Source organism: gamma proteobacterium SS-5, from assembly GCA_009497875.2.
GTDB classification, from domain to species: domain Bacteria; phylum Pseudomonadota; class Gammaproteobacteria; order Chromatiales; family Chromatiaceae; genus Magnetovirga; species Magnetovirga frankeli.
In genome coordinates, this window is sequence record CP032508.2 from 288,358 (window position 1) to 403,700 (window position 115,343).

At 63.5% G+C, this 115,343-nt stretch carries 99 protein-coding genes, 1 tRNA gene and 1 pseudogene (2 of these 101 only partly in view); 37 read left to right on the forward strand and 64 right to left on the reverse strand.

Features of this window, described 5'->3' with window-relative positions; translation table 11 throughout:
* Together D5125_06595 and D5125_06600 are read right to left on the reverse strand one after the other, a co-directional pair.
* Positions 1-475, reverse strand: the 5' portion of a protein-coding gene (locus D5125_06595; GenBank protein ID QFY89176.1) for an ATP-binding cassette domain-containing protein. The gene continues 617 nt to the left of window position 1, outside the view; 475 of the gene's 1,092 nt are visible here — the first part of the coding sequence; it begins with the start codon at positions 473-475; its stop codon lies beyond the left edge, outside the window.
* Between the two features lie 263 nt (positions 476-738).
* Positions 739-2,250, reverse strand: a complete 1,512-nt coding sequence (locus D5125_06600; GenBank protein ID QFY89177.1) for a hypothetical protein — start codon at positions 2,248-2,250, stop codon at positions 739-741.
* 280 nt (positions 2,251-2,530) lie between these two features.
* Here D5125_06600 and aroB point away from each other — a divergent pair, with 280 nt between their 5' ends.
* The 5 genes from aroB to D5125_06625 all read left to right on the forward strand — a co-directional run bounded on the left by aroB (position 2,531) and on the right by D5125_06625 (position 11,475).
* Positions 2,531-3,628: a 3-dehydroquinate synthase gene (gene aroB, locus D5125_06605; GenBank protein ID QFY89178.1), complete on the forward strand. Its 1,098-nt coding sequence runs from the start codon at positions 2,531-2,533 to the stop codon at positions 3,626-3,628.
* A gap of 79 nt (positions 3,629-3,707) precedes the next feature.
* Positions 3,708-5,075, forward strand: coding sequence for an SPOR domain-containing protein (locus tag D5125_06610; protein QFY89179.1), 1,368 nt, complete (start codon positions 3,708-3,710; stop codon positions 5,073-5,075).
* A 218-nt stretch (positions 5,076-5,293) separates the two neighbouring features.
* Entirely contained in the window at positions 5,294-9,931 is a 4,638-nt protein-coding gene (gene gltB, locus D5125_06615; GenBank protein QFY89180.1) for a glutamate synthase large subunit, read from the forward strand.
* A 2-nt stretch (positions 9,932-9,933) separates the two neighbouring features.
* Positions 9,934-11,388 carry a glutamate synthase subunit beta gene (locus D5125_06620; protein ID QFY89181.1) on the forward strand — a complete coding sequence of 485 codons (1,455 nt, stop codon included), beginning with the start codon at positions 9,934-9,936 and terminating at the stop codon, positions 11,386-11,388.
* Positions 11,389-11,400: 12 nt separating this feature from the next.
* Positions 11,401-11,475, forward strand: a tRNA-Val gene (locus tag D5125_06625).
* A 112-nt stretch (positions 11,476-11,587) separates the two neighbouring features.
* Here D5125_06625 and D5125_06630 read toward each other — a convergent pair.
* From D5125_06630 to D5125_06660, 7 genes and pseudogenes are all read right to left on the reverse strand, one after another.
* Positions 11,588-15,290: pseudogene (locus D5125_06630) on the reverse strand (DEAD/DEAH box helicase family protein).
* Positions 15,291-15,366: 76 nt separating this feature from the next.
* Positions 15,367-15,657, reverse strand: a complete 291-nt coding sequence (locus D5125_06635; GenBank protein QFY89182.1) for a nucleotidyltransferase domain-containing protein — start codon at positions 15,655-15,657, stop codon at positions 15,367-15,369.
* 105 nt (positions 15,658-15,762) lie between these two features.
* Positions 15,763-16,770, reverse strand: a complete 1,008-nt coding sequence (locus D5125_06640) for a Fic family protein (protein QFY91076.1) — start codon at positions 16,768-16,770, stop codon at positions 15,763-15,765.
* Positions 16,771-16,809: 39 nt separating this feature from the next.
* Positions 16,810-17,952, reverse strand: coding sequence for a restriction endonuclease subunit S (locus tag D5125_06645; GenBank protein ID QFY89183.1), 1,143 nt, complete (start codon positions 17,950-17,952; stop codon positions 16,810-16,812).
* A complete protein-coding gene (locus D5125_06650) occupies positions 17,949-19,487 on the reverse strand; it encodes an SAM-dependent DNA methyltransferase (protein ID QFY89184.1) in 1,539 nt (512 codons plus the stop codon). The genes D5125_06645 and D5125_06650 overlap by 4 nt, the downstream gene beginning before the upstream one ends.
* Positions 19,488-19,943: 456 nt before the next feature.
* Positions 19,944-20,252, reverse strand: coding sequence for a type II toxin-antitoxin system RelE/ParE family toxin (locus D5125_06655; GenBank protein ID QFY89185.1), 309 nt, complete (start codon positions 20,250-20,252; stop codon positions 19,944-19,946).
* Positions 20,249-20,524 carry a prevent-host-death protein gene (locus tag D5125_06660; GenBank protein ID QFY89186.1) on the reverse strand — a complete coding sequence of 92 codons (276 nt, stop codon included), beginning with the start codon at positions 20,522-20,524 and terminating at the stop codon, positions 20,249-20,251. Before D5125_06660 ends, D5125_06655 begins: the two co-directional genes overlap by 4 nt.
* Before the next feature lie 114 nt (positions 20,525-20,638).
* On the opposite strand from D5125_06660, the gene D5125_06665 reads away from it, so the two are divergent.
* Complete coding sequence (locus tag D5125_06665; GenBank protein QPB72220.1) at positions 20,639-21,076, forward strand: transposase; 438 nt, start codon at positions 20,639-20,641, stop codon at positions 21,074-21,076.
* 377 nt (positions 21,077-21,453) lie between these two features.
* Here the strand turns inward: D5125_06665 and D5125_06670 are convergent, their stop codons facing one another.
* Positions 21,454-21,804, reverse strand: a complete 351-nt coding sequence (locus D5125_06670; protein ID QFY89187.1) for a DUF4124 domain-containing protein — start codon at positions 21,802-21,804, stop codon at positions 21,454-21,456.
* Positions 21,805-22,709: 905 nt separating this feature from the next.
* Between D5125_06670 and D5125_06675 the strand changes: the two genes are divergently transcribed.
* The 4 genes from D5125_06675 (at position 22,710) to D5125_06690 (ending at position 29,496) form a co-directional block, all read left to right on the forward strand.
* Positions 22,710-27,179: an EAL domain-containing protein gene (locus D5125_06675; protein ID QFY89188.2), complete on the forward strand. Its 4,470-nt coding sequence runs from the start codon at positions 22,710-22,712 to the stop codon at positions 27,177-27,179.
* Positions 27,176-28,630, forward strand: a complete 1,455-nt coding sequence (locus D5125_06680; protein QFY89189.2) for a GAF domain-containing protein — start codon at positions 27,176-27,178, stop codon at positions 28,628-28,630. The genes D5125_06675 and D5125_06680 overlap by 4 nt, the downstream gene beginning before the upstream one ends.
* The gene (locus D5125_06685; GenBank protein QFY89190.1) at positions 28,627-29,181 is read left to right on the forward strand and encodes a biliverdin-producing heme oxygenase; all 555 of its coding nucleotides are present in this window, start codon (positions 28,627-28,629) and stop codon (positions 29,179-29,181) included. The genes D5125_06680 and D5125_06685 overlap by 4 nt, the downstream gene beginning before the upstream one ends.
* A gap of 78 nt (positions 29,182-29,259) precedes the next feature.
* Positions 29,260-29,496 carry a DUF2835 domain-containing protein gene (locus D5125_06690; protein QFY89191.1) on the forward strand — a complete coding sequence of 79 codons (237 nt, stop codon included), beginning with the start codon at positions 29,260-29,262 and terminating at the stop codon, positions 29,494-29,496.
* 261 nt (positions 29,497-29,757) lie between these two features.
* On the opposite strand, the gene D5125_06695 is transcribed toward D5125_06690, so the two are convergent.
* Positions 29,758-30,363, reverse strand: a complete 606-nt coding sequence (locus D5125_06695; protein QFY89192.1) for a hypothetical protein — start codon at positions 30,361-30,363, stop codon at positions 29,758-29,760.
* Between the two features lie 229 nt (positions 30,364-30,592).
* Here D5125_06695 and D5125_06700 point away from each other — a divergent pair, with 229 nt between their 5' ends.
* The 3 genes from D5125_06700 to D5125_06710 all read left to right on the forward strand — a co-directional run bounded on the left by D5125_06700 (position 30,593) and on the right by D5125_06710 (position 33,216).
* Positions 30,593-31,423, forward strand: a complete 831-nt coding sequence (locus D5125_06700) for a metallophosphoesterase (protein QFY89193.1) — start codon at positions 30,593-30,595, stop codon at positions 31,421-31,423.
* Between the two features lie 153 nt (positions 31,424-31,576).
* Positions 31,577-31,867, forward strand: coding sequence for a TusE/DsrC/DsvC family sulfur relay protein (locus D5125_06705; protein ID QFY89194.1), 291 nt, complete (start codon positions 31,577-31,579; stop codon positions 31,865-31,867).
* A 143-nt stretch (positions 31,868-32,010) separates the two neighbouring features.
* Positions 32,011-33,216: an SUMF1/EgtB/PvdO family nonheme iron enzyme gene (locus tag D5125_06710; GenBank protein QFY89195.1), complete on the forward strand. Its 1,206-nt coding sequence runs from the start codon at positions 32,011-32,013 to the stop codon at positions 33,214-33,216.
* Positions 33,217-33,311: 95 nt separating this feature from the next.
* Here D5125_06710 and D5125_06715 read toward each other — a convergent pair whose 3' ends face one another.
* From D5125_06715 to ispG, 3 genes are all read right to left on the reverse strand, one after another.
* Entirely contained in the window at positions 33,312-33,539 is a 228-nt protein-coding gene (locus tag D5125_06715; protein ID QFY89196.1) for a hypothetical protein, read from the reverse strand.
* A gap of 266 nt (positions 33,540-33,805) precedes the next feature.
* On the reverse strand, positions 33,806-34,903 hold the full coding sequence (locus D5125_06720) for an AFG1 family ATPase (protein ID QFY89197.1): 1,098 nt from the start codon (positions 34,901-34,903) through the stop codon (positions 33,806-33,808).
* Between the two features lie 118 nt (positions 34,904-35,021).
* On the reverse strand, positions 35,022-36,257 hold the full coding sequence (gene ispG, locus D5125_06725) for a flavodoxin-dependent (E)-4-hydroxy-3-methylbut-2-enyl-diphosphate synthase (GenBank protein QFY89198.1): 1,236 nt from the start codon (positions 36,255-36,257) through the stop codon (positions 35,022-35,024).
* Between the two features lie 365 nt (positions 36,258-36,622).
* On the opposite strand from ispG, the gene D5125_06730 reads away from it, so the two are divergent.
* The 9 genes from D5125_06730 (at position 36,623) to hemE (ending at position 47,618) form a co-directional block, all read left to right on the forward strand.
* On the forward strand, positions 36,623-37,192 hold the full coding sequence (locus D5125_06730) for a TRAP transporter small permease subunit (protein QFY89199.1): 570 nt from the start codon (positions 36,623-36,625) through the stop codon (positions 37,190-37,192).
* A gap of 2 nt (positions 37,193-37,194) precedes the next feature.
* The gene (locus D5125_06735; protein ID QFY89200.1) at positions 37,195-38,484 is read left to right on the forward strand and encodes a TRAP transporter large permease subunit; all 1,290 of its coding nucleotides are present in this window, start codon (positions 37,195-37,197) and stop codon (positions 38,482-38,484) included.
* Between the two features lie 192 nt (positions 38,485-38,676).
* Positions 38,677-40,539: an NAD(P)H-dependent oxidoreductase subunit E gene (locus D5125_06740; GenBank protein ID QFY89201.1), complete on the forward strand. Its 1,863-nt coding sequence runs from the start codon at positions 38,677-38,679 to the stop codon at positions 40,537-40,539.
* Positions 40,540-40,694: 155 nt separating this feature from the next.
* Positions 40,695-41,417, forward strand: a complete 723-nt coding sequence (locus tag D5125_06745; protein QFY89202.1) for a (2Fe-2S)-binding protein — start codon at positions 40,695-40,697, stop codon at positions 41,415-41,417.
* Positions 41,414-41,974 carry an NADP oxidoreductase gene (locus tag D5125_06750; GenBank protein ID QFY89203.1) on the forward strand — a complete coding sequence of 187 codons (561 nt, stop codon included), beginning with the start codon at positions 41,414-41,416 and terminating at the stop codon, positions 41,972-41,974. Before D5125_06745 ends, D5125_06750 begins: the two co-directional genes overlap by 4 nt.
* Before the next feature lie 119 nt (positions 41,975-42,093).
* Complete coding sequence (locus D5125_06755; GenBank protein ID QFY89204.1) at positions 42,094-43,530, forward strand: Ni/Fe hydrogenase subunit alpha; 1,437 nt, start codon at positions 42,094-42,096, stop codon at positions 43,528-43,530.
* A gap of 178 nt (positions 43,531-43,708) precedes the next feature.
* Positions 43,709-44,164, forward strand: a complete 456-nt coding sequence (locus tag D5125_06760; protein ID QFY89205.1) for a hydrogenase maturation protease — start codon at positions 43,709-43,711, stop codon at positions 44,162-44,164.
* A 161-nt stretch (positions 44,165-44,325) separates the two neighbouring features.
* Positions 44,326-46,188 carry a diguanylate cyclase gene (locus D5125_06765; protein ID QFY89206.1) on the forward strand — a complete coding sequence of 621 codons (1,863 nt, stop codon included), beginning with the start codon at positions 44,326-44,328 and terminating at the stop codon, positions 46,186-46,188.
* 362 nt (positions 46,189-46,550) lie between these two features.
* Positions 46,551-47,618 (forward strand): uroporphyrinogen decarboxylase, encoded by a 1,068-nt coding sequence (gene hemE, locus D5125_06770; GenBank protein QFY89207.1) that lies wholly within the window; start codon positions 46,551-46,553, stop codon positions 47,616-47,618.
* A gap of 162 nt (positions 47,619-47,780) precedes the next feature.
* On the opposite strand, the gene D5125_06775 is transcribed toward hemE, so the two are convergent.
* The 8 genes from D5125_06775 to D5125_06810 form a co-directional block, all read right to left on the reverse strand.
* Entirely contained in the window at positions 47,781-48,647 is an 867-nt protein-coding gene (locus tag D5125_06775; protein ID QFY89208.1) for a fructosamine kinase family protein, read from the reverse strand.
* 40 nt (positions 48,648-48,687) lie between these two features.
* On the reverse strand, positions 48,688-49,131 hold the full coding sequence (locus tag D5125_06780) for a VOC family protein (GenBank protein ID QFY89209.1): 444 nt from the start codon (positions 49,129-49,131) through the stop codon (positions 48,688-48,690).
* Positions 49,132-49,250: 119 nt separating this feature from the next.
* Positions 49,251-50,129, reverse strand: a complete 879-nt coding sequence (locus tag D5125_06785) for a hypothetical protein (GenBank protein ID QFY89210.1) — start codon at positions 50,127-50,129, stop codon at positions 49,251-49,253.
* The gene (locus tag D5125_06790; GenBank protein QFY89211.1) at positions 50,129-50,311 is read right to left on the reverse strand and encodes a transposase domain-containing protein; all 183 of its coding nucleotides are present in this window, start codon (positions 50,309-50,311) and stop codon (positions 50,129-50,131) included. The genes D5125_06785 and D5125_06790 overlap by 1 nt, the downstream gene beginning before the upstream one ends.
* Complete coding sequence (locus D5125_06795) at positions 50,308-50,604, reverse strand: hypothetical protein (protein ID QFY89212.1); 297 nt, start codon at positions 50,602-50,604, stop codon at positions 50,308-50,310. The genes D5125_06790 and D5125_06795 overlap by 4 nt, the downstream gene beginning before the upstream one ends.
* A gap of 28 nt (positions 50,605-50,632) precedes the next feature.
* A complete protein-coding gene (locus D5125_06800; protein ID QFY89213.1) occupies positions 50,633-51,187 on the reverse strand; it encodes a glutathione peroxidase in 555 nt (184 codons plus the stop codon).
* A 55-nt stretch (positions 51,188-51,242) separates the two neighbouring features.
* Positions 51,243-52,469, reverse strand: a complete 1,227-nt coding sequence (locus tag D5125_06805; GenBank protein ID QFY89214.1) for a methyltransferase domain-containing protein — start codon at positions 52,467-52,469, stop codon at positions 51,243-51,245.
* Positions 52,470-52,487: 18 nt separating this feature from the next.
* Positions 52,488-53,438, reverse strand: a complete 951-nt coding sequence (locus D5125_06810) for a DUF523 and DUF1722 domain-containing protein (GenBank protein ID QFY89215.1) — start codon at positions 53,436-53,438, stop codon at positions 52,488-52,490.
* 93 nt (positions 53,439-53,531) lie between these two features.
* Between D5125_06810 and D5125_06815 the strand changes: the two genes are divergently transcribed.
* From D5125_06815 to D5125_06825, 3 genes are all read left to right on the forward strand, one after another.
* Complete coding sequence (locus D5125_06815; protein QFY89216.1) at positions 53,532-54,410, forward strand: MerR family transcriptional regulator; 879 nt, start codon at positions 53,532-53,534, stop codon at positions 54,408-54,410.
* Complete coding sequence (locus D5125_06820) at positions 54,403-55,830, forward strand: deoxyribodipyrimidine photo-lyase (GenBank protein QFY89217.1); 1,428 nt, start codon at positions 54,403-54,405, stop codon at positions 55,828-55,830. The genes D5125_06815 and D5125_06820 overlap by 8 nt, the downstream gene beginning before the upstream one ends.
* Positions 55,831-56,495: 665 nt before the next feature.
* The gene (locus D5125_06825; protein ID QFY89218.1) at positions 56,496-57,482 is read left to right on the forward strand and encodes a TAXI family TRAP transporter solute-binding subunit; all 987 of its coding nucleotides are present in this window, start codon (positions 56,496-56,498) and stop codon (positions 57,480-57,482) included.
* A gap of 16 nt (positions 57,483-57,498) precedes the next feature.
* Here D5125_06825 and hypF read toward each other — a convergent pair whose 3' ends face one another.
* The 6 genes from hypF to recG all read right to left on the reverse strand — a co-directional run bounded on the left by hypF (position 57,499) and on the right by recG (position 64,725).
* Positions 57,499-59,874 carry a carbamoyltransferase HypF gene (gene hypF, locus D5125_06830; GenBank protein ID QFY91077.1) on the reverse strand — a complete coding sequence of 792 codons (2,376 nt, stop codon included), beginning with the start codon at positions 59,872-59,874 and terminating at the stop codon, positions 57,499-57,501.
* Between the two features lie 59 nt (positions 59,875-59,933).
* Positions 59,934-60,131, reverse strand: coding sequence for an SAP domain-containing protein (locus D5125_06835; GenBank protein QFY91078.1), 198 nt, complete (start codon positions 60,129-60,131; stop codon positions 59,934-59,936).
* A gap of 86 nt (positions 60,132-60,217) precedes the next feature.
* Positions 60,218-60,778, reverse strand: coding sequence for a DUF3299 domain-containing protein (locus tag D5125_06840; protein ID QFY89219.1), 561 nt, complete (start codon positions 60,776-60,778; stop codon positions 60,218-60,220).
* Positions 60,778-61,665, reverse strand: a complete 888-nt coding sequence (gene ubiA, locus D5125_06845; GenBank protein ID QFY89220.1) for a 4-hydroxybenzoate octaprenyltransferase — start codon at positions 61,663-61,665, stop codon at positions 60,778-60,780. The genes D5125_06840 and ubiA overlap by 1 nt, the downstream gene beginning before the upstream one ends.
* 96 nt (positions 61,666-61,761) lie before the next feature.
* Positions 61,762-62,280, reverse strand: coding sequence for a chorismate lyase (locus D5125_06850; protein QFY89221.1), 519 nt, complete (start codon positions 62,278-62,280; stop codon positions 61,762-61,764).
* A gap of 354 nt (positions 62,281-62,634) precedes the next feature.
* Complete coding sequence (recG, locus tag D5125_06855; protein ID QFY89222.1) at positions 62,635-64,725, reverse strand: ATP-dependent DNA helicase RecG; 2,091 nt, start codon at positions 64,723-64,725, stop codon at positions 62,635-62,637.
* A gap of 52 nt (positions 64,726-64,777) precedes the next feature.
* Between recG and D5125_06860 the strand changes: the two genes are divergently transcribed.
* The gene (locus D5125_06860; GenBank protein ID QFY89223.1) at positions 64,778-65,194 is read left to right on the forward strand and encodes a YjbQ family protein; all 417 of its coding nucleotides are present in this window, start codon (positions 64,778-64,780) and stop codon (positions 65,192-65,194) included.
* Positions 65,195-65,204: 10 nt separating this feature from the next.
* Here D5125_06860 and D5125_06865 read toward each other — a convergent pair whose 3' ends face one another.
* The 4 genes from D5125_06865 to D5125_06880 form a co-directional block, all read right to left on the reverse strand.
* Positions 65,205-65,588, reverse strand: a complete 384-nt coding sequence (locus D5125_06865; protein ID QFY89224.1) for a RidA family protein — start codon at positions 65,586-65,588, stop codon at positions 65,205-65,207.
* A gap of 133 nt (positions 65,589-65,721) precedes the next feature.
* Complete coding sequence (locus D5125_06870; protein QFY91079.1) at positions 65,722-67,800, reverse strand: RelA/SpoT family protein; 2,079 nt, start codon at positions 67,798-67,800, stop codon at positions 65,722-65,724.
* 131 nt (positions 67,801-67,931) lie between these two features.
* Positions 67,932-68,234 carry a DNA-directed RNA polymerase subunit omega gene (rpoZ, locus tag D5125_06875; protein QFY89225.1) on the reverse strand — a complete coding sequence of 101 codons (303 nt, stop codon included), beginning with the start codon at positions 68,232-68,234 and terminating at the stop codon, positions 67,932-67,934.
* A 101-nt stretch (positions 68,235-68,335) separates the two neighbouring features.
* On the reverse strand, positions 68,336-69,274 hold the full coding sequence (locus tag D5125_06880; GenBank protein QFY89226.1) for a lipid A biosynthesis lauroyl acyltransferase: 939 nt from the start codon (positions 69,272-69,274) through the stop codon (positions 68,336-68,338).
* A 261-nt stretch (positions 69,275-69,535) separates the two neighbouring features.
* On the opposite strand from D5125_06880, the gene glnE reads away from it, so the two are divergent.
* From glnE to D5125_06905, 5 genes are all read left to right on the forward strand, one after another.
* Positions 69,536-72,415, forward strand: coding sequence for a bifunctional [glutamate--ammonia ligase]-adenylyl-L-tyrosine phosphorylase/[glutamate--ammonia-ligase] adenylyltransferase (glnE, locus tag D5125_06885; GenBank protein ID QFY89227.1), 2,880 nt, complete (start codon positions 69,536-69,538; stop codon positions 72,413-72,415).
* Positions 72,416-72,962: 547 nt separating this feature from the next.
* Positions 72,963-73,883 (forward strand): branched-chain amino acid transaminase, encoded by a 921-nt coding sequence (locus D5125_06890; GenBank protein ID QFY89228.1) that lies wholly within the window; start codon positions 72,963-72,965, stop codon positions 73,881-73,883.
* A 13-nt stretch (positions 73,884-73,896) separates the two neighbouring features.
* Positions 73,897-74,094 (forward strand): zinc-finger domain-containing protein, encoded by a 198-nt coding sequence (locus D5125_06895; GenBank protein ID QFY89229.1) that lies wholly within the window; start codon positions 73,897-73,899, stop codon positions 74,092-74,094.
* Entirely contained in the window at positions 74,091-75,017 is a 927-nt protein-coding gene (locus D5125_06900; protein ID QFY89230.1) for a mitochondrial fission ELM1 family protein, read from the forward strand. Before D5125_06895 ends, D5125_06900 begins: the two co-directional genes overlap by 4 nt.
* Positions 75,018-75,720: 703 nt before the next feature.
* A complete protein-coding gene (locus D5125_06905; protein ID QFY89231.1) occupies positions 75,721-76,824 on the forward strand; it encodes a glycosyltransferase family 4 protein in 1,104 nt (367 codons plus the stop codon).
* 123 nt (positions 76,825-76,947) lie between these two features.
* Here D5125_06905 and D5125_06910 read toward each other — a convergent pair whose 3' ends face one another.
* The 4 genes from D5125_06910 to sucC form a co-directional block, all read right to left on the reverse strand.
* A complete protein-coding gene (locus D5125_06910; protein ID QFY89232.1) occupies positions 76,948-78,561 on the reverse strand; it encodes an NAD+ synthase in 1,614 nt (537 codons plus the stop codon).
* 13 nt (positions 78,562-78,574) lie between these two features.
* The gene (locus D5125_06915; protein ID QFY89233.1) at positions 78,575-78,790 is read right to left on the reverse strand and encodes a hypothetical protein; all 216 of its coding nucleotides are present in this window, start codon (positions 78,788-78,790) and stop codon (positions 78,575-78,577) included.
* A gap of 67 nt (positions 78,791-78,857) precedes the next feature.
* Entirely contained in the window at positions 78,858-79,733 is an 876-nt protein-coding gene (gene sucD, locus D5125_06920) for a succinate--CoA ligase subunit alpha (GenBank protein QFY89234.1), read from the reverse strand.
* Positions 79,730-80,899 (reverse strand): ADP-forming succinate--CoA ligase subunit beta, encoded by a 1,170-nt coding sequence (sucC, locus tag D5125_06925; protein QFY89235.1) that lies wholly within the window; start codon positions 80,897-80,899, stop codon positions 79,730-79,732. The genes sucD and sucC overlap by 4 nt, the downstream gene beginning before the upstream one ends.
* A gap of 208 nt (positions 80,900-81,107) precedes the next feature.
* Here sucC and D5125_06930 point away from each other — a divergent pair, with 208 nt between their 5' ends.
* The 3 genes from D5125_06930 to D5125_06940 all read left to right on the forward strand — a co-directional run bounded on the left by D5125_06930 (position 81,108) and on the right by D5125_06940 (position 84,372).
* Positions 81,108-81,341: a hypothetical protein gene (locus tag D5125_06930; protein ID QFY89236.1), complete on the forward strand. Its 234-nt coding sequence runs from the start codon at positions 81,108-81,110 to the stop codon at positions 81,339-81,341.
* Positions 81,319-82,914 (forward strand): hypothetical protein, encoded by a 1,596-nt coding sequence (locus D5125_06935; protein ID QFY89237.1) that lies wholly within the window; start codon positions 81,319-81,321, stop codon positions 82,912-82,914. Before D5125_06930 ends, D5125_06935 begins: the two co-directional genes overlap by 23 nt.
* A gap of 96 nt (positions 82,915-83,010) precedes the next feature.
* A complete protein-coding gene (locus D5125_06940; GenBank protein ID QFY89238.1) occupies positions 83,011-84,372 on the forward strand; it encodes a sigma-54-dependent Fis family transcriptional regulator in 1,362 nt (453 codons plus the stop codon).
* 252 nt (positions 84,373-84,624) lie between these two features.
* Here D5125_06940 and D5125_06945 read toward each other — a convergent pair whose 3' ends face one another.
* The 18 genes from D5125_06945 to D5125_07030 form a co-directional block, all read right to left on the reverse strand.
* Positions 84,625-84,855: a ferrous iron transport protein A gene (locus D5125_06945; GenBank protein QFY89239.1), complete on the reverse strand. Its 231-nt coding sequence runs from the start codon at positions 84,853-84,855 to the stop codon at positions 84,625-84,627.
* 244 nt (positions 84,856-85,099) lie between these two features.
* The gene (locus tag D5125_06950; protein ID QFY89240.1) at positions 85,100-85,480 is read right to left on the reverse strand and encodes a clan AA aspartic protease; all 381 of its coding nucleotides are present in this window, start codon (positions 85,478-85,480) and stop codon (positions 85,100-85,102) included.
* 90 nt (positions 85,481-85,570) lie between these two features.
* Complete coding sequence (locus tag D5125_06955) at positions 85,571-86,464, reverse strand: IS630 family transposase (protein QFY89241.1); 894 nt, start codon at positions 86,462-86,464, stop codon at positions 85,571-85,573.
* A gap of 331 nt (positions 86,465-86,795) precedes the next feature.
* On the reverse strand, positions 86,796-87,845 hold the full coding sequence (hypE, locus tag D5125_06960) for a hydrogenase expression/formation protein HypE (protein QFY89242.1): 1,050 nt from the start codon (positions 87,843-87,845) through the stop codon (positions 86,796-86,798).
* The gene (hypD, locus tag D5125_06965) at positions 87,842-88,960 is read right to left on the reverse strand and encodes a hydrogenase formation protein HypD (protein QFY89243.1); all 1,119 of its coding nucleotides are present in this window, start codon (positions 88,958-88,960) and stop codon (positions 87,842-87,844) included. Before hypD ends, hypE begins: the two co-directional genes overlap by 4 nt.
* Positions 88,957-89,196 carry a HypC/HybG/HupF family hydrogenase formation chaperone gene (locus D5125_06970; GenBank protein QFY89244.1) on the reverse strand — a complete coding sequence of 80 codons (240 nt, stop codon included), beginning with the start codon at positions 89,194-89,196 and terminating at the stop codon, positions 88,957-88,959. The genes hypD and D5125_06970 overlap by 4 nt, the downstream gene beginning before the upstream one ends.
* A gap of 210 nt (positions 89,197-89,406) precedes the next feature.
* Positions 89,407-89,697, reverse strand: a complete 291-nt coding sequence (locus D5125_06975; GenBank protein ID QFY91080.1) for a putative addiction module antidote protein — start codon at positions 89,695-89,697, stop codon at positions 89,407-89,409.
* 327 nt (positions 89,698-90,024) lie between these two features.
* A complete protein-coding gene (gene hypB, locus D5125_06980; GenBank protein QFY91081.1) occupies positions 90,025-90,840 on the reverse strand; it encodes a hydrogenase nickel incorporation protein HypB in 816 nt (271 codons plus the stop codon).
* 84 nt (positions 90,841-90,924) lie between these two features.
* A complete protein-coding gene (gene hybE / locus D5125_06985; protein ID QFY89245.1) occupies positions 90,925-91,509 on the reverse strand; it encodes a [NiFe]-hydrogenase assembly chaperone HybE in 585 nt (194 codons plus the stop codon).
* Positions 91,506-91,799: a HypC/HybG/HupF family hydrogenase formation chaperone gene (gene hypC, locus D5125_06990; GenBank protein ID QFY89246.1), complete on the reverse strand. Its 294-nt coding sequence runs from the start codon at positions 91,797-91,799 to the stop codon at positions 91,506-91,508. Before hypC ends, hybE begins: the two co-directional genes overlap by 4 nt.
* Positions 91,790-92,305, reverse strand: coding sequence for a HyaD/HybD family hydrogenase maturation endopeptidase (locus D5125_06995; GenBank protein ID QFY89247.1), 516 nt, complete (start codon positions 92,303-92,305; stop codon positions 91,790-91,792). The genes hypC and D5125_06995 overlap by 10 nt, the downstream gene beginning before the upstream one ends.
* Positions 92,306-92,349: 44 nt before the next feature.
* On the reverse strand, positions 92,350-94,050 hold the full coding sequence (locus tag D5125_07000; protein ID QFY89248.1) for a nickel-dependent hydrogenase large subunit: 1,701 nt from the start codon (positions 94,048-94,050) through the stop codon (positions 92,350-92,352).
* 121 nt (positions 94,051-94,171) lie between these two features.
* The gene (gene hybB, locus D5125_07005) at positions 94,172-95,326 is read right to left on the reverse strand and encodes a Ni/Fe-hydrogenase cytochrome b subunit (protein ID QFY89249.1); all 1,155 of its coding nucleotides are present in this window, start codon (positions 95,324-95,326) and stop codon (positions 94,172-94,174) included.
* Complete coding sequence (hybA, locus tag D5125_07010; protein QFY89250.1) at positions 95,323-96,297, reverse strand: hydrogenase 2 operon protein HybA; 975 nt, start codon at positions 96,295-96,297, stop codon at positions 95,323-95,325. The genes hybB and hybA overlap by 4 nt, the downstream gene beginning before the upstream one ends.
* Before the next feature lie 9 nt (positions 96,298-96,306).
* The gene (locus D5125_07015) at positions 96,307-97,425 is read right to left on the reverse strand and encodes a hydrogenase small subunit (protein ID QFY89251.1); all 1,119 of its coding nucleotides are present in this window, start codon (positions 97,423-97,425) and stop codon (positions 96,307-96,309) included.
* A 543-nt stretch (positions 97,426-97,968) separates the two neighbouring features.
* Positions 97,969-99,411 carry a sigma-54-dependent Fis family transcriptional regulator gene (locus D5125_07020; protein QFY91082.1) on the reverse strand — a complete coding sequence of 481 codons (1,443 nt, stop codon included), beginning with the start codon at positions 99,409-99,411 and terminating at the stop codon, positions 97,969-97,971.
* Between the two features lie 26 nt (positions 99,412-99,437).
* Positions 99,438-99,779, reverse strand: coding sequence for a hydrogenase maturation nickel metallochaperone HypA (hypA, locus tag D5125_07025; GenBank protein ID QFY89252.1), 342 nt, complete (start codon positions 99,777-99,779; stop codon positions 99,438-99,440).
* 261 nt (positions 99,780-100,040) lie between these two features.
* A complete protein-coding gene (locus tag D5125_07030; protein QFY89253.1) occupies positions 100,041-100,343 on the reverse strand; it encodes a hypothetical protein in 303 nt (100 codons plus the stop codon).
* Between the two features lie 331 nt (positions 100,344-100,674).
* Between D5125_07030 and D5125_07035 the strand changes: the two genes are divergently transcribed.
* Entirely contained in the window at positions 100,675-100,911 is a 237-nt protein-coding gene (locus tag D5125_07035) for a hypothetical protein (GenBank protein ID QFY89254.1), read from the forward strand.
* 11 nt (positions 100,912-100,922) lie between these two features.
* Positions 100,923-102,839, forward strand: coding sequence for a universal stress protein (locus D5125_07040; GenBank protein QFY89255.1), 1,917 nt, complete (start codon positions 100,923-100,925; stop codon positions 102,837-102,839).
* Here D5125_07040 and D5125_07045 read toward each other — a convergent pair.
* From D5125_07045 to secA, 4 genes are all read right to left on the reverse strand, one after another.
* The gene (locus tag D5125_07045) at positions 102,836-103,318 is read right to left on the reverse strand and encodes a hypothetical protein (protein QFY89256.1); all 483 of its coding nucleotides are present in this window, start codon (positions 103,316-103,318) and stop codon (positions 102,836-102,838) included. The genes D5125_07040 and D5125_07045 overlap by 4 nt on opposite strands.
* Positions 103,315-104,265 carry a Nudix family hydrolase gene (locus D5125_07050; GenBank protein ID QFY89257.1) on the reverse strand — a complete coding sequence of 317 codons (951 nt, stop codon included), beginning with the start codon at positions 104,263-104,265 and terminating at the stop codon, positions 103,315-103,317. Before D5125_07050 ends, D5125_07045 begins: the two co-directional genes overlap by 4 nt.
* Before the next feature lie 190 nt (positions 104,266-104,455).
* On the reverse strand, positions 104,456-105,661 hold the full coding sequence (argJ, locus tag D5125_07055) for a bifunctional glutamate N-acetyltransferase/amino-acid acetyltransferase ArgJ (protein ID QFY89258.1): 1,206 nt from the start codon (positions 105,659-105,661) through the stop codon (positions 104,456-104,458).
* Positions 105,662-106,076: 415 nt separating this feature from the next.
* On the reverse strand, positions 106,077-108,881 hold the full coding sequence (gene secA / locus D5125_07065) for a preprotein translocase subunit SecA (protein QFY89260.1): 2,805 nt from the start codon (positions 108,879-108,881) through the stop codon (positions 106,077-106,079).
* Between the two features lie 189 nt (positions 108,882-109,070).
* Here secA and D5125_07070 point away from each other — a divergent pair, with 189 nt between their 5' ends.
* Positions 109,071-109,508, forward strand: a complete 438-nt coding sequence (locus D5125_07070; protein ID QFY89261.1) for a DUF721 domain-containing protein — start codon at positions 109,071-109,073, stop codon at positions 109,506-109,508.
* A gap of 143 nt (positions 109,509-109,651) precedes the next feature.
* Here the strand turns inward: D5125_07070 and D5125_07075 are convergent, their stop codons facing one another.
* The 6 genes from D5125_07075 to murB all read right to left on the reverse strand — a co-directional run.
* Positions 109,652-110,566 carry a UDP-3-O-acyl-N-acetylglucosamine deacetylase gene (locus D5125_07075; protein QFY89262.1) on the reverse strand — a complete coding sequence of 305 codons (915 nt, stop codon included), beginning with the start codon at positions 110,564-110,566 and terminating at the stop codon, positions 109,652-109,654.
* Between the two features lie 80 nt (positions 110,567-110,646).
* A complete protein-coding gene (gene ftsZ, locus D5125_07080) occupies positions 110,647-111,846 on the reverse strand; it encodes a cell division protein FtsZ (GenBank protein ID QFY89263.1) in 1,200 nt (399 codons plus the stop codon).
* An 86-nt stretch (positions 111,847-111,932) separates the two neighbouring features.
* Entirely contained in the window at positions 111,933-113,168 is a 1,236-nt protein-coding gene (gene ftsA / locus D5125_07085) for a cell division protein FtsA (GenBank protein ID QFY89264.1), read from the reverse strand.
* Positions 113,169-113,242: 74 nt separating this feature from the next.
* A complete protein-coding gene (locus D5125_07090) occupies positions 113,243-114,166 on the reverse strand; it encodes a cell division protein FtsQ/DivIB (GenBank protein ID QFY89265.2) in 924 nt (307 codons plus the stop codon).
* Positions 114,159-115,115: a D-alanine--D-alanine ligase gene (locus D5125_07095; GenBank protein ID QFY89266.1), complete on the reverse strand. Its 957-nt coding sequence runs from the start codon at positions 115,113-115,115 to the stop codon at positions 114,159-114,161. Before D5125_07095 ends, D5125_07090 begins: the two co-directional genes overlap by 8 nt.
* Positions 115,112-115,343: the end of a UDP-N-acetylmuramate dehydrogenase gene (gene murB, locus D5125_07100; GenBank protein QFY89267.1), read on the reverse strand. It continues 650 nt past the right edge of the window; only the last 232 of its 882 coding nucleotides appear in the window; its start codon lies off the right edge, out of view; the stop codon is at positions 115,112-115,114. The genes D5125_07095 and murB overlap by 4 nt, the downstream gene beginning before the upstream one ends.

Below are 115,343 nucleotides of genomic sequence, written 5' to 3' on the forward strand. Positions count from 1 at the left end.
GCAGCAGTTGCGGCTGGGCCACCAGGGCCCGCGCCAGCGCGGTGCGTTGCCGCTCCTCGGCAGGCAGGTGGTCAGCCAGCAGATCGGCGGCATGGAGCAGGTCCACCTCGTCCAGCAGTTGATCCAGCTGTTCCTGGCGCTGGCGCTTGTTCAGCCCACGCATGACCAGCTGGATGTTCTGCGCCACGCTCAAATGGGGCACCAGGGCCCCATCGGCCGGCACCAGGCGACAATTACGCCCCACGCTGGAGATACCCGTCCCGCCACCGGCAATCGGATCCCCGGCGAGCACTATCCTGCCCGCATCCAGGCCGACCTGGCCCTGGATGGCGCGCAACAGGGTGTCGGCAATGGGCCGCCCCAGGGCCAGGATGACCCCGATCTCGCCCTCCTTCAGGCGCAGGGAAAGGGGTTTGCGGATGGGCCATTCGGCATCCGAGCAGCGGATATTTTCGACTTTGAGCAGATCGGCCATGTTACAGACTCACTTTAATTATCCTGACCCGGCGAAGCCGGAACTCGACAGGACGCAGAGGACGCAAAGAAGCGCGGAGGGCGCAGAGTGGTAAAGGTATTCCTGATTGCCCCTGTATCTCGGCCTTATCTCGGCTTGGCTGGCCGTGCACATCCTGGGCTGGGAGGCCGACTTTGTCGTGCGGCATAGGGCGGGCCGCGCCCGCCGCCAAGCCACAGCCATGATGCCTGCCCCTAGTGGTTGCTCGGCGGCCACGGGCCGCCCTATTCCATTGGCTGAGATTTGTGGGTAATCAGGTCTCTGTATGCCTGGCTCTGTCTCCCTGCCTCGCCCGCTGCCCGTCCAAGGGCATGGGGATGGCGGTAGAACTGGCGCTGGTGCAGCACCACCAGGGGTAGGCCGAGCAGCCCCGGCAGCAGCAACAGCAGGGCCGGCAGGGCCACCTGGGCAGGCTGCTGCAATGCCGCCGGGTAAAAACTCAGGGCCAGGGTCTGCCAGTCCTCGGGCAGCAGCAGATAGCTCAGCTGTAGCTCGCGCAGGCCAAGCAAAAAGACCAACAGCAGCCCCGGCAGCCAGCGGCGCAATAGATAGGGGCGAAACGGCAACAGGCCGCGCCACAGGGGCAGGGCGCAGGCCCGGCTCAGGGCATAGGCCTGGCTGCGGATGTACCACAGGGCCGGTTGCTGGGTCATCGCCAGGGTCAGGCCCGGCCCCAGGCCGATCAGCCAGGCGGCCAACGCCAGCGCCCCCAACCCCATGCCGGGCAGGGCGGGCAGCGCTTGTAGCAGGGCGGCCAGCAGCAGGCCGGGCACCAGCACGGGTCCGTGGCGCAGCAGTTCGGCCAGCACCCCGCCTGATGCTGCCCCAGGGCGCAGGCCAAGCAGCCGACCGAGCAGGCCGAAACCCAGCGCCAGGCCCGCCAGGATCAGGCTGTGCGACAAGCTGGCCGGGTCGAGCCGGGCCGCCCCCAGATGATCCAGATGGCTGAGGGCGGTCCACAGGGGGAGCATGATGGCGATGGCGACAGGGAAGAGTCCCAACCCCCAGAGCGCCAGCAATGCCCCGCTGCGGGAAGGCAAGCCGCCGCGCAGGGGATGCAGCCGCTGCGGCGGCGGGGCCGGGCCGCGCAGATGCCGCAGCAGCCAGGTCAGGGCCAGGCCCAGCAGCAGCAACAGGCCCAGATGGGGCAGGATCGGCCCCAGGCGGCCATGCCGCACCCAAAGCTGTACCGCCTGGGCGCTGAGGCTGTCCAGCCGCAGCAGGCGCTGGCTGGGGTAGTCGCTGAGCACCAGCAGCAGCACCAACAGCAGACCGGCAAACAGGGGATAGCGGGCCAGGGGCAGGCTGATGCGGCGCAGGTAGTCGGTCAGACTCAGATCGGTCATGCCCAGCACCTCGGTCATGGCCGGGCCCTGCTGGCGGGCTGCCAGCAGCAGGGGCAGATAGATCAGCGGGTAGAGGGTCAGGGCATAGACCAGAATGGCCTTGATCAGGGCCATGCCAGCGCCGCCGGGCAGGACATCGAGCAGGGGCTCGGCCGGGGCCAGGGGTGCCAGCTGCAACTCCAGCGCCCAGGCCAGCACCACCGGCGGCATCGCCAGCGGCAGCAAGGGCAGATGCTGCAACCAGCCCTTGCCGGCAAGACCCTGCATCAGCGCCAGCCAGGCCAGCGCGGCACCCAGCACTAAGGCACCCAGCCCGGCTCCCAACAGCAGCAACAGGCTGTTGATCAAGGCGGTGAACAGGTCACTGTGACTGGACAGGGTAGAAAACATAGATCAGCAGGGTGATGAAACGCCCAGGCATCTTAGCATCTAACGGACATGGAGCGGACGGCACCAACCCGGCACATGAAACAAGGCTTGGCCGCTTCGGGACTCGGGAGTTACTACGGCTGTTTCACAGTAAAGCACAGCAGTTAGCGCAATGGCTGGTGTCAATCCCGGATTCCGCTGCGCTGCATCCGGGCTACATCTCCCTCTGCCTTCTATCCTCCGTCCTCTGTCCTCTGTCTTCTGCAATGCTAAACTCTGCCTTTTCCTAGCGGATATCGCCATGGCCAGTCTCCAACACACCCTCAAGCTCGATCTTGCCGAACGCAGCTACCCCATCTACATCGGCAGGGGTCTGCTGGATGCCGATCTGTTGCGGCCGCACATCCCCGGCCAGCAGGTGCTGCTGGTGAGCAATGAAACCGTCGCCCCGCTCTATCTGCAGCGCCTGCAGGCCGGGCTTGAGGGGCTGCAGCTGGCCTGCTGCATCCTGCCCGATGGCGAGCAGTATAAGACCCTGGATAGCCTAAATCGGATCTTCGACAGCCTGCTGCAACAGCGCTTTGACCGGGGCTGCACCCTGATTGCCCTGGGCGGCGGCGTGGTCGGCGATATTACCGGCTTTGCCGCCGCCAGCTATCAGCGCGGGGTGCATTTCATCCAGGTTCCCACCACCCTGCTGGCCCAGGTGGATTCCTCGGTGGGCGGCAAGACCGGGGTCAACCACCCGCTGGGCAAGAACATGATCGGCGCCTTTTACCAGCCACGCTGCGTACTCATCGACACCGACAGCCTGAACACCCTGGATGACCGTCAGCTGCGCGCCGGTATCGCCGAGGTGATCAAGTACGGCCTGATCAACGACGCCGAGTTCTTCGCCTGGCTGGAGGCCCATTACGCCAAACTCCTTGCCCGTGAGCCGGAGGCCCTGGCCTTTGCCATCGAGCGCTCCTGCGCCGACAAGGCCGACGTGGTGGCGGCGGACGAGCGCGAATCCGGCCAGCGCGCCCTGCTCAACCTAGGCCACAGCTTCGGCCACGCCATTGAGACCGGCATGGGCTATGGCGAATGGCTGCACGGCGAGGCGGTGGCGGCGGGTATGTGCCTGGCGGCGCGGATGTCCGCCCGCATGGGCTGGCTGGACCGGTCCAGCCTGGCGCGGATCCTGGATTTGATCGAGCGCTGCGGCCTGCCCAGCCGGGCACCGCAACAGCTGGCCCCGGCGCGCATGACCGAGCTCATGGCGGTGGACAAAAAGGTACTCGCGGGCAAGCTGCGGCTGGTGCTGCTCAAGGGCATTGGTCAGGCGCTGGTAACCGGTGAGTTTGACACAGAGGCGCTCAGGGAAACCCTGGAACGTGGCGCGGACCGCTCCAATTAGGCCGCAGGCCGCCGGGTCCGCCGCAACCCGTACCCCGGCCGGGAAGGGGGGTGGCTCTCCTGCCAGGGGGCAGGCCCCGGTGGACTTCAACACCACCCACAAACTCAAGCAACTGCTGCTGTTGTTGCAACAGCACCCCGCCAACAGCCAGCGCATACCCCTGGTGCTGGGGCCGACTGCCTCGGGCAAGAGCGCCCTGATGCGCCAGCTCTGTCGCAAGACCCCCTCCCAGTGGCGGCTCAGCCAGGTACAGGGCTCGCCGGACATCAACGGCCTGGGGCTGATCCGGCAGCTGGCCCTGGACTGGATGCCGGAGCGCAGCGTGGGCAAGAAATCCGAGCTGATGCAGGGCCTGATCGAACTCAAGCAGCGCGGCCTGCTGCCGGTGGTGGCGGTGGACGATGCCGACCGCCTGCCCCAGGAGGCCCTGCGCCTGCTGCTGCAACTGCGCCGTGAGGCCGGTGCGGCGGGCTTTCACCCCATCCTGTTCGCCGCCAGCGACCAACTTACCGAGTTGCAGCGCATGGCCGCTGGCGACCCCTTGCAGCTACTCTATCTATCCCCCTGGACGGCGGAGGAGGTGGCCGCCCTGTACAAGCAGGAAAGGGGCAAGAACCCCAGCCTGGGCCAGCTCAATCGCCTGCTGGAGCGCAGCGCCGGTTGGCCGGGCCGGTTGCTGGAACTGCTCGATGACCCCTCGGCGCTGCACCCCTCCTGGTTCAACCTGAGCCTGGGGCTGATCCTCGGCCTGCTGGTCATTGTCGGCCTGTTCTTCGCCCGGCTGCCCGAGACCCAAGACCTGCTCGGTCGCCTGAACCTCACCTCAGACAGCACCCCCAGCCCCCTGGGTGAAGGCCTGACCCCAGGCCTGCCCGAGGGCCCAGGCCTGCCGGTGACCGACAATCCCGCCGAGCGCGCCGCCGCGTCAGGGCATAAGCCCCTGTCCGAACGCCAGGGGGCCGGACAACAGCCGGCCCCTGTTTTGCCGCCCCGACCCCGGCCCCAGCCAACACCCGAGCCCGAACCAGCGCCCGAATTAAGGCCCAGACCGCCATTGCCGCAAGGGTCGCCCAGGCCCGAGCGGGGTCCGCCAGAACAGCCCCAGCCACCGGTCAGGCCAGCGGCCCGCGCCCCCCAGGCACAGGCCCCCAACAAGGGCCTGCTGCAAGACAACGCCTGGCTGAAACGGCAACCGGCAGGGCTCTACAGCCTGCAACTGGGCCACTTCACCCGCCTGGCCGATCTGCGTGCCTTTGCCGCCCGCCACCAACTGGACAAAGACCAGCCCCTGGCCGTCATCAAGCAGGGCCAGGGCTATCTGCTCATCTACGGTCTCTACCCCGACCAACGCGCGGCAGCCCGCGCCCGCCTGCTGGTGCCCGAGGGCCTGCAACCGGAACGCATCACCGTCTGGCCGGTGCAACGCTTGCAGGAAGAGGCGAAGTAATACAGAGGACGGAGGACGGAAGACAGAGTGCTGAGGCGCTTTGCGCCAGATTTATTGACCTGTCGCGTAGCGACGCAAAATTCTGTCCTCTGTCCACCAAAAAACTGGCCAGGGGGTGTGATTTTCAGTATTATGCTCGCCCTTTTTCGACCGGGGACTGGGTCCAGGCCTTGTTCCTCTGGCGCGCTACCTACGGCACTGCTAAACGAGGCCTCCGCATGAGTCATGGCTTACCCCCCGCCCAAGGGCTGTACGATCCCGTCAACGAGCACGACGCCTGTGGCGTGGGTTTTGTCGCCCACATCAAGGGCCAGAAGAGCCATCAGATCGTCCGTCAGGGCCTGACCATACTGGAGCGCCTGGCCCATCGCGGCGCCGTGGGGGCCGACCCCAAGGCCGGTGATGGTGCCGGCATCCTGCTGCAACTGCCCGATGCCTTCCTGCGCGCGGTGGCCGATTGCCGACTGCCGGCGGAGGGCGAATACGCCGTCGGCATGCTGTTTCTGCCGCAGGATGCCGATGACCGCGCCCAGTGCGAATCCATCGTCGCCCAGATCAGCGCTGCCGAGGGCCAGTTCCTGCTCGGCTGGCGCGATGTGCCGGTGGATAACAGGGGCCTGGGCGAGAGCGTGCTGCCGACCGAGCCTGTGGTCCGCCAGGTCTTCATCGGTCGCGGCGATAACTGCAATGATCAGCAGGCGTTCGAGCGCAAGCTGTTTGTCATCCGCAAGCGCATCGAAAACCGCATTCGCCATTCCCAGATAGCGCAGAAGGGCTATTTCTACATCCCGTCCTTCTCCTCCCGCTTGCTGGTGTACAAGGGCATGTTGCTCGCCGACCAGGTGGGCAGCTATTACCAGGACCTGACCGATGAGCGCATGGTCTCGGCCCTGGCGCTGGTGCACCAGCGCTTCTCCACCAACACCTTCCCCACCTGGGACCTGGCCCATCCGTTCCGCATGATCGCCCACAACGGTGAGATCAACACCCTGCGCGGCAACCTCAACTGGATGGCGGCGCGGCGGCATTTCATGGCCTCCGAGGTGCTGCGCGAGGACCTGGCCAAGGTCTGGCCGCTGATCCCCGAGGGTCAGTCCGACTCCGCCAGCCTGGACAACGCCCTGGAGCTGCTGCTGGCCGGCGGCTACGAGCTGGCCCACGCAATGATGATGCTGATCCCCGAGGCCTGGTCCGGCAACAGCCTGATGGACGAGAAGCGCCGCGCCTTCTACGAATACCACGCGGCCCTGATGGAGCCCTGGGACGGCCCGGCGGCGGTGGCCTTTACCGATGGCCTCCAGATCGGCGCCACCCTGGATCGCAACGGCTTGCGCCCGGCGCGCTACCTGATCACCCAGGATGACCTGGTGGTCATGGCCTCGGAGATGGGCGTGCTGGACATCCCTGAGGAGCAGATCGTCAAGAAATGGCGCCTGCAGCCGGGCAAGATGCTGCTCATCGACATGCAGCAGGGTCGCATCATCGACGATGCCGAGATCAAGAACCGGCTGGCCAGCGACAAGCCCTATCGCGACTGGCTGGACCAGACCCAGGTCCATCTCGACTCCCTGCCCTCGGACGTGGCACCCATGATGCCCGATCCGGCCACCCTGCTGGATCGCCAGCAGGCCTTCGGCTACAGCCAGGAGGACGTCAAGTTCCTGCTCAGCCCCATGGTGGAGACCGGTCAGGAGGCGATTGGCTCCATGGGCGCGGACAACCCGGTGGCGGTGCTGTCCAACCGCCCGCGGCATCTGTCCAATTACTTCAAGCAGAACTTTGCCCAGGTCACCAACCCGCCCATTGACCCCATCCGCGAGGAGCTGGTCATGTCCCTGGTGTCCCTCATCGGCCCGCGGCCCAACCTGCTCGGCCTGGGTACGGGTGCCGAGCACATGCGCCTGGAGATCAGCCAGCCGGTGCTGACCAACGAGGACCTGGAGCGGGTGCGCAACGTCGAGGCCAGCACCCACGGTGCCTTCCGTACCAAGACCCTGGACATCACCTACGCCGCCGACAAGGGCGCGGAGGGTATGGCCACGGCCCTGGACGAGCTCTGCCACCAGGCCGAGCAGCGGGTGCTGGAGGGCTACAACATCCTCATCCTGTCCGACCGCAGTTGCAACCTTGGCCGGGTGCCCATCCCGGCCCTGCTGGCCACCTCGGCGGTGCATCATCACCTCATCCGTCAGGGGCTGCGCACCGCCTCCGGGCTGGTGGTGGAGACGGGTGCCGCGCTGGCGGTGCACCACTTCGCTACCCTGGCCGGTTACGGCGCGGAGGCGATCAACCCCTATCTGGCGTTCGACACCATCCAGGCCCTGCTGCCGGAGCTGGGCCAGCCGCTGGCCTTCAAGGAGGCGCAGAAGCGTTACATCAAAGCGGTGGGCAAGGGCCTGCTCAAGGTGATGTCGAAGATGGGCATCTCCACCTATCAATCCTACTGCGGCGCGCAGATCTTCGATGCCGTCGGCCTGTCCAGCGGCTTCGTCAAGGAATATTTCACCGGCACCGCCACCACCATAGAGGGGGTTGGCCTGGCCGAGGTGGCGGCCGAGGCCATGCGCTGGCATCAGGATGCCTTCGGCGACAAGGCCATCTACCGCGAGCACCTGGACGTGGGCGGCGATTACGCCTTCCGCCTGCGCGGCGAGGAACACGTCTGGACCCCGGACAGCATCGCCAAGCTGCAACATGCGGTGCGCGGCAATTCGGCGCAGACCTACGCCGAGTTCGCCCACCAGATCAACGACCAGAACAAGCGCCTGCTCAATCTGCGCGGGCTGATGGAATTCCAGTTTGCCGCCGAGCCTCTCCCCTTGGACGAGGTGGAGCCGGCCAGTGAGATCGTCAAACGTTTCGCCACGGGTGCCATGTCTTTCGGCTCCATCAGCCATGAGGCCCACTCCACCCTGGCCAAAGCGATGAACGCCATCGGCGGCAAGTCCAACACCGGCGAGGGTGGTGAGGAGCCGGAGCGCTTCAACCCCCTGGCGGATGGCTCGCGCAACCCCGAGCGTTCGGCGATCAAACAGGTCGCCTCCGGCCGCTTTGGCGTCACCGTGGAATACCTGGTCAACGCCGACGATATCCAGATCAAGATGGCCCAGGGCGCCAAGCCCGGCGAGGGCGGTCAGCTGCCCGGCCACAAGGTCAACGCCCAGATCGCACGGGTGCGTCACTCCACCCCCGGCGTGGGCCTGATCTCGCCGCCGCCGCACCACGATATCTACTCCATCGAGGACCTGGCGCAGCTGATCCACGACCTGAAAAACGTCAATCCCAAGGCGCGCATCTCGGTCAAGCTGGTGTCCGAGGTGGGCGTGGGCACGGTCGCCGCTGGCGTATCCAAGGCCCATGCGGATCATGTCACCATCTCCGGCTTCGATGGCGGCACCGGTGCCTCGCCGCTGACCTCGATCAAGCACGCCGGCTCCCCCTGGGAGATCGGCCTGGCCGAAACCCATCAGACCCTGGTGCTGAACCGGCTGCGCACGCGCATCGCCGTGCAGGCCGATGGCGGCATGCGCACCGGCCGCGATGTGGTCATCGCCGCCCTGCTCGGTGCCGATGAGATCGGCTTTGCCACCGCGCCGCTGATCGCCGAGGGCTGCATCATGATGCGCAAGTGCCACATGAACACCTGCCCGGTGGGCGTGGCCACCCAGGACCCGGAGCTGCGCAAGCGCTTCACCGGCAAGCCTGAGCATGTGATCAACTACTTCTTCTTCGTCGCCGAGGAGGTGCGCCAGCTCATGGCTCAGCTGGGGTTCAGACGCTTCAGCGAGATGGTTGGCCAGAGCGACCGTCTGGACATGCGCCAGGCCATAGACCACTGGAAGGCGCACGGGCTGGACTACAGCCGCATCCTCGCCAAACCGGCCAGCGCCGAGGCTGAGCCGGTGTATAACTGCCAGACCCAGGACCACGGCCTGGACCAGGCCGCCGACAATGAGCTGATCCGTCAGGCCGCCCCGGCCCTGGATCGGGCCGAACCGGTACGTATTGAAATGGCAGTGCACAACTACAACCGTACCTTCGGCACCATGCTTTCCGGTCGCGTAGCGGAAAAATACGGCCTGGCCGGTCTGGCCGATGACAGTATTCATATCAAGGCCCAGGGTACCGCCGGCCAATCCCTGGGTGCCTGGCTTGCCCAGGGGGTGAGCATTGAACTGGCCGGCGAAGGCAACGACTACGTCGGCAAGGGCCTGTCCGGTGGACGCATCGTCATCTACCCACCGGCCAACAGCGCCATCGGCCAGGCCGAGGACAACATCATCGTCGGCAATACCGTGCTCTACGGCGCAATCAAGGGCGAGTGCTTCTTCCGTGGCGTTGCCGGCGAGCGCTTCGCCGTGCGCAACTCCGGTGCCACGGCGGTGGTCGAGGGCGTGGGTGACCACGGCTGCGAGTACATGACCGGCGGCGTCGTCCTGGTGCTGGGGCCGACCGGGCGCAACTTCGCTGCCGGCATGTCCGGCGGCATCGCCTATGTGCTGGATGAGACGGGCGATTTCGAGCAGCGCTGCAACCTGGCCATGGTCGAGCTGGAGCCCATCAGCAGCGAGGATCAGGCCCTGGAATCCAACACCCACTCCGGCGGCGATCTGGAAAGCCACGGCAAGGTCGATCTGCTCCACGACATGACCCGCCACGATGCCCAGCGCCTGCGCCAACTGGTGGAAAAACACCTTCACTACACCAACTCTGCCGTTGCCCGCCGGGTGCTCGACAACTGGGCGCTGGTGCTGCCCAAATTCGTCAAGGTGATGCCGGTGGACTACCGCCGCGCCCTGCAGGAGATGCAGCAGACACAACAACAGGCCACAGCGGCATCTCAGGGGGGACACTGATCATGGGTAAGCCAACCGGTTTCATGGAATATCCACGGCTGGAGCGCAGCTACGCCCCGGTCGCCGACCGCCTCAGCCACTACGAGGAATTCGTCATCCCCCTGTCCGATGAGCAGATGCAATTGCAGGGCGCACGCTGCATGGACTGCGGCATCCCCTTCTGCCATCAGGGCTGTCCGGTGAACAACATCATTCCCGACTGGAATGACCTGGTCTATCGCGGCCGCTGGCAAGAGGCCAGCAAGGTGTTGCATTCCACCAATAACTTCCCCGAGTTCACCGGTCGTATCTGCCCGGCCCCCTGTCAGGAGTCCTGCACCCTGAACCTGGTGGACCAGCCGGTGACCATCAAAAGCATCGAATGCGCCATCGTTGACAAGGCCTGGGAGCAGGGCTGGATTCAACCGCAGATTGCCCAGCAACACAGCGGCCAGAGCGTCGCCGTGGTCGGCTCCGGCCCGGCCGGCCTGGCCTGCGCCCAACAACTGGCCCGCGCCGGTCATCAGGTCACCGTATTCGAGCGCCAGGAGCGTATCGGCGGCCTGCTGCGCTTCGGTATTCCCGACTTCAAGCTGAACAAAAAGCTCATCGACCGGCGCGTGGCGCAGATGCGCGCCGAGGGGGTCAGCTTCCGCACCAACGTCAAGGTCGGCAAAGACGTTGCGGTGGAGCAGCTGCGCCAGCAATTCGACGCCCTAGTGCTGGCTGGCGGCTCCGAGCAGCCGCGCGACCTGCCGGTGCCCGGCCGCGAACTGGCCGGGGTACACTTCGCCATGGACTTCCTGCGCGCCAATTCGCGCCTGGCGCAGGGCGTACCTGGTGCCGAGGCGGGCCTGATCTCGGCCAAAGACAAAGACGTACTGGTCATCGGCGGCGGCGACACCGGCTCCGACTGCATCGGCACCTCCAACCGCCAGGGGGCCAAGTCCGTCACCCAGATCGAGATCCTGCCGCGCCCGCCAGAGAAGGAAGACAAGGCCCTCACCTGGCCCGACTGGCCGAACAAAATGCGCACCTCCAGCTCCCAGGAAGAGGGCTGCGAGCGCCTCTGGCAGATCCTCACCAAGGAATTCATCGACGACGGCCAAGGCCAGGTCAAGGCCGCCCGCTGCGTCAAGGTGGAATGGAACAAGGACGATCAGGGCCAATGGCAGATGAGCGAGATAGCCGGCTCCGAGTTCGACATCCCCTGCCAACTGGTGACCCTGGCCATGGGCTTCGTCCACCCGGTACACGAGGGCATGCTGAAAAACCTGGGGGTGGAACTGGACCCCAGAGGCAACGTAAAAGGTGACACCGAAGGCGCAAAGGCCTACCATACGTCGCTTGCTGGCGTCTTCGCTGCCGGCGACATGCGCAGAGGCCAATCCCTGGTCGTCTGGGCCATCCGCGAAGGTCGCCAATGCGCCCAAGCGGTGGACATCTACCTCAGCGGGTCCAGCGACCTGCCCCGATAAACCCGGTCAACCGGGCGGTTAGCTCAGCGGGAGAGCACTGCCTTCACACGGCAGGGGTCACTGGTTCAATCCCAGTACCGCCCACCAATTAAATCAGACGCTTAGAATCAATCTGCCGCCAGAACCAACACCCTTCCAGGTAGAAGTTACGGAAAGTGTGCCCGTTTGAACCCAGCTCCTGGTTCTGAGGTAGCTGAAGCTAAGCGGCGACTGCTCTACTTTTTATCTCTTCCAACACACTCACAATCTGCTGCACCTGATTCGGCGGGAACACGCCCATCGGCCCCTGTGCATTGATGTCGGTAAACGGCGACTCGAATAAGCGACTGGGTTCCATCACGCCGGTCTGGGTCAGTTCCTGCACGATGAGGTCGATGAATTCGATCTGGCTGGCGGTAGCGGTGGTGCCTTTGACAAACTCGCTGAACAGGTCGGCGGCTGCTTCGCGGTCCAGTCCTACCAGTGAGCGGATGAACAGGCCCAGCCCGTGGCTGGTCTCTTTGGCCTTGCTGATGAGTTCGGTGGTGCCACCGGCCTGTTGCAGCATCTTTTCCAGTTCGTCGAGGTCGGTTGCCGTCAGGGGTTGGTTGCGGCGCAGGCGCTGCAGGGCCAGATGGGTTTCGTGTGCCTTGAGGAACTGGCGGGCCTTGTCCTTGAACTTGGCCATGTTGAGGCCGGCGGTCACCTGGGGCAGTTCGATGGTGCCGATCTCGCCCAGTTCGTCCTTGAAGTCGGTATAGACCACCTTTTTCTGACCCTTGGGGATCAGCTTGATGAGACTGCGCAGGCGGCGGCGGACAATTTCCAGCATGGGCAGGGTGACATCCTCCCACCATTCCTCAGTGATGACCGCTTGGATCAGGACCATCTCCGCCTTCACTGCGGGGATGCTGTCGAGTTCTTCCAGACTGCCGGCGATGGTTTGAATCTTGGCTTTCAGGCTGCTGAAATCAGTCCCCGCCAGGAGTACCGCCAACTGGGTGCGGAGCAGGAGCAAGTCGAAGCGTTTGGCCTCTTCATCATCGTCGCTGAGTTGGGAGGGCAGCGGTGCCACCTTGTTGGCCAGTGCGTCATGGGCCTCGGGGTCCAGCTTATGCCAGGTCTCGGGCTTGGCGTAGCGGTCCACGTAGAGGCGCTGGGGGCGAACGACGAAGTTATCCGGATTCATTGCCGCTACCCGTTGTTGCAGCAGACTGGCAGTGTCTTGGCGCAGTTGGGCCTCGGTGAGTTGATCACCGTAGGGGTTGGATATTGGCTCATTCACCCCTGTGCCCTTGGCCAGCTTTTGATCCAGCTCTGCGATGATCTCCAGCCGTGCCTTGAACAGCCGGGTGCTGAGGGGTTCGCTGGCCGAGCCGTCGCTGGCGTTGGGGTTCTGGCTAAAGAATTCGAGGTTTTGGCAGAAGTCGAAGATGTAGAAGTTCTGCTTGTCCTCGCCGGGGCCGAACAGGTCTTTGCACAGGCGGGTGCCGCGCCCGACCATCTGCCAGAACTTGGTCTTGGAGCGGACGATCTTGAAGAACACCAGATTGACCACCTCGGGCATGTCGATGCCGGTATCCAGCATATCCACGGAGATGGCGATGTGGGGCATCTTGTCCTTGGCGGAGAAATCGTCGATCAGGCTCTGGGCGTACTCGGTCTTGTAGGTCACCACCCGGGCGAAGTGGCCCTTGTAGTGGGGATAGTTGACGTTGAAACGCTCGGCGATGAAATCGGCGTGGTCGTTGTTCTTGGCAAAAATGATTGTTTTGCCCAGCCGGTCACCGCCCGCTACGGTCTGGCCCTTGGTCATCAGGGTGTGGAGCACCTTATCGACGGTATCCTCATTGAACAGCCATTTGTTCAGGGCGGCGGCATCCACCTCGGTGGGGGTGGTGCCGTCCTCGGTCCACTCCAGCGCGTCCCACTGCTCCTTCTCCTCGTCGGAGAGATCGTCATACTTGATACCTTCGCGCTGGAACTTGAGGGGCACGGAGATCGCCACCGGCGGCACCAGATGGCCGTCGGCCACGGCCTCATCCAAGCCATAGGCGTCGGTGGGCACGCCGGTCTCCAGATCAAACAGGCCGTAGGTGTTGTGGTCAATCTCGTCCTTGGGGGTGGCGGTCAGGCCCACCAGCAGGGAGTCGAAGTAGTCGAAGATGGCGCGGTATTTCTGGTAGACGGAGCGGTGGGCCTCGTCGATGACGATGAGATCAAAGTGGCCGACGCCAAATTTGCGCTGCCCTTCGACTCCGCTCAGGGCACGCCCTCTTTCGACTCCGCTCAGGCCGCGCCGCGACGTTGGCTGAGCGGAGCCGAAGCCCGGTGGCTGAGCGAAGTCGAAGCCGTCGATCAACCCCATCATGGTCGGGTAGGTAGAGACATAGACCCGCCCCTCGGTGGCCTTGTCGGTGACCAGATTGACCGGCGCGGCGTCGGGCAGATGGGTCTTGAAGGCGTTGACCGCCTGATTGACCAGGGCGATACGGTCGGCCAGAAACAGGATGCGCTTGGCCCAGTTGCAGCGCATGAGCACGTCGGCCAGGGCGATGACGGTGCGGGTCTTGCCTGCGCCGGTGGCCATCACCAGCAGGGACTTACGCTGGTTGTCCTGCTCAAAGGTCTCGCTGACCCGGCGCACGGCGCGGGTCTGGTAGTAGCGCTCAATGATCTTGTCGTTGATGACGGTGCCGGCCAGCGGCTTGCGGCTTGCGGCTGCTGCGGCGTTGGATCAGCAGCTCCAGTTCCGCCTGCTTGTAGAAGCCCTGCACCTCGCGGGGTGGGTAGCTGGCATCGTCCCATAACCAGTGCTCGTAGCCGTTGGAATAGAAGATGATGGGGCGCTGGCCGTACTGTTTCTCAAGACAGTCGGCATAGAGCTTGGCCTGTTGCTGGCCAATGTTGGGGTCTTTGGTGGTGCGCTTGGCTTCGATCAATGCCAGGGGTTTGCTGTCATCGCCCCAGAGCACATAGTCCACATAGCCCTTCCCTTCGGCTCCGCTCAGGGCAAGCCCTTGTTCGGCTCCGCTCAGGGCAAGCCCTGGTTCGGTTCCGCTCCCTTCGGCTCCGCTCAGGGAGCGGTGGCTGAGCGGAGTCGAAGCCCGGTGGCTGAGCGAAGCCGAAGCCCGGTGGCTGAGCGAAGCCGAAGCCCGGTGGCTGAGCGAAGCCGAAGCCCGGTGGCTGAGCGAAGTCGAAGTCGGCATGCCGGTGACTTCCACCTCGAAGTTCCTGGCCGGGTCCAGCGCCCAGCCGGCCTCTTTCAGCAGTAGGTCGATGAACGCCTTGCGGGTCTCGGCCTCGGAGTAGTCGTGGGTATCGGGCAGGGCAGCGTTGGCCTGTTTGGCAGCGGCCACTTCCTCGCGCAGGTTCTTCAGCTCCTCGCTCAGGGCGGTCTTGTCGGCCAGCAGTGCGGAGAGCCTTTCGTCCTTTGCCTGTAGGTCCTTTTCCAGTTGCTGCAACTGCGCCAGGGTTTGGGAGGGAATGGGCAGACCCTTGGGGATCAAGGCTGCGCTGAAGCTCAGGTTCGGTGCCGGTGGGACGGACTGGGTATAGGTGCGGGCGAGCCAGAAGCAGAAGTGAAACAGCTCGCGGCTGGCGCTGAGGGAATCGGTGAAGGCGATGGACTTGTTGCTGTGCACCGCCAGATTGCCCAGCTCCTTGATCAGCTTGGCCTTGGTGAACAGGGCATTGCCGACGCTGTGCTTGAAGCTCGGCTCGTGGATCAGGGCGCTGAGGTTGTCCTGATAGGGCAGATGCAGGCCCTTGTCGTGCTTGTAAAGCCAATGCACTGCTTGCTCCAGCGCATAGCGGGCATAGAAGCAGGAAGCACGGGGGTCGCTGTGTACCAGCCCCTCGGCCTTGTGGGCCGCGATGAACAGCGACGGCCACTCTTTCTGCAGGAACTGGAAGTTGCTCATGGCGGGCTTAGCGAATCAAGCAAGCGCTGAACATCCTCATGCAACCTGGGCAGATTGCGCAATACATTGCCTTTACTCACAGTGGCACCGCCTCCTTGATGATCTGGTAACGAAAACTTTCCGGTAAGGCACGAGGGGTCAAGACATCAACTTCAAGCCCCAATAACTCCTCCAGTTCAAAGCGTATGGCGCCTATATCCATCAGCGTGGTTTCCTGGGTCGGCCCCACCAAAATGTCCAGGTCGCTGTCCTCAGTATCTTCGCCACGCAGCACGGAGCCGAACACGCGCGGGTTGGTGATGCGGTGGCTGAGGGCGATCTCGCGGATGCGGTCGCGGTGGCGTTTCAGGGCTTCAGATGGGCGCATGATCGTTTCCTCGGTCAGGGTTCAGCGGCAACTTTCAAGCTGAAGCGCCATAGTCCAATGTCATAGCTTGTCATAGCCCCATGTCACAGCTTGTCATAGCTTGGGTCATGGTGCCGCATAGCCCCGGTTCGGATCGGTGGTGGTACCACCCACCTCCCGAATCAGCCCCTTTTCCAGCAAAATGTGCAGGTCACGCTGCAACGAACGCCGGCTTACCGTCGCAAACAGCGGTTCCAGTTTCGCCAAAGTCACATGGCCTGCCGCCAGCACTTCGGCCAACACCGCCGCCTGCCGCTGTGACAGTTTGGCCTCACGCCCCAGCAGATCAGCGCGAATCACCGCCGCCCCGCGCAGCTTCACCTCCTCCAGTTGCGCCGCCAGGCCGGTTACAAAATAGTCCAGCCAGCCGGTTAAATCCATGTCCTGCTCGCGTACCGCCTGCAAGGCCGCATAAAAACGGCTGCGATCACGGTCGTAATACTCGCTCAGGGTGAATAGCCGCTTGAAGTCATACCCGGCACGGTAAAGGCATAGCGTGGAAAGCAGGCGGGAGGTGCGCCCGTTGCCGTCCACAAAGGGGTGGATGTGTACCAACTGAAATTGCGCAATGCCCGCCACCAACACCGGATGTACCGGCGTATCCAGTCGCAGCCACTCCACCAGTTCCCACATCAGCATGGGCACCTGCTCCGGCGGTGGCGGGGTATAGATGACCTCCCGCGTCAGGCTGTTGGCCACATAATTTTGAATCACCCGATACGCACCGGGCTGCGCATCGCCGCCGCGCACGCCTTGCACCAGGCATTTGTGAATTTCCCGAATCAGGCCCTCGGTAATCGGGTCGCCGCTGTCCAGATAATCCGCCACCAGATGAAAGGCATCGCGGTAGTTCAACAGCTCGCGGGTGTCGTCGGCGCGCGCCTCGGCCACCACCTCGCCAGACCAGAGCCGCTCGGCCTGCGCCAGCGTCAACTGCGTGCCTTCAATGTGCGTGCTGTGGTGCGCCTCCCGCAGCAAGGCCTGCTGACTCATACGCAGCAGCCAGGCCTCGGAAAGCGTCGCCGCCTCCAGAAAGCCCCGCGCCCGCTCGATGGCCGCCAGCGCGGCGGTCATTGAGTGGGTGATGGTGAAGCGGGGGGCGAAGGGGTTCACTTATAGCTCGCCTCGGAAGGCGCGGTGTTGGAGGGAGGCGAAAAAAGTACCTAGTTCATCTAACTGGGTGCTGAGTTTTACTTTTTGCTTCTCAACAGATTCGATGATAGCGGTAAAGCTTTTTTGGAGGTCAATTGGTGGAATAGGAATGCTCAATTGTCCGACTACTTTATGGTTTACTTGAGGCATAGAGGTAGTTGCTGACCCTGATCTTAAGAGATCATTTACCTTAGGCAATCCAAGGAGAGTGAAAAGAAAGGTATTGTCGAGATTGTTTCCTGATGGACTGATCTTGAAAAGATTGTTTGCAATGTAACCATCAAAACCACGAACCACTCTACCGGCCTCACCATACCTGATCATGATGACGTCGTCGGACGTGGCATAATACTTAGTATGCGGTGTTGGTACAAAACGTGGTTCAGAATCGGCTTTGGTATAATCTGAAATCCTTAGGAATCTACTAAAACCATCTGCCGGGTATTCTTTGTGGTATTCGAGGCCAATTTGGACGCCTTGAGAAAAATTAGTCACCTCACCAAGGGTCTTGACTTCCCACCGCTTCGGATTCGTCACCGGGTCCCCAAACATCTCAATAAATATCGACTGCGTGAGGCTGTCGAGTTGGGCCAGAGCTTCCCGGCGCTTGGCACGGAGGGCATCGGCTTGGTCGAGGATGGCGGCGATGCGGCGTTGTTCGGGGAGGGGTGGGAGGGGAACGTCAAGGTCCAGAAATTTATCGCGTGGAATTTTCCCACGTCGTTCAGCAGTTTGTCGGTAATTTGCTATGAAGTAACTTATTGCCTTTGGTGATCTTATGTATCTATGTAGGTAATCCGGGTGCAGTGAATTAGTATCTAACAAATCCCAGAGAGTATAGGCGGGACTCACCACTCCAGCTTGGTCGTCACCGGAGACTCCAAGTGCACCTTCATCGATGTGGATTCCAACAACCAACTGATTGGGGCGGACAACCCTGTATTTGCTCAAATCACGGCTGGCTATTTGTTTCTTGAAAACACTGTCCTGTGGAACAAGCCCGCCGGACCGTGTCATGGATAATATCGGCAAGTCTAGATTCCCAGCTCGTTCCACCCTCGCTGCACTTACAAGATCGCCGAGCTTCACTTGCTTGGTAGTCACTTCAGCAACCCCTCCAACTCCTTCATTCCCGCCTGTATCTCCTCCTCCAGTGCCGCCAGCTTGGCCAGTATCTCCTTGGGTGGCGGGTACTCCACGGCTTCATGCACCACTTCCTTGTAGCGGTTGATGGATAGGTCGTAGCCCTGGGCGGCGATCTCGGCCTTGGGCACGCAGAAGCTCTGCTCGGTGCGTTCGCGCTGGCGTTCGTTGCTGTCGCGCTCGGGCCAGCGGGCGAGCAGGTCGGGCAGGTTGTTCTTGGCGTGGTCGGCGTCGGTCAGGGCCTGCTGGGGGTTGGCGCCCAGCTTTTCGGGCGGCAGCAGGGGTTGGCGTTTGTCATCCAGGCTCCAGCCATCGGCCTGCATGTCGTAGAACCAGACGTGATCGGTACCGCCCGAGTTGGTTTTGGTGAACAGTAGTATCGCGGTGGAGACTCCGGCATAGGGCTTGAAGCAGCCGGACGGCAGGGAGATGACGGCATCCAGCTTCTGCTCTTCCACCAGCATCTGGCGCAGGGCCTTGTGGGCGTTGGATGAGCCGAACAACACGCCGTCGGGGACGATGACCGCCGCCCGTCCACCGGGTTTGAGCAGGCGCAGGAAGAGGGCGAGGAACAGCAGCTCGGTCTTCTTGGTCTTGACGATGGCGAGCAGGTCCTTGGCGGTGTTCTCGTAGTCCAGCGAGCCGGCGAAGGGGGGATTGGCGAGGATGATGGAGTAGGCTTCGGCATCGCTGGCGTGGTTCTGGGCCAGGGAGTCCTTGTAGCGGATGTCGGGGTTGTCAACGCCGTGCAGGGCCATGTTCATGCTGCCGATGCGCAGCATGGTGTTGTCGAAGTCGTAGCCGTTGAACAGGCCGCTGTGGAAGTGCTCGCGCAGCTGGGGGTCGTTGAACAGGTCGGGATGGTGCTGGCGCAGGTACTCACCGGCGGCGACGAGAAAGCCGGCGGTGCCGCAGGCGGGGTCGCAGATGCTGTCCTTGGGTGTGGGGGCGACGAGTTCCACCATGAGCTGGATCATGTGGCGCGGGGTGCGGAACTGGCCGTTCTGGCCGGCGCTGGCGATCTTGCCGAGCATGTATTCGTAGAGGTCGCCCTTGGTGTCGCGGTCGTCCATCGGCACCTGGTCGAGCATGTCCACCACCTTGGCCAGCAGCGCCGGGTTGGGGATGGTGAAGCGGGCATCCTTCATGTGGTGGCTGTAGGTGGTGCCATCGCCACCCCGGGTGCGCAGGAAGGGGAAGACGTGCTCGCCGACCACGTTGTACATCTCAGCGGGGGCGAAGTGCTTGAAGCGCGACCAGCGCAGGTCATCAAAGGGGCGGCCCTTGTCGTCTCTGGCTTCGGGGAAGACGCGGTTGGCCAGGGGTTGCTTCAGCAGCAGGGCCTTGCTCTCTGCCAGGGTGTGGGCATCGTCAAGGCGGCGAATGAAGAGCAGGTAGGTGATCTGCTCAATGACTTCCAGCGGGTTGGAGATGCCACCGGACCAGAAGGCGTTCCAGATGGCGTCGATTTGGTTGCGCAGTTCTCCGGTGAGCATGGGGCGGTCCTTGTTCTGATTGCCTTGTTCTGATTGATTACCGGCGCGGCCGGGTTGGGTGATTCTAGCCGAATGGGGTGGGATTGGAAGATGTGTCCATCACCTTCACCTGGCAGAATATAGGGCAGCACATAGGGCGGCCCGTGGCCGCCGTGCCCGCGCAAGGGGCAACCCCATTCCAAGCAGCTTGGCGGCGGGCGCGGCCCGCCCTATGCCGCACGGCAAGCCAGTCGGTGCCGTGAGTTTCACAGTAATCTGAGGTCCACTTTAGCTATTGCGCAGTATGAGCCGACTGAATTGATCGGCGAAGTCATGCAGCAGGCGTTGCAGCAGGGCCTTTTGTTGGTCTTGGGGGTCGGCTAGGGGCGGGCTGAGTTGCTGCAGGGCCCGGCGCACTGGGTGTCGCCTAATGTCCCAGCTACCGGCCCGCTCAGGTGGAGCGGGTGAGCAGAACGATCAGTGGTAGTCGCTCTCGCGTTGATGGCGCACCGCCAGCACTGTCACCGTCTCGGCATCGTCAATTTCAAAAAGCGCGACATAGCCTGCCGCGCCAAACGGGATGATCAGCTCACGCAGAAACGGCGAATCGGTCGGGGCCTTGCGGCACGTAAAAGGAATCTGCTCCAAAGTGGCCATACCCGCGTGAATTGCCTCCAGCGCCCGTTCGGCCAGAGCCCAATCCGTAGCATCCCGCTCAAGAATGAACTCATACAGCCTGACCAGGTCTGCCTCGGCTTCATGAGTAAAACGAACCCGATACGTCATGCCGGGGATTTGCTCGACCTAGCCTTATCAAGCATCCCTTGGAGCCGATTTACCACGGCAGAAGCCTCGACATAGCGCTCGGTTTGCCTGGCCTGATTGCGAGCCATCAGCCCGCGTGCGATGAATTCCTGCTCGGCCTGACGATGGGCAACGGTCTGACGAATCGCCTGTTCGACAAAGCCCGACAGGCTTTCCCCTTCATGCAAGACACTTTCTGCGGAACGACGCAGGTCCGGATCAACCCGCAAAGAAGGAATTGTGGCAGTTTTCATCTAGGTGCTCCGCGCGTTGCAATTGCGATGCAGTATGCAGATATTTTGCCTGTTGCGAAAGAAAAATAATGCTGAGGTCCACTTTAGGTCGGGTTAGCGCAGCATAACCCGACGTTGGCCTATATCAATGCACGACTACGGGTGACCGGCCATCTGTTTCAGGGACGGTTTGGATCTGTTGCCATGGATGAATCGCACCTGATGGCGGCGTTTCGCTATGTCGCCATGAATCCGGTGAAGGCAGAGCTTGTGGCCAGCGCGGTGGAATGGTTATGGTCCAGTACACCAGCCCATTTCAAGGGCGAGGATGACGGCCTAGTCGTTGTGAAGCCGTTTCTCGATCGCGTCGAACACCTGGGTGATTTTCTGGATATGACGCCGAATGCGGAACGCGAAGCGGCTTTGACGAAGGGGCAGCGTATTGGCCGTCCGCTGATGGAGGATCAAGCGTTAGAGGAACTTGAAAAGAAGCTGGGGCACCCGTTGCGACCGGGCCAGCGCGGTCGTCCTCCGTCTCCAAGGAAGGAGCATCAGCAGCTTGAACTAGTGTAACTGGTAAGGTGTCACTGTAATTCCAAAAAGGGGTATAAATCACCTGCGGGAGGCAGGGGTCGAAGGTTCGAATCCTTTCACTCCGACCAATTAAATCAATTACCTAGGCCATTTTCGGCAAGCCCGATTTTTGGCCAAATCTGCTGGGGTTCCTAACTAGCGGACATGGAGCGGACAGCACCACACAGGAACATGAAACATTATCTTGGCGGCTGCGGGACTCGAGCAACGCCTGCTGGGCTCATACCTTCAACCTTCTAACTTTTCAAGCACCCTGGCCAGGTCCGATGTTCTTGGCCAGGCCCACGGCGGCCATGGGCCGCCCTATCAACGCGGCCTGCTAATGCATCACATAGGGCGGGTCGCTCCCGCCGCCATCACCAGCGAGGAATGGCCCTTAACGCCCTGGCCTGCTCCCGTTGGGCCTCGGCAATCTCCTTCTGCGCCTTGATGTTATCCTGATGTCGGCGCTCCTCCAAGGCCGCCCTCGCCCGTGCCGCCCGTGCCTGCTCTGCCGCTTCAACCCGCTCCTGCGCACGCTGATTTATGGCCTGAACATCCAGGTCTGACTTAATGGCGGAGACTTCACGCACCTCTATCTTCTCAGCATCAACAGCGCATGGCACCTGACTAAAGGTCACCCGACCGTATTTATCCTCGCATTTATACACAGCTGCGCTCACATTGGCGCTGACGCATAGGGCTAAAGCAATCATTAACCTCTTCATTGTAACTCTCCAGTTAACATCAATATTGGCCTCATTCCCACGCGCCGCGTGGGAATGCCAAAACTCCGTGCTGCGGACAAAGAACGACAAACCCGATTACCCACAAACCTCAGCCCATCGGAGAGATTGACCTTTACCTGCGCCTGACAGCACATAGGGCGGCCCGTGGCCGCCGCGCCCTCGCAAGGTGCAGCCCCATTGCAAGCGGCTTGGCGGCGGGCGCGGCCCGCCCTATGCCTCGCGGCAAGCCAACGCCAGACAAGGACTGAGATACAGGCCGGATTCAAGCCGCAAGCGCACCACGCAGGGCGTCGGCGAAGCTCCGTAGGTCGGGTTAGCGCAGCGTAACCCGACGTTGGCCTCAGCGTGGCAACAGGCGTCAGCCAGTGTTCCTTGAAGAGGGTGACTACGCCCTCTACAAGGGGAATTACGGTGACACCTTACCATTTACACTAAAATTGTGTCTCACGCTGGCATCAAGCCATGGCAAGACTTCCCAGAATCTCTCTTTCCCATGCGCTGCGGAGCGTTGCATTGGTATCCGTCCGCGATTTTCGCTGTGGTGCAGAGCGAGGGTGGTGGGAGATCGCGGTGATCGGTGTTCGTTGGCGGCCATGGGGCGTTTGCGCTGGTTGGGTTCCGCAGCGCGAAACGGATGCATTCCCACGCAGCGCGTGGGAACGAGAAAAAATGATAGAGACCTGCATCCTAAATCCCGATAGCAACTCAATTCTACTGAAAAAAACCGGGTCAAATGCCTGATTTTTTTGGGTGAGAACGGGCTTAGGGTTTATCCTAGCGCACTGATTGGCCCGCTCGGGGTGGGCGTAGGCGAAGCTGCCGCTTTCCCATGCTACCCCTGGGCTGGCCTGAACCATCCAGCAAGCCAGCGCATGGAACCGCCCATGAAGACAGACAACAGCCTCTATATCGTCGGCATTGGTGCCTCGGCGGGGGGATTGGAGGCCATCAGTCAGTTGATCTCCGGTCTCAACCCCAACAGCCCCTGCGCCTACGTCGTCCTGCAGCACCTCTCCCCCAGCCACCGCAGCATGATGGTCGAGATTCTCGGCCGCGAGACCCGCTTGCAGGTGCGCGAGGCCAGCCAGGGCGATGCCCCCGAGGCCGGGGTGATCTATGTTGTACCCTCCAATTTCAATGCCCTGCTGCGGGATGGTCGCCTGCACCTGGTCACCGCCCCGCCCGAGGTAGTGCCCAAGCCCTCGATCAACCAGTTCTTTATCTCCCTGGCGGCGGAGGAGAATGAGAGCGCCATCGGCATCGTCCTCTCCGGTACCGGCTCCGATGGCGTGGCCGGGCTGCGCTCGATCCAGGCGGCCGGCGGCTTTACCCTGGTGCAGAGTCCGGAAACGGCCAAGTACGACGGCATGCCCCTGTCCGCCATCGAGGCCGGAGTGGCGGACCATGTCCTGCCGCCGGAGGCCATGCCGGCCAAGCTGCAAGACCTGCTGGCCATCCCCCAGCAGGTCGAGGCCAGCATCGACAGCGACCAGATCGCGCCCCTGCTGGACCAGCTTCGGGAAAAGCTGAAATTCGATTTCTCCGGCTACAAGATCGGCACCCTGATGCGGCGCATCCACCGCCGTCGGGTGGCGACCGGCAACGCCGACCTGACCGATTATCTGGAATGGCTCAAGTCCACCCCCCAAGAGCTGGACCTGCTGGCGCGGGACATACTGATCTCGGTGACCGCCTTTTTCCGCGACCGCGAGGCCTTCGAGGCCCTTAAGCTGGCGGTGAAGACCATCTGCAGTCAGCACAATCCGGGCAGCGAGATCCGCTGCTGGGTGGCCGGCTGCGCCAGCGGCGAGGAGGCCTATTCCATCGCCATGCTATTCGCCGAGACCCTGGGTGAGCGGCTCAAGGAATACCGCCTGCAGATCTTCGCCACCGATGTGGATGAGGATGCCCTGAATGTGGGCCGCCGTGGCCTCTATCCGGCGGCGGCCATGAGCGAGGTGCCCCCGGAACTGCTGGAGCGCTATTTCCTCCCGGTGCACAACAACCATGAGGCAGACAAGCGCCTGCGCGATCTGATCGTGTTCGCCCGTCACAACCTGGTCAGCGACCCGCCTTTTCTGCGCCTGGATCTGGTCTCCTGCCGCAATGTGCTGATCTACTTCGATGCCCCCTTGCAGACCAAGGTGTTGCAGACCTTCCACTTCGGCCTGGTCAAGGAGGGCTTTCTCTTTCTCGGCCGCTCGGAGAGCACCACCCACGCTGAATCCCTGTTCAACCCCCTGGATCGGCGCGAGCGACTGTTCCGCAAGAGCAGCGATCTGGGCCATCCGCCCCTGCTGCTGGGTACCCCCACCCGCTCCCCGGCCCAGCGCCGGGAGAGCAAGCTGGAGCTGCTGCTCAACAGCCTGGTACAGCATTTTGGCGCTACCGCCGTGCTCTGTGACGGCCAGGGCAATATCCAGCACAGCGTTGGCGAGGTGGAGCGTTTTTTGCAGTTTCCCGCCGGCGCCTCGCGCCTGACCCTGACCGATCTGGTGGTGGAACCCCTGCGTGCCGAGCTGATGACCCTGCTGCACCGCCGTCAACAACAGGGCAAGGCCCAGCGCGGTCGGCCGCGCAAGCTGGCGCGCAAGTGGGTGCGGGTGTTCGTCGAGCCGATCAGCGATGGCGGTGCCAACCTCAGCCTGGTGGTCTTCGTCGGCGAGAAACCGGCCAAGCAGGCAGCCGCCCAGGACGATGCCCCGCCTGTGGGGGTCAGCCAGGAGCTGGAGCACGAGCTGCAATCCACCCGCGAACACCTGCAGACCATGGTCGAGGAGATGGCCACCTCCAACGAGGAGATGCAGGCCCTGAACGAAGAGGCCCAGGCCTCCAACGAGGAGTTGCAGGCCACCAACGAGGAGCTGGAGGCGGCCAATGAAGAGCTTCAGGCCTCCAATCAGGAACTGGTCACCCTGAATGGCGAGCTCAACGCCAAGACCTCGGAGATGTTCCGCCTCAATGAGGAATACTCGCACCTCTACGATGCCCTGGAGTTTCCCATCCTGGTGTTCGATCGCGCCTGCCGCCTGATCCGCTTCAACGCCCCCGCCGAGCGCCGCTTCGACCTGCGCCCCACCGCCCTGCACAAGGCCGCCTCCAGCCTCAGGCTGCCCGCCAGGCTGGCCGATCTGGAGACCGTGCTGGAGGGGGTGCTGGCCCATGGCGACCGCCTCACTCAATCGGTGCAGCTGGATGGCCGCATCCATCACCTGAGCGTGGTGCCGGGGCTGGACAAGACCGGCAGCGTGGTCAACCTGGTGGTGACCCTGGTGGATGTGTCCGAGATCGCCCGCGCCCAGGACCGCCTGGCCGAGAGTCAGGCCAAGCTGAGCGTCCTCATGGAGAAGACCACGGTGATCTTCGCCATGAAGGACATCAGCGGTGCCTATGTGTTTGCCAACCGGCGCTTTCTGGAGTTCTTCGACCTGCCCAAGGAGGGCTATCTGAGCAAGACCGATTTCGCCTTGCTGCCCCAGGCCCTGGCCGCCGACCTCTGGGCCCTGGACCTGGCCGCCCTGCGCGAGGGCCGCATGACCCAGGGCGAGCACCAGTTCACCCAGGGCAAGCATCGCCGTCACCTGCGCAGCAGCCATCAACTGATGCTGGATGCCAAGGGCCAGCCCAGTGGTTTCATCATGGAGGCGGAGGATATCAGCCTGAAGAAGCTGGCCGAGGAGCAGATGCGCATCACCGCACGGGTGTTCGACCAGACCGGCGAGGCGATCCTGGTGACCGATGCCAAGGGCCACATCCAGACCGTCAACCAGGCCTTCTCGCGCATCACCGGTTATAGCCTGGACGAGGCCATAGGCCAGAACACCAATCTGCTCAAGTCCGGTCGTCATTCCGAGGAGTTCTACCGCGTGCTCTGGAGCAAGCTGGAGGAAACCGGTAACTGGCAGGGAGAGATCTGGAACAAACGCAAGAACGGCGAGGTCTATCCCGAATGGCTTACCATCAACCGGGTGGAGGACGCCCACGGCCAGCTGGAGCACTATGTGGCGGTGTTCTCCGATATCAGCAGCATCAAGAACGCCCAGCGAAAGGCCGAGTATCTCTCCACCCACGACACCCTCACCGGCATGCCCAACCGCAGCCTGTTTCAGGACCGCCTGCGCCAGGCCCTGGCCCAGGCGCGACGCACCAAGCAGCGCCTGGCCCTGTTGTTCATCGACCTGGACAACTTCAAGACCATCAACGACACCCTGGGACACGACGTTGGCGACGAACTGCTCAAGCAGGCGGCGGAGCGGCTGCGCGAGACGGTGCGCGACGTGGATACCGCCGCCCGTCTGGGGGGCGATGAGTTCACCGCCATCCTCACCGACTGCGACGAGGAGAGCGCCAGCCAGGTGGCCGGGCGTATCGTCGATGAACTGGCGGCCTCATTCAATATCCACCAGCACCGTTTGTTCGTCTCCGCCAGCATCGGCGTGGCCTTCTATCCGGAAGACGGCAGGGACTCGGCGGGCCTGCTCAAGGCCGCCGATGCCGCCATGTATCGGGCCAAAGAGCTGGGCCGCAACCGGGTGGTGTTCTTCCGCGAGGACTTCCATGTGCGCCTGCTCAAGCGCGCCGCCATGGAGAGCGCCCTGCGCCTGGCGGTGAAAGAAGGTCGCCTGCGCCTGGTCTTTCAGCCCAAATACGGCACCGACAAGGACTTTCCCCTGGTCGGGGCCGAGGCCCTGCTGCGCTGGCACGACCCGGACCTGGGCCATGTGTCGCCTGCCGAGTTCATCCCCTTGGCGGAAAACAGCGGCCTGATCCTGGAGATCGCCGGGCAGGTGGAGAACCTGCTGTTCGATCAGATCAATCTGTGGCGCGATATCGGCCTGCAGGTGCCGCCGCTGGCGCTGAATGTATCGCCCCACTCGATCCGTGAGCTGGGCTTTGCGCAAAACCTGCTGGACAAGATGCAGGCGCGCAAGATCGAGGCCCGCCAGCTGCGCCTGGAGATCACCGAGAACGCCCTGCTCGACTTCAACGAAACGGTGAAGGACAATTTCGACCTGCTCGCCGAGGCCGGCCTGCGCTTCTCCATCGACGACTTTGGCACCGGCTATTCCTCCCTCAGCTACCTCAAACGCCTGCCCATCCGTGAACTCAAGATCGACAAGAGCTTTGTCGATGGCCTGGGCGAAGACAAAGAGGACGAGGCCATCGCCAAGACCATCATCAGCTTCGCCAAGGCCCTGGAGCTGGCCCTGGTGGCCGAGGGTGTGGAGACGGAGACGCAGTTGACCTGGCTGATCGGCCAGGGCTGCGATATGGTGCAGGGCTATTACTTCAGCCGCCCGCTGGAGAGCGCCGATTTTGAAGAAAAGATCACCGATTGGAGGCCAGCAAAATGAGTAGTGCCTTTGTCCAGGCCTGTGAGCACGAACAATTGCACCTGTCCGGTGCCATCCAGCCCCACGGCTGTCTGATCGCCCTGGACGGGCAGGGCCAGGTCAGTCATGTCTCCGCCAATCTGGGGGAGTTTCTGCCCCTGCAGGCAGAGCAACTGCTGGGCCAGCCGCTGCCAGACTATCTCGCCGCGCCGTTGGATGCGCTGGGAATGACCGCAGGCAGCCGCAACGGCGGCGAGATCAACCCGCCCGGCCTAGACCAGGGCCTGGACGCCATCGCCTGGCGTGGCGGCGAGGGTCAGGTGATCCTCGAACTGACGGCCCGTCAGCTGGCCCCCGCCGGCGTGCCCAGCGCCGCCCAGGTGCCCCTGGAGCCGCCACCGGAGGACCGCCCGGGGCTGGCCCAGGCGCGACAGAACATCACCGAGCGCATCATGCAGCTGAGCGGCTGCCAGCGGGTGCTCTATTACGCCTTCCGCGCCGATGGCGATGGCGAGGTGCTGGCCGAATCACACCTGCCGGAGGCCTATGGCAGCTATCTGGGGCTGCGCTTCCCTGCCAGCGATATCCCCATGATCGCCCGTAACCTGTATCTGAAGAATCCCTGGCGGCAGATCCCCGATGCCCGGGCCGAATCCACGCCCCTGTTGAGCCGGGATCAGGCCCCGCTGGATCTGAGCTGGTCCGACCTGCGCAGCGTCTCGCCCATGCACGCCACCTACCTGAGCAACATGGGGGTGCGCGCCTCGCTCTCCTTTCCCCTGGTGGTGGGCAACGGCCTCAGCGGCCTGATCGCCGCCCACCACCGTCAGCCGCGCCAGCTCTCCCTGCCCCTGCTGGAACACTGCGCCGCTCGGGTGCGCGCCCATGCCCTGGCGCTGGGGGCCTTTCAGTCAAAAAATCGCATGATGCTGGTGGACAGCCTCACCCGCCGCCTGCAGGAGCCACGGGATATCCTCATGCGCCATGGAGATATCCGCAGCGCCTGGGAGGAACTGGCCCCCTGGCTGATCGAGCAGTTCCGCACCGATGGGGCCATGCTCTGCGTGCAGGATGAGGTCTATCACAGCGGCGAGGGGTTCGAGCCCGAGGCCCTGCACGCCTTCGACCACTGGTACCTGGACCATCCCAAGGAATACGTCTATCTGGAACAGAGCCTGAGCCGCGCCATCCCCGGCTTTCCCCTGTCCGAGGTGGCCGGGGTGCTGGCCATTGCCGTGCCCCGATCCGGGGGCGCGCCGCTGCGCCTGTACCTGACGCGCAAGCAGTTCATCCACGAGGTCGCCTGGGGCGGGCGGCCGGACAAGCCAGAGGAATTCCACGATGGCCAGCTGGGCATATCCCCGCGCCGTTCCTTTGAAAAGTGGGTGGAAAAACGCATGGGATACTGCCGGGAATGGGACAACGAGGCACGCCTGATGGCCCTGAAACTGCGTGAGGCACTGCTGCGATGACCAATCAACCCCCCCTGGCCGAACTACTGCGCGCAGCCACCCGTGAACAACACCAACAGCTCGACCGCCACCCCCTGCTGCGGCCACTGATCCAGCCCGGCATCCGCGCCGAGCAGTACAGCGCCGCCCTGGCCGCCCTGCATGGCCCCACCGCCGAGCTGGAGCGGCAGGTCGAGCCTCTGTTCCAAGGCCAGTCCGGCCCAGGCTACAGCCCCCGCATCCGGCTGCTGGCGCAGGATCTGGCGCGTCTGCACGGCCAACCCCGGCCCTACCAAGGGCCATTGCTGAAGCTGCACAACCCGGCCCAGCAAATTGGCGGCCTCTATGTGCTGGAGGGCTCGCGCATGGGCGCCTTTGCCATTGCCCAGCGCCTGGAGCAGGACCTGCCCGATCTGCCCCGCGACTTCTTCGGCAACGGCGGCCGCCGAGGCTGGCCGGACTACTGGCCGCCCCTGCTCGCCAGCCTCGATCCGAGTCAATACCCAGACGCCATCCAGGGTGCCCAACAGGCCTTCGAGGCCTTCATCCAGCACCTCAGCGCCTGCCACTGAACTTGGGAATCAACAGGAACCGCAATTAGCCCCCAGCAATGTCGGCCTGACCAAAAGGCCGCTAACTGGGATTCAGCCATGAACCCTCGTCGTACTCAGCAACCCATCCGCTTCTCTCTGTCCATCAGTGGCAGTGACTTTCTGCGCTATTACCAGGGTGGCGCTGTGATGGTCTCTGTGCTTGCCGAAGACCTGCGCCGCATCCAGTTCCCCGCCCGGCATCTACGCCCCTTTGTTAGCGAGGGAGGTATTCAGGGTCGGTTCGAGATGCTGCTGGACCAGGACAACCGCTTCATCAGCATGAAACGCCTTTGACAGGAAAAGACGAGAGACTCAAATTTCCCCCCTTAACAAAGGGGGGCCAGGGGGGATTTCTTCGACCAATCCCCCCCCCTTAACAAAGGGGGGCCAGGGGGGATTTCTGCGACCAATCCCCCCTTAACAAAGGGGGCAGGGGGGGCAATCCCCCTCAATCCCCCTTTTGCAAAGGGGGGCCAGGGCTGCGGCGGTCTCTCTCCAAAGGGGGACGGGGCTTTGCTGCCCAATTCAGGTCAATACCAGGCCGCAGTAGCAGGCTTAGCGCTCGCTGGAGATGTCTGCCATCTTGCGCCCTTTGCGTACCAGTTCGGCGAACTCCTGCCGCTCCTTGAACTCCATGAAGCGCTGCTGGGCGCTGCGGGTGGTGCGGTTGGAGTGTACCCGTACCGACATCTCGAGGGCCCGTTCGGCCAGATTGCTGCGGCCGGCCTGCATCGCCTTCAGGCCCTTGTCCGCCAGACGCTTGGATATCTGTATCGCCTCACGCCAGTGCTCGCCGTTGTAGCTGGGGTCCTTCGCCTTGCGCCGGTAATGCTTGCGCTTGAGGGCGTTGGCCTGACGAATCAGCCGGTTGACCTCCATGCGCGCCAGATAATCCTGCCGCCGGGCCTTGAAATTCAGATAGCGACGCTTGAGCTTTTTATTCCCGCCGTGCTGGTTGAGGGCGCTGCGATAGACCCCCTCGGCCCCCTTCCAGTCCCTGCGTCGCTCCAGGCTGCGCACCTTTTGCAATGCGGCGTTCAGGCTCATCTTCTGGTCTGATCTGAGGCCGTTGGTGCCGTGGCTGGCAAAGAATTCATTCACCCCGCAGCCGCTTAGCAGGGCCAGCAACAGCAGGGGCAGGATCAGTCGCGCTCTGGTCATGGTATGACTCCCATAGGGTTGTATGTCGGCTCAGGCCCCGGCAAAGCGCCCTCTGGCGGAGGCTCAGGGGGCTGGATGGGCTTGAGGGCCATCTGTATTTTAAGTAACAACATTAAGTTTATCTTATAACTTTTTAATTTCAAGTGGTTTTTGGAAGAAAGCCCTACGTCGAAGCGGGGGCTGGCATCGGGTTATACTGTGCCCTGGGCGTGGCGTTAGAGGTTTATCGATGAAAATTGCTGTCTTTTCCGATGTTCAGGGCAATCTGCCCGCCCTGCAGGCGGTGATCGAGGACATCCTTGCCTGGCGGCCGGACCTGACCGTGCTCAATGGCGATCTGGTCAACCGTGGCCCGCTCAGCCGGGATTGCCTGCTGTTGTTCGAGCACTACCGCGCCTGCCACAACTGGCTGCCCCTGAAGGGAAATCACGAGGAATACGTGCTGGACTGCCAGGCCCCGGCGGAAAACGCACTGGAGGGGGAGATGCGCCGCTTTGCCGAATGGACCCTGGCGCAACTGGGGGATGAGGCGGAGCGCATGCGCCACTGGCCGGATCACCTGACCCTGCACGGGCCGGACAGTGATCAGTGGGTCCACATCACCCACGGCAGCATGATCGGCAACCGGGTGGGTATCTCCGCCCGCATTGCCGATGCGGACATGGTCGGCCGGGTGCCCGAGGGGGTCGATCTGCTGGTCACCGCCCACACCCACAAGGTACACCAGCGGCGCTACGGCAATACGCCGATCCTGAACATCGGCTCGGTGGGCTCGCCCTTTGATGGCGATGTGCGCGCCAGCTACGCCCGCCTGACCTTCAGCCGGGGGCGCTGGCAGGCGCAGATCCGCCGTCTGGCATACGACCGGGAACAGGCCGAGCGGGATTATTACGACTCCGGCTTTCTGCCAGAGGGCGGCCCACTGGCACGGGTGATATTCGCCGAGTGGAAGCGGGCCGATCTGCTCATGCCCCTGTGGAAACGCGCCTACCTGGACGCGGTACTCCGGGGCGATATCGGCCTGAGCGCCGCCGTGGATGAGTTCCTGGCAAGGGGCTGATTCAGAGGACTGAGGACTGAGAACAGAGATTTGGAAGGCCTTGTCCGTTTCGCTTAGGCGAAAAATATGGCGTTTGGCCCTTGATTTAGATCATGCCGGGCCATACACTGGCAATACCTGATCTTTTTAATCAACTATTGAGAGGAACCCAACATGAATCTTGATCTGGATGGCGAAGGCTTTTTGCGTAACCGTGACGATTGGAGCGAGGAGGTGGCCGCCTACCTGGCGCAGCAGGATGGCTATGAATTCAACGATGAGATGCTGGAGCTGATCAAGAGCGCCCGTGCCATGTATGAGGAGAACGGCGTGGTGCCGCCGATCCGCAAGTTCTCCAAACAGGTGGGCGTGGACAGCAAGCACCTCTACGACATCTTCAAGAAGGGGCCGATGAAGCTGATCTGCAAATGGGGTGCCCTGCCCAAGCCCACGGGTTGCGTCTGAATCAGAAAACAGAAGACAGAGGACAGAATACTTCGCTTCGCTCAGCTCAGCTGAGGGTTCCCGTCCCATAGGGCTTTGCCTTCGATCAAGGTCGGTTGGCCTGGCTGTGGTAGAGTCTGGCCCTTTCACGACCAATTAGCGCCATGACCGATCACCAACTTCTGGGCCAGCTGGCCGCCCTGCAGGGTCTGATGATGCAGCTGGCGGAGACCAGCCCCGAGGGCCAGTTTGGCCAGCAGATCCACCCCGAGCTGGGCTCCCTGGCCCAGCTGCTGGGCCAATCCGTCTATCGCGAACTGTACTGGCTGCGTGAGGTGGTACAGCAGGATGCCGACCTGTCCCGCCGTGTCGAGCACCTGTTCCGTCCCGCCGCCCTGCCCCTGGCCGAACAGTGCGCCCAGCTGCCGCCCAAGGAGCACCTGCTCAACTGGGCGGCACAGATCCAGGATCAACACCTGCAACTGCTGGCCAATCCCGGCCTGCTGCCCAGCCACCCCCTGCTGGATGGCGATGCCATCCTCTACTTCATCCTGCAGGAACACGCCAAGGACTACGAGCGTATGCTCTCCCTGCAACTGCTGCATCGGCTAGGTCAGCAGGATCCAGGCTACCGGGTGGCACAGGTACTGGAACCCAGCCTGCCAGAGATGGATTTTGCCGAGGTCAACCAGGGGGCCTACCGCCTGGGCGGCCGTGCTGATGACCCCTGGGCCTACGACAACGAACTGCCCCAGCAGATCATCCAGCTCAGCGCCTACGCCATCGCCCAGCGGCCGGTGAACAATGCCGAATACCTGGGCTTCATCGAGGATGGCGGTTATCAGCGGCCAGAACTCTGGGGCGGGGCCAAGGCCTGGCTCAGGGAAGAGGCCCGAGGCGCACCCCTGCACTGGCGTCGGGATGGGCAGGGCCATTGGTATGGCCTGGGCCTGAACGGCCCGGCGGACCTGATCGCCGATGAACCGGTACAGGGCATCTGTCATCACGAGGCTAAGGCCTTTGCCGCCTGGGCCGCGCTTCAGCAAGGCCCGAGCCAGGGCGCGGTGCTGCCGCACGAGTTTCAGTGGGAGACGGCGGTGCGCACCCAGGCCATCCGCCCCGATGGCCGGGTCTGGGAATGGTGCAAGAATCTATTCAAGCCCTACGCGGGCTACCAGCGGCCGGACAGCAGCCAGTACGCCAGCGCCGATTTCACAAACCGGCACCGCGCCCTGCGCGGCGGCTGTCTGCACAGTCAACCCCTGTTGCGCCGCACCGGCCTGCGCCAGCGCGCCCTGCCCCACTGGAACTTTGCCTTCACCGGCCTGCGCCTGGTCAGGCCCCCAGGCAAACCCTTCTGGGAGAAGTGATGCCGTTGGATTGATACCCATAAAAAAAGCCCCGCAGGCGGGGCTTTTTAGGGGGATTCTGAATCTGCCAGGCCTCTGAGTGCCTGACGGCAGAATCAATCGACGCGCTTGGAGCCGACGATCTCGTGGGCCAGGTCAACCACACGGTTGGCCATGTCCATGTACTTCTGCCGGTAGTCAGACAGCAGGCCTTCGCTGGATGCCCAGTAGTCCTTGCCGGTGATACCGTTGGCGTGCTCGTAATCGATGAACTGACGCTGCAGGTCCAGCATCTGGTCGATCAGTTGTTTCTTTTCCTCGATGAGTGCTGCTTTTTCGCTCATATTTTTCTCCGCTAAATCGGCGGTTAAATGAAACCATGGTTGCCATCCAAACCCAGCCGGATGGCTGCAAACCGGGTCAATGACGGTTTGCTAATATACCAGCACCCCCAGCTGGGTTACACCCTTTTTTCATATCCACTATGGGGTATCCAGGCAGACGCTTGGCCCCAAAAAGGGCCGTTGAAGCGCGGATTATTCCCGAACCAGGGGCCTATCCTCTGTCCTCTGATAACGCACGGCGGCCACGGGCCGCCCTATGCTCTGCCTCAGCCTCTGCCCTCTGTCTTCTGAACATGCGGCCGCGACAGGTAGTCGGCGGTCTGCATCTCCTGCAGGCGGCTGGCGGTGCGCTGGAACTCAAACGCCAGACGTTCGCCGCAGTAGAGGGACTCGGGCGCTACGCTGGCGCTAGCCATGAGCTTGACGCCACGGTCGTAGAACTCATCCACCAACAGGATGAAGCGGCGGGCGCGGTCGTCGCTGCTGCCATCCAGGCGCGGGATGTCGGAGATGAATACCGTGTGCTGCTGGCGGGCCAGTTCGATATAGTCGTACTGGCTGCGCGGCGGGCCACAGAGGGCGTCGAAATCGAACCAGATCAGCCCGCCCGAGCGCAGGCGAAAGGTCACCTCGCGGCTGAGCAGGCTGAGCTGGCCGTCCCGCTCCAGGGGTTCGCACTGGAGTTGGGCAAAGGCCTGGCGCAGACAGGCCTCGGCCTCTTCACCCAGGGGCCAGTGATAGACCCCGGCGCGCTCCACCAGCCGACGCCGATAGTCCAGGCTGCCGTTCAACTCCAGCACCTGGGTGTGGCGCTGCAACAGGTCGATGGCGGGCAAAAAGCTGGCGCGCTGGATGCCGCCGCGATAGAGCAGCTCCGGTGGCTGATTGGAGGTGGTGACCAGGCAGATGCCCTGCTCGAACAGACCGCGCAGCAGACCGGCCAGGATCACCGCATCGGCGATGTCGATGACGCTGAACTCGTCCAGACAGAGCAGGCGTATCTTTCCGGCCAGCTGCCCGGCGACCAGGCCCAGGGGGTTGGCGCGGCCCTGCAGTTGACCCATGGCGGCATGGGTTTGCTGCATGAAACGGTGAAAATGCAACCGTTGGCGGGGTAGCTCCCCCAGGCTGTCGTAGAACAGGTCCATCAGCCAGGTCTTGCCGCGACCCACCCCGCCCCAGAGATACAACCCCCGCTGCACCTGCGGCTTGCGCCAGAAGCGCCAGGACCGGTTGTTTGATTGGCGGCCCGATGGGCTCAGACGCTGGCGCAACCCCTCCAGCTCGGCCAGGACCTGGCGCTGGTGTCGATCGATCTGGTGCTGGGGAAAGTTTTGCGTGGCGAGCTGTTCGATGGAGGTCATTCTATTTAATGGGGCTCAGGGCTCGGGATTCGGGGCTCAGGGAGGCATCCGGGGTTGGTGCCCCCGGATTCCGCTGCGCTCCATCCGGGCTACATTTGATTTGCGTTTATATGCGGGCCTAACCTAACCCCTGGCCAAACCGCTGCTGGATGTAGCCATCCAGCAGGGCGATGAAGTCTTGGCTGATATGGGGGCCTTTCAGGGTCTGGGCCTTTTGGCCGTCGATGAACACCGGGGCTGCCGGATTTTCGCCGTTGCCCGGCAGGCTGATGCCGATGTCGGCGTGCTTGCTTTCGCCGGGGCCGTTGACGATGCAGCCCATCACCGCCACCTTGAGCCGCTCCACGCCGGGATACTGCGCCTGCCAGCGCGGCATGGCCTCGGCCAGGTGGTCCTGTACCTGCTGCGCCAGCTCCTGGAAGGTGCCGCTGCTGGTGCGGCCGCAGCCGGGGCAGGCGATGACCTCGGGGATAAAGGCGCGCAGGCCCATGGATTGCAGAATCTCGCGGGCCACTCGCACCTCGCCGCTGCGCGATTCCCCCGGCGCCGGGGTGAGGGAGATGCGGATGGTGTCGCCTATGCCCTCTTGCAGCAGCACCGCCAGCGCTGCGGTGGAGGCGACTATGCCCTTGGAGCCCATGCCCGCTTCGGTCAGGCCCAGGTGGAGGGCGTAGTGGCTGCGGCTGGCCAGGCGGCGATAGACCGCAATCAAATCCTGCACGCCGCTCATCTTACAGGAGAGCACGATGCGCTCCGCCGCCAGACCGATGCGCTCGGCCTGGGCCGCGCTCTCCAGCGCCGAGGTGACCATGATCTCGTGCATCAGCTCATCCGGTGCCAGGGGCTCGGCGGCGCAAGCGTTGGCGTCCATCATCCGCGCCAGCAGTTCCTTGTCCAGGCTGCCCCAGTTGACGCCGATGCGCACCGCCTTGTCGTAGCGGATGGCGGTTTCGATCATCGCCGCGAAGCTCTCGTCGCGGGTCTGGCCGCTGCCCACATTGCCGGGGTTGATGCGGTATTTCGCCAAGGCCTGGGCACAGTCGGGGAAGTCCGCCAGCAGACGATGGCCGTTGAAGTGGAAATCCCCCACCAGTGGCACATCCAGGCCCTGGCGCTCCAGCCCCTCGCGGATGGCGGGCACGGCGCGGGCGGCCTCGGCGTTGTTTACCGTGATGCGCACCAGCTCGGAACCGGCCCGGGCCAGCTCCATGATCTGACGCAGGCTGGCGGCCACATCGGCGGTGTCGGTGTTGGTCATGGACTGCACCAGCACCGGATGGGCGGCACCCAGCCGCACCGAGCCGATACGCACAGAGGGGGTGGGGTGTCGTTTGGGCGTGGCGTTTGGGGTCATGATAAACCTGGATTCGGCAGTGAAGCCACAGAGAACATAGAGTTTTTCAACCTAAAAAGAGCATTTGGCCACAGAGCCACAGAGTACACAGAGAAAAATCAATGTGTTGGAAAGCGAACACTCAACACCTTCTAGGTGTCAAGTTCCGCCAGGTCGCCCGGCAGAGCCGGCCACCCACCCCAGGCCGCGCACGGCCAGCCAAGCCGAGATAATGGCTGCGATACAGGGGCAATCAGGCACGGTTATGGTATCAGCCCCTTTATGCGGCTTCATCCACAACCGGTTTTTTATCGTGGAAAATCTGTGTAATCTGCGCCCTTTGGTTTTCTTCCTCCCGCCGATTGCTGGGAGGCCGGGGGTGCTCCTTGTTTCTGCTCCGCCTGCAAGGCTTCATCGATGGCTTTTCTGATCTGCTGGGCCGGATTGCCGCCCTGCTGTTCATCCTGCTGCTGTTCAATGTCTTCTACGATGTGGCGGCGCGCTATCTGTTCAACTCGGTCAACCTGGGCCTGCAGGAGCTGGAATGGCACCTGTACGCCAGCATGTTCATGCTCGGTATCCCCTTCGCCCTGAAGAGCGGCAGCCATGTGCGGGTGGATGTGATTTACGACCGCCTCTCAGCCCGTGGCCGCGCCTGGATCGACCTGTTCGGCAGCCTGCTGCTGTTGCTGCCCTTTACCCTGCTGATTGCCTGGTACGGGGTGGATTTCGTCAAGGATGCCTACAGCATCGGCGAGGGCTCGCCGGACCCCGGCGGGCTGCCCCATCGCTGGGTGATCAAGTCGGTGATCCCCTTCGCCATGCTGTTTAACTTCATCAGCGGCATCGGCTTCATGCTCGCCGCGCTCAACTGCCTGCTCGGCCACAGCGGAGCGGACTGCGCCGACCAGGCCAGCAGCACCAGTACCAGCACCGGCACCGGCGGAGGCATCTAGGCATGATCGGCGTCATCATGTTCTTCGTGGCCCTGCTCTTGCTGCTGCTGGGCTTTCCCGTGGCCTACACCTTCGGTGGCGTGGCGCTGATCTTTGGCGTCTTTGCCCAGGGTCCGGACATCTTCGCCTTCATGCCCTTCCGCATCCAGAGCATCATGGAGAACACCACCCTGATGGCGGTGCCCCTGTTCGTGTTCATGGGCATAGTCTTGCAGCGCACCCAGCTGGCGGAGCAGTTACTGGAGGCCATGGGCCAGCTGTTCGGACCGGTGCGCGGCGGCCTGGCCATTTCCACCGTGCTGGTGGGCGCCCTGCTGGCGGCCTCCACCGGCGTGGTCGGTGCCTCGGTGGTAGCCATGGGCCTGATCTCCCTGCCGGTGATGCTCAAGTACCACTACGACAAGCGCCTGGCCAGCGGCACCATCTGCGCCGCCGGCACCCTGGGGCAGATCATCCCGCCATCGATCATCCTGATCATCCTCGGCGATGTGCTGGGCATCCCGGTGGGTGACCTGTTCAAGGCGGCGATACTGCCCGGTTCGGTGCTGATCGGCACCTATCTGGTCTATATCCTGACCATCACCTTTATCCGCCCCGAGGCGGCCCCGGCCCTGCCGCGGGATGCCAGCCTCAATCGGCGCGCCTTTTATCTCAAGGCGCTCAAGGCCATAGTCCCGCCCCTGGCGCTGGTGCTGGTGGTGCTGGGCTCGATCTTTGCCGGGGTGGCCACGCCCACCGAGTCCTCTGCCCTGGGCGGCGTGGGGGCCTTGATCCTGGCGCTGATCTATCGCCAGTTCAGTTGGCGGATGCTGTTTGAGGCCGCCCGGGATACGGTCAAGGTGACCGCCATGGTGTTCGCCATCCTGCTCGGTGCCACGGCCTTTTCCATGGCCTTCAGCTACACCGGCGGCGAGGAGATCGTCGAGGAGGTGCTAACCAACCTGCCCGGCGGCGCCACCGGCTTTCTGGTGCTGTCCATGCTGGCCATACTGGTGTTGGGCTTTTTCATCGACTTTGTGGAAATCGCCTTCATCATAGTGCCCATCCTGGCCCCGGTGGCCGATGCCCTGGGCATAGCACCGCTCTGGTTCGCCATCCTCATCGCCATGAACCTGCAGACCAGCTTTCTCACCCCGCCCTTCGGCTTCTCCCTGTTTTACCTCAAGGGCGTGGCCCCAGCCGGGGTGCGCACCCTGGACATCTACCGGGGGGTGGTGCCCTTTATCCTGCTGCAGATCCTGGTGCTGGCCACGGTCATGCTGTTTCCGCAGCTGTACGGTCTGAATGCTTAGCGAGGCCCCATCTCCGACCGACTAGGAGTCTGTCGAAGAGAAGAGAAAGGAGCTCAAATCCCCCTCAATCCCCCGTTGGAAAAGGGGGAGACCAACCCCCTCCGAGCCAGCGCTCAGGGCCCCCAGGAATGTCATCAACAGAATGAGCAAACTTGGTCTAGAATTGACCTTGATCAATCCTGGAGATGACCCATGCCCGCTGCCGCCACCCAGACCACAACCGAACTCGTCGCCCAGGTCTGTGGCCGCTTTGGCCATGACCGCACCCGGCTGATGGATATGCTCTGGGCCTTGCAGAAAGCGTTGCGCGGCATCGACAAGGCCACCCAGGCCCTGCTGGCGCAGGAATTGGGTACGCGCCGGGTGGTGATCGAGGGCATGGTCAGCTTCTATGCCTTCTTTACCGACCGGCCCACCGGCCGGCTGGCGATTCGCCTGTGTGACGATGTCATCGACCGCCATGCCGGTATGGAGGAGATCAGCCGCACCCTGCAGCAGGAGCTGGGCCTGGGTCTGGAGCAAACCAGCGCCGATGGCCTGTTTTCCCTGCATCACACCCCCTGCATCGGCCTGAGCGATCAGGCCCCGGCGCTGCTGGTGAATGAGGTGCCGGTGACCCGCCTGACCCCGGAGCGCGCTCGAGAGCTGATCCGCTGGCTGCGGCGGAACCCCGATCCTGCTGGCTTGGCCCAGACCCTGGTGGGCGATTTTGCCCCGCTGGGGGATGGCTGCAATGCCGATCCCCTGATCCATAGCCTGGTGGAGAACCAGATTCGCCTGCCTGGCCCGGTGCTGTTCGCTGAGCATCGGCCCTTCAGCGGCTTGCAGGCGGCGCTGCAGCAGTCCCCGGCGCAGCTGATCGCCGAGCTGAGCCGCTCCGGTCTGCGCGGGCGTGGCGGTGCCGGGTTTCCCACCGGGCGCAAGTGGGACTTCACCCATCGGCCGCCGGCGGAGCGGCGCTATCTGATCTGCAACGCCGATGAGGGCGAGCCGGGCACCTTCAAGGACCGGGTGCTGCTCACCGAGAAGCCCGACCTGCTCATCGAGGGCATGGTCATAGCGGCACGGGCCATCGGCTGTGCCGAGGGCATCATCTACCTGCGCGCCGAGTACGAGTACCTGCTGGCCTGGCTGGAGAATCGCCTGGCGGCTGCGCGTGCGGCCGGTTGGCTGGGGCAGGCCATTGGCGGGGTGCAGGGGTTTGACTTCGATATCCGCATCCAGATGGGTGCCGGGGCCTATGTCTGCGGCGAGGAGAGCGCCCTGATCAGCTCCTGCGAGGGCCTGCGCGGCGAGCCGAAGAACCGTCCACCCTTTCCCGCCGAGCGCGGCTATCTGGGCTGCCCCACCTGCGTGGATAACGTCGAGACCCTGGCCTGCGCGGCACGCATCTTCGCCGAAGGGGCGGACTGGTTCCGTGCCCTGGGCACCGAGCAGAGCAGCGGCAGCAAACTGCTCAGCATCAGCGGCGACTGCGCCCGGCCCGGGGTCTATGAGGTGGAGTTTGGTGTTTCTATTGCCGAGCTGTTGGCCCTGGTTGGGGCTGAACAGACCGGTGCCGTGCTGGTGGGCGGGCCGTCAGGGCAGTTCATCGGCGCGGATCAATTCGAGCGGCGCATCGGTTTTGAGGACCTGCCCACCGGCGGCGCCTTGCTGATCTTCAACCAGAGCCGCAACCTGCTGCAGGTGGTCAACCACTACCTGGACTTCTTCATTGACGAAAGCTGCGGCTACTGCACCCCCTGCCGGGTGGGCACGGTGTTCATGAAAAAGCGCATGGAGAAGCTGGTCAAGGGCAGCGCCGAGCCGTCCGATCTGGATTACCTGAAGAACCTGGGTGCCACCCTCAGGGCCAGCAGCCGCTGCGGCCTGGGCCTGACCGCGCCGAACCCGGTGCTCAGCACGATGGAACACTTCCCGATGATCTACTCGGCCCTGGTCAAGCCACCCAAGGACGGCCAGCACGCCTACTTCGACATCCAGGCCGCGCTGGAAGAGTCCCGCCACCTCGCCAAGCGCCGCTCGATGATCTACGACGTGGATTATGAAAATTAGAAGCCTGAAAAGTCCGCAAATGAACGCTAAAGAGGACGCGGAGATCGCGGAGAAGCGCAGAGACCGCAGAGTATTAGTGAGTTTAAGAACATCTAATCTCTGCGTCCTCTGCGCTTCTTTGCGTGCTCTGCGTCCTAATAATGAGGCCTAAACTGATGAATCAGACGTTTGAATTTACCCTTGATGGCCGGGTGATCCGGGCTGAGCGGGGGCAGAGCATCATGCAGGCGGCCGATGGGGCTGGGGTTTATATCCCGCGCCTGTGCGATGTGGAGGGCCTGGAGCCGGAGGGCAGTTGCCGGGTGTGCACGGTCAAGGTCAATGGCCGCTTCGCCGCTGCCTGCACCCAGCCCGCCGAGGCGGGGGCGGTGGTGGAGAGCGAGACCGCCGAGATCAACCACCACCGGCGCATGCTGGTGCAGATGCTGTTTCACGAGGGCAATCACCTCTGTCCGATCTGCGAGGCCAGCGGCAACTGCGAGCTGCAGGCCATGGCCTATCGCCTGGGCATCCACCAGCCCACTCGCTTCCCCTATCTGCAGCCGGTGAGGCCGATGGACGCCAGCCACCCGGACATCATGCTCGACTACAACCGCTGCATCCGTTGCGGCCGCTGCATCCGTGCCTCGGCGGATGTGGATGGCAAGCACATCTTCGACTTCGTCGGCCGCGGCATCAACAAGCAGATCGGCATAGACGCCGACTATCTGGCGGAAACTGCCGCCAGTCTGGATGATTTGACCTTCAGCCCCGGCCTCTGCCCGGTGGGCTGCATCCTGCGCAAGGGCCAGGGCTTCGCCACCCCCATCGGCCAGCGCCGATTTGATCAGGAGCCGATTGGCAGCGACATCGAGCGCAAGCGGGAGGAACCGGCATGAGCAAGAAACGTATCGCCACTGTATCCCTGGCCGGCTGCTTTGGCTGCCATACCTCCTTTCTGGATATAGATGAGCGTCTGATCGATCTGCTGCAGTTGGTGGAGTTTGATCGCAGCCCGCTCAATGACCTCAAGCGCTTCACCCGGCGCTGCGATATCGGCCTGATCGAGGGCGGCTGCTGCAACGAGGAGAACGTGCATACCCTGCAGGCGTTTCGCCGCAACTGCGACATCCTGGTGGCCATGGGCCAGTGCGCCATCATGGGCGGCCTGCCGGTGATGCGCAACGCCATCATGCACAGCGCAGACCCCCTGCGCGAATGCCTGGAGACGGCCTATCAGCACTCGGAGCGGGTGTACAACCCGAGCAATCAGATCCCCAACGACCCGGCCCTGCCGCTGGTGTTGGACAAGGTCTATTGCCTGACGGACGTGGTGCAGATCGACTACCAGATCCCCGGCTGCCCGCCCAGCGCCGAGACCCTCTGGCAGTTCCTCAGCGCCCTGGTCACCGGCCAACCCCTGGCGCTGGAATACCAGCAAGTGAAATATGATTGAAGAGGGACGCAGAGACCACAGAGAAGCGCAGAGAACGCAGAGCCAAATAAAAATTCTCTGCGGGCTTTGCGCTTCTCAGCGTTCTCTGCGTCCTACCGCTAACTCAAGAGGCTCCAGCCATGCCCAAGACCCGTGTTGTTGAGATTGAGCCGGTTACCCGTGTGGAGGGTCACGGCCGGATTACCGTGCATCTGGATGAGCAGAATCAGGTGGATGAGGCGCGGCTGCATATCGTCGAGTTTCGCGGCTTTGAGCGCTTTATTCTTGGCCGACCGCTGTGGGAGGTGCCGGTGGTGGTGCAGCGCCTGTGCGGCATCTGCCCGGTAAGCCACCATCTGGCGGCGGCCAAGGCCATGGACCGGATCATGGGGGTGCGCAAGATTCCGCCCACGGCGGAAAAGATGCGGCGGCTGATGCACTACGGGCAGATGATCCAGAGCCATGTGCTGCATTTCTTTCATCTCTGCTCGCCGGATCTGCTGTTTGGCTTCGATGCCCCGGCCGCCGAGCGCAACATCTTCCGCGTCATCGAGACCAACCCCGAGCTGGCCCGCCAGGGTGTGCTCATGCGCAAGTTCGGTCAGCGTTTGATCGAGGTCACCGCCGGCAAGAAAATCCACGGCACCGGCGCGGTGCCCGGTGGCATCAACAAAAATCTGAGCATTGGCGAGCGTGACGGGCTGCTGGCCGAGCTGCCGCAGATGCTGCAATGGGCCAGGGGTGCGGTGCAGATCGCCCAGGACTATGTGACCGAGCATCGGGCCCTGGCGGAGTCCTTCGCCAGCTTCAACTCCAGCCATCTGAGCCTGGTGCGCGAGGACGGTGCCCTGGAGCTGTACGACGGCCAGCTGCGGGCGATAGACGCCAGCGGCAATATCATCTTCGATCAGGTGGATAACCAGGACTTCAACGACTACCTGATGGAGGAGGTGCGGCCCTGGTCCTACATGAAGTTCCCCTTCATCAAGCGCCGTGGGCCTATCGACGGCTGGTACCGGGTGGGGCCGCTGTCCCGGCTCAACTGTGCTGGTTTTATCGACACCCCCGAGGCCGACCAGGCCCATCAGGCGTTCAAGGCCTTTACCGGCGGCCAGCCCAACCCCATGAGCCTGGCCTACCACTGGGCGCGGATGATCGAGGTGCTGCACTGCGTGGAGAAGGTCGAGCGCCTGCTCCATGATCCTGACCTGCAGGGCACGGACCTGATCGCCCAGGGCGAGCGTCAGGAGGAGGGCATAGGCATCATTGAGGCACCACGCGGCACCCTGTTCCACCATTACAAGGTGGACGAGCAGGGGCTGGTGACCTTCTGCAACCTCATTGTCTCCACCACCAACAACAACGAGGCGATGAACCGGGCAGTGACCCAGGTGGCCAAGAGCCACCTGTCCGGCCAGGCCAAGATCAGCGAGGCCATGCTCAACCACCTGGAAGTGGCGGTGCGCGCCTACGACCCCTGCCTGAGCTGCGCCACCCACGCCTTGGGGCAGATGCCGCTGGCGGTGGAGCTGTACGATGCTGCTGGCGGGCTGGTTGAGCAGCGAGTCAAGGCCTAAGGCTCGTGGAGCGAGCAGCGATACCCCGGAATATGAAACATTTCTTGGCTGCTTCGGGACTCGGGACTCGGGACTCGGGACTGGTGAGCCTCCATGGATGTTTCAGTAAATCGCTGGCTGCTGGTAGCTGGCGGCTGAAGGCTGGCAGAGCTGGCCGCTGGCAGCTGGCCGCTGTCCCATGCTCCTCATAGGCTACGGCAACCCCGGTCGCGGTGATGATGGCCTGGGCCCTGCCCTGGTGGAACGCCTCAAGGCCATGGACCTGCCCGGCCTGAGCCTGGATGCCGACTACCAGCTGACCCCGGAGATGGCCGCCGATCTGGCCGCTCACGCCCAGGTGGTGTTTGCCGATGCCAGCCGTGAACCCCTGCCCCGGCCCAAACTGAGCCCCCTGCAACCGCGCCCACCGGCCAGCTTCAGCAGCCACGGCCTGCAACCGGCAGAGGTACTCTACCTGGCCCAGCGCCTGTTTGGGGCCTCCACCCAGGCCTTTGTCCTGGCCATCCCCGGCCGGGAGTTCGATGTCTTTCGCGAGGGCCTCTCGGCACCGGCCCGGCACCAGCTGCAGCTGGCCGTGGAGCGGGTGCTGCGGATGCTCAGCGAACCCGAGCCAGACAAAGGCCGGGCAGACTGAACCGGCTGGCGCGCTGCCCGCCCTTTCTGCCAATCCGGCTTGGCTTGGGGACGCTTTGGCTCCTATAATCCCACAAAGTCACAGTGAAATCGGCAATGCGTCGGCCTGAAGACAAACTCGCCATAAGAATACACAACAAGCCAGAAGGCGACCCCAGCAGCATGACACTTACCCACAAGACCACCCTGTTCTTTCTCCTCCTCGCGCTCCTGGTGGCGGCCGCCTTGACCACCATCAGCATCTTCTCCTTCCAGCACATGTACCTGTCCACTGCCAAGGGGCAGGCGCGCACCGCCGCCGAGATCGTGCGCGTTCACCTGACCGAGGCCATGGTCAATGGCACCATCGACAAACGGGAGCAGTTTTTCGATCGCCTCAACGACGTGCAGGACCTGATGAGCGTGCGCGTCAGCCGCGCCCCTGCCGTTGTGGAACAATACGGCCCGGGGCTGCTGGGGGAGAATCAGATCAATGAGATCGAGAAAAAGGTCATCACCAGCGGCACCACCCACTTCGAGGTGATCGAACACAAGGGCCAGACGGCGCTGTTCGCCTCCATTCCCTACATTGCCGAGATCAGCCGCACCCCCAACTGCCTGACCTGCCACAACGTACCGGCAGGCTCTGTGCTGGGGGCCATCACCCTGACCATCTCCCTGGAGGAACAGCGCCGCCAGGCCCTGTTCACCATCGGCTTTGTCATCTTCCTGGTGAGCGTATTCGCCCTGGGTGCCGGGGGCTATGCCCTGCGCACCGCCAAGCCCCTGATCAGCATCGCCGATCAGCTGCAAAAGACGGTGGAGAAGGCCCAGCACGGTGACTTCAGCGGACGCATCAAGGCCAACCGGCAAGACGAGCTAGGCAAGATAGCCGCCGATGTCAATCATCTGATGGTGCATCTGCACAACACCATGATGGCCATCAGCAACAAGGTGGCCGGGCTGATCCGCTACAACATGCCGCGCTCGGACAACATCCTCGACACCACTACCGAGATCGTCGATAGCCTGGCGGATGTGTCCATCTTCAAGCAGTCCATCGAGGAAGACGAGTCCACCACCATCGTCTATGTGCGCCTGGCGCGGGTGCTGCGCAAGGAGTTCCTGCTCGACCACTTCGTCATCTACGAGGTAGATGTGGCCAAGAACCACATGAACCCGGTGGTGATCGAGGGCCAGGATGCCCAGCACAGCGAATGGTGCGACCCACAGATCCTGATCCGTGCCGATAGCTGCCGCGCCAAGCGCACCGGCCATGCGGTGGATTCGGTGGAGCAGCACAATATCTGCCCCATGTTTCGTACCTGTCATGACCTCAAGCACTGCCGTCATGTCTGTATCCCCATCATCCAATCCGGCAGCGTGGGCGGCGTGGTACAGCTGATCACGGACCACATTCAGGCCCCCCTGCTGCACAACATGCTGCCCTTCATCCAGGTCTATCTGCGCGAGGCCGCGCCGGTGCTGGAGAGCAAGCGCCTGATGGAGACCCTGCGCGAAACCACCCTGCGCGACCCCATGACCGGCCTGCACAACCGCCGCTTCCTGCAGGAATACGCCGACAACCTGACCAGCTACACCGACCGCAACAAATCCGCCTTCTCCGTGCTCATGGCCGACCTGGACTTCTTCAAGCAGGTCAACGACACCCACGGCCACGAGGCCGGAGATGCCACCATCAAGCAACTGGCCACCCTGTTCATGCAGACCGTGCGTCAGTCCGATTTGGTGATACGCTACGGCGGCGAGGAATTTCTCATTCTGCTGCGCGACCTCACGCCCGAGGCGGCCATGGAAACCGGCGAGAAGATCCGCCAGGCGGTGGAGAACACCAAGTTCCAGATCGCCGGTGGCAGCATCAGCAAGACCCTGTCCATTGGCATAGCCAACTACCCCAGCGACAGCGCCACCTTCTGGCAAACGGTAAAATACGCCGACGTGGCCCTGTACAAGGCCAAGGAAACCGGCCGCAACCGGGTCATCCAATTCGCCCCGGAGATGTGGGAGGGGGAAGGGGCCTATTAAAAAGTTCGAACCTAAAAAGAGCATTTGGCCACAGAGCCACAGAGCGCACAGAGAAAAATCAATGTGTTGGAAAGCGAACATTCAACACCTTCTAGGTGAGCCTGGTCTGATAGGTAACTCTTTGAAACAACTCTGTGATCTCTGTGTCTCTGTGGCTTAACTGAGGAATATAGGTTGAAGTTTGAAACAACGGTGCCGCTGCTGTTTGCCCCCTCTCACCCCGGGAGAGGGCTGGGGTGAGGGTGAAAGCTTGAAGGGTGAAAGAGTGGCCTCGCGAGTCGCGCAGCAAGCTGCCCTCCCACACTACTTTGCGGTCTCTGCGTCCATCTTTTGCTTCCGGCTTGGCCGGGTTAGGAATGTCTGTGTCTGAATTGAAAAATGATCGTTTTCTGCGCGCCCTGCTGCGCCAGCCCGTCGATGTCACCCCGGTGTGGATGATGCGCCAGGCCGGGCGTTATCTGCCCGAATACCGCGCTACCCGGGAGAAGGCCGGCAGCTTCCTCGATCTGTGCAAAAACCCCGAGCTGGCCTGCGAGGTCACCCTGCAGCCGCTGCGGCGCTACCCGCTGGATGCCGCCATCCTCTTCTCCGATATACTCACCGTGCCTGATGCCATGGGCCTGGGGCTGTATTTTGAAGAGGGCGAAGGCCCCCGCTTCAAGCGCCCGATCCAGGATGAAGCCGCGGTAAAGCGACTGCCAATCCCCGAGATAGAAAGCGAGCTGGGCTATGTGATGGACGCGGTACGCACCATCCGCCGCGAGCTGGCCGGCAGCGTACCCCTGATCGGCTTCTCCGGCAGCCCCTGGACCCTGGCCACCTACATGGTCGAGGGCGGTTCCAGCAAGAACTTCGCCAAGGTCAAGGGCATGATGTTCGACCGCCCGGATCTGATGCATGAACTCCTGGCCAAGGTCGCCAGCGCGGTGATCGACTACCTCAACGGCCAGATTGCCGCCGGTGCCCAGGCGGTGATGCTGTTCGACACCTGGGGCGGGGTGCTCAGCCCGCGCGACTACCGCAACTTCTCCCTGACCTACATGGAGCGCATCATCGCCGGCCTGACCCGCGAGAGCGAGGGCCGAGCGGTGCCGGTAATCCTGTTCACCAAGGGCGGCGGCGAATGGCTGGAGCTGATGGCCGACGCCGGTGCCGACGCCCTCGGCCTGGACTGGACCAGCGATATCGGCGAGGCGCGCGCCCGCGTCGGTGACCGCGTCGCCCTGCAGGGCAACATGGACCCCTGCATCCTCTACGCCTCGCCCGAACGCATCCGCGAGGAGGTTGCCTCGGTGCTGGCGGGCTTCGGCCCCGGTGCAGGCCATGTTTTCAACCTCGGCCACGGCATCCATCCCGGCATCGACCCGGACCACGCCGGGGCCTTCATTCAGGCGGTACACGAGCTGAGCCCTCAATACCACGGCGGTTAGAGAAGGGTTCGCCCATAAACGCGAATCAACGTCTATTCAGGGCGTTGAGCGGTCAATCCTGGGCGAGCTGGAATACTTACCAACAGCATGCAGACCAAGGGCTGAGCGGCATAACCTGAAATGGTTGCCGAAAGCCTTTGCCTCCATGGGCGGGCTCAGTCTTCAACAATCTGCCAACAGCGACTCGATCATCGATTGGGCCTGGCCCAGGTAGCTGCCGCCGAACAGGTTGGCGTGGTTGAGGATGTGGTAGAGGTTGTACAGGGTCTTGCGGGTCTTGTAGCCCGCATCCAGCGGCCAGACCTGGTTATAGGCGGTGTAGAAGTCGCGCCCGAGGCCGCCGAACAGCTCGGTCATGGCAATCTCCGCCTCGCGGTCGCCGTAATACACCGCCGGGTCGTAAATCACCGGCATCCCCTGTCGGTCATAGCCCAGATTACCGCCCCAGAGGTCACCGTGCAGCAGGGAGGGTGCCGGGCGGTGGTCGATCAAGGCCGGAAAACGCTCCAGTAACTGCTCCGCCCGCGCCAGTGGCCGCGCCGCGAGCAGGCCCTTGCGTTGCAGCAGCTTCAGCTGGGGACCGAGCCGCCGCTCGCGCCAGAAGTCGATCCACTGGTCACACCAGGCATTGGCCTGCGGGGTGGAGCCGATGTGGTTGTCGCGCCACCAGCCAAAGCGCTCGGCCTGGCAGCCATGCAGCCGGGCCAACTGGCGGCCGGCCTCGGCACCATCTCCTCGCCCGCCCAGATCGATGTATTCCAGGACGATGAAACTCTGCCCGGCGTCAATGCCGCTACAGAGCGGCCGGGGCACGCGGATCGCCCCGGTATCGGCCAGGGCGTGCAGGCCTGCCGCCTCGGCCTCGAACATCTCGAGCCGGTCGGCCCGGTTGAGCTTGACGAACCAGTGCTGATCGCCCTGGCTCAGCATCAGGGCATCGTTGATGCAGCCGCCACCAAGATGACGGCTCTGATCGGGGGTAAAGGGTCGTCCGCTGTGCTGGCGGATCTGTTCGATGATCGCTTGCATGGGCAAGAGTCTATGGCATGCGCACGCGGACCTCCAGCGCTCACAGCTCCAGCGGACGCACCGGCATCTGCAGCCAGGAGTCGTCCCTGCGCCAGTCGAACTCGGGCTTGTCGACGTAGAGTTCCACCTCGTTGCCATCAGGGTCGTGCAGGTAGAGGCTGTAGGTGATGCCGTGATCGGCCATGCCGTCAATCTGCGCGCCCTCGCGCTCTATACGTTGTTTCGCCTGGCGCAACTGCTCCAGACTGTCGCCTACCTTCCAGCCGACATGATAAAGCCCGATGCGCCTGCCCTGCGGCAGCCCCTGCGCTGATTCGCCGACCTCGATCAGCAGCAGTTCGTGGTGGGTGCGGCCACCGCTGAGCAGCAGGGCCTTGCCCCTGAACAGCTTGCCGACCTTCTGCAGGCCAACGATGTTCTGATAGAACTTCTGAGCACGCGCCAGGTTGCGCACGTAGAAGACGACATGGCCGAGTTCGGTCATCGCTGTTTACTCCGTTCACTCAAGAGGACGCAAAGTTCGCCGAGAAGCGCAGAGTACGCAGAGTTGAAGAGCATAACCATCAATATCTCTGCGCTCCTTTGCGTTCTCTGCGTCCCGATCTATTCCAAACTCTGTTGCAGCCGGTTTTGCACCCGGGCGGCATTGAGTTGTTCGGGGTTGAGGATCTCGGGGTAGAGACGCCAGTGGTGCTCCAGCGACTGGGCCTGGATGTGCAGTTGATGCTCCAGCCAGTCGCGCTGGGTTTCGCTCAAGCCCTGCAGGGTCAGCAGGCTGGGGGCGACCCAGGCGAAGTAGTCCTGCACCAGCCTGGTGTGCTCCGCATCGGGCCAGTGAGGGGTCAGCAGCAGGGCGGGAAAGGCCTCGGCGGAGAGTTCCTCGTCGTGCTCGCGGATCAGGCCGCTGCCATCGCTTTGGCGCTCCACCCAGTGCTTGTGGATGTTGAAGCCGGCCCGGCGCTTGACCTGGCTCTCCACCGGCGCGGCCTGGGGATAGCGGCGCTGGCTGGGCAGGCCCTCGCCGCCCAGGGTGCATTGCCAGCGACGCGGTTCGGGCGAGGGTCTGGCGCTGCCGGGCAGGCGGCTGTCGAGCAGGGCCAGTGGGCGGCCTTCGGGGTCGAGCAGCCACAGCTCCAGGCTGTCGGCCAGGGCGAAGGGGATCTGTCGGGCGTCTTCGGCCACCCGCTCCATCAGTGCATCGCCGATGCGGGTGAGTTCGCCGTCGTCGAAATCGGGGGCCAGCGGGCGCTTGACCAAGCCCTCCTCCTCGGACCAGAGGCCGTAGCGGCAAAAACCGCTGCTGTTGGATTCCCGATTCAGAGACCCCCATCCGCCGCTCATGCTGATGTGCACCTGCAGGTCCCAGACCACGCCGTTGGAGCTGATGGCCCGGCCCTGGTCAGCCTCGATCACCTGCAACACCCCGAGAAAGGGGTTGACCCTGCGGATGGCGTAACAGCGTGTCTCGCCGGGGGCAAGCATCAGAGCCCGAGCCGTTGGCGGACCCGCTGCATGAGCCCATCGGCCAGTTCCTGCAATTCGGGGGGGATCACCTCGTAGAGGTATTCCAGCTCATCCAGCACCCTATTCAACTGATCCTGGTCGAGTCGCTCCAGCTGGCCACTCACCTGTTGCAGGTAGCCGTAGGGATCGACGCCGTTCATTGCAGAACCTCAGCCTGAGGGCTCTGATCGTACTCGGCCTGAAGGTGATCCGGGTTGACGCAGAGGCGGTTGCCGCAGGTCTGTCGCACCCGTACGCCCGGCGGGAGTTCCTCGTGGTGGGCGATGAAGCTGGCCTGTGCGGCACTGACCGTGCGCCGACCCTGGGCGTCGCTGATCATCATGCGGCCGTGGCCACTGTTGGCGATCTGCCCCTGCCACTCCCAGCAGCTGGTGTCCGGATTGATCTGCACCTGAAGTCGGATCAGGCCGCGCAGGCGAAGGGATGAGTGCATGGCAACTACCTCCGATAGTCCGCCAAGGTCAAAGGGCGGCCTCGATGGCCCGGGTGATGGTCTTGCCCAGGGGTTCTTCACGGCTTTGCCAGCTGCCGACCAGGCGTCCCTGACGATCGAGCAGGTATTTGTGGAAGTTCCATCTGGGTGTCTCGCCGGAGGCCTCACCGAGGGCGCGGCAGAAGGGGTGGGCCTTGCCGGCCTTGACCGAGGTCTTGCCGTACATGGGGAACTCCACCCCGTAGGTCAGGCGACAGAAGGCCTTGATGCTCTTCTCGTCGCCGGGCTCCTGGTTGGCGAAATCATTGGAGGGGAACCCCACCACCAGCAGGCCGCGCTCGCGGTAACGGGCATAGAGTTTCTCCAGGTCATCGTACTGATCGGTGAAGCCGCAGCGGCTGGCGGTGTTGACTACCAGCACCACCTTGTCGCGGAACTGCTGGCAGAGGTTGTCGACCTGGTCGCTGTCGAGGCGGTGGTGCTCGTAATCGGCCCCGGTGTGGCAGACGGGGGCTTTCTCGGACGCCTGTACCGCCCCGAGCAACCCGGCGAGGGCAAGCAGTGTGATTATCGACTTGAACATGGGGTATCCTCCGGCGAGTTTGCAGGGTTGTTCGCGACCTTTCTGCTATCGGGCATCAAGCCTGACGGTAGGCCCAGACCAGATAGAGCGGGTCGGCGAAGGCCGACTTGCCGTAGTGGGGGTCGTCCTCGGGCCGTGGCAGGCCGCGCAGGGAGAGGCTGTGCAGATCTGCGAAGTCGTTTTCGAGGAAATACTCGGAGACCAGTCCCATGCGCTCGAACTCGTGCAGGTCGCTCCACAGGGCAATGCTCTTGGTGGGGAACCAGCGGTTGGAGAAGCTGACGACGCAGATACCGCCGGGGCTGAGCACCCGGTGCACCTCGGCAAATACCTGCAAGGGGTCGGTCAGGTATTCCACCGAGGCGCTACAGATCACGGCATCGAAGCTGGCGTCGGTGAAAGGCAGCACCGGCTTGCGGTTGAGGTCCTGCCGCAGACAGCGGTCCAGACGCGGGTTGGCGTCCAGCTCTTCCGCGTTCATGCCCAGACCGGTGACCTGCTCGAACTCCATCTCCGGCGGCAGATGGGAGTCCCAGCTGGCCATCAGGTCGAGTACCCGCTGGCGTCCGCCAAGCAGCTGCCGGTACTGCCCCTCCAGCTCCCTCAGGCAGCGCCGGTCCAGGTGCTGCACCATGCGCGACAGGCTATAGAAGATGCCATCGGCGTTGTAGTCCACCCGGCGCAGGGCATCCTTGCTGAGAAACCGGGTCGGCCCCTGGCTTGAGCGCACCTGCATGCCCGGGCCGAGCAGCATGTCGTTGATCACCTCATTGCAGCGGCCACCGTGCTCGTCGCCGGTCGGCTGGAGGTCGATAATCTCGGCCTGAATCCTGGCATTGTAGCGGGCCATGGGGTGGCTGAGGTCCACCTCCAGGCCATCCGGGTCGGTATCGAGCACGCGCATGGGCTGCATGTTGCCACGGAAGATATCGCTCACCCCGGCGATCATCCCCTTGGGATAGAAACGGCCGATTTGTGGCTCCAACCGACTGCCATCCAGGCGACGGCCGTGGAACCGATCGGCCTTGATGCGCATTGGCTTGCGCGTCTGCCAATCGCCGAGTTGCTCGCATTTGGCCAGATCGAGCCGGGTACTGGCGCGGCTGCCTTGGGGCTGCTCTCTCAGGCCCTGTTGCAGTTCCGGCGGCAGCAGGTCCAGATCCCGCCAGACGTTGAATTTGGGTACATGCCAGATCTCACTGTGTCGGCCCTGCTCGCTGCGCCAATCGGCGCGAAAGGCCAGGTGGGCCAGGCTGTGCTGGGTCAGTCGGGGTTCGCTCATGATGGGTGCTCCTGGGATTCAGATCGGCCCCTGGGGTGCCAGATGATCGGGATAGGGGGCAAACAAATGCTGCTCCGCCAGCCACTCATGGGGGTGGCGGCGCAGGTGATGGCGCAACAGGGTGAGGGGGGCCTGGAGCGACACCCGCTGCTCGCGATAGGCCTCGAACAGCTCCAGCAGCTCACGCTTGTCTTCCGCGTCCAGTTGCTGCTTGAAGAAGCCCATGACATGCTGCAATACATTGACCATGCGGCCACGGCTTGGGGTCAGGGTCATCACCTGCATGAAGCGCTGGAAATAACGCCCCGCCCGCTCGGCCTGGTCGTTGCGGTCAGGGTCGGCCACCAGTTGGCCCAGCTCGCGGTAATAGCTATCGCCGCGGGCCATCAGCTGGAGCTTGTGGCTGGCGTGAAACCGCTCCAGGGCGGCCTTGTCACTCTGTATATCGGCCATGCTTCGCCAGCGATGGTGGGCAAATACCCGCTCAAAGAAGCCATCTCGCAGATGCGGGTCGTTGAGCCGACCTTCCTCTTCCAGCGGCAGCAGGGGCAGGTTCTGCTGGAGAAATCGGGCAAACAGGCCGGTGCCCTCGCGGACCTTGTGGCCGGTCTCGGCGTCCTCCACCGAGAGGCGCTCCAGGCCACAGCTGGGCGAGGACTTCTTCAGGATAAAGCCATCCAGTTGCACCAGCCGGGACCGCTGAAGCCGGGCAAACTCCTGCATCTGCTCGGTATAATCCTGCGCCGCATCCCGCGTCTGCACCAGGCGTATCTGTCCCTGCCGCCGCCGCAGATGGAGGGTCGGTCGGGGCACCGGCAGGCCGATGCCGGTTTCCGGGCAGAAGGCCTCAAGCTCGGCGAATCGGGCCAGGCGGTCGGTCACCAGCTGATTGCGGCAATGACCGCCGTCGTAGCGCACCGCCTGACCCAGCAGGCAGGCGCTGACGCCGATCTTGGGCTTGTGGTTCATCGGGCACCTCGTGCAATCTGATCTTGAGCAAATTATTAGACAAAATTTAGATTTTGTGCAAATATTTTTTTACACAAACCACAGAAGAGCGGCATGGACCACTTCCCCATTCGCATCATTGCCGAGCTAAGCGGCGTCCCCGCCACCACCCTGCGCGCCTGGGAGCGCCGTTATGGCCTGCTCCAACCCGGCCGCGCACCATCGGGGCACAGGCTCTACACCCCGGCGGACCTGGAACGGGTGAAGCGGGTGGTGCGCCTGCTGGATGCCGGGCTGCCCATCCGCGAGGCGGCAAAGCAGGTCAAGCAAGGCCGGGATGGCGCGCTGCCCAGCCACCCCAGAGAACACTGGCAGGTGCTGCGGCGGCGGCTGCTCAACTGCCTGGGTGGCTTTGACCAGCAGAAACTGGACGGCCTGTATAACGAGGCCCTGTCCCTATACCCCTTCGACCTGGTCTGTGAGCAGCTGATCACCCCCCTGCTGCAGGCGCTGGCAGAGCGCTGGCCGCAACGGCCCGCAGCCATCGCCGAGGAGCATTTCTTCAGCGCCTATCTGCGCAACAAGCTGGGCTCGCGCCTGCATCATGAGGCCCCGCGCAGCCGGGGCCGACCCCTACTGCTGGCCTGCGTACCGGCTGAGCGCCACGAGATCGGCCTGCTCATGTTTGCCCTGGCCCTGCTCGGGCGCGGCTACCGGGTCATCTACCTGGGGCCGGACCTGCCCCTGGAGCAGATCGGCCCCGTGGTGGAGCGCACCGGCGCGGTGGCCGTGGTGCTCTCCGCCACCACCCGAATGCCGGACCTTTCTGCCCTGAGTGAGCTGATCGACCGGCTCGGCATACCCCTGTGTCTGGGCGGTGCCCAGGCCGAGGCCCAGGCCGAGCCGATCCGCGCCTGCGGTGCCTACCCCATCGGCGGCCAGATCCCCCTGGCCCTGAGCCTGATCGAGCAACTGGCACCTGCCCATGGCTGACCCCTGCCTATCACCAGATGCGCCCTCGGCAATCGCCCCCAGGCGCGTGCTACACTGGTTTCGCCGTGACCTGCGCCTGGCCGATAACCCGGCCCTGGAGGCTATCGGTCAACGCGGCGACTCGCTACTGGCGGTCTATATCCACGCCCCCGAGGAAGAGGCCCCCTGGCAGCCCGGCGCGGCCAGCCGCTGGTGGCTGCACCACAGCCTGGCGGCGCTGCGCGATCGCCTGGCCCGGCAGGGTATCTGCCTGCTGTTTTTTCATGGAGAGACAGGCCCTATCCTGAGTCGGCTCTGCGCCCAGCTGGGGATAGACACCCTCAGCTGGAACCGCCGCTACGAGCCCCGACTCTGGCAGCGGGATCAGCTGCTGGCCGAGGCCCTCAGTGCCCAGGGGCTGGCCCTGGAGGCATGGGATGACGGCGTACTTTGCCCGCCGGGGCAGCTGCTCAATCAACAGGGACGGCCCTACCGGGTGTATGGCCCCTTCATGCGCCGCCTGCGCCTGTTGACCGACAGCGCCCCGCTGCCGCTGGGCCCACCGCTGCCGCCCCGGCTGCGGCCCCTGCCGCTGGATCAGGCCCTTGCTCCGGGTTGTAGCCTGGAGCAACTGGGCCTGCTCGATGCCCAACCCTGGCATGAAAAACTGCATGACCACTGGCAACCGGGGGAGGGTGCCGCCTGGGCACGGCTGGAGGGGTTCTTGCAAGCCCCCATCGACCACTACGCCGAGGACCGCGACCGCCCCGACCGGGCCGGTACCAGCCGCCTCTCGCCCCATCTGCATTTCGGCGAGATCAGCCCGCAGCGGGTGCTGGGCAATGTGCAGCCGCTGCTGGCCGGTGAGGGCGGCGGCCGGCCCGGGCAGTCGGCCGAGCGTCTGTACAACCAGCTGGGCTGGCGTGAGTTCGCCCGCCACCTGCTGTGGCATTTTCCGGATAGTGATTTGCAGTCTCTGGATGGCCGTTTCGATGCCCTCTGGCAGGAGGATGCCGAGTGGCTGCGACGCTGGCAGGACGGCCGCACCGGCATCGCCCTGGTGGATGCCGGCATGGCCGAGCTGTGGCAGAGCGGTTGGATGCACAACCGGGTACGCATGGTGGCGGGCTCATTGCTGACCAAGAACCTGGGCATCCCCTGGCAGGCCGGGGCACGCTGGTTCTGGGATACCCTGGTGGACGCCGATCTGGCCAACAACAGCCTGGGTTGGCAGTGGATCGCCGGTTGCGGGGCCGATGCCGCGCCCTATTTCCGCGTCTTCAACCCCCAGCTGCAGGCCAAGAAGTTCGACCCCCAAGGCCGCTATCAGGCCCGCTGGCTGGGCAGCGACCCCCTGCCCGAGCCGATCATCGATCTCGCCAGCAGTCGGACCCAGGCCCTGGCCAGATACCAAGGGATGCGGCAGTCCAATCCCGCCTGACCTGGGGTGGAAGGCCTGACAGCCAGCGCCGCAAACTGACCTGCCACCACCCTGCCCTGGACCTATCGATCCGATTGGCTGAGGTTTGTGGATCATCGGGAGTAACTACTCAGACCCTCAAGCCCCTCGCCCCTTTGAGGAAACCACTGTGGTAGAGAGTTGGTCTCCCCCTTTGCAAAAGGGGGATTGAGGGGGCTTTTGGCGCTGCTAGGAGCCTGTCGGGTTTAGGATGCGCCTACTGCGCCGGTGGGAAGAACGGCCCAGAATTATTTTAAACATTGGCCCCGATTTTTCGTTGCGTAGGGAAACTTAGCGCCTCAAAATCGTGAAAATTTGTTCTCGTTCTCCCACCTTGCTCGCTACGGGCACCTAAACCCGATAGTTACGCGGGAGCTGAAGAAATCCCCCCTGCCCCCCTTTGAAAAAGGGGGGAGATTTGAATAGCCCCCCCCTTTGTGAAAGGGGGGGTTGAGTAGCCCCCTTTGTAAAGAGGGGATTTGAATAGCCCCTTTGTAAAGGGGGGCATTTGCACCTCTCCTTGGGGATGAGAGTCGGCGAGTAGTTACCCTGGCAGGGTCTTGGGGCCGCATCCGGTTTCAGCTTCCGCTTGAGCCGGGTTAGGATAGTGGCCGAAGCCATGATCCAATCACCCCAGGAGCAACCCCATGCGTACAACCCATCTTCCGATCCCCCGCGCACTGATCTCTCTGGCCCTGGGCCTGTGCCTGGCACTGCCGGGCCTGGCCTCTGCCAGCAACTTCATCACCATAGGCACCGGCGGCGTCACGGGCGTCTATTACCCCACCGGCGGGGCCATCTGCCGCCTGGTCAACAAGGGCCGCAAGCAGCATGGCATCCGCTGCTCGGTGGAGTCCACCGGCGGCTCCGTGTATAACCTCAACAGCATTCGCGCCGGGGAGCTGGATATGGGCGTGGTGCAGTCCGATTGGCAATACCACGCCTATCACGGCAGCGACCGCTTCGCCGCGCGGGGGCCGGACAAGGCGTTGCGCGCGGTGTTTTCGGTCCACGCCGAGCCCTTCACCCTGCTGGCGCGCAAGGACGCCAACATCAACACCCTGGACGACCTCAAGGGCAAGCGGGTGAATATCGGCAACCCCGGCTCCGGCCAGCGCGGCACCATGGAGGTGGTGATGCAGGCCAAGGGCTGGAGCAAGGACGATTTCAGCCTGGCCTCGGAACTCAAGGCCGCCGAGCAGGCCCGCGCCCTGTGCGACAACAAGATCGACGCCATGGTCTATGTGGTGGGTCACCCCAACGGCTCCATCAAGGAAGCCACCACCTCCTGCGAAACCCGCCTGGTGCCGGTCACCGGTGCCGAGATCGACCAGCTGGTAACGGCCAACGCCTATTACCGCAAGGCCGTCATCCCCGGCGGCATGTACAGCGGCAATCCGCAGGACGTCAACACCTTTGGCGTCGGTGCCACCTTTGTCTCCTCCACCCGCACCCCGGCCGACACCATCTATCAGCTGGTCAAGGCGGTGTTCGAGAACTTCGACGACTTCCGCAAGCTGCACCCGGCCTTTGCCAACTTGGATAAGCGGGCCATGGTTCGCGACAGCCTCTCCGCGCCCTTGCACGAGGGGGCCGAGCGCTATTACCGGGAAGCGGGATTGCTGACAGACTAAGGCGGCCCAGATGGCCCTAGGGGTGGGCGGCGGCAATCACCGCCTGACCCAGGGCCAGGCCGCCGTCGTTAGCCGGGACTTGCTGCTGGCTGAGCACCCGCAACCCGGCCGCTTCCAGGCGCTGGACCAGGACCTCGAACAGGGTCTTGTTCTGCATCACGCCGCCGGACAGGGCGATGCTGTTAAGCCCCTGGCTGGCGGCCAGTTGCCGGGCCAGTTCGCACAGGGCATCGGCCAGGCCGAGGTGGAAGCGGGCGGCGATGCGGGCCGGGGCCTCGCCCCGTTGCAGGTCTTGCAGCAGTTGCAGCCACATGGGCGCGGGGTCTAGTTCAATCAGACCAGAGTCAGAGTCGGGGGTGAGAGCGAAGGGGTAGTTTGGCTGTTGGTGATCCGCTTCGGGGCCCGACCTGCCGAGCTCTGCGTCAGTTATATCTTCACGGGCCAGGGCCTCCAGCGCCATCGCCGCTTCGCCTTCGAAGGAAATCCCACTGCGACAGATGTCCAGCACCCCGGCCACGGCATCGAACAGGCGACCACAGGAGCTGCTCAGCGGCGAGTTGAGGCCACGGTCCAGCATGTTGAGCAGCAGTGCGATGGGCTGCTGCTGGAGCCATTGGATCGGCTCCAGGTCGGGGAAGTCGGCGCAGACTCGCGCCCAGCCCAGGTGCTCGACCAGATGGGCCAGGGTATTGCGCCAGGGCTCGCGCATGGCCTGATTGCCGCCGGGCAGGCGCGCCGGTTTGAGCCGGGCCAGGCGGCGGTAGCCACGGTAGTCCGCCAGCAGAAATTCCGCCCCCCAGATGCTGCCGTCATCCCCCAAGCCCAGACCGTCCAGGGCCAGACCCAATACCTTCGGGCCATCCAGGGGCCAGGCGTTGTCCGCGAGCACGCTGGCGATGTGGGCGAAGTGGTGCTGCACCCGGATCAGCGGCAGGTTGTCGCCAGCGGCCAGGGCCTCGCCCTGGCGGCTGGACTGGTAATCCGGGTGCAGGTCGATGGCGATGCGCTGGGGCTGGTGTTGATAGAGCTGCAGATAGAGCTCCAGGGTGCGGCGGTATTCCTCGGCGGTGTGGGCCTCGTGCAGGTCGCCCAGGTGCTGGCAGAGGATGGCCTGGCCGTCCTTGAGCAGACAGAAGGTGTTTTTCAGCTCGCCGCCCATGGCCAGCACCGGCGGCAGCGCGGCGAACCCAGGCGGTAAGTTGAGCGGTGCCGGGGCGAAGCCACGGGCGCGGCGCAGCAGGCGCGGCTGGCCTGCAATAACGCGCATCACCGAATCATCCACCCGGTTGAGGATGGGGCGATCGTGCAGCACAAAGGCGTCGGCCAGGTCCTTGAGCCGATCCAGGGCCTCGGCGTTTGCGATGCACTGGGGCTCTTCGCTGAGATTGGCGCTGGTCATCACCAGCGGCCGCTCCCAATCCGCCAGCAGCAGCTGGTGCAGGGGGCTGTAGGCGAGCATGAAGCCGAGATTGGTCTGGCCGGGGGCGAGCTGGTCGGGCAGATGCTCCGGCCCGCCTGCTGCCAGCAGCAGCACCGGCGCGGCGGCGGAACTCAGCATCCCAGCCTCGGCCGGGCTGCACTGGACATAGCGGCGGATGACCTCCAGATCACGCGCCATGAGGGCGAAGGGCTTGCCCTGGCGGCGCTTGCGCTGGCGCAGCCGGTCTATCACCTCGGGGTTGGCGGCATCGCAGGCGAGGTGAAAGCCGCCTATGCCCTTGATCGCCAGAATCCAGCCCGCGGCGAGCAGGCGGCTGGCGCAGGCGATGGCGTCCTCGCCCTCCTGCAGCTCGGGTTGCGCCAGCCCGGCCTGCAGCCAGACCCGGGGGCCGCATTGTGGGCAGGCATTGGGCTGGGCGTGGAAGCGGCGATCGGCCGGGTCCTCGTATTCCGCCCGGCAGGCCGGACAGAGGGGAAAGCCGGCCATGCTGGTGTTGGCGCGGTCGTAGGGGATGCGCCGGACGATGCTCAGGCGCGGGCCGCAGTGGGTGCAGTTGGTGAAGGGATAGCGGTAGCGGCGATTGGCGGGGTCGCGAATCTCGGCGGCACAGGCAGCGCAGGTGGCGGCATCGGCGATCACGCCGGTGTGCACCTCGCCGCTGTGGCTGGGGCGGATGGAAAAGCCCGCTGGGGGCGTGGCACCGCTCAGGTCGTCGTGCCCAATCCGGTTGCGCTCGATACAATCGATTCGCGCCAGGGGCGGGGCCTCTTGCTCCAGGGCCTGGGCAAAGACCTGCAAGGCCTCTGGCCCACCCCAGACCTCGATCAGCACCCCCTCGGCATCGTTGCACACCCAGCCTGCCAGGCCCTGTGTTTGGGCCAGGTGCCAGACATGGGGCCTGAACCCCACCCCCTGCACCAGTCCCCGCACCCGAATATGCTCAGCCGAGATCACGTATCACTCGGCCCCTGGGGAATGCCTTGGGCAGATCCTTGCCGATAGGTAGCAGCTCAGGCCTTGGCAAATTCGGCGCTACAGTCTTCCCGCCAGAGGCAGGAGACCTCGGGACAGTCCTGGATGCGTTCGGTACCGAAGCACTGAGGGTTGTCTTCCGCCTCTTGGATGAGCCGAATCAGCTCGGCCTTCTTGATGCGGCCCGACTTGATTCCGAGTTGGCTGGCGAGTTTCTTGACATCCGGCATTTTGATCATGGGATAGGCTCCAGGGGACTTGGTTTTGGTTGAACAACGGCAAGATTACGCAGGTAATTTTACATAGATTTTACCCAGGGGCATCAATCTTCTTCATAGGGCTCAACCTGGGCGTCGTCCATGCTGTAACCGGCCGCGCCCAGCTCGTTGCTGGTACGCTCGATCGAAAGCCGACCTATCACCCACACCGCCTCGTACAGATTGTCGGCGGCAAGCCCGGCCCCTTGCGGCAGGCGGACGTGGACCATCTGATTGGCCGGTGGCGGCGGAACATGGATGCAGGCACCAAAATAGGGTACCAGGAAAAAACTGCTGACCTCATCCCCCTGGGTCTCCAGGGGCACCACAAAGCCCGGCATCTTCACCCGCTTGCCGGCCAGTTCCTCCACCACCGGGGCGATCTTCCACACCGCCTTGAGTTCGCGCATGAACTCCTCGGCGCGGGGGTCGTTGTCCTCCATCTGATCCAGGTCGTATTTCTCGAACAGGCCCTCGGGATTGAAGTCCTCCGGCACCAGGGCGTCCCAGCTCAGCTCCTCTGCCGGGGGCTCGGCCGCAGACTCAGCCAGGACCGGGGCGAGGGGCGCCATGGCGAGGACAGCAAGACCGAGCAGGAGAGACAGCAACAGGGATTTAGACTTCATCAGAGATAATCCAGAAACAGGCCAATAAAGATGAACATGCCGAACCAATTGTTATGCAAAAAGGCCTCGAAGCAGGGCTTGGGCTGGCGCTCGCGAATCAGCCATTGCTGATAGAGCACCGAACCGCTCGCCGCCAGCAGGCCCAGATAATAGGCCAGGCCCAGCCCCAGGCGCAGCCCCAGGGCCAGCAGCAGGCCCAGCATCAGCAGCTGCAGCAGGCCGATGATCAGCCGATCATGCCGCCCGAACAGGATGGCGGCGGATTTGACGCCGATCTTCAGATCGTCCTCCCGATCCACCATGGCGTACTGGGTATCGTAGATCATCGCCCAGATCACCGCTGCGGCATAGAGCAGCCAGCCCTCGGCTGGCACCGCCTCGGTCACGGCGGTGAAGGCCATGGGCACGGCCCAGCCAAAGGCCATGCCCAACACCAGCTGGGGCAGGTGAGTAAAGCGTTTCATGAAGGGATAGAGCGCCGCCAGGGCCAGGGCCACCAGGGACAGGGCGATGGTGGTCCAGTTGAGCAACAGCACCAGGCCGAAGGAGGCCAGAGCGAGCAGGGCGAACAGCAGCAGCGCCTCGCCCGCGGAGATGGCCCCGGTGGCCAGGGGTCGCCTGCGGGTGCGGCTGACATGACCGTCGATATGACGGTCGGCATAGTCGTTGATGGCGCAACCGGCCGAGCGCATCAGCACCCCACCGAGCACAAAGATCAGCACCAGCGACCAGTCCGGCCGCCCCGCCGAGGCAATCCACAGGGCCCAGAGCGGCGGCCAGAGCAGCAGATAGATGCCAATCGGCCGCCGGATGCGGATCAGGTCGGCATAGGCCGACCAGCGGCCGGGCCGAGGTGGGGTGATCTTGATGGGTGGTAACTCTGTCATGGATCTGGATTCAATACCAAGACGCCGAGGGGCAGCCCCCGGCCGGTGGAAACTCGGTTGTTTGTCTATAGCGGCCCGTATCTTAACCCGTACACCTCAGGGGATTAACCGCCCTTGCCTGATTTCCAGCTCCGACAGGAATACCTCGTTCACCAACAAGGGCTTGCCGGCAAAGCGGAACAGGGTGCGGCGGCCCCAGAGCCGCTCCGGGCGCTGTGCCAGTCCGGCCACGGCCTTTTCGTACAGGCTCTGGCCCGGTTGCAGGCGGGCAAACTCCATCAGACCGCGCTCGGCGCTGGGGTCGGCAAACAGCAACGCCCCCAGCGGACGATTGCCCAGCCGGGTCAGCCGCCGCGCCGCGCCGCGCAGGCTGGTGAGCGGGATCAGGCTGCGGGCGAACACCCAGGTCTGATCGCCGCAGTTGAGTCTGACCTCGCGCACCAACGCCAGCCGCCCGGGGTGCAAGGCCAGCCGCGCCGCCTCGCTGGGCAGCGGTCGGTGGCGGCGCTGCTCCAGCAGCTGCACGCCAAAGCCCTGCCCACAGGCGGCCTGCAGGCGCCGGGTCAGGGAGCCGCTATCCTCCAGCCAATCCCGCATCGGCGCCGACGGCAGCATGTGGCCAGCCAAACGGCCATGCCATTGCGGCTCGCTGCGGCTGGAGTGTGCACTAGCAAAAGGAGATAAGCTGGTCACTGCTGTTAGATATTTCAGTCCGCAAATGAACGCAAATTAACGCGCAATGGCAAAAAAATTGCTCAGGAGCGCGGGCCGCTGGCCCGCCAGTGCAGGCGAGACGCCAGCAGAATTCAGCGCCACCCATCTCCACCAACCCCTCGACTCTGGCCTCCTGCTTCGTTCTGCATCCGTGCAATCATCTCCCCGGAGTGGCGAGGGGCTTTGGCCCTCATTCTTCTCTGCGCCCTCTGCGCTTCTTAGCGTTCTCTGCGTCCGCTTTAATCATTGTCGCACTCAGACGCGGCCATAATCCAGCCGCTGGCCGACCCAGCGGGCAATCAGGGGCTGGGCCGCCTGGGGGTGCTCGCGCAACAGTTCGTCGGCCAGCTGCTGGGCCTGGGGCACCAGGGCGTCGTCCTGCACCAGATCGGCGATGCGCATGCGCACCGCGCCGGTCTGGCGCGAGCCCAGCACCTCGCCGGGGCCGCGCAGCTCCAGGTCGCGGCGGGCGATATGAAAGCCGTCGTTGGTCTCGCGCATCACCTCAAGGCGGGCGCGGGCGTTTTCGCTCAGGGGGGCCTTGTAGAGCAGCAGGCAGTGGCTCTCCACCGAGCCACGGCCGACCCGGCCGCGCAGCTGGTGCAGCTGGGCCAGGCCCAGCCGCTCGGGGTTTTCGATGATCATCAGGCTGGCGTTGGGCACATCCACCCCCACCTCGATCACCGTGGTGGCCACCAGCAGATCCAGCTCGGCGTTCTTGAATGCCAGCATCATCGCCTCCTTTTCCGACGGCTTGAGGCGGCCATGGACCAGGCCGATGCGCAAGTCGCTCAGGGCCTCGCTCAGCTCGGCGGCGGTCTGCTCGGCGGCCTGGCACTGCAAGGCCTCGGATTCCTCGATCAGGGTGCAGACCCAGTAAGCCTGACGCCCATTCATGCAGGCCCGCTCCACCCGCTGGATCACCTCGGCGCGGCGGCTGTCGGGCAGGGCGACGGTGTTCACCGGGGTACGCCCCGGCGGCAGCTCGTCGATCACCGAGATGTCCAGGTCGGCATAGGCGGTCATCGCCAGGGTGCGCGGGATGGGGGTGGCGGTCATCACCAGCTGATGGGGCACGCGGCCATCCCCGCTGCCCTTTTCGTGCAGGGCCAGACGCTGATGCACGCCGAAGCGGTGCTGTTCATCGACGATCACCAGGCCCAGGGCGTGAAAGCGCACCTCCTGTTGGAACAGGGCATGGGTGCCGATGATCAGCTGCAGCTCGCCGCTGGCCAGGGCCGCCAGCCGCTCCTTGCGCTCCGCTCCCTTGGCGCGACTGCTGAGGTAACCCACGCGCACCCCCAGCGGCCCCAGCCAGCCGCTGAGGTTACGCTGATGCTGCTCCGCCAGCAGTTCGGTGGGGGCCATCAGCGCCGCCTGGGCACCGGCCTCCACCGCCTGCAGTGCCGCCAGGGCCGCCACCAGGGTCTTGCCCGAGCCCACATCCCCCTGCACCAGGCGCAGCATGGGCACCGGCTGGGCCAGGTCGCGGCCGATCTCGCTACTGACCCGCCGCTGCGCGCCGGTGAGCGAGAACGCCAGCCCGGCGAGCAGGCCCTGACAGAGGCGGCCATCGCCCGCCAGCGCCGGTGCCAGCTGGCTGCGCTGGTGCTGACGTAGCTGGCGCAGGGACAGCTGATGGGCCAGCAGTTCCTCCAGCACCAGACGCCGACGGGCGGGGAAATCACCCCCCTCCAACAGGGCCAGCGGGGTCTGCGGCGGGGGCCGGTGGATGAAGCCCAGGGCCTCGCCCAGGCTGGGAAGGTCAAAGCGCTGGCGGATGGGTTGGGGCAGGTGTTCCGGCAGGCACAACTGGCCAGAATCCAGCAGGGTCAGGGCCTTGTCGGTGAGATCGCGCCAGCTGAGCTGGTGCATGCCCTCGGTGGTGGGATAGATGGGGGTCAGGCTTTCTTCCACCGCCTCGATCTGGCCGGGCTGTACCCGGCGGTATTCCGGGTGGATGATCTCCAGACTGGCGGGGCCGGGGCGCACCTCGCCAAAGCAGCGCAACCGCGCCCCCGGCACCAGATTGTGCTGCTGCGCCGGGGAGAAGTGGAAGAAGCGCAGGAACAGGGCACCGCTGCCATCGGCCAGGCGCACCAGCAGGGAGCGCCGCCGCCCCTGCTTGACCTGAACCAGCTCCACCTCGCCTTCGATCACCGATTGGTCACCGGGGCGCAGGCTGCCAATGGGGGTTAGCCGCGTACGGTCCTGGTATCTCAGGGGCAGATGGAACAGAATGTCCTGTACCGAGTGGATCTCCAGTCGCGCCAGCTTCTCCACCGTCTTCGGGCCTATGCCCTTGAGATGGGTCAGCGGCAGGGGCTGTGGGTCGGCTGCGGGCATGGCTCAGTTTCCATCCCGGTTGGGCCGGGGTTGTATGCACAAGGGGGCAAACATGATCTTTCAACAGGGCCTGGTGTTCGATACCTCCGGCCGGGGCAGCTACAACATCACCCAGACGGTGGCCAAGGTGGTGGCCGAAAGCGGTCTGCGCCGGGGGCTGTGCCAGGTATTTGTACAGCATACCAGCGCCTCGCTGATGCTGTGCGAAAACGCCGACCCGACGGTGCGCAGGGACCTGGAGATGATCCTCTCCCGCCTGGCCCCGGATGCCGACCCCGGTTACCGCCACACCCTGGAGGGGCCGGACGATATGTCGGCGCACATCCGCTCCATCCTGACCAAGATGGACCTGTGCCTGCCGGTGCGCGACGGCCACCTGGCCCTGGGGGGCTGGCAGGGTATATTCCTCTATGAGCACCGCAGCCAGCCGCAGATGCGCTCCCTGCTGGTGACCCTGAACGGCGAATAGCCCGCAGGGCTCAGCCCAGGACCATCACCGCGTCCATCTCCACCCCAGCGTCCTTGGGCAGCGAGGCCACGCCGACGGCGGCGCGGGCCGGATAGGGCTGCGCAAAGTACTCGGCCATGACCTGGTTGACCAGAGGGAAGTGGCTCAGATCGGTGAGAAAGATGTTCAGCTTGACGATGTCCGCCAGGGAGCCGCCGGCCGCCTCGGCAACGGCGCTGAGGTTGTCGAACACCCGCCGCACCTGCGCCTCCATGCCGCCCTCCACCATCTGCATGGTCGCGGGCACCAGGGGGATCTGCCCGGACAGATAGACCGTATCCCCCACGCGCACGGCCTGAGAATAGGTGCCTATGGCTTGGGGGGCCTGTTCGGTCGAGATGATCTGTTTGTTCATGGAAACTCCCACATTCAAAGTTTGAAGTTTGAAGAGTGAAGTTAGAAGTGCGGTCGCCTGCGGCGGTTTTTTTAAGATAAGGGCCGAAGGCCACATCTTTCACACTTCAAACTTCACCCTTCACTCTTTGGCTTCAGCCAAGCGTCCGGCTGATGCGAATCACGTCCGGGATGGTGCGGATGCGGCGCATGATGTTGGCCAGGTGCTTGCGGTTTTTCACCTCGATGATCAGGATCAGGGTCGAGGTGAGGCCGTCGCGCTCCTCGATGGCGACGTTCTCGATGTTGGAGCCCAGCTCGGCGATGGAGGCGGCCACCGTGGCCAGCACGCCGCGTTGATTGCCCACGGCGACGCGGATCTCGGTGGGGAAGTCGTTGTCTATGCCCGCCTCCCAGTCCAGCTCCAGCCAGCTCTCCCGCACCTTGCCCTCATGCAGGTTGGGGCACTCCTGACGGTGCACCACCATGCCCTTGCCGGGATTGAACACGGCGGTGATGGCATCCCCTGGGATGGGCCGACAGCACCTGGCGTAGTTTACCACCACCCCCTCGGTGCCCCTGATCACCAGCGGGTCGCTGTTGTGGTCGCGATAGCTGCCCTCGGGCAGGGTGCCTCCGGCCTGACCGGTAAGCCGCTGGGCCACCAGCAGGGGCATGCGGTTGCCCAGGGCTATGTCCACCAGCAGGCTGTCCAGGGAGTCGATCTTCCACTCCGCCAGGGCCTGTTCGATGACACCTATGCTGATCTGCTCCAGGCAGCTGCCGTAGGCGCGCATCTCCTTGTCCAGCAGGCGGCGGCCCAGGTCCATGGCCTCCTGTTGCTTGATATTCTTCAGGTAGGCGCGGATGTAGCCACGGGCCTTGCTGGTGGCGACGAAATTGAGCCAGGCGGGATTGGGCACGGCCCCCTCGCTGGTGATGATCTCCACCGTCTGGCCGTTGTGCAGACGGGTACGCAGAGGGGTCAGACGGCGGTCGATACGGGCCGCCACACAGCTATCCCCCACCCGCGAATGCACCGCATAGGCAAAGTCGATCACCGTGGCACCACGGGGCAGTACCAGGATATCGCCCTGGGGGGTGAACACATAGACCTCGTCGGGGAACAGATCGATCTTGACGTTCTCCAGGAACTCCATGGAATCACCCACCCCGCTCTGTAGCTCCAGCAGGCTGGAGAGCCATTCCGAGGCACCACGCGGCAGGGTGTCGCGGCCGTTGCGCGGGGTCTTGTAGATCCAGTGGGCGGCGATGCCACACTCGGCCAGCTGGTGCATCTCGCGGGTTCGGATCTGGATCTCGATGGGAAAGCCGCTGGGGCCGATAAGGATGCTGTGCAACGACTGATAGCCATTGGCCTTGGGGATGGCGATATAGTCCTTGAAGCTGCCCGGCTTGGGCTTGTACAGGTTATGCACCACGCCGAGCACCCGATAACAGGTATCGACAGAATCGACGATGATGCGAAACGCCAGCACGTCGGCCAGTTCCGACAGGGACAGGTGCTTGTCGCGCATCTTGCGATAGACGCTGTAGGGGTTCTTCTCCCGGCCGTAGGATTCGTTCTCTATGCCCTCCTGCTGCAGGCGCAGGCGCAGGGCGTGTTCGATGTGACTGAGGATCTCCTTGCGGTTGCCGCGATTGCGCCGGATGTGTTCCTTGATCACCGCATAGCGCCGGGGCCAGTGCGCCTTGAAGCCCAGTGCCTCCAGCTCCTGACGCATGCTGTTGATGCCAAAGCGGTTGGCGATGGGGGCGTAGATCTCCAGGGTCTCCTTGGCGATACGCCGCTTCTTCTCCGGCCGCATTACCCCCAGGGTGCGCATGTTGTGCAGGCGATCGGCCAGCTTGATGATGATCACCCGAATGTCCTTGGCCACCGCCAGCATCATCTTGCGGAAGTTGGCCGCCTGGGCCTCGGCGCGGGAGCGGAAGTCCATCAGGGTCAGCTTGCTCACCCCATCCACCAACTCGGCCACCTCGTCACCGAACTGGACCTGAAGGATCTCCTTGGTTGCCTCGGTATCCTCGATGACGTCGTGCAGTATGGCGGCGATGATGCAGGCCTGATCCATGCGCATACCGGCCAGGATGCGGGCCACGGCCAGGGGGTGGTAGATGTAGGGTTCGCCGGTGAGGCGGGATTGGTTTTGATGTACTTCGGCGCTGAACAGGTAGGCGCGATACACCTCGCGCACCTGTTCGGTGCTCATGTAGTCGTCCAGATAGGCGCAAAGATCACTGATCAGGAGGCGGTGACCCACCTCCTCTTCCAGCTGAGGTCCGTCCGTCTCCTCCTGGTCAGCCACAGGCAGGCCTGGTAGCCCGCTGGGTTTGGGGTCTCCTAGTGCTCAAGGGGCATCTCATCGACCTCTACCTCTACCTCCACCGCCAGGGCAGCGGCCAGTTCGGCCTCTTCCCGCGCCGCCTCGGCGGCATCGGCGGCCTCCCGCTCGACGATGATCTGGCGCGTGATCAGCCCTTCGGCGATCTCCCGCAGGGCAATCACCGTGGGCTTGTCGTTCTCTGGCGGCACCAGGGGATCGACGCCATTGGCGATCTGCCGGGCGCGCTTGGTCGCCAGCAGGACCAGGTCAAAGCGGTTGTCCACGTTGTCTAGGCAGTCTTCAACGGTAATACGGGCCATGGGATCGTCTCTCCTGGGGGGCACGCCTGAGCGTACTGGGTGTGAAAACCGCTTATCTTAGCCAAGGGGACAGGGAAAATCCACGGCCAATGGCGGGTGTCTCAAACATAGGGCGATGGCTCGGTGCCGGGCCGGGTCTTGAAACGCCGGTGCATCCAGATGTATTGCTCCGGGGCCTGGCGCACCCAGGCCTCGATCCGGGCGTTGATGCGACGGGCATCCGCCACGGAGTCATCGCTGGGAAAGTCTTCCAGAACCGGCCCCAGACAGACCCTGTAACCCTGATTGTCCGGCTTGCGCAGCAGCACATAGGGCAGCACCACGGCATCGGAGAGGCGGGCAAAGCGACTGGTGGCCGGGTTGCAGGCGGCCTCCTGGCCAAAAAAGGGGGCGAACACCTTGCTTTTGTGACCGAAGTTCTGATCCGGAGCGAACCAGACCCCCTGGTTGGCCTTGAGGGCGCGCAGCATGCCCTTGACATCCTCCCGCGGCAGGGGCTGACCGTAGCGTCGCCCCCGGCAGCGCTGAAAGAAGCCCTCGATCACCGGATTCTCATGGGGCCGGTACATGGGTCTAATGACCTGCCCCTGGGCCATCTGCGCCAGCACATAGGCGCTCAGGTCCAGACTGCTGAAATGAGCGGAGAGAAAGATCACTCCCCTGCCCGGGGCGAAGGCCTGGGCGATCAGCCCCTGCTCTGTCGGCGCTTGCGGCAGTTCCACCAGGGCCATCAGCCGCCGGGGATTCATCCACCAGGCCATGGCCAGCTCCATCAGTCCCTGACCGGTGGAGATGAAATGGGCCTTGAGCAGGGCGGCCCGCTCGGCCTCGCCCCACGCGGGCAGACAGAGATCGATGTTGATCCGGGCTATACCCACCCGGCGCGGGGACAGCCGGTAGAGCAGCCGTCCCAGCAGGCCACCTAGGGCCATGATCAACGGATAGGGCAGGAGCACCGCCAGACGCAGCAGGCCAAGCCCCAGCCACAGCGGCCAATTGCGTGGGGCAAGGGGATGGGTGTCGGCCTTCATGGGCACCATTCTATCCCGTGCCAACCGGGCGTTCCATATTCTCCATCTGGAGACAGAAGACGGAGGACAGAAGACAGATTTTTGCGTCGCTGCGCGACAGATTAAGTAAAACTGGCGCGAAGCGCCTCTGTCCTCTGTCCTCTGTCCTCTGTCCTCTGTCCTCTGTCCTCTGTCCTCTGTCCTCTGTCCTCTGTCCTCTGTCCTCTGTCCTCTGTCCTCTGTCCTCTGTCCAGGGTAAGCTAGAGATCCACTGATTTCCCGGTTATCCCCATGTCCGCAGACCCCAGCCCTTTGATTCAGCAGGCCGAACACCGGCTCAACCACTGGCGGGAACAGGCCCGCTCCAAGGGTCTGGCCGATGACCTAGGCGGGCTGGAGGGGCAGGCGCTGAGGGTGTTTGAGGCGAGCGAATTTGTCGCCCAAGGCTGTGGCCGGGAGCCCGCCCTGCTGCGCGACCTGCTCGATCAGGGTCGGCTGGAGCGCGCCTATGCCGAGGGCGAGATGGAGCAGCATCTGCGCCGGGCGCTGGATGGGATAGGCACAGAGCCCGAGCTGCACAGCGCCCTGCGCCGCTTTCGCCGGTCCGAGATGCTGCGCATCATCTGGCGCGATCTGGCGGGCAGCGCCCCCCTGGCCGAGACCCTGGAAGATCTATCCGCCCTGGCCGATGCCTGCATCATCCAGGCCCTGGATTGTCTCTACCCCCTGCTCTGCGCCCAGTTCGGCACCCCCATCGGTGAGCACAGCGGCCAGCCCCAGCAACTGCTGGTGTTGGCCATGGGTAAGCTGGGGGCGCAAGAGCTGAACCTGTCCTCGGACATCGACCTGATCTTTGCCTTCGAGGAGAACGGCCAGACCGACGGCCGCCGCCCCCAGGCCAATGAGCAATTCTTCACCCGCCTGTGCCAAAAGCTGGTGCAGGCCCTGGACAACCGCACCTTCGACGGCTTCGTATTCCGTACCGACACCCGCCTACGCCCCTTCGGCGACTCCGGTCCCCTGGCCTGTAGCTTTGATTTCCTGGAGGATTACTATCAGTCCCAGGCCCGCGAGTGGGAGCGTTACGCCATGGTCAAGGCACGGGTGATCGGCGGTGATGCCCAGGCCGGCGCGCGCCTGGCCGAGCTGCTGAGGCCCTTCGTCTATCGCCGTTACCTGGACTTTGGCGCGATCGAATCCATCCGCGACATGAAACGCCTGATTGCCAAGGAGATGCACAAAAAGGGCATGGACGCCAACATCAAGCTGGGCCGCGGCGGCATCCGCGAGATCGAATTCATCGGCCAGGCCTTCCAGTTGATCCGTGGCGGGCGCGATACCGATCTGCAGATTCGCCCCATCCAGCAGGTGCTGGCGCGTCTGGGCGAACGCGACCTGCTGCCGCCCAAGGCGGTGAGCGAGCTGACCCAGGCCTACATCTTCCTGCGCCGGGTGGAGAACCGGCTGCAGGCCTGGCGCGACGAACAGACCCACCTGCTGCCGCTGGACGAAGACCCGACCCAGCTGGAGCTGAACCGACTGCGCCTGGCCCGCGCCATGGGCCATGCCCAGTGGGCGGGGTTCAACGCCGAGCTGGAGGAGCACAGACGCCGGGTACAGGGGCACTTCGATCAGGTATTCGCCGCCCCCCAGGCGGATGAGGAACCGGACGACACCCCCCTGCTGCTGCTCTGGAAGGGCCTGCTGGACGAGGATCAGGCCCTGCAGGCCCTGACCCAGGCCGGTTACCGCCAGGCTGCGGACAGCCTGGCACTGCTACAGCGCCTGCGCGAATCCACCGCCATGCGCGCCCAGGGGCAGCGCGGTCAGGGGCGCATGGCCCAGCTCATGCCCCTGCTGCTGGAGGCCGTCGGTCGCAGCGCCGAGCCGGATGCCGTGCTCGCCCGCCTGCTGCCCCTGCTGGAGGCGGTGGCCCGGCGCACCGCCTATCTGGCCCTGCTGGTGGAAAGCCCCATGGCCCTGTCGCAACTGGTGCGCCTGGCCGGGGAGAGCCTGTGGATCATCCACCGTCTGACCCAACAGCCCCTGCTGCTGGACGAACTGCTCGACCCGCGCCGCCTCTATAGCCCGCTGCACCGCCAGGACCTGGAGCAGGAACTGACCCACCTGCTGGAGCCGGTAAAAGACGATATGGAGCAGCAGATGGACCGCATGCGCCAGTTTGCCCACGGCCAGATGCTGCGGGTGGCGGCGGCGGACGTCACCGGTGCCATCCCCCTGATGGTGGTCAGCGACTACCTCACCGACATCGCCAGCGTGGTGCTGCAGCGGGTAGTGGAACAGGCCTGGAACGACCTCGTCCCCAAGCACGGCAAACCGAGGTTGCCCCAGGGCGAGGGCGGCTTTGTCGTGATCGGCTACGGCAAGCTTGGCGGCATCGAGCTGGGCTATGGCTCGGATCTGGACCTGGTCTTTCTGCACGGCAGCGATGATCACAACGCCCAGACCGATGGCGAGCGGCCCATCCCCAACGATGTCTTCTATGCCCGCCTGGGCCAGAAGATGATGCACCGCATCACCACCCGCACCCCCGCCGGTCAGCTCTACGAGGTCGATATGCGGCTGCGCCCCAACGGCAACTCAGGCCTGCTGGTCAGTGGCATCCACAGCTTCGAGGCCTATCAGAAGCAGGACGCCTGGACCTGGGAACACCAGGCCCTGGTACGCGCCCGCGCCATCGCCGGCGACCCGCTGCTGATTGCCCACTTCCAGCAGATACGGCACGAGGTGCTGGCCCAGCCCCGTGACCCGGAAAAACTGCGCCTGGAGGTAGTGGAGATGCGCGAGAAGATGCGCGCCAGCCTGGACAAGAGCGATGCCGACTGGTTCGACATCAAGCAGGGCCATGGCGGTATTACCGATATTGAATTTATGGTTCAATACGCCGTCTTGCGCTGGGCCCATGAACACCCGGAGCTGACCGACTGGAGCGACAACATCCGCCTGCTGGAGACCCTGGCCCGGCGGCAACTGCTGAAAGGCCAATCGGCCGAGCACCTGAGCGGCATTTACAAGGTATTACGCGCGGTCTATCACCGCCAGACCCTGCAGGAGCAACCCGGCCTCGCCCCCCGGAGCAAGCTGGAGGAAGAGCGCCGCATGGTGGAAGAGATCTGGCAGCAGATGATGTTGCCGGACTCCAGCTTGTAGGTAGGGCTTCATCCTGCTCATTAATGCAGGACGCAGAGTACGCGAAGAAGCGCAGAGATCGCCGAGTTAAAAGATTTGGTGGCTGCTTGCCCACGCCCCAAGCGCGGATAGCGCAAGCGCTGAGTGGTTTGTACGAGAAGTCATTAACCTATAAAGAGCATTTGGCCACAGAGCCACAGAGTACACAGAGAAAAATCAATGTGTTGGAAAGCGAGCACTCAACACCTTCTAGGTGAGCCCGGTCTGATAGGTAACTCATTGAAACAACTCTGTGATCTCGGCTCTGGCTCCAGGCTTTGCTCTACCTCCTCCGTCGGGCCTACAGGGAGGTAGGTCATGCCAAACCGATGAACCCACACCTAGCCCCAAAGGGCGGTAGGTGTGGGGCGGTGGCCCTGGAGTCGTCTGTGTCTCTGTGGCTTAACTGAGGAATATAGGATTAACCCTCTGCGGTGCTCTGCGCTTCTCTGCGAACTCTGCGTCCTGACTATATGGCAAGGCTTAGTCGGGCTGACGGCTTCCCTATTTATCGTTTGAGGCAACAAACATGAGTTTTTCTGATCGTGACGGCGTGATCTGGCTGGACGGAGAGATGGTCCCCTGGCGCGAGGCCAAGACCCACGTACTCACCCACACCCTGCACTACGGCATGGGGGTTTTCGAAGGGGTACGCGCCTACAAGGCAGAAAAGGGCACCGCCATCTTCCGCCTGCAGGAGCACACCGACCGCCTGTTCCGCTCGGCCCACATCCTCGGCATGAAGATGCCCTACGACAAGGCAACCCTCAACCAGGCTCAGCTGGCCGCAGTGCGCGAAAACGGTCTCGACTCGGCCTACATCCGCCCTATGTGCTTCTACGGCTCGGAGGGCATGGGCCTGCGCGCCGACAACCTGCAGGTCCACTGCATGGTCGCCGCCTGGAACTGGGGCAGCTATCTGGGCGAGGACAACATGCAAAACGGCATCAAGGTGCGCGTTTCCTCCTTCACCCGCCACCATGTCAACATCACCATGTGCCGGGCCAAGGCCAACGGCAACTACATGAACTCCATGCTGGCGCTGAAAGAGGCGCAGGACTCGGGCTGCGACGAGGCCCTGCTGCTGGACGCCGAGGGCTATGTAATGGAAGGCTCAGGCGAGAACATCTTCATCGTCCGCGATGGCGTCATCTACACCCCGGACCTGACCTCGGCCCTGGACGGCATCACCCGCAACACGGTCATCACCCTGGCCACCGAGCTTAAATTAAAGGTGATCGAAAAACGCATCACCCGCGACGAAGTCTATATCGCCGACGAGGCCTTCTTCACCGGCACCGCCGCCGAGGTCACGCCGATCCGCATGGTGGATGGCCGCCCCATCGGCAACGGCGGCCGCGGCCCCATCACCGAGCAGTTGCAAAAACTCTATTTCGACCATGTCCATGGCCGCAGGGTGTTTCACCGCGACTGGCTAAGCTACGTTTAAGGGAATCATGGCCATGAGTTCACACGCCAGCGGCATCGCCCATCAGGTCAGCTCCTACTACAAGGTCGAACCAGCGGAACTGCCCATCAGCTGCCCGCGCAGCAATGAAGAGGTCGCCAGCCTGCACCCCAGGGTCTATCTGAGCTTCGACAAACAGGGCCAGACCGAGTGTCCCTACTGCGGGGCGCGGTTCGAACTGCTCAAGGAGTGAGTCCGACACCGCCCAAGCCCTGGGTGATCTGGCGCTTCATTGATGGCAAACCGGGCCACGAGAACCAATCCCTGGGCCTGGTCCAGGCGCTACAGCGGCTGGGCCGCTTTGTCTGCCAGGATATTTCCGTGGCATCGGGCCTGCTGGGCGGGCTGGGCCAGTTGCGCACAGAGGCCGCCCGGCTCGCCCCCCCCCACCTGCTCATCGGTGCCGGGCATGGCACCCACCTGCCCCTGCTGCTGGCGCGCTGGCGTTATGGCGGGCGCAGCCTGGTTTTGATGCGGCCCAGCCTGCCGCTGGGCTGGTTCGATCTCTGTCTGATCCCGCAACACGACAACCCGCCCGCCTCGGCGCGGATACTGCCTACCCTGGGTGCCCTGAACAGCATCCAGCCCAGTCGGCAGCAGGACATGCGCCAGGGCCTGATCCTGCTCGGCGGGCCCAGCCCGCATTTTCACTGGGATAGCCAGCAGCTGCTGCGCCAGATCGGCCTGCTGCTGGCGCAGAACCCGCAGGTGCAGTATCGCCTGAGCGACTCGCGACGCACCCCCTCGGACCTACTGCCGCTGTTGGCGGCCAGGCAAGCGACCAACCTGAGCCTGATCCCGCACCGCGACACTGGCCCAGGCTGGGTCAATCAGGCCCTGGCCGAGTGTGGTCAGGTCTGGGTCAGCATGGACTCGGTATCCATGATCTACGAGGCCCTCAGTGCCGGTTGCGCCGTCGGCGTCCTGCCCCTGACACCCCGTGGCCAGGGTCGCCTTAGCCGGGGTCTGCAACCCTTATTGCAGCAACAACGCCTGTGCCTGTTTGATGAGCAGGGCGGCTACCTAGGCCAACTCAGGCCCACAGAGCCGCTGCAAGAGGCCAACCGCTGCGCCCAATACATCATCCAGCGCTGGCGGCTGGGGGATGGAGAATGACCCAACGATCATGGGGCGAGGTGGCCACCCCGGAACATGAAACATCTTCTAATCAATGGGACGCAGAGGACGCAAAGGAGCGCAAAGGACGCAGAGAAGAATGAGGAAGAAGTAGCCCGGATGGAGTGCAACGGTCCCTATCGGCATCCTCGGCTTTGGCATCCTGCGTCGCCCTACCTCCTGCATCTGGCCTACAGGGATGTAGGTCATGCCAAGCCGATGAACCCACACCTAGCCCCAAAGGGCGGTAGGTGTGGGGCGGTGGCCCTGCAGTCGTGCCTCACGGGACACTCGCATATCCTTGTGCAGCGGAATCCGGGGTTGCTGCTGGGCAGGGCCACGCCTAACCGAACCTTTGCCCCTCCGAGCCAGCGCTCGGAGCTCCCAGATTGACAGGCAGCCATGTTGTTTCACAGTAAGGCGGTTAAAGGGAAGGCAAAGGAAGCGCAAAGGTCGCAGAGAGGAACAAACGGGTAGGGGCTGCAGGTCTGCCGAGCCCCCTGATGGGCGGGAGAGTATAGGGCGGCCCGTGGCCGCCGCGCCCGCGCCAGGGACAGGCCTCATTGCTCTGGCTTGGCGGCGGGCGCGGCCCGCCCTATGCGGCACGACAAGCCAGTCGTTAGGGTAATTTTTAGATCCATCATAGGCACATGAAACAAACAGATTTAACCCGCCTTGATCGGCGCAATCAGCGGTTTGGCCGATGAAGGTGCTGCAGATCCTGCCCGCCCTGGATAGCGGCGGCGTCGAGCGCGGTACCCTGGAGATCAGCCAGTATCTGGCGCAGCAGGGCCACCGTTCCCTGGTCATGTCCGCCGGTGGCCGTCTGGTGGAGCAGCTGAGCCGCGAGGGCGGCGAGCACCACGCCTGGGACATAGGCCGCAAGTCCCTGCTGACCCTGCGCCTGGTGCCGCAACTGCGCCGCTTTCTGCGCCAGCAGCGGGTGGATGTGCTGCATCTGCGCTCCCGCCTGCCGGCCTGGATTGGCTATCTGGCCTGGCGCGGCATGGACCCCGGCCAGCGTCCGCGCCTGGTCACCACGGTGCATGGCCCCTATTCGGTGAACCGCTACAGCGCCATCATGACCCGAGGTGAGCGGGTCATCGTCATCTCCCGGATGATCCGTGACTATGTGCTGAACAACTACCCCGAGGTGCCCGCCGAGCGCCTGCGCCTGATCTATCGCGGCGTCGATCCAGCGGCCTTCCCCCCCGGCTACCAGCCGGATGCGGCCTGGCTTGAGGCCTGGTGCGGCCAGTTTCCCGAGACCCAGGGCAAGCAGTTGATCTGCCTGCCGGCGCGCGTCACGCGCTGGAAGGGCCAGCAGGACCTGCTGGAGCTGCTGGCGCGGATTAAACAGGCCGCGCCCCTGGCCCATGGCCTGATCGTGGGCGAGACCAAGGTCGGCAAGCAGGCCTTTCTGCAGGAGCTGCAGCAGCAGGCGCGGCAGTTGGGGGTGGCGGACCGGCTGAGTTTTGTCGGCCATCGGGATGATCTGCGCGAGATCATGGCCATCTCGCAGATCGTACTGTCCCTGTCCCGCGAGCCGGAGGCCTTTGGCCGCGTCTCCCTGGAGGCCCTGAGCCTGGGGGTGCCTGTGATCGGTTACGACCACGGCGGGGTGGCGGAGCAGCTCAGCGTCCTGCTGCCCGAGGGCAGGGTGGCCCTAGACGATGCCGAGGGCCTGGCACAACGTGCCCAGCAATGGCTGCAAAGTCCGCCGAGGATCTCCCCCCTGAACCCATTCAGCCTGCAGCAGATGCTGGACCAGACCCTGCAAACCTATCAGGAGTTGGTTCAGGGCTAAACAGAAGACAGAAGACGGAGGGCGGAAGACAGAATTTTGCGTCGCTACGCGACAGATCAATAACACCTGGCATTAAACACCTCAGCTCTCTGTCCTCAGTCCTCTGTCCTCTGTCCCCTGTCCTCAGATCTTCCGACTGATCGGATAGCGTCTGTCCCGGCCGAAGGCGCGGCGGCTGATGCGCACCCCGGGCGGGGCCTGGCGGCGCTTGTATTCGTTGCTGTCCACCAGGCGGGTTACCCGGGCCACCAGGGCCGGGTCAAAGCCGTCTTCCACCATCCGCTCCCGGCACTGATCCAGCTCGATGTAGCGGTAGAGGATGTCATCCAACAGGGCATAATCAGGCAGGCTGTCGCTGTCGCGCTGATCGGGCCGCAGCTCTGCCGAGGGCGGCCGGTCGATCACCCGTTGCGGGATTACCTCGCCATCCCGGTTGCGCCAATTGGCCAGGCGATAGACCAGGGTCTTGGGTACGTCCTTGATCGGCGCGAACCCCCCGGCCATGTCGCCGTAGAGGGTGGCGTAACCCACCGCCATCTCGCTCTTGTTGCCCGTGGTCAGCAAAATGCGCCCGCTCTTGTTGGACAGCGCCATGAGAACCAGGCCCCGGCAGCGGGCCTGGATGTTTTCTTCGGTGGTATCTGTCGCCAGGCCGGCAAATTCCCCGGCCAGCATCTGCTGGAAGGCGACAAAGGCCGGTTCGATGGGGATGGCGCGGCAATAGACCCCCAGGGCGCGTGCCTGGCGGGCGGCGTCGTCATTGCTCATCTGCGCGGTGTAGCGTGAGGGCATCATCACCGCCTCCACCTGATTGGCCCCCAGGGCATCCACCGCAATGGTCAATACCAGGGCCGAGTCGATACCGCCGGAAAGCCCCAGCAAGGCCCCCTGGAAGCCGTTTTTGCGCACATAGTCGCGCACCCCCAGTACCAGGGCCTGGTAGATGTCTGCCCGTTCGTCTGAACGGGACTCGGGACTCGGGACTCGGGGCTCGGGAACTCGGGATTCAGCAATTGGCAGGCTGATCAAATCCAGTGCCTCGACAAAGCGGGCCGAGCGGTGCAGCGGCCGACCGCTGGCGTCCACCAGCAGGGAGCCGCCATCGAACACCAGCTCGTCCTGCCCGCCGACCAGGTTGACATAGACAATGGGCATGGCATTTTCCCGCGCCCGCTCGGCCAGCAGTTGCTCCCGTTCAGCGGCCTTGCCGGCGTGGAAGGGCGAGGCGTTGAGATTGAGCAGGACCTCGGCCCCGGCGGCACGGGCCTGGGCAGCGGCCTGTGGCGTCCAAATGTCCTCGCAGATACTCAGGCCCAGCCTGAGGCCATCGATATGCGCCACGCAGGGCTCTCCACCGGGCTCGAAATAGCGCTTCTCGTCGAACACGCTGAAGTTGGGCAGCTGGGCCTTGTGGTACTCGGCCAGCAGGCGACCGCCATCGATCAGTCCGGCGGCATTGAAGCGCTTGCCATCGAGCATGCGCGGATAGCCGATGACCACCGCCACGCCGCTATCGGCCAGCTCGGCGGCGATGCGTTCCAGCTGCGCCTCCACCTGCCGATCCAGCTCGGGGCGAAACAGCAGGTCCTCCGGCGGGTAGCCGGTGAGGGTCAATTCCGGAAACAGCACCAGCCGCGCCCCCCGCTGCCGGGCCTCCCGAGCGGAGACCAGCACCAGATCGGCATTGCCTTGAATATCACCCACCAGGGTGTTGATTTGCGCCAGGGCCAGGTTCATAGGTGTATAAGGTTCAACGCATAGCCTTCAGGTTATACTCCAGCTCCTGACGACCATGCTGGGTCACACCGAAATAAGCTTGCGGATCAAATACTTCAGCTGTTGTGGGCTGCTCCTGCAAAGCTATGCCCTCCTCTTCCGCGAGCTGTTGCAGAATGATCTGGACCAATTGATACTTATCGGCATGGGAGAGTGCCCCTAACTCTGGAATGAGTTCATTCAGGCTCATAGTTCACCACCTCAGGCTCGATCTGCAACCCGGCAACGATCATCTTCTGACTTCTAACTTCACCCTTCTAACTTCTGGCCAGCAGCCCGGCCATGGCCCGGCCTATATCCGCCGGTGAGCGCACCGTGCTGACGCCGGCGGCCTCCAGGGCGGCGTATTTGCCCTCGGCGGTGCCCTTGCCGCCGCTGATGATGGCGCCGGCATGGCCCATGCGCTTGCCTTTGGGCGCGGTGACCCCGGCGATGTAGGCCACCACCGGCTTCTGTACCCGGCTGCGGATGTAGTCGGCGGCGTCTTCCTCGGCGCTGCCGCCGATCTCGCCCACCAGGACTATGCCCTCGGTCTGGGGGTCGGCGTTGAACAACGCCAGGCAATCGACGAAGTTCATCCCCTGGATGGGATCGCCACCGATGCCGATACAGGTGCTCTGCCCCAGCCCGGCCTGGGTGGTCTGATGCACCGCCTCGTAGGTCAGGGTACCGGAGCGGGAGACTATACCCACCCGGCCCGGCTGGTGGATGTTGCCGGGCATGATGCCGATCTTGCACTCGCCGGGGGTAATGATGCCGGGGCAGTTGGGGCCGATCAGGCGACAGTCGTACTGCCTCAGCGCCGCCTTGACCCGCAGCATGTCCAGCACCGGGATGCCCTCGGTGATGCAGGCGATGACCTGGATGCCGGCATCCGCCGCCTCCAGGATGGCATCGGCGGCGAAGGCGGCGGGGACGTAGATCATGCTGGCGTTGGCACCGGCCTGCACCACCGCATCCCGCACGGTGTCGAACACCGGTCGATCCAGGTGCCTCTGCCCGCCCTTGCCGGGGGTGACGCCACCCACCAGGTGGGTGCCGTAGGCGATGGCCTGCTCGGAATGAAAGGTCCCCTGCTTGCCGGTAAAGCCCTGACAGATGACCCGGGTATCTTTGTTCACCAGTACGCTCATGCCGCACCTCCAGCCGCTGAAACCACCTGTTGCGCCGCCTGGGTCAGGTCGGACGCCGTCTCCAGAGCCAGGCCGCTGGCATTGAGCATGGCCAGCCCCTCGGCCGCTCGGGTGCCCTCCAGGCGCACCACCACCGGAATCTCAATCCCCACTTCCTTGATGGCACTGATGATGCCCTCGGCAATCAGGTCACAACGGACGATGCCGCCGAAGATGTTCACCAGTACCGCCTTGACCTGGCTATCGGAGAGGATCAGCTTGAACGCCTCGGCCACCCTTGCCGCCGTGGTGCCGCCACCGACATCGAGAAAGTTGGCAGGCAAGCCGCCGTGCAGCTTGACCAGGTCCATGGTGGCCATGGCCAGCCCGGCACCGTTGACCATGCAGCCGATGTTGCCATCCAGGCTGATGTAGTTGAGCTCGTGCTCCGCCGCCTGGGCCTCGCGGGCGTCCTCCTGGCTGAGATCGCGCCACTGGGCGCGCTGGGGATGGCGGAAGGCGGCGTTGTCGTCCAGATTGATCTTGGCGTCCAGGGCCAGCAGATCGCCACACTGGGTTACCACCAGGGGGTTGATCTCCACCAGGCTGGCGTCCTCGGCGATAAACAGGGCATAGAGGCGGCTGAGCATCTGGCCGAATTGCTTGATCTGATCCCCCTCCAACCCCAATGCAAAGGCCAGCTGGCGGCCCTGATAGGGCTGCACCCCCACCACCGGGTCGATGTGCAGGCTGTGGATCTGCTCCGGCGTGTTGGCCGCCACCTGTTCGATGCTCATGCCGCCGGCGGCGGAGGCCATCACCAGCAGGCGCTCGGCGGCGCGATCCAGCAGCAGACCGAGATAGAGCTCACGCAGGATGGCGCAGGCCGGCTCCAGCAGCAGGGCGGAGACCGGCAGGCCCTCGGGGCCGGTCTGCGGCGTCACCAGCGGCTGGGCGAGGATGCGCCGGGCAGCGGCCTCAAGCTCTTGCAGCGAGCCGCTGACCAGCACGCCACCGCCCTTGCCGCGACCGCCGGCATGCACCTGGGCCTTGAGCACCCAGTGGTTCCCCCCCAACTCGTCAGCGGCCTGGGGCAGCTGCTCGGCCTGCTGCAATAAGCGACCCTCGGGCACCGCAATGCCCTGCTGGCGAAACAGTTGCTTGGCCTGGTATTCGTGTAGGTTCATCGCATTGCCCTGTGGGTTGAATGGTTTTCAGCGACCAGCGGCCAGCCGCCAGCCCCTGGATTCCGCTGCACTGTATCGGGGCTGGATCCGGGCCACATCAATATTGAATTGACGCTGGCGGCTGGTGGCTGTCCTGACTTTCAGGCTAAGCTACTGACACCTAGCCGCTGATACTTGGTCCCATTCTAGCCCAAACTGGTGATCCGTTTTGAAGACCCTTCTGATGCTCATTGCCCTGGCCCTGATCTTTTTCATCGGCCGCCACCTCTGGCGGCAACGGCAACGCCAGCAACAAGCCGCCCGGAAAACATCCACCCCGGCGCAGCTGACCGTGCGCTGCGCCCACTGCGGCCTGTATCTGCCCAGCCAGGAGGCGATTGAGGCGCAGGGGCGTAGCTACTGCTGCCCCGAGCACCGTGATGCCGGCCCCCTTGATCGATAACAAGACCTACCGGCAGGAACAACGTGCCCTGCTGATCCTGATTGTCTATCGGGTGCTGCTGGCCTGCCTGCTGCTGGCCGTGGTCTATGGCGAGTTTCGCCTCAAGATCAGCGGCCCCAGCCACCCAGAGCTATTCCGTCTGATCAGCTTCAGCTACCTGGGACTGGTGCTGCTCAGCGGCCTGACCTTCTACAAGAACTGGTTTAGCGCCGGCAACCAGGCCCTGGCCATGTTTCTGGTGGATTGCATTGTCATTCCCCTGCTGATCCACAACGGCGGCGGCATGACCACCGCCCTGGGCAGCCTGCTGGCCTCCTCCATCGCCCTGACCAGTCTGCTGGTACGCGGCCGACTGGTGCTGTTTCTCGCCGCCATCGCCACCTTTGGCGTGTTCGCCGGTGAACTCTATTCCAGCGGCATCCAGGGCTTTGACACCCGCGCCTTCACCCAGGCCGGTCTTTTGGGCGCGGTCTATTTCGCCATCGCCGTGCTCGCCGCCACCCTGTCGCTGCGGGTGCGCGAGAGCGAGTCCCTGGCCCAGCAGCGCGCCCGTGAACTGGCCGACCTGGCCGAGATCAATCAGCAGATCATCCAGCAGATGAGCACCGGCGTGCTGGTGAGCAATCATCAGGCGGAGATCCTCTACCTGAACCAGGCCGCACGCCGCCTGCTGGACATCACCGAGGAGCGCAAGCCCAGCCACCTGGGCCGTGCCAGCCCCCTGCTCGATCGCCTGTGGCGGCAGTGGCGTGCCGCGCCCGAGGTGGAATCCAGCGCCGGTCAGACCCTGGAAACGGAACACAACCAGCTGCGCGTGCATTTTCGCCCCAGCGGGCTGGACAACAGCTGCACCCTGATCTTCCTGGAGGATGCCTCCGAGGCCATGCGCCAGGCGCGCCAGATCAAGCTCGCCTCCCTGGGACGGCTGACCGCCGGTATCGCCCATCAGATCCGCAACCCGCTGTCTTCCATCAACCACGCCGGCCAGTTGCTGGCCGAGGCCGAGGGCATAGATGCCGCCGACCGTCGCCTGCTGGAGATCATCCAGGGCAACAGCAAGCGGGTGAACGAGACCATCGAGAGCATATTGCAGCTATCCCGGCGGCAGGAACCACGGCATGAGGCGATCGACGCCGAACACTGGCTGGAGCGCTTCATCAGCGGCTTCGTTCGCCTGCACGACCTGACACCCGAGCAGATCGAACTGCACAGCAGCGGCAGCCACCCGCTGCGGGTGGACAGCCTGCAGCTGGAGCAGGTGCTGACCAATCTGTGCGAAAACGCCCTGCGCCACTCCGGCCGGGGCGAACAGACCCGCATCCGCCTGCGCCTGGACCGGGATGACATCGGCCAGCCGCGCCTGAGCCTGTGCGACAATGGCTCGGGCCTCTCCCCGCTGGCCCTGGAGCGGCTGTTCGAGCCCTTCTTTACCACCCGCAGCGACGGCACCGGCCTGGGGCTGTACATCGCCCGCGAGCTGTGCGAGGCCAACAACATCGGCCTCAAGCCCCTGCCCCCGGACCCCGGAGCCTGCTTTGTGCTGGTGTTTCGTCAGGGTGATGCGCGGGGCTAGGAGCTACTTGCCCCGTGAAGGACCGTGACGCCGGAGACCACTTGGCCGCCGACTGACCACTGGCAGCTGACCGCTGCGGGCTTTACACTTAGCCTCATGAGCAAACCCCTCGCCCTCATTGTCGATGACGAACCGGACATCCGCGAATTGTTGGAGATCACCCTTTCGCGCATGGCCATAGACACCATAGCCGCGCCCGACCTGGCCGCAGCCCGCGCCCATCTGGCCCAGCCCACCCGGTTTGATCTCTGCCTCACCGACATGCGCCTGCCCGATGGCAGCGGCCTGCAACTGGTGGAGCAGATCGGCCAGGAACGGCCCGAACTGCCGGTGGCGGTGATCACCGCCCACGGCAACATGGAAACGGCCATAGAGGCCCTCAAGCTCGGTGCCTTCGACTTTGTCTCCAAGCCCCTGGACCTGGACCTGCTGCGCCGTCTGGTGCAGACGGCCCTGCGCCTGGCCCCGGCAAATACCGCCATAGCGGCAGAGACCGCGCAGCCGGAATCCGGGCAGCGCCTGCTGGGGGATTCGGTGGTAATGGAGGAGATTCGCCACCTGATCGCCAAGCTGGCGCGCAACCAGGCACCGGTACACATCACCGGCGAATCGGGCACCGGCAAGGAGCTGGTGGCGCGGCTGATCCACCAGCAAAGCCCCAGATCGGCCAAGCCCTTCATCGCCGTCAACTGCGGTGCCGTGCCTACCGAGCTGATGGAGAGCGAGTTTTTCGGCCACAAGAAGGGCAGCTTTACCGGTGCCATCGCCGACAAGCAGGGGCTGTTCCAGGCCGCCGAGGGCGGTACCCTGTTTCTCGACGAGGTGGCCGACCTGCCCCTGCACATGCAGGTCAAGCTGCTGCGCGCCATCCAGGAAAAGTCTATCCGCCCGCTGGGTGATCAGCACGAGATCCCCACCGACGTGCGCCTGATCAGCGCCACCCACAAGTGCCTCAGCCAGTTGGTGGAGGAAGAGCTGTTCCGCCAGGACCTGTTCTACCGGCTCAATGTCATCGAGCTGGAAATACCGCCCTTGCGCGCCCGGCGCGAGGACATAGAGCCTCTGATCGCCTTCCTGCTCGGCCGCATCGCCCAGCACAACGCCATCCCCCGTCCGCAACTCAGTCCTCAGGCCCGCCAACAACTGCTGGAATACGGTTTTCCCGGCAACATACGCGAGTTGGAGAACATATTGGAGCGCGCCGCCGCCCTGTGTGAGGCAGGTCAGATCGAACCGCACGACTTGCGTCTGCCAAAGAGCGAGGCCCCGGCCCTGGACATAGGCCAGATCGGGGTGGATCAAAACCTGGATCAGGTACTGGAGGATGTGGAGCGGCAACTGATCAGCGCCGCCCTGGACGAGACCAGCTGGAACCGCACCGCCGCCGCCCGCCGCCTGGGCATCAGCTTTCGCGCCCTCAGATACAAGCTGGACAAACTGGGGCTGGAGCAGAAGTAGGCGCGGGGCGGTTTGGCATGGCCTGCATCGGGCCTGCGGGTCCGAAGCAGGATGCCAGGGTCGATAAGCACAGGTGGCTTGACGGGGCAGCCGCAGGAAGGGCCGCTTGCTGCGCTTTGTGCTTCTTTGCTTCCTCTGCGTCCTTTTTCATTCCGGCCTCGCCGGGTTAGGCTCAACAACGGCCGTCAGCCGCAACCCATGGCACTTGGAGCGACCTTGGGGCGACCATCGGCGTGCAGGGATTTTCTGATCCTATTGGCTGACCAGGATCTGGCTGGCCTCGTTCCTGCGCAGGCTGATCTGACTGCCACAGACGATGTAGGTGCGGGGATCACCCATCATGGCGCTGTAGAGCACGCCGACCGTAGCACCGGCGCGGAAGCCCAGGGCGGCCAGGCGGTCCCTGAGTTCACCCTCACCGCGCACCTTGACGATGCGCCCCCGCTGGCCGGGTTGTAGGCTGGTCAATTCTGCTGTTTCCATCGGTGCCCCCTGATCTGCATTGAGTTAGTGAAAGCGATAATCATAATCAAATATGGACCAAAGTCCACAACCTTTTTGTGTTTAAGCACAAAAAAGGAACAGGGTCAGGTCTAGAATCATAGCCATCTCTATCTTTGTAAGTAAGATCAGTGACTAAAGTCTAAAATCTAGACCAGGCCCAATTTATTCAGCAATTTTCTAGCGGATTAAACGCTTCTATGCTAGACCTGACCCATGTTTCTCCTTATTTCGCGATCGAGGATGCCACATTGGGGCTGCTTGGGTTTAGGATAACTTCTCTCGTTTTTGGAACAACAACCAAATCCATGTCTTCCATCGGAATTGCCCCAAGCAATGGTTGATCTCCCATGACTAGTGCTCCTGCAAAACCCACCCTGTTTTTATATCGTAGCTCGATTGGGCCAACGTAGGGAACTAGTCTTTGGCTTCCATCTGCTAAAGTGACTTCCTTTTTATCTATTTCTTCCAATTTTAATTGTATTTGTATATGTGATGGAATGCATAAATGCACCGCACCTGTATCAGCAAGCGCATCTATTGATACTGGCTCTAATTCAGGAAGCCTTGGGTTTCGCAAAATAATACTTGCGTTAGTTAGTCCCATAAGTATTTCCTCGTTTCTGTGCATAAGGGTCAGGCCTAGATTCAAAGCCTAGGCCTTGTCATATATGCTAGTCTAGCCGTACAAAGGCTTCTATTCTAGACCTGACCCCTGTTTCCCGACCCCTGTTTCCCCCTGCTCATCGGGATTGAGCTCCGGGGAATATGCGGGCAGGAAAGCCAGCAGTATCTTGCCCTCCTGTTCAGCGATGAATCGCTGCATTTCCTTGCTGTGGTGATAGCGGGCATTGTCGGTAATGACCAAGATCGGCTGGCCGGCATCACGGTGCAGCTTTTTCAGGAAGGCGATAAATTTCGTCGAGTTCATTTTGTCTTCGATAAAGCTGAAACGCATGTCGCCGCGAGGCGAGACCGCGCTGATCACCTTCAGACCAAAGCGGCCACCGCTGTTCTTCACCACGGGCGTTTGGCCGATCTTGCCCCAGGTCAGGCCGCGATGGGCATCACTGCGCACTGCAGCCTCATCCACGAAGAAGATGGCCGCGCCAAGGCGCTGCGCCTGTGCCACGGCCTCGGGAAAGGTTTCCTTGAGGTAGCGGTCGATCTTGCGCGGGTCTTGCTGGTAGGACTTGTAGATGGGGCGCTGCGGGCTGAGGCCCAAATGCCTCAGCAGACGACTGACGGCGCTCTTGCTCAGTTTGACCTTGCGTTCCTTTTCGATCAGCGTCCGTAAGGCATTGAGTGTCCACAGGCAGAAATCGAACTGGTACTGCTGCGGGTTTCCCAGGGTTACCGCGTAATAGACCCAGCGCATGTCTTCCGTTGACAGTTTGCGCGGACGGCCACTGCGCGCTCCCTCACGTAACGCATCCCAGCCACCACTGCGATACAGAGACAGCCAGTTAAACACGGAGCGTTCCGGCACATTGTAAATTCGCTGCACTAAATGCACAGGCTCTTGCCTCAACACGATGGCCTCGACCACCTCCCTACGGCGCTGTTCACGTATTTCGATCTGTGTGCTCATGCAGCCAATTATATACTGCCATTACTTATGCAACAATTAATATATATCAATAAAATTAAGAGATTATTTTTTCATAATCAAGAAAAATTGACTTAAATCAACCCAAGGAGCATTAAGGACATATGATCCAATAATCAGGCACGATTTATGCTGAAAGAACCGGAAACAATTGGACAGCCAGATTACTTTTCCGTGTGAGAGGTCATTCTGGCGCAGTACGTACCGCACTCCTCTACCTAGGAGGAAAGGGGGCATTGAGCTTTTCCCATTTCTCTGCGTCCTCTGCACTCCTTTGCGCCCTCTGCGTCCTGAAATCTTGAACCACTGAGCTTCAGCAAATCCGCGGAAGTTGCTCGCCGGTTAGCCAGTCCACCACGCGCTGGCCGCCGAAGGCGGTGCGCAGGCGGACAAAGCCTTGGGGGTCTTCGATTACCTGGCCTATCTGGGCTGCATCCGCACCCAGCGGATGGCTGCGCATGGCTTCCAGCAGGGGTTCGGCGTCCTCCGCGGCGCAGATGCAGATCAGCTTGCCCTCGTTAGCTATGTACAGCGGGTCCAGGCCGAGCAGCTCACAGGCGGCGGCCACCGCCGGTTTGATCGGAATCTGCGTCTCTTCCAGCTGCATGCCGACGCCGGACTGCTGCGCCAGCTCGTTGAGGGTGGTTGCCAGGCCGCCGCGGGTGGGATCGCGCAGACAGTGGATACCCGGCGCCACCGCCACCATTGCCGCCACCAGTTCGTGCAGGGCGGCGGAGTCGGATTCGATGCGAGTGTCGAAGCTCAGGTTCTCACGACTGGCCATGACCGCCACGCCGTGATCCCCCAGGCTGCCGCTGACCAAAATGGCATCGCCGGGACGGGCGCGATCGCCGGAGATATTGACCCCGGCGGGCACCCTACCGACCCCGGTGGTGGTGATGAACACGCCATCGCCCTTGCCGCGCTCCACCACCTTGGTGTCGCCGGTGACCACCGCCACCCCGGCCTTGTTGCAGGCGGCGGCCATGCTGGCGACGATGCGCGCCAGATCGGCGAGGGGAAAGCCCTCCTCAAGAATGAACCCGGCTGCCAGATACAGCGGCCGTGCGCCGGCCATGGCCACATCGTTGAGGGTGCCGTGCACCGCCAGGGAGCCGATGTCGCCGCCGGGGAAGAACAGCGGCGAGATGACGTGGCCATCGGTGCTCATCACCAGCCGTCCGGCGGGCACGTCGAATGCTGCCTGGTCGTTGGCCTGACGCAGCAGGGGGTTGTCCAGATGCTGCATGAACAGCTCTTCAATGAGCTGGGCCATGGCCCGACCACCGCTGCCGTGGGTCATATCCACAGTGCCCTCGCGCAGGTTCAGGCGCTGGGCAAAACGTTTGGGTTGTGGGCTCATGCGGCCTCCTGACGAAAACGACCGTAGGTCCAATAGGCGGCGCAGGCCCCTTCGGACGACACCATGCAGGAGCCCATGGGGTTGTCCGGGGTGCAGACGCTGCCGAACAGCTTGCAATCGCTGGGGCGCTTGATGCCGCGCAGGATGCTCGGGCAGTCGCAGCCCTTGACCTCCTCGGCGGGCTGTTGCGGCAGGTCAAAGCGCCGCTCGGCGTCGAACTCGGCGTATTCCGGGCGAATCTGCAAGGCGCTGTCGGGCAGGCGGCCCAGGCCGCGCCACTCAAAACTCGGCCGCAGCTCAAACACCTCCGCCACCAGGGCCAGGGCCTTGCGGTTGCCCTCGGCGCTGACGGCGCGGGTGTATTCGTTTTCCACCTCATGCCGACCCTGATTGATCTGACGGATCAGCATCAGGCTGGCCTGCATCACATCCAGGGGTTCGAAGCCGGAGATGACGATGGGCTTGGCATAGGTCTGGGCCAGGGGCACATAGGGCTGGGTACCGATGACGGTGCTGACATGGGACGGCCCGAGCAGGCCGTCGATGGCCAGCTGGCCCGGCAGCGGGGTATGCAGTATGCCGTGGATCGCCGCCGGGGTGAGGACGTGGTTGCACACCAGGCTGAAGTTGCTCAGGCCCTCGGCCTTGGCCTGTTTCAGCGCCACCGCGCTGGGCGGGGTGGTGGTCTCAAAGCCGATGGCGAAGAACACCACCTGGCGCTGCGGGTTGGCGCGGGCGATGTGCAGGGCATCCTGGGTGGAATAGACCATGCGCACATCGGCACCCTCGGCCTTGGCCTTGAGCAGGCTGGTGCGACCGCTGCCGGGCACCCGCAGCAGGTCGCCGTAGGTGCAGAGGATGAGATTTTGACGGGCCAGGGCAATGGCCAGATCGACCCGGCCGATGGGCAGCACGCATACCGGGCAGCCGGGGCCGTGGACGTAATGGACATTGCTCGGCATCAGGTCCTGCACGCCGTAGCGGAAGATGGCATGGGTGTGGCCGCCGCAGAACTCCATCAGCTGATAGTCGCGGCCGGGCTGCACCGCCGCGGCTATGCCCCGCGCCAGTTTCTGCGCCAGGTCGTTGCGGCGAAAATCGTCGATGTATTTCATGCTCCGGCACCCTCCTCCAGCAGATCGGCCTCGGCAAACAGCGCCAGGGTGCGCTCTGCCTCCTCGGCGCTGAGCTTGTTGAGGGCATAGCCCACATGCAGCAACACATAGTCACCGGGTTGCACGTCCTCCACCAGGGCCAGGGAGACGCGCTTCTGCACCTCCCCCAGGGCCACCAGGGCGGTGTTGTCACTGGCTTCGATACTGAGCACCTGAGCGGGAATGGCTAAACACATGGCTAGGGCCTTGGGTTGGGGTTGAAAGAAGCGGCTCAGCCCAAACTAGGAGCCTGTCGGGTTTAGGTGCCCGTAGCGAGCAAGGTGGGAGAGCGAGAACAAATTTTCACGATTTTGAGGCGCATAGTTGGCCTACGCAACGAAAAATCGGGGAAATTTGAGCCGTTCTTCCCACCGGCGCAGTAGGAGCATCCTAAATCCGACAGGCTCCTAGGGCACCGGAACCACATCGGCATGCAGTTTGACCCCCAAAGCGCGCACCACCTTTATGACGGTTTCATAACGGGGTTTTGCACCTGGAGCCAAAGCTTTGTAAAGACTGGTTCGCTCCATCCCTGCATCTTTGGCCAGTTGAGCCATGCCACGAGCCCTAGCCACCGTTTTTACCGCAACCAGAAAAGCATCAGGATCAGGATCATCCAGAGCGGCTGTGAGGTAGGCAGCAATGGTTTCTTCGTTGTCCAGATAATCAGCCACATCAAAAGGGCTAAACTGGGTCATGGTCTTCAACCTAAGGCTCATGGAGCGGACAGCGCCACCCCGGAAAATGAAAGTCTGCTCACCCCTGATTGTTCCCTCTCCCCAACCCTACCCAGTAACCTCGCGCTGGGCTGGAGACTGTTGGTCGGGCTTCAGCCCGACAGCTGTTGGTAGGGTGAGGCCACAGGTAAAAGCGGCGTTCAACCCATTAGCAGCGCCTTAGTCGTCCTTGCGGACGACAGTCGGGCTAAAGCCCGACCTACGCATTCATTCTTCTCTCTTCTCTGCGTCCTTTGCGCTCCTTTGCGTCCTCTGCGTCCCATCGGTTTTCTGTGAAAGTCAGCGGGGCTACTCACCCAACCCCACCAGGGATTGCTGGGCGCGCAGCCAGCGGTACCAGTCGGCCATGCCCTCGCCGCTGCTGGCGCTGACCCGCAGCACGCGGATGGCGGGGTTGACCCGGCGGGCGAAGTCGATGCACTGATCGACATCGAACTGCAGATGGGGCAGCAGGTCGATCTTGTTCAGCAGCATCAGGTCGGCGGCGGCGAACATGTCCGGGTATTTGATCGGCTTGTCCTCGCCCTCGGTGACCGAGAGGATCACCACCTTGTGCGCCTCGCCTAGGTCGAAGGCCGCCGGGCAGACCAGGTTGCCGACGTTCTCGATGAAGAGGATGCCATCCGGTTCCGGCTGCAGCTGCTCGAGGGCATGGCCGATCATGTGGCCATCCAGATGGCAGCCCTTGCCGGTGTTGATCTGCAGGGCCTTGACCCCGGTGGCGCGGATGCGCTCGGCGTCGTTGCTGGTTTGCTGGTCGCCCTCGATCACCGCCAGGGGGAATTCGTCTTGCAGGGCTTCAATAGTGCGGGTGAGCAGGCTGGTCTTGCCGGAGCCGGGGCTGGACACCAGATTCAGCGCCAGCAGCCGGTGCGCCGCCAGCCAGCGGCGATTGGCCTGGGCGTATTCGTTATTCTTGCTGAGGATGTCGGTTTCGATCTGCACCATCCGCGCCTGGCTCAGCCCAGGGGCATGGGCGTGGGCCGGGCCCTGGCCATAGTGGTGGTGATCATGGCCGTGCTGATGCCCGTGGGCATGGTCATGTTCGTGATCATGGCCCTCGATCCGGGTCTCGCCTTCACCGCAACCGCATACCGTACACATCTGCATCGCTCCGCCATTGGGACTGTTGAATTCTGGCTGCCTAGCTTCAAGCGGCCAGCAGTCAGTGGGACTCATCCCTGATCCTTAGTGCTCCGATGCGGGGCGAACCCGTCCACGAAGGAGGTCGCGACGGGAGATCATTTGCTCCCCGCGCCGACCCTGATCGCTGGTCTCCGGCTGAACCGCTTGAACGCTGCCCTCGGGCAGTTCCTCGTTCCGCATGATACGGCCCAGCAACTCCTCGTCAACCGCATTGTTTTGGTCGGGGGTCTTGGGGGTCATCAGGCCGCGCAGAAAATCCTCGGCAGCGGCGCGGGCCTGGCCCTGGCTGCGGAATTCGTGCATGGGGGAGTACAGGGAATGGGCCAGGTAACGGCCCAGGTCTTCGACCTCGTTGAGCAGGAACTTGTAACGGCCGGCGGGAAACCCCCTGGGTTCCTTATCGCCCAGTTCGCGGGATGTCCAATCCTCCTCTTCCGCAGGCAGCAGGATCAGGCTCATCATCCAGGGGGTGATCAGAACCCCCAGCAGGCCGTCCTGATAGTGCTGAAAACCCAGGGCCTCAACCCGCAGGGCGGGATTGAGCAGCGGCAGTCCGGCCATCTGCTCCAGGGCAATGCGCGTAAAGACCTGCTCCAGGCGCAGGGCCGCCTGCTGGGGTTGTATCATGCCTCCCGGCCTACCTCTGCGGCTGGATTGATGTCGGGAAAATACCTGTCCACATCTATGGACTGGGCACCGGCCATGATCTCACCCAGGCCGTCCAGGGCCAGGTCGATCTGGCGGGCATCCTCCTCGCTGATGACCTGCCGCGCCCAGCCGAGAAAGCTCAGCACCCAGGTCCCGGCCGGTTGCGCGCCGACCATGAGCAGATGGATCGGCTCTTCACCGTTGCGCCCGCGACACAGGGCACTGACCTCGCCAGCCTCCAGCAGTTGCATCGGCAGGCCTATGCACATGCCGCCAGCTCCAGATCCGCCTGCCGCTGCCAATGCCCTTTGCCCTGCTGCCGCCGGGGTGCCAGCTCCACCCCCAGCTCGGCCAATTCGGCGCGCAGCATGGCCACCATGGCGGGCAGCCCGGCGCTGGCCTCGGCGCTGAGGCCAATGCGGTTTTCCAGGTCCTTGGGCACCATGCCGATGATGACGATATGATTCGGGGCCTCACCCTTGAGCCGCAGCAGGGCAAGCAGGTCAGACAGACCGAGCTGGTGATTGGATAGCTTGGTCTGGAAAAAGGCGCGGATCTCCTGGTTGGCGATGCGTACCAACGAACCTGGCGCGGCGGGGCTGTTGATGGCATCGGCAATGATCAGGCAGTCACACTGGCGCATGGGCTCGAACAGCTCCATGCCCGTGGTGCCGCCATCCAGCACCTGCACCTCAGGCGGGATCTGGAAGCGACACTCCAGCTCCTCCACGGCGCGTACCCCTATGCCCTCGTCCTGCATGAGCACATTGCCCATGCCAATAACGAGGATGCTTTGTGGAGGGTTTGCGTTTGGCACCCTCAAAGCGCCTTCACCTTGATGATCTCGCTTTGCTCGTTGTCGAACATATGGATGGCGCAGGCGATGCAGGGGTCAAAGGAATGCACGGTGCGCAACACCTCCAGAGGCAGATGGGGATCGGCCACCGGGTTGTCCAACAGGGCCGACTCGTAGGGACCGATCTGGCCATCGGCATCCCGTGGGCCGGCATTCCAGGTGCTGGGCACCACCGCCTGGTAGTTCTTGATCTTGGCATCCTCGATCACCACCCAATGGGACAGGGTGCCACGCGGCGCGGCATGGAAGCCAACCCCCTTGATCTCGCCCTTGGGAAAAACCGGTGCATTGAAGGTATCCTGATCCTTGCCAACGTTATCCACCAGCCGCTGCCATTGGTCTTTCAGGGTATCCAGCATGACCGCGCAGCGCACCGCCCGGGCCGCATGACGACCGATGGTCGATTCCAGCGCGGTGAGGGGGATCTCGCTCAGGCCGGATACCGCCTTCATCGTGCCCAGGGCCTGATTCAGGTATTTCTGATAGCCCTTGTGGCCGCTGGCGACCCCTACCAACACGTCGGCCAAGGGGCCCACCTCGGCCCGCTTGCCGTAGAAGGTGGGGGCCTTGACCCAGGAATACTTGCCCTCATCCTGGAAGTCCGTGTACTGCGGCTCGGTACTGCCCTGCCAGGGGTGCAGGGCGGCATCCCCCTCATACCAGGCGTGCTTGGAGCTTTCCGCCACGCCATCGCGGAAATAGGCATCATCAAACCGGGTGATGGGCTTGAAGGTGCTGAGATCGCCATTATCGATATAGCCGCCGGGCAGGTCGAATACCCTGCCTTGGGTGTCCTGCGGGCAATCGGGCACGGACAGGTAGTTGTTCACTCCGTTGCCGATCTGGGTCCAATCCAGATAGAAGGCACCAATGGCCGGCACATCCACCAGATAGGTGGACTTGACGAACTGCTCCAGCTTGTCGATGAAGTTCTTGATCAGCATCAGGCGCTCGATGTTGAGCACCGAGGGGGCATCGTGGCCGATCGAGTTACTCACCCCGCCAACGGCCACGTTCTGGATATGCGGGGTCTTGCCGCCGAGGATGGCGACGATCTTGTTGGCGTGGTTCTGCACGTCCAGCGCTTGCAGGTAATGGGCCACCGCCAGCAGATTCACCTCCGGCGGCAGCTTCATTGCCGGATGCCCCCAGAAGCCGCTGGCGAAGGGGCCCAGCTGGCCGCTGCCGACGAAGGTCTTGAGCCGCTCCTGGGTCGCCTTCATCTCGTGCGGCCCATTGAGCGGCCAATCGGACAGGGACTCCGCCAGCTTGGCGGCGGCCACCGGATCGGCATCCAGGGCCGAGACCACATCCACCCAATCCACCGCCGAGAGGTGATAGAAATGAACGATATGGTCCTGGATGGCATGGGCGGTCTGGATGATGTTGCGGATCAGTTGGGCATTGAGCGGCACCTCCAACTGCAGGGCGTTTTCCACCGCCCGTACCGAAACTATGGCATGAACCGTGGTGCAGACGCCGCAGAAGCGCTGGGTGTAGGTCCAGGCCTCGCGTGGGTCGCGCCCCACCAGAATCTTCTCGATGCCACGCCACATCTGCCCGGAGGACCAGGCCTTGGTGACCTTGCCCTCATCCACCTCGACATCAATGCGCAGGTGCCCCTCGATGCGGGTAATGGGGTCAACGGTGATACGTGTCGTCACGGGACATCTCCTCTAGTTCAAATTCGATAAATTGTTCAATCATGGGCAGGACGCCGTGAACCCCTCCCTGGGGTCTTGACGCTGCCCAAGCGCCCACCGGGACTCTAACTGGGCAAGGTCATCAGCCGTGGCTCGCAGGGCCCTTATGGTCCCGCGGCAGTACAGGGAAGGTCTTGATCACAAATAAAAATACCATGATCTCTATAGCCACCAGGCCGATGGTCACCATCAACTCGGGCAGGGCCGGGAAATAGCTGTAGCCAGGGCCGGGGTCCAGGGTGATAAGAAAGGCATTGAAGCGATACAGGGCACCGGCCAGCAGCAGACTCACCGCGCCGTAGAGCAGCGCCCTTGGGCTGTTGCGCGCCGAGGCCGAGCGCAATACCAGCACGGGATAGGCAAACAGCGCCGTCTCCAGCAGGAACATCAGGCTGGCCAGGTCAGCGGCAAAGAGGAGACCGAACTTGCCGCGCAGCAGGATCTCGCCGAAACGGATCAGCAGATAGAAGGCGATCAGACCGACCATGATGCGCCCCAGCCCGGACAGCAGCTGGGTCTCGGGGTCACGGCGAAAGCCTACGGCGGACAGGGAGGCCTCGAACATGACGATGGCGAAGCCCATGGTAAAGGCGGTGAGCACCGCCAGCAGGGGTTGCAGGTGCAGTGTCTGCCACAGGGGATGCACCTTCCAGCCCATGGCGATGAGCATGGTGCCCAGGGACGACTGGTGCATGGTGGGCAGCAGCACCCCCAGGGCGATGACGAAGAACAGCACCTTGTTGAGGCGCTTGAGCCAGGTCTCGGCGTTGTATTTTTGCAGCACAGTGGGCAGGAATTCGATCAGCAGTACCAGGATGTAGGCACTGACGCACAGGCCCACCTCAAGCATCACCGAATTGAAGTTCATCTGCCAGGGCAGGAACAGATTGTAGAACTGCCACCAGCGGCCCATGTCGATAATGGCACCCAGACCGCCCAGGCCATAGCCGAGCAGGCTGGCCAGCAGGGCGGGCCGGATCAGCGGGTGATACTGGCCCTTGTTGAAGACATAGACGGTAACCGCCAGGGCATAGCCGCCACAGGCCAGGGCGGTGCCGACGACGATGTCATACACCACCCAGATGCCCCAGGGAAAGCCGCCATTGAGGTTGGTCACCGCGCCCATGCCGTTGACGAAGCGCTCGATCAGAAAGTACAGCCCGATCAGGGCCAGCAGGCCAAGAAAGGCAAAGGGCAGAGTCAGAATACGGCGCTGCAGGGGTTGATACTGACTCATTGCTCGTCCCCTTCCTGATCTTCATCGATATTGCGCTTCACCAGCCAGGTCAGGCCACCCAGCACCACCGCCGGCAGGGCCATATAGCTGTAGAGGCCGTGCTGCACCCCTTCGGAGATGGAAACATAGGAACGCTCGCCCAAGGGCGGCATACCCAGTTGGTCGAAGGGGATGGCGGAGAGGTGCAGCACATTGGTGCCACCGGCCTCCCTCTCGCCCCAGATGTGCTGCTGATACTTGGGCACGGCCTTTTCGTGGTGGCTGGCCGGGGCGCGTACATCGCCCATGGGGTAGTTGTAGATCTCGCCAGGCGTCAGGGCCATGCGCCGCTTTGCCTCGGCCAGCAGGGCCTCTCGGGAACCGAACAGGGTGGCACCCGTGGGGCAGGCCTCGGCACAGCCGGTGAGCAGGCCCTGATCGATGCGCTCCAGGCCCTTCTGATTGCAGAATTCGCACTTGTGCAATAGGCCAAAGGGGTTGTCATAATCGAACTGGGGCACGTTGTAGGGGCAGCCGGTCATGCAGGTGCGGCAGCCGATGCAGGCATCGGCATCGTAATTGACAATGCCGGTCACGGGGTGCTTCACCAAGGCCGTCACCGGGCAGACCGAGACGCAACCGGGATCGACGCAGTGCATGCAGCTGCGTTTCTCGAAGGCAAAGCCATCGGTCGGGCTGTCCTTGGTCTGCGGACTGCCGTTGCGGAATACCTTGATCACGTTATGGGTCTGGGGTGAGAGATCCTGGGCGAAATCGGCATAGACCTCATCCCCCAGCGGGGTCGGCGGCATCTGGTTGACCTCCTTGCACTTAGCCACACAGGCCTTGCAGCCGACGCACAGGGTGGAGTCGAACAACATGCCCACCGCCTGTGGCGCTGGGCTGAGGTTCTCCCGGGCACTGACCGCCCCCGGCGCAAGGGCCGCTGCGGCACTGCCCAGAGAGGCACGGAGAAAATCTCTGCGGTTCATCTTGCCCCCTCAGCCTTCGCCATCGCTGTCACCCAGCCGACGTCCGGCCACCGCGCTGGCACCCAATGCCGCGCCCAGGGCCGCGCCGGCCACCGCAGCGGTTGCCAGGGTTGCGCTGCTGCTGCCCTCGCGGTCGTCGATATCGGGGAAGGCATTGGGCGGCGTATGGGTCTTCACCTCGGACAGGCTGAACAGGGGCTTGTGGAACCCTGTGCCCTGTTCCGAGCAGCCAAAGCAGGGGTGCCCCACCCCCACCGGCCAGACCCCGCCGCCGATGTTGTTGTACTCCAGGCTGGGGCAGTTGTTATAGGTCTCAGGCCCCTTGCAACCCAGCTTGTACAGACACCAACCCTTGCGGTGGCCCTCGTCGCCAAACTCGGTGGCGAAACGGCCGGCATCGAAGTGCGGACGGCGATAACAATTTTCGTGGATCAGACGGCCATAGGCCCACTTGGGTCGACCCTTGTCGTCGATTGGCGGCAGCCTGCCGTAGGTGACAAAGAACAAGACGGTGCCGATGAAATTGGCCGGATTGGGCGGACAACCGGGTATGGTCACCACCGTTTTATCGGTCAGAAACTGGGGCGCGCCGACGGCACCGGTAGGATTGGGAGCCGCCGACTGCACCCCGCCCCAGCTGGCGCAGGAGCCATAGGCGACAATGGCGGCGGCATGTTTCGCTGCCTCGCGGGTGGCGTCGGTCATGGTCTGGCCACCGATCTTGCAAAAGATACCGTTCTGCGCCAGGGGGATGGCCCCTTCAACCACGAGCAGATACTTGCCCTGGTTCTCCTTCATCACCTGGCGTTTGATTTCCTCCACACGGTGGCCGGCACCGGCATCCAGGGTCTGGTGATAGTCCAGTGAAATCAGGTCAAGGATCAGGTGTGCCAGACTGGGCTGCTCGGAGCGCAACAGGGCCTCGGTCGGCCCGGTACACTCCTGGCCGTGCAGCCAGATGACCGGTGGACGCCGCTTCGGATCGGCCACCGCCTCGGCCATGGCATAGGCGGCCCGATCACCCAGGCCGATCGAAGCGGCCACGCCGGCGCAAAATTTCAGGAAGGTACGCCGAGATACCCCCAGCCTTGTCTCAAGAGCCGAAAAATCAAAATCTGTATCCGCCATGAATGAATCCCCAGGTGTCTGCCTCGCGGCCCCCCAACAGGTGCCAACCGCCTGCACAAGGCAACAAACAGGCCAGAAAAGACCATTCACTGACAATCAATGGGTTAAAACAAGGCCCTGGCCGCGCAGCCCGACACAACTGCAAGCCAGGTTTCCGGTTGGATTGACAAATCGCAAAGCTTCTTTGCAGGGCGGCTTGGGCCTAACGGGCATGGAGCGGCCCCACACCTAGCTCAGATAGGTGTGGGCCACCCCAGAACATGAAACTTCTCTTGGCCGCATCGGGACTCGGGGTTCGGGACTCGAAAATTGCCACGGATGGTTCACAGTAACTGCCAGCCCCATGTCGGGCGGCAGCGCATAGGGCGGCCCGTGGCCGCCGCGCCCTGCTCAGGGGCAAGCCTCATTGCCGTGGCTTGACAGCGGGCGCGGCCCGCCCTATGCGGCACGACAAGTCCAGTTGCTATTGCCACGGATGTTTCACAGTAAAACCGGGTCGCAAAGGATGCAACCTAAAGCCAGATTGGGCAAAAACGTGCAAGGCTAATCGCCACCCCAGCAATCCAGGCCGTAGCGCTCCAGCTTGCTGCGCAGGCCGACGCGGGACAGGCCCAACTCGTCGGCGGCGCGGGTCTTGTTCCAGCGGTGGCGTATCAACGCCTCGCGCAGGCTGCGTATCTCCAGGGCCTCGACCCGCTCCTTGAGGGTGGCCTCCGGACCCGGTCTTGCCCCGCCCCGCTTGCCGTCCTGGCTGAGGCTGGGGCAGAGGATACGCGGGTGCAGCAGCGCCGCCTCAAGCCAACACCCTCCGTCAGCAGAGTTGTCGCTCATCACCAGCAGGCGCTGGATCTCGTTGCGCAATTCGCGCACATTGCCCGGCCAGGGATAATCCTGCAAACAGGCCATGGCCTCATCGGTAAAGCCCTCACAGGGTTTTCCAAAGGCGCGCACGGCCTCCTGTAGCAAACACCGGGCAATCAGCGGAATATCCGTGCGGCGCTCGCGCAGGGGCGGCAACTCCAGGCGCACCCCGCCCAAGCGGTAGAACAGGTCCTCGCGGAAGCGCCCTGCGCGGATTTCCTCCTCTAGATTCTTGTTGGTCGCGGCCACCACGCGCACATTCACCCCGTACCGCTGATCGCCCCCCACCGGCCGGATCTCGCCTTCCTGCAACACACGCAACAACTTGACCTGAAAGGTGGGTGAGACATCGCCAATCTCATCCAAAAAGATGGTGCCGCCGTCGGCCTGTTCGAACAGGCCGATATGATCGTTCACCGCGCCGGTAAAGGCCCCCCGCTTGTGGCCGAACAGCTCGCTCTCCAGCAGTTGATCCGGCATGGCCGCGCAGTTCTCGGCGACAAAGGGGTGGTCGGCGCGGCGGCTGTTGTAATGAATGGCGCGGGCAAACAGCTCCTTGCCGGTGCCCGATTCGCCGCAGATCAGCACGCAGATATCGAAGGGTGCCACCTGGGCTACCTGGCTGCAGATGGTTTCAACCGGACTGCCCGGCGCACGCACTATGCTGTTGAGATGGTAGTTGTGTTTCAGCCGCTCGCGCTGCTGCCGCTGCCCCTCCACCAGACTTGAGGCTGAAGCGCGCATCTCTTGCGCCAACAGGGAATTTTCGCGCTGCAGCCGATACAGCTCGCAGGCATTGTGCAGGGTCAGCAACAACTGATTGGGCTGCCAGGGTCGGGTAATGAACTGATAGATGCCAGCCCGATTCACGCTGTCTATCAGATCATCCGGATCGCTATCGGCCAGCAGGATCATGCGCACCACATCGGGGCGCTGCTCTCGCAGCCGGGTGAGAAAGGCGATGGCCCCCTCGCCGGGCAGTTGCTGATCACAGAGCAGGGCCTGGATCGGCTCCACCGCCAGGAGGGATTCGGCCTCGCGGACATCATGGGCGCCAAACACCTGGAACTCGTCAGCCAAGCAGCGCCTCAGGGTCTCCAGGGACAGATCATCCACCGCCAGCAGCAGGATCGGCGGAGCGGGTGCTTGACTCACTCGACCTCCAGGTCCTTGATCTGCATCTGATCACCGCCGACCACCTGGAGCTGATAGCTGCCGCAATGAGGGCAGGCATCAAAGCGCTGTTCCACCTCCACTTGACGCCCACAGGGCAGGCACCAGGCCAGGCCAGGCAAGCGCAAAATCTCCAGCTCGGCCCCCTCGGCCAGGGAGCCCCGACAGACAGCATCGAAGCCAAAGCGCATGGCCTCGGGATCTGCCCCAGAGAGACGGCCGATCTCCAGCCGCACCCGTTTCACTCGGCTAAACGCCTGACGTCGGGATTCCTCCTCCAGGATCTGCAGTATGGATTCACAAAGGGAAAGCTCGTGCATGGGCCAAATTCTGTCAAACAGCAACCGCCTGGAGCATAGCACGCCGACCACGGCAGCCATGGGTTTGACCTGACTTAATGGGTTTGCTGTGAATCATCCAGGGCAACTCACGAGTCTCCAATCCCGAAGCCGCCGAGAGATGTTTCAGGCTAACGCACCTGGGGCGGGCGGCATCACCCCGGAACATCAAACATCTCCTGGCTACCTTGTGACTCGGCAGCCCCTGTAGCCCGGATGAAGTTAACGGAATCCGACAGGCTCCTAGCCGTACATGACCCAGCGGTAGATCGCCCCCCAGGGCAGCAGGCTGATCATGTAGATCAGAAAGATCAGCATCCCGTAGGTGAGCATCCGCTCCATCACCTTGCCCATTTCGGCCAGGCGCTTGCGCTCCAACTGCCGTTGTTTACGCCGCTGGCGCTCCTGTTCACGCTGCTCCTTGCGCGCCTGCTCCTCCTCCAGGCGCTTTTTCTCCGCCTCGTACAGCTCTTGGTTGGTGGGTTTTTGCCCGCTCTGTGCCGCCGCCGGGGGCGGCTGTTGCGGGGCGGGATTGGCTTGGGCCATGTGCAAATCTCTCCCATGCGCGGTGTTTTCCAGGGGTGCCTATTTCACCACGAAGTGATACCGGAGGCCGAAGAAAATCTCCTTCAGTGGGCGGCGAGAGCCCTGAAGACATTCCATATCGGAATGTTAGTGCAGATTAATTCATTTGATCATGCTGGGACAAACCACCACAATCCGCTGCTCAAAAGGGGCATCACCCACCATTGCCATGCGCAATCGGCCTTACTACCTGGAATGAATTTCGATTTACCTCTAGCAGCAGACCGACTCCGGCGCTGGCCCATGGCCCTGCCCGCAGCCGATTCCCTCAACCTTGCAATGGAGACCTTCCATGTCCGTGGAACGCAATCGTACCCTGAAAAAGACCCTGATCTATGCCCTCCTCAGCGGCGGCCTGTACTACCTGATGTATCACTTTGAGGACAGCATTCTGGAGCTGTCCCGCCAGGGCCGTTGGAACTTCATCCTGCCCCTGACCATTGCCTTTGTCTTCTCCATTGTCCACGGCAACTTTACCGGTCAGTTCTGGGAACTGTTCGGCATCCGCGCCAAAACCACCAAAAAATAGGGGCCTGCACCATGGAAATCAGTTTTATCGATCTCTCGCTGGGCAATGTTGTCCTGCTGTTTGTCATCGGCTTTGTCGGCGGCCTGGTGAGTGGATTTATCGGCTCTGGCGGTGCCTTTGTACTCACCCCGGCGATGATGAACCTGGGCGTTACCGCGATCATGGCGGTGGCCTCCAACATGGCGCACAAGTTCCCCAAGGCCTTTGTCGGCGCCATGAAACGGCACAAGTTCGGCCAGGTGGACATCAAGCTGGGCATAGTCCTGGGCATCTCCGCCGAGGCCGGGGTGCTGTACGGGGCCGGGTTGCAAGAGACCATCCGCGAGGTGTTCGGCAAGGCCGGTTCCAATCTCTACGTCTCCACCGTGTTCATCGTGGTGCTGGCCATTGTCGGCGGCTATGTGCTGCGCGATGCCTACAAGATGTTCCACTCACAGAACCCGGATGAGGAAAAGACCACCCAGCTTGCCAAGTGGGTGCAGTCGGTCAACATCCCCGGCACCATGATGTATTTCAAGGCGATAGACGCCAGGATTTCTGTCCTGTTCACCATCCCCATCGGCTTTGCCACGGGTATGCTCGCCGCCACCATCGCCGTTGGCGGCTTCATCGGCGTACCGGCCATGATGTACATCCTTGGCGTACCCGGCCTGATCGCCTCGGCCACCGAGTTGGTCATCGCCTTCGTCATGGGCATGGGCGGCACCATCAAGTTCGCCTGGGCCGGTTATGTGGATATCCGCCTGGCCATGATCATCCTCGCCGGCTCCCTGTTCGGCGTGCAGCTGGGGGCCATAGGCACCACCTATGTCAAGCCCTATACGGTGAAGATCGTCATGGGCGTGATCATGATGCTGGCCCTGCTCAGCCGCGGCATAGTGGTCCCGGTGTATCTGTCCGAGCTGGGTCAGATCCAGCCCCTGGCGGCTGAAACCGCCAGCCTGCTGGGAGACCTGAGCTTCGCCGTGCTGCTGTTTGCCCTGGCCGCCGGTGCCACCATAGTGTTCCGCGCCCTGATCAAGGGCATGAGCGAGCACCGCGCCAAGCTGGCGGCGGAGAACGCCGAGCCCGGCACCTTCAGCACCGCCGCCGAGCCGCGCCAGCTCTCGCCGGTGGGGCGCATGGAACGCATCATGCTGGTGAGCGATGGCAGCGAGTACGCCGAATCGGCGGTGACCGAGGCGATCCGTCTGGCCAAGCGCTGTCAGGCCAATCTGTACGCCTTCAGCGTACTGGCCACGCCGGATTTTGAAAGCCCCCTGGGGCAGAACCTGCACGAGCTGGACAAGAAGGCGATGGTGGACAACCTGCTCAAGGTGCGCGCCCAGGCCGAGGCGGAGGGCGTATCCTGCGAGATCCTGCTCGGCCACGGCTCCGACCCCTTCGATGAGATCGTCGATCAGGCCGAGGTCAGCGCCATGGACATGATCGTCATGGGCCGACGCGACAAGAGCGACCTGCTGCGCAGCATGATGGGCGGCACCACCGCCAAGGTCATAGGCCACACCCACAGCGACGTGCTGGTGGTGCCGCGCCAGGGCAAGATGGAGGGCAAGGGCATAGTCCTGCCGGTGGACGGTTCGCGCAACAGCGAGGCGGCGGCGGCCACCGTGGTCAGCATGGTCAGCAAATGCCCGGTGGCGGTCACCCTGGTATCCGTGGCCATAGACCCGCGTCTGCGCGAGGACGCCCAGGGCCACGCCGATCAGCTGGCCCGGCTGATGGCCAACGCGGGGATCCAGGTCCAGGTGGAGACCCGCATCGGTAGCCCGGACGCAGAGATCCTCGCCTGTGCGCAGGAGCGCGGTGCCGATCTTATCGTCATGGGCAGCCATGGCCGCACCGGCCTGGACCGGCTCCTGGTGGGTAGCGTGTCGGAGCGGGTCATCGGCCAGACCCAGTGCCCGGTGCTGATCGTCAAGCTCTAATCGGCCCTTGATTGGCCGGTTTGCATGGGCAACTCGGCCACCAGCATCTGTCCCAGGTGGCGCAGGCTGATCCTTAGGGTCTGCGCCCCAGGGATGGCCTGCAGATCACCCGTCACCCCGCCGCCTCGTGCCGGCCGCAAGGAGATGACTTCTCCCAAGGGAACGCCGCTTGCATCCAGCCACACCGCCTGGATGCGGCTGACCTGATCCTCGCTCAGGCCCTGGGTGCGCAGCAGCAGCCTGTAGCCCGGCCGCAGCGGATAGAGCCGCGCCACCACCGCCTTGTCCCGGCCGAGGGCGGCACAGGGTTCCTGTACCGGGTTGCAGTCCTGCTCTGGCCAGAGCAGCTGAATCGCCTGGGGGTGGGGCTGATCGGCATTTCTCGGGTTGAACTTGCCGACAAAGGTGAAGCTCGACGCCGTACCCACGCCGATGATGACAAAGAAATACCAGATCCAGCGGTCTCGTCTGTTTCTCACCACAACCCCCGAATGGCGGCAATGCCCTGGGCACCCTGGTTCCAGGCCTGCTGCAACAGCTCAGGACGCATACCGCCCAGGGCATAGACCGGCAGGCGGGCCTCGGCCACCCAACGGGCGAAGACCTCCCAGCCCAGGGGCCGGGCATCGGGGTGGCTGGCGGTGGCCAGCACCGGCGAGAGCACGGCAAAATCCAGCCCCAGCTGCGCCGCCCGCTCCAGCTGCTGGGGATTGTGACAGGAGGCGGCCAGCGGCCCGGGCAGCGACGGTCGGCTGGACAGGGCCATGAGATCGGCGGAATTCAGGTGCAGGCCCAGGGCTGCGTGGTTACCCGCTGCAGGCAGGTCGGCCAGCTGGGTGGCCAGGCGGCTGTTGATCAGCAGTTGGGCACCGGCGCTGCGGCAGAGCCGCTGCGCCCGCTGCAGCAGGGCCGCAGCCGTTTGCGCAGGGCAGTTGGGCGGCGGGCGCAACTGCACCAGGCGAACGCCCGCTTGCAAGGCGGCCTGCAGGCGCTGGGCAAAGGCCTCGATCTGGAGCGATTCAGGGCTGGCGATGAGATAACTCTGGGGCAGACGCAGGGCCTGGATGATGGGCCGATCCGCCGCCGGCATGGGGTAGAGATGCAGCTGTTCGCGTGCCACCCAGGCCAGCCGCTGGCCCTCCAGGCCCCGCGCCTGGCCCTGCCAATGCAGAACCCGCTGCACCTCCAGCAGCACCTGACGGTCGCCGTAGTCGTGGCGCACCTGGATCAGCGGCCGATACGCGCCCAACTCCAGGCCGAGTTCTTCACGGATCTCCCGCCGCAGGGCCTGGGCCAGGTCCTCGCCCGGCTCCAGCTTGCCGCCGGGGAACTCCCACAGCCCGCCCTGATGCAGATGGTCCGGCCGCTTGGCCAGCAGCACCCTGGCCTCGGCATCCTCAATCACCGCCACGGCTACCTGGATCATGTCAGTGCTTTACCTTCACAAGGGACGCAGAGGGCGCAAAGAAGCGCAAAGTACGCAGAGGGTTAAAACTAACAATCATACGGCGACATCTCTTGGCTACCTCGGGACTTGGGCTCGGGGCTCCCAGGATGATTGGCAACGGCGGGGGTGTTTCACACTAACCCTTTGCGTTCTTTGCGATCCGGTTATTTTAACTGCGGTATTCGGCGTTGATCTTGACGTAGTCGAAGGACAGGTCGCAGGTCAGGATACGCGCCTCGGCCTCGCCTCGGCCCAGCTCGATGCGTACCGGGATATCGGTCCGGTTCATCACCGCCTGGCCCAGCTCTTCGCGGTAGCTGGCGGCGCGGCCGCCCTGCTCGACGATGAGCACATCGCCCAGCCATATCCGAACCCCCTCCACCTGCAACTGCGGGATACCGGAGCGGCCCACGGCGGCGAGGATGCGGCCCCAGTTGGGGTCGGAGGCGAACATAGCGGTCTTTACCAGGGGCGAATGGGCGATGGTGAAACCCACCTGCCGCGCCTCCTCCACGGAACGTGCGCCGCTGACCTGGATCGGGATCAGCTTGGTCGCCCCCTCGCCATCGCGCACTATGGCCTCGGCCAGCTCCATGCAGACCTCCAGCAACAGACTGCGGAGGGCCTGACCCGCCTCGGTGTCCAGATCATCAATGGATAGCCCGCTGCGACCGGTGGCAACCAACACGCAGGCATCGTTGGTGGAGGTATCGCCATCCACGCTGATGCTGTTGAAACTGGGCTCGATGGCCTCCTGCAAGGCTTGCTGCAGCAGCTCCGGGGCCAGGGCGGCATCGGTTGCCAGATAGGCCAGCAGGGTGGCCATGTTGGGCTGGATCATGCCCGAGCCCTTGGCCATGCCGGTGAGCCGCACCGACTGGCCGCCGATCTCCCGCTGGCGGCTGACCAGCTTGGGCCGGGTGTCGGTGGTCATGATGGCGCGGGCCGCCTGCGGCCAGTGCCGCTCGTTCAGGTCGGCCAGCAGCTGCGGGATGCCGCGCCGGAAGGGTGCCAGGGGCAGGGGCTCGCCGATCACGCCGGTGGAGAAGGGCAGGACGGCCTCAATCGGGCAGGCGGCGGCCTCGGCCAGGATCCGACAGCTCTCTTCGGCCGCCTGAAGACCGGAGGAGCCGGTACCGGCATTGGCGTTGCCGGAGTTGATCAGCAGATAGCGCGGCGGGGTCTCCGCCAGGTGCGCACGGGCCAGCCGCACCGGCGCGGCGCAGAAGGCGTTGCGGGTGAACACCGCCGCGCAGCTCGAACCGGGTGCCATCTCCAGCAACACCAGATCATCGCGCCCTGGGTAGCGGATACCGGTAGCGGCGCTGGCCAGGCGCAGACCGGAAATGGGCAGAAAATCCAGGGGTTCGGTCATCAAGCTCAGCCTTGTCAGTAAAAGTTAACCTAAGGATCATGGGGCGGACAGCACCACCCCGGAACATGAAACATCCCCTAATCAATGGGACGCAGAGGACGCAAAGAAGCGCAAAGTACGCAGAGAAGAATGAGTAAGAAGCCCCGTAGCCCGGATGCAGCGCAGCGAAATCCGGGGAGGTCACGCCCTGTGGCAATCCCGGATTCCGTTGCACTTCATCCGGGCTACACTTCCTCGGGGCTCGCAATTTGCCCGCCCTGTGGCCGGGATACAGCGCCTGAGTCGCCCTTGCGGGCGACAGTCGGGCTGGAAGCCCGTCCTAACCCTGCATTCCTCTTTGCGTCCTCTGCGTCCCATCGGGGCTTGATCAATGACCAACGCCGCATCCTAAAATCCAAGTCCTCCTGTTCAGTCCTCAGCTCAGCCGACCGCAGCATTGCTTGTATTTCTTGCCGGAGCCACAGGGGCAGGGGGCGTTGCGGCCCACCTTGGGCTGGCTGCGCTTAAAGGGTTGATGATCTTCCTCGCGGGGGGCTGCCGCTGCCGCCTCCCCCTCACCGCTGAAGCCGGTAAAGGCCTCGTGCCTGAACTCAAAGTCTTGCAGGCGCTGCTCCAGAGGGGCGATCTCCTCCGGTGCCTGCACCTCGGCGCGCAGCAGGGTGGTGACCAGCTCGTGCTTGATGGTGTCGAGCATCTCCGAGAACATCTCGAAGGCCTCGCGCTTGTACTCCTGCTTGGGGTTCTTCTGCGCATAACCGCGCAGGTGGATGCCCTGGCGCAGGTAGTCCATGGCGGCCAGGTGTTCCTTCCAATTGGTATCGAGGATCTGCAGCATGATCGCCTTTTCGAAGTAGCGCAGGCTGGCCGCGCCCACCTGGGCCTCCTTATCGGCGTAGCGCCGCTGGATCTCGCCGACGATGCGGCTGCGCAGGCTTTCCTCGTGCAGATCGTCGTCCTCGTCCAGCCACTGCTGGATGGGCAGGCCCAGGTGGAATTCCTCTTGCAGGGTCCGCTCCAGGCCCGGGATGTCCCACAGCTCGTCCAGGCTGCCGGGCGGCAGGTGGCGGCTGATGACCTCGTTGACCACATCGTCCATCATCGCCTTGACGGTTTCCGAGACATCTTCCACGTCCATCAGTTCATCGCGCTGTTGATAGACCACCTTGCGCTGGTCGTTGGCCACGTCGTCGTATTCCAGCAGCTGTTTGCGGATGTCGAAGTTGCGCCCTTCCACCTTGCGCTGGGCGTTCTCTATCGCCTTGGTCACCCAGGGGTGCTCGATCGCCTCGCCCTCCTGCATGCCCAGCTTCTGCATCAGGCCGGTGACCCGGTCGGAGGCGAAGATGCGCATCAGGTTGTCCTGCATGGACAGGTAGAAGCGGGTGGAGCCGGGGTCGCCCTGACGCCCGGAACGACCGCGCAGCTGGTTGTCGATACGGCGGGATTCGTGCCGCTCGGTGCCGATGACGTGCAGACCGCCGGCCTCCAGCACCTGTTGATGCAGCTGGTGCCAGGTTTCACGTACCTGGGCGATGGCCTGCTCGCTGGGGTTCTCGCCCAGGGCCTCGATCTGGCTGTCCAGATTGCCGCCCAGCACGATGTCGGTGCCGCGCCCGGCCATGTTGGTGGCTATGGTCACCGCGCCCGGTATGCCGGCCTGGGCGACTATGGCCGCCTCCTGGGCATGGTGCTTGGCGTTGAGCACCTTGTGGGCGATCTTCTCCTGTTCCAGCAGGTTGGAGACCAGCTCCGAGGTCTCGATCGAGGCGGTGCCCACCAGCACCGGCTGACCGCGTTTGACGCAGTCCTTGACGTCCTCGATGATGGCCTTGTACTTCTCTTCCTGGCTGAGGTAGATGAGATCGCCCATGTCGTTGCGGATCATGGGCTGGTTGGTGGGGATCATCACCACCTCCAGCCCATAGATGGACTGGAACTCGAAGGCCTCGGTATCGGCGGTGCCGGTCATGCCGGCGAGCTTCTGGTAGAGACGGAAGTAGTTCTGGAAGGTGACCGAGGCCAGGGTCTGGTTCTCGTGCTGGATCTGGACCCCCTCCTTGGCCTCCACCGCCTGATGCAGGCCCTCGGACCAGCGCCGTCCGGGCATGGTGCGGCCGGTGAATTCATCCACGATGACCACCTCGCCGTCGCGCACTATGTAGTCCACGTCTTTCTGGAACAGGACATGGGCGCGCAGGGCGGCGTTGACATGGTGCATGAGCATGATGTTGGCGCTGTCGTACAGGCTGGTGCCCTCCGCCAGCAGGCCCTCGTCGCCAAGCATGTCCTCGATGTGCTGATGACCGTCCTCGCTGAGGAAGATCTGACGGGCCTTTTCGTCCACCGAATAATCGCCCTCGCCGAATTCTTCCTTGCCCTCCACCAGGCCCAGGGATTTCTGCCGGGTCAGCTTGGGGATCAGCCGGTTGATGCGGGTGTAGAGCTCGGAGCTGTCCTCCGCCGGGCCGGAGATGATCAGCGGCGTGCGCGCCTCGTCGATGAGGATAGAATCGACCTCATCCACCACGGCAAACCAACGCTCGCGCTGTACCCGCTGATCGGCACTGAAGGCCATGTTGTCGCGCAGGTAATCGAAGCCGAATTCGTTGTTGGTGCCGTAGGTGATGTCGCAGGCATAGGCCTCGCGGCGGCTCACCCGGCGCAGGTGGCGGATGCCCTCGGCGCTGCCTTCATGGCTGTAATCCACCCGGTAGGAGCCCTCGTCCGGGCCCATGCCGCTGGAGGAGTTGATCACCCCCACGCTGAGGCCCAGGAAGTCATACAGCCGCCCCATCCATTCGGCATCGCGCCGGGCCAGGTAATCGTTCACCGTCACCACATGCACGCCCTTGCCGGGCAGGGCATTGAGATAGACCGCCAGGGTGGCCACCAGGGTCTTGCCCTCACCGGTGCGCATCTCGGCGATCTTGCCCTGATGCAGCACCATGCCACCGATCAGCTGCACGTCGAAGTGGCGCATGCCCAGGGCCCGCTTGCCCGCCTCGCGCACCAGGGCGAAGGCCTCCGGCAGCAGGTCGTCCAGCTTCTCGCCGGACTCCAGGCGCTGGCGCAACTCGGCGGTCTTGGCGCGCAGGGCGGTATCCTCCAGGGCCTCGAACTGCCCCTCGAAGTCGCTGATCTGCTCGCATTTTTTGAGCATGCGTTTGACCAGCCGGTCGTTACGGCTGCCGAAAATCTTGTTCAGGAACTTGCTGACCATCAGTGTTTCCGTGGGTTGATTGGGGTCTGGCGCAAGGCCCGCCGGGCGGCGGGATGGCCGAAACGCGCCATGATAGCGTAAAAGCGGACAGAACGCAGGAATCCGCCAGGCTTATTGGCTGTTTTCGATGCAGTTTATGTCCGTCCCCAAGGCCGTGACGAACGCCCCCAGGGCAGGTATGCTGGCGGCATGAAACCCCGTACCCTGGCCGACTGGCTGCGCAAGGCACCGGGCCTTAAGGGCCTGGTAAACGACTGTCAACAGCAGCTGCAACTCCTGCAACTGGTGCGCTCGCGCCTGCCCGACCCCCTCTGCGACCACTGCTGCTCGGCCAGCCTGAACGGCTCGCAACTGGTGCTGGGGGTGGACTCACCGGCCTGGTCAGGCCGACTGCGGCTGTTACAGGGGCGATTGAAGCTGGAGCTTGGCCAGCTGGATATGCCCATCCAGCAGGTCAAGGTGGTGGTGATCCCGCAAAGCGCGCTGCCGCGCCCGCCACTGCGCCCGGCCCAGGAGGCGCTATCCCGGCACAATGCCCAGCTCATCCAGTCCCTCGCCGAGCAGGTGGAAAACCCACAGTTGAAGCAGTCCCTGGGCCGGCTGGCCCGGCATCGCTCGGGGCAGTAGCGCCTTGACCGACTGCTGACTGTGGCTACAGGGGCTAACGCTTGGTACGGGCAATCCTCGCCCCTTGAGGGAGAGGGGGCCGGGGGTCGCCTTTTTCAACTCTGCGCAACTTTACAGTAACTATTTGCGCTCCTGTCAGGTAGCTAACCCACCAGGGCAGGTTTGGCGTAGGAGATGGGGACCTGCGCGGTTTCTTCCTCGAAGGTGATCTCCTCCCAGGCCGAGGGGGTGGCAAGGAGTTGGCGCAGCAGGCGATTGTTGAGTTCGTGGCCGGATTTGTAGCCACTGAAGGCACCGATCAGGCTGCGGCCGAGCAGATAGAGGTCGCCGATGGCGTCGAGGATCTTGTGCTTGACGAACTCGTCCTCGTAGCGCAGGCCGTCGTCGTTGAGCACCCGGTAGTCGTCCACCACCACCGCGTTGTCCAGACTGCCGCCCAGGGCCAGCTCGTTTTGGCGCAGCAACTCCACATCCTTGAGGAAGCCGAAGGTGCGCGCCCGGCTGACCTCCTTGACAAAGGAGGTACTGGAGAAGTCGATGCTGGCAAACTTGCTGCGCTCGGCGATGGCCGGGTGGTCGAAATCGATGGCGAAGGAGACCTTGAAGCCGTCGAAGGGCTCGAAGGTGGCCCTTTTATCGCCCTGCTCGACGCTCACCCGCTGCTTGATGCGGATAAAACGCTTGGCCGCGTTCTGCTCCTCCACCCCGGCGGATTGCAGCAGAAACACGAAGGGCCCGGCGCTGCCGTCCATGATGGGTACCTCGGCGGCGCTGACATCCACATAGGCGTTGTCTATGCCCAGCCCGGCGAAGGCCGAGAGCAGGTGTTCCACGGTGGATACCCGTACCTCGCCCTTGCCCAGGGTGGTGGAGAGGCGGGTATCGCAGACGTTGCGGGCACAGGCGGAGATCTCCACCGGTTCGGCCAGATCGACCCGGCGAAAGACTATGCCCGTGTTGGGCGCGGCCGGGCGCAGGGTCAGGTAGATCTTGCCGCCGGTGTGCAGCCCCACGCCGGTGGCGCGGATGGCGTTTCTCAAGGTGCGTTGCCGAATCATGTATGGTTTCACCCCGCAGTAAAATCGCGACATATTAGCACAGCTTCAGGGCCTGGCCTCAAACCCCCAGCAACTGTGGATCAATCCACCTGCTTGCGCAGGAAGGCCGGGATGTCCAGGTATTCCATGTCGCTCTCGCTCACCGGTGCCAGGTTGACGGGGCGGCGCACGCGCTGGGGCCGGGTCGGCCTGTCCAGCGGATTGGCCTCCTGCGGCAGCTCTTCTTCCAGGGTGATGGCCGGGCCGTTGACCACCCGGCGTACCTCGCGCTGTACCTGCTGCTGGCGATCGTTCTCCACCAGGCGCATCTGCACCGCAGCCTTGTCGCCCAGGCCTGTGGCCACCACGGTGACGCGCATCTCGTCCTGCATCTCCGGGTCGATGGCGGTGCCGACCACGATCACGGCATCGTCGCAGGCGATGGCGCGTACCAGGTTGCCCACCTCGTCGAACTCGCCGATGGTCATGTCCAGACCGGCGGTGACATTGACCAGTATGCCCTTGGCCCCGGCCAGGTTGATGTCCTCCAGCAGGGGACTGTTGATGGCCATTTCGGCCGCCTCCTGGGCCCGGTTCTGACCGCTGGCCACGCCCGTGCCCATCATTGCCTGGCCCATCTCCGACATGACGGTTCGCACGTCGGCGAAGTCCACGTTGATCAGTCCGGGTCGGGTGATCAGCTCGGCGATGCCCTGCACGGCACCAAAGAGTACGTCGTTGGCGGCCTTGAAGGCGTTCAGCAGGGATACGTCCCGGCCCAGCACCGGCAACAGCTTTTCGTTGGGGATGGTGATCAGGGAATCGACGTGCTTGGCCAGCTCCTCCACCCCCATCTCTGCCACCTTGGCCCGCTTGGGACCTTCAAAGGGGAAGGGCTTGGTTACCACCGCCACGGTGAGTACGCCCATGTCCCGCGCTACCTCGGCCACCACCGGGGCGGCCCCGGTGCCGGTACCGCCGCCCATGCCGGCGGTGATGAAGACCATGTCGGCACCCTCAATGGCCTCGGCAATACGCTCCTTGTCCTCGATCGCCGCGCCACGGCCGATATTGGGGTCGGCCCCGGCCCCCAGCCCCTTGGTTACCGAAGAGCCCAGCTGCAGCACGCTGCGCACATCGCTGTTTTTCAGGGCCTGGGCATCGGTGTTGGCACAGATGAATTCCACCCCCTCGATGTTGGCGTGGAGCATGTGGTTGACGGCGTTGTTGCCGCCACCGCCGACGCCGATCACCTTGATGACCGCGTTTTGTGGATCGGGATCACGTAGTTCAAATTTCATGGTGTTGTCCTCTCTCTCCTGGATAGCTAAATTAGGTTTAAATCTAAAGCAAAAGTTCTGCACGGCCCAGCCGACCCGAAGTCAGCTCAAAAGCTGCCCTGGAACCACTGTTTCATGCGGTCCCAAATTACCCTTACCCCCCCTTCGTTGGCCAGCTCCGGGTAGGGGGCCGAACGGTTGCGGGCGGCAAATTGCAACAGGCCCACGCCGGTGGCGTAGATCGGGTTGCGTACCACATCGGCCAGCCCGGTCACCCCCTGGGGCAGACCCAGCCGTACCGGCATGTGAAATATCTCCTCGGCCAGTTCGATCAGGCCCTCCATCTTGGAGCTGCCCCCGGTGAGCACCACGCCGCCGGCCATCAGGTCCTCAAAACCGCTGCGGCGCAGCTCTGCCTGGATCAGACCGAGCAGTTCCTCGAAGCGCGGCTCCACCACCTCCGCCAGGGTCTGCCGATTGAGCATGCGCGAGGGGCGCTCGCCGATACTCTGCACCTCGATGGTCTCATCGCTGTTGGCCAGCTGACGCAGGGCGCAGGCGTGGCGGATCTTGATCTCCTCGGCGTGCTGGGTGGGCGTGCGCAGGGCCACGGCGATGTCGTTGGTGACCTGATCGCCGGCGATGGGGATCACCGTGGTATGGCGGATGGAACCCCCGGTGAAGATGGCGATATCGGTGGTGCCGCCGCCTATGTCCACCAGGCAGACCCCCAGTTCGCGTTCGTCGTCGGACAAGACGGCATAGCTGGAGGCGAGCTGCTCCAGGATCAGGTCATCCACGTCCAGGCCGCAACGACGCACACACTTGACGATGTTCTGCGCCGCGCTCACGGCACCGGTGACCAGGTGAACCTTGGCCTCCAGCCGCACCCCGGACATGCCCACCGGCTGACGGATGCCGTCCTGGTTATCGATGATGAACTCCTGCGGCATGATGTGGATGATCTTCTGGTCCGCCGGTATGGCCACCGCCTTGGCCGCGTCGATCACCCGCTCCACGTCGTTGGCGGTGACCTCGCGCTCCTTGATGGCGACAATGCCGTGGGAGTCCATGCTGCGGATATGGCTGCCGGCGATGCCGGCATGTACCCCGTGGATCTGGCAACCGGCCATCAGCTCGGCCTCCTCCACCGCGCGCTGGATCGACTGCTCGGTGGATTCGATATTCACCACCACGCCACGCTTGAGCCCACGCGAGGGGTGCGAGCCGAGACCGATGATGTCGATCGCCCCGTCATCGCGTATCTCGCCGACAATGGCCACCACCTTGGAGGTGCCAATGTCCAGGCCCACGATCAGATTCTTATCGCCTTTTTTCGTCATTTTTGCTGACTCAACCTTAGCTTTGAAAATTGTCCATTCATAAACCCTGAAAATCTAAACCCTATCTCGATAATTCAGGACGCAAAGATCGCAAAGTACGCAAAGTTTGCCCTTTTGACCCTCATGGACAGAGACAGCCTTGGGTTCGCGGAACGCGATGCCCGTACAGTCTCTGCCCCACTATTTTTCTCAATTCTGCGCTCTTTGCGCCCCTTTGCGACCTCGGCATCCCGGTTTGATTCCAGCCGGGTCTCGGCCGGCGGGTCAACCCAGACCACGGCCATGCCGTTGTGATAGCGCATGTCCACCCGTTGCATCTGCTGCGGGCGTGAGTCGCGCAGGCGCGCATAGACCTGCAACCAGCGCCCCAGCCGTTGGCCGAAGCCCTCGCGCCCCAGATGCACCTCTATCCCCGTGTCGGTCTGCAAGCGCCAACTGTGGCGCTGGCTCAGGTGCAGCTGCCCCACGGCCATCTGTTGCCCTTCAAGCAGGGCCTGAGCCTGACGGTAGCGCTGGATCAGCTCGGCTGCGCTGCCCTCGGGGCCGTGCAGCAGCGGCAACCGCTGGGGTATGGAGGCCGGTTCCGGCCGGAATACCTGCCCCCTGGGGTTGACCAGGGCATGCTCCCCCCAGCGTGCCAGGGGCTGCTGTTCCTGCACCCAAAGGTGCAGGGTATCCGGCCAGACCCGACGCACGCTCACCCGCTCCACCCAGGGCAGGGCCTCGGCCGCGCGTTTGACCTCCTGTACATCCACGGTAAAAAATCCGGCGCGAATGCTTGCCGCCACCGCCTGCTCCAGATCGGCCCGCTTCAGATGCCTCAGATCCCCCTCGATACGCGCCAGGCGCAGCGGACTGACCGAGGGGTCACTGAGCCAGCGCACACCCAGCAACAGGGCCAGCACCAAGAACAGGCTGACCATGACGCGCAGACCGCGCAGCCAGGGCTGCCAGTCCCGGCCCATCGCAGCGGCCTCTGGCTGGGATGGCTCAGTCATCAGTCCTCCGTCCTCCGTCCTCTGTCCTCTGTATAAGGCTGCCCGCCAATATGCCCCAAACCAAGGCATCAAACCCCAGCCCGGCCTGCTTGGCGGCCATGGGTACCAGGCTGTGGTCGGTCATGCCGGGCACGGTGTTTACCTCCAGCAGCCAGGGCTTGCCCGCGTCATCGAGCATGAAGTCCACCCGCCCCCAGCCGCTGCAACCCAGGGCCTTGAAGGCGCGCAGACTCAGCTGCGCCAGCTGTTCTTCGGTCTCTTGCGGCAGACCGCAGGGACAGAGGTAGCGGGTATCCTCGGCGCTGTATTTGGCCTCATAGTCATAAAAATCGTGTGGCGTCTCCAGCCGGATCAGGGGCAGGGGCCGCTCGCCGAGGATGCCTGTAGTGTATTCACTTCCGCTGATCCATTGTTCCGCCAGGACCTGGCCATCGTACTGCCGGGCCTTGTGCCAGGCGGCCTCCAGCTCCAGCTGGCTGCTCACCTTGCTCATGCCGATGCTGGAGCCCTCGTGGGCCGGCTTGATCATCAGCGGCAGGCCCAATGCCTCTGCCTGCGCCAGGTCTGCCGCGTCCTGCAGCAGGCGAAAACCCGGCGTGGGCAGCCCCAGCGCCTGCCACAACAGCTTGCAGCGGAACTTGTCCATGGCCAGGGCAGAGGCCATCACGCCGCTGCCGGTGTAGGGCAGACCCAGCACCTCCAGCGCCCCCTGGATCACGCCATCCTCGCCGCCACGGCCATGCAGGGCGATGAAGGCGCGATCAAAGCCCCCCTCGCCCAGGCGTTGCACTATGGCCTGATCCACATTGATCAGCTGGGCCTCGACGCCCTTCCCCAGCAGGCCCTCATACACCGCCTGGCCGCTGATCAGGGAGATCCCCCGCTCTGCCGACCAGCCACCGTAGAGGACCGCCACTCGACCAAAGTCACTCGCCTGTATTTCGCTCATTTCGGCTCCCCGAGGATATGTACCTCAGACTCCAGGCGCAGGCCAAACTGGCGCTGCACCTGCTCACGCACCTGTTCCATCAGCGTTTCGATCTCTTCGGCCCGGGCATTGCCGGTGTTGACGATGAAGTTGGCGTGCTTGTCCGACACGCAGGCTCCACCGACACGCTTGCCCTTCAGGCCGCACTGCTCGATCAGCCGCGCCGCGTGATCCCCCGGCGGATTGCGA

Coding starts and splice junctions, on each gene's coding strand:
- D5125_06600 (QFY89177.1), bottom strand. CDS start 2,250: ATGTTTTCTACCCTGTCCAGTCACAGTGACCTGTTCACCGCCTTGATC.
- aroB (QFY89178.1), top strand. CDS start 2,531: ATGGCCAGTCTCCAACACACCCTCAAGCTCGATCTTGCCGAACGCAGC.
- gltB (QFY89180.1), top strand. CDS start 5,294: ATGAGTCATGGCTTACCCCCCGCCCAAGGGCTGTACGATCCCGTCAAC.
- D5125_06620 (QFY89181.1), top strand. CDS start 9,934: ATGGGTAAGCCAACCGGTTTCATGGAATATCCACGGCTGGAGCGCAGC.
- D5125_06635 (QFY89182.1), bottom strand. CDS start 15,657: ATGCGCCCATCTGAAGCCCTGAAACGCCACCGCGACCGCATCCGCGAG.
- D5125_06640 (QFY91076.1), bottom strand. CDS start 16,770: ATGACCGCCGCGCTGGCGGCCATCGAGCGGGCGCGGGGCTTTCTGGAG.
- D5125_06650 (QFY89184.1), bottom strand. CDS start 19,487: ATGCTCACCGGAGAACTGCGCAACCAAATCGACGCCATCTGGAACGCC.
- D5125_06655 (QFY89185.1), bottom strand. CDS start 20,252: ATGACGTATCGGGTTCGTTTTACTCATGAAGCCGAGGCAGACCTGGTC.
- D5125_06660 (QFY89186.1), bottom strand. CDS start 20,524: ATGAAAACTGCCACAATTCCTTCTTTGCGGGTTGATCCGGACCTGCGT.
- D5125_06670 (QFY89187.1), bottom strand. CDS start 21,804: ATGAAGAGGTTAATGATTGCTTTAGCCCTATGCGTCAGCGCCAATGTG.
- D5125_06675 (QFY89188.2), top strand. CDS start 22,710: ATGAAGACAGACAACAGCCTCTATATCGTCGGCATTGGTGCCTCGGCG.
- D5125_06680 (QFY89189.2), top strand. CDS start 27,176: ATGAGTAGTGCCTTTGTCCAGGCCTGTGAGCACGAACAATTGCACCTG.
- D5125_06685 (QFY89190.1), top strand. CDS start 28,627: ATGACCAATCAACCCCCCCTGGCCGAACTACTGCGCGCAGCCACCCGT.
- D5125_06690 (QFY89191.1), top strand. CDS start 29,260: ATGAACCCTCGTCGTACTCAGCAACCCATCCGCTTCTCTCTGTCCATC.
- D5125_06695 (QFY89192.1), bottom strand. CDS start 30,363: ATGACCAGAGCGCGACTGATCCTGCCCCTGCTGTTGCTGGCCCTGCTA.
- D5125_06700 (QFY89193.1), top strand. CDS start 30,593: ATGAAAATTGCTGTCTTTTCCGATGTTCAGGGCAATCTGCCCGCCCTG.
- D5125_06705 (QFY89194.1), top strand. CDS start 31,577: ATGAATCTTGATCTGGATGGCGAAGGCTTTTTGCGTAACCGTGACGAT.
- D5125_06710 (QFY89195.1), top strand. CDS start 32,011: ATGACCGATCACCAACTTCTGGGCCAGCTGGCCGCCCTGCAGGGTCTG.
- D5125_06715 (QFY89196.1), bottom strand. CDS start 33,539: ATGAGCGAAAAAGCAGCACTCATCGAGGAAAAGAAACAACTGATCGAC.
- D5125_06720 (QFY89197.1), bottom strand. CDS start 34,903: ATGACCTCCATCGAACAGCTCGCCACGCAAAACTTTCCCCAGCACCAG.
- ispG (QFY89198.1), bottom strand. CDS start 36,257: ATGACCCCAAACGCCACGCCCAAACGACACCCCACCCCCTCTGTGCGT.
- D5125_06735 (QFY89200.1), top strand. CDS start 37,195: ATGATCGGCGTCATCATGTTCTTCGTGGCCCTGCTCTTGCTGCTGCTG.
- D5125_06740 (QFY89201.1), top strand. CDS start 38,677: ATGCCCGCTGCCGCCACCCAGACCACAACCGAACTCGTCGCCCAGGTC.
- D5125_06745 (QFY89202.1), top strand. CDS start 40,695: ATGAATCAGACGTTTGAATTTACCCTTGATGGCCGGGTGATCCGGGCT.
- D5125_06750 (QFY89203.1), top strand. CDS start 41,414: ATGAGCAAGAAACGTATCGCCACTGTATCCCTGGCCGGCTGCTTTGGC.
- D5125_06755 (QFY89204.1), top strand. CDS start 42,094: ATGCCCAAGACCCGTGTTGTTGAGATTGAGCCGGTTACCCGTGTGGAG.
- D5125_06760 (QFY89205.1), top strand. CDS start 43,709: ATGCTCCTCATAGGCTACGGCAACCCCGGTCGCGGTGATGATGGCCTG.
- D5125_06765 (QFY89206.1), top strand. CDS start 44,326: ATGACACTTACCCACAAGACCACCCTGTTCTTTCTCCTCCTCGCGCTC.
- D5125_06775 (QFY89208.1), bottom strand. CDS start 48,647: ATGCAAGCGATCATCGAACAGATCCGCCAGCACAGCGGACGACCCTTT.
- D5125_06780 (QFY89209.1), bottom strand. CDS start 49,131: ATGACCGAACTCGGCCATGTCGTCTTCTACGTGCGCAACCTGGCGCGT.
- D5125_06785 (QFY89210.1), bottom strand. CDS start 50,129: ATGCTTGCCCCCGGCGAGACACGCTGTTACGCCATCCGCAGGGTCAAC.
- D5125_06790 (QFY89211.1), bottom strand. CDS start 50,311: ATGAACGGCGTCGATCCCTACGGCTACCTGCAACAGGTGAGTGGCCAG.
- D5125_06795 (QFY89212.1), bottom strand. CDS start 50,604: ATGCACTCATCCCTTCGCCTGCGCGGCCTGATCCGACTTCAGGTGCAG.
- D5125_06800 (QFY89213.1), bottom strand. CDS start 51,187: ATGTTCAAGTCGATAATCACACTGCTTGCCCTCGCCGGGTTGCTCGGG.
- D5125_06805 (QFY89214.1), bottom strand. CDS start 52,469: ATGAGCGAACCCCGACTGACCCAGCACAGCCTGGCCCACCTGGCCTTT.
- D5125_06810 (QFY89215.1), bottom strand. CDS start 53,438: ATGAACCACAAGCCCAAGATCGGCGTCAGCGCCTGCCTGCTGGGTCAG.
- D5125_06815 (QFY89216.1), top strand. CDS start 53,532: ATGGACCACTTCCCCATTCGCATCATTGCCGAGCTAAGCGGCGTCCCC.
- D5125_06820 (QFY89217.1), top strand. CDS start 54,403: ATGGCTGACCCCTGCCTATCACCAGATGCGCCCTCGGCAATCGCCCCC.
- D5125_06825 (QFY89218.1), top strand. CDS start 56,496: ATGCGTACAACCCATCTTCCGATCCCCCGCGCACTGATCTCTCTGGCC.
- D5125_06840 (QFY89219.1), bottom strand. CDS start 60,778: ATGAAGTCTAAATCCCTGTTGCTGTCTCTCCTGCTCGGTCTTGCTGTC.
- ubiA (QFY89220.1), bottom strand. CDS start 61,665: ATGACAGAGTTACCACCCATCAAGATCACCCCACCTCGGCCCGGCCGC.
- D5125_06850 (QFY89221.1), bottom strand. CDS start 62,280: ATGCTGCCGTCGGCGCCGATGCGGGATTGGCTGGAGGATAGCGGCTCC.
- recG (QFY89222.1), bottom strand. CDS start 64,725: ATGCCCGCAGCCGACCCACAGCCCCTGCCGCTGACCCATCTCAAGGGC.
- D5125_06860 (QFY89223.1), top strand. CDS start 64,778: ATGATCTTTCAACAGGGCCTGGTGTTCGATACCTCCGGCCGGGGCAGC.
- D5125_06865 (QFY89224.1), bottom strand. CDS start 65,588: ATGAACAAACAGATCATCTCGACCGAACAGGCCCCCCAAGCCATAGGC.
- D5125_06870 (QFY91079.1), bottom strand. CDS start 67,800: ATGAGCACCGAACAGGTGCGCGAGGTGTATCGCGCCTACCTGTTCAGC.
- rpoZ (QFY89225.1), bottom strand. CDS start 68,234: ATGGCCCGTATTACCGTTGAAGACTGCCTAGACAACGTGGACAACCGC.
- D5125_06880 (QFY89226.1), bottom strand. CDS start 69,274: ATGGTGCCCATGAAGGCCGACACCCATCCCCTTGCCCCACGCAATTGG.
- glnE (QFY89227.1), top strand. CDS start 69,536: ATGTCCGCAGACCCCAGCCCTTTGATTCAGCAGGCCGAACACCGGCTC.
- D5125_06890 (QFY89228.1), top strand. CDS start 72,963: ATGAGTTTTTCTGATCGTGACGGCGTGATCTGGCTGGACGGAGAGATG.
- D5125_06895 (QFY89229.1), top strand. CDS start 73,897: ATGAGTTCACACGCCAGCGGCATCGCCCATCAGGTCAGCTCCTACTAC.
- D5125_06905 (QFY89231.1), top strand. CDS start 75,721: ATGAAGGTGCTGCAGATCCTGCCCGCCCTGGATAGCGGCGGCGTCGAG.
- D5125_06910 (QFY89232.1), bottom strand. CDS start 78,561: ATGAACCTGGCCCTGGCGCAAATCAACACCCTGGTGGGTGATATTCAA.
- D5125_06915 (QFY89233.1), bottom strand. CDS start 78,790: ATGAGCCTGAATGAACTCATTCCAGAGTTAGGGGCACTCTCCCATGCC.
- sucD (QFY89234.1), bottom strand. CDS start 79,733: ATGAGCGTACTGGTGAACAAAGATACCCGGGTCATCTGTCAGGGCTTT.
- sucC (QFY89235.1), bottom strand. CDS start 80,899: ATGAACCTACACGAATACCAGGCCAAGCAACTGTTTCGCCAGCAGGGC.
- D5125_06935 (QFY89237.1), top strand. CDS start 81,319: ATGCCGGCCCCCTTGATCGATAACAAGACCTACCGGCAGGAACAACGT.
- D5125_06940 (QFY89238.1), top strand. CDS start 83,011: ATGAGCAAACCCCTCGCCCTCATTGTCGATGACGAACCGGACATCCGC.
- D5125_06945 (QFY89239.1), bottom strand. CDS start 84,855: ATGGAAACAGCAGAATTGACCAGCCTACAACCCGGCCAGCGGGGGCGC.
- D5125_06950 (QFY89240.1), bottom strand. CDS start 85,480: ATGGGACTAACTAACGCAAGTATTATTTTGCGAAACCCAAGGCTTCCT.
- D5125_06955 (QFY89241.1), bottom strand. CDS start 86,464: ATGAGCACACAGATCGAAATACGTGAACAGCGCCGTAGGGAGGTGGTC.
- hypE (QFY89242.1), bottom strand. CDS start 87,845: ATGAGCCCACAACCCAAACGTTTTGCCCAGCGCCTGAACCTGCGCGAG.
- hypD (QFY89243.1), bottom strand. CDS start 88,960: ATGAAATACATCGACGATTTTCGCCGCAACGACCTGGCGCAGAAACTG.
- D5125_06970 (QFY89244.1), bottom strand. CDS start 89,196: ATGTGTTTAGCCATTCCCGCTCAGGTGCTCAGTATCGAAGCCAGTGAC.
- D5125_06975 (QFY91080.1), bottom strand. CDS start 89,697: ATGACCCAGTTTAGCCCTTTTGATGTGGCTGATTATCTGGACAACGAA.
- hypB (QFY91081.1), bottom strand. CDS start 90,840: ATGTGTACGGTATGCGGTTGCGGTGAAGGCGAGACCCGGATCGAGGGC.
- hybE (QFY89245.1), bottom strand. CDS start 91,509: ATGATACAACCCCAGCAGGCGGCCCTGCGCCTGGAGCAGGTCTTTACG.
- hypC (QFY89246.1), bottom strand. CDS start 91,799: ATGTGCATAGGCCTGCCGATGCAACTGCTGGAGGCTGGCGAGGTCAGT.
- D5125_06995 (QFY89247.1), bottom strand. CDS start 92,305: ATGGGCAATGTGCTCATGCAGGACGAGGGCATAGGGGTACGCGCCGTG.
- hybB (QFY89249.1), bottom strand. CDS start 95,326: ATGAGTCAGTATCAACCCCTGCAGCGCCGTATTCTGACTCTGCCCTTT.
- hybA (QFY89250.1), bottom strand. CDS start 96,297: ATGAACCGCAGAGATTTTCTCCGTGCCTCTCTGGGCAGTGCCGCAGCG.
- D5125_07015 (QFY89251.1), bottom strand. CDS start 97,425: ATGGCGGATACAGATTTTGATTTTTCGGCTCTTGAGACAAGGCTGGGG.
- hypA (QFY89252.1), bottom strand. CDS start 99,779: ATGCACGAGCTTTCCCTTTGTGAATCCATACTGCAGATCCTGGAGGAG.
- D5125_07030 (QFY89253.1), bottom strand. CDS start 100,343: ATGGCCCAAGCCAATCCCGCCCCGCAACAGCCGCCCCCGGCGGCGGCA.
- D5125_07035 (QFY89254.1), top strand. CDS start 100,675: ATGTCCGTGGAACGCAATCGTACCCTGAAAAAGACCCTGATCTATGCC.
- D5125_07040 (QFY89255.1), top strand. CDS start 100,923: ATGGAAATCAGTTTTATCGATCTCTCGCTGGGCAATGTTGTCCTGCTG.
- D5125_07050 (QFY89257.1), bottom strand. CDS start 104,265: ATGATCCAGGTAGCCGTGGCGGTGATTGAGGATGCCGAGGCCAGGGTG.
- argJ (QFY89258.1), bottom strand. CDS start 105,661: ATGACCGAACCCCTGGATTTTCTGCCCATTTCCGGTCTGCGCCTGGCC.
- secA (QFY89260.1), bottom strand. CDS start 108,881: ATGGTCAGCAAGTTCCTGAACAAGATTTTCGGCAGCCGTAACGACCGG.
- D5125_07070 (QFY89261.1), top strand. CDS start 109,071: ATGAAACCCCGTACCCTGGCCGACTGGCTGCGCAAGGCACCGGGCCTT.
- D5125_07075 (QFY89262.1), bottom strand. CDS start 110,566: ATGATTCGGCAACGCACCTTGAGAAACGCCATCCGCGCCACCGGCGTG.
- ftsZ (QFY89263.1), bottom strand. CDS start 111,846: ATGAAATTTGAACTACGTGATCCCGATCCACAAAACGCGGTCATCAAG.
- ftsA (QFY89264.1), bottom strand. CDS start 113,168: ATGACGAAAAAAGGCGATAAGAATCTGATCGTGGGCCTGGACATTGGC.
- D5125_07090 (QFY89265.2), bottom strand. CDS start 114,166: ATGACTGAGCCATCCCAGCCAGAGGCCGCTGCGATGGGCCGGGACTGG.
- D5125_07095 (QFY89266.1), bottom strand. CDS start 115,115: ATGAGCGAAATACAGGCGAGTGACTTTGGTCGAGTGGCGGTCCTCTAC.